This window comes from Flavobacterium fryxellicola (assembly GCF_900143245.1).
GTDB lineage: Bacteria > Bacteroidota > Bacteroidia > Flavobacteriales > Flavobacteriaceae > Flavobacterium > Flavobacterium fryxellicola.
This window is the reverse complement of record NZ_FRDK01000009.1, coordinates 57,672-145,212: the sequence shown is the minus strand read 5'-3', so window position 1 is coordinate 145,212 and position 87,541 is coordinate 57,672. Positions and strand designations below refer to the sequence as shown.

Sequence of the window (87,541 nt, the reverse complement as noted above, 5' to 3'; positions counted from 1 at the left end):
TCTACATTTACTGTAACCGGAGCTGCACAGGTGATTGTTGGAAGAATAGAATCGACCACCGTTACGATTTGAGTACAAGTAGCAGTATTTCCTGCATTGTCAGTTACGGTCCAAGTTACCGTTGTGTTTCCGATAGGGAATACACTAGGGGCATCATTAGTTACGGATTTGACACCACAATTATCAGCCGCAGTTGGCATTCCAAGAGTTACATTTTCTTTAGCAGTAGTACAAGAAGCGGCATCTACAGTCACTGTAACCGGAGCTGCACAGGTGATTGTTGGCAGAATAGAATCGACCACCGTTACGATTTGAGTACAAGTAGCAGTATTTCCTGCATTGTCAGTTACGGTCCATGTTACCGTTGTGTTTCCGATAGGGAATACACTAGGGGCATCATTAGTTACGGATTTGACACCACAATTATCAGCCGCAGTTGGCACTCCAAGAGTTACATTCGCTTTAGCGGCAGTACAAGAAGCGGCATCTACAGTCACTGTAACCGGAGCTGCACAGGTAATTGTTGGCAGAATAGAATCGACCACCGTTACGATTTGAGTACAAGTAGCAGTATTTCCTGCATTGTCAGTTACGGTCCAAGTTACCGTAGTGTTTCCGATTGGGAATACACTAGGGGCATCATTAGTTACGGATTTGACACCACAATTATCAGCCGCAGTTGGCAGACCAAGAGTTACATTGGCTTTAGCGGTAGTACAAGAAGCGGCATCTACATTTACTGTAACCGGAGCTGCACAGGTGATTGTTGGCAGAATAGAATCGACCACCGTTACGATTTGAGTACAAGTAGCAGTATTTCCTGCTGTATCAGTTACGGTCCAAGTTACCGTTGTGTTTCCGATAGGGAATACACTAGGGGCATCATTAGTTACGGATTTGACACCACAATTATCAGCCGCAGTTGGCATTCCAAGAGTTACATTGGCTTTAGCGGTAGTACAAGAAGCGGCATCTACATTTACTGTAACCGGAGCTGCACAGGTGATTGTTGGAAGAATAGAATCGACCACCGTTACGATTTGAGTACAAGTAGCAGTATTTCCTGCATTGTCAGTTACGGTCCAAGTTACCGTAGTGTTTCCGATCGGGAATACACTAGGGGCATCATTAGTTACGGATTTCACACCACAATTATCAGCCGCAGTTGGCAGACCAAGAGTTACATTTTCTTTAGCAGTAGAACAAGAAGCGGCATCTACAGTCACTGTAACCGGAGCTGCACAGGTGATTGTTGGCAGAATAGAATCGACCACCGTTACGATTTGAGTACAAGTAGCAGTATTTCCTGCATTGTCAGTTACGGTCCAAGTTACCGTAGTGTTTCCGATTTGGAATACACTAGGGGCATCATTAGTTGCGGATTTCACACCACAATTATCAGCCGTAGTTGGCAGACCAAGAGTTACATTCGCTTTAGCGGTAGTACAAGAAGCGGCATCTACAGTCACTGTAACCGGAGCTGCACAGGTGATTGTTGGTTTGATTGTATCTTTTATAATAACATTCTGACTTGAGGTAACGCTATTTTCATTAGCATCAGTAAAAGTCCAAATAATGGTATAGGTTCCTTGGCTAGTAAAAGTTACAGGATCTGCAGTAATTCCCGTAATTGTATTTTCAGAACAGCTATCAGTAGTTGTTGGAGCAGTTACAGTAGTGGAACATTGAACTAGTATATCAGTCAAAACCGGTGCAAGGGGCGCTATTGTGTCATCAATGGTTATCTTTTGAGCAGCACTAGTTGAATTGTTACACGTGTCACTTATAGTATACGTTCTTGTAACAACTGTAGGTAAATTTCCAGTGAAAACATCTGTACTTGTGACGGTCAAGTTTGAATTACTAGTACAATTGTCGCTAATTACTAATCCTAATGATTCTAAAGCTGCGACAGTCTTTACAGCCGGGTTTAAATCGGCTACTGAACATCCTTCTATATTTCTAACGGGTAATGTGCCAGTTATTATGGGTGCAGATGTATCATTTATTTTTATGGTTTGTGTTATACTGCTTGAACCACAGATGGAAGTTATTTTAAAAGTTCTACTTACGTTTATAGGGCAGCTTCCACTTTTTGAATCACAATATGAAATGGAATAAGTACCAACACTAGCGCTATTAGGAAACGCACCTCCAGCACTTGTGAATTGAGCTAATGAAATATTAACTTCAGTTCCGCTATAAGGTAGTCCTGTTATTGCATTCGTATTGCAGCCTTCAAGAGTTATATTTGAAGGAACAGTAACGGATGGTTTTGGATAAACAGTAACCTTGAATTGTTTTTTTGGGCCAATACAAGAATTAGTTTGACCTTCAGCCACATAATATATTGTTTCACCAGCAGTTGTTGATGAAGGAGTTATTGACGTTTGAGCCGATGATGTTGTACTAGTGTAGTAATACAAATTATACGATGGATTACTTGCAGTAGCTGTTAAAGGAGAAGTGGTATCACCAATACAATATTTCACATCAGTTACTGTAGGTAACGATGAAATACTGGAAACAGCAATCGTAAATTGGAAATAACAACCGCTACTTACCCCAGGAGGTACAGCATAATAGGTAGAAGTGCCCACTGTAGCTGGAAACGGATTGTTTATGGTATATTGAATGGTTGTTCCATTTATAATTGGATATGAACTATAGAATGTTGCTCCTGTAGGGAAAGCACCCGCAACCGCAGTAATAGGTATGCTCGTAGTTACATTACAAAATGTAAAAGCAGTGATCGGAGGCGTGGCCTGACAATTTGCATTAACATAAGCAGCAGCATTAATGGTTGTAATAAAAGGAGTGGGGATGGCAGTTCCTTCACAACTACCAGAAGAGTAGCCTTGAATTAAAGATTTGTCAATAACGTTCACGGATGATATTGATCCAGTACCATTAAGAGAACCGATTACTGATATTATATTATTGCAGTTGGCATTTTTTAATAAAGTGCAATCTTCTGTTACTTTAAATTTAAAGGAAAGTTCTGCTAATACACTGTTCTTATCCCCATTAGAGGGTAGTGGTAAGGTCCCAAAATCCCAAACAATGGAGCCGTTAGCACCAATTGTAGGTTCGTAAGTTAAATTATTAGGAGATGGATTAGGGGTAAAATTGATTGTTTTAGAGGCACTATTTGCTACATAGGTTGCATTGTACGGTATTGGGATGATGATTTTGGTATTATTAATAGCTTCTGTCCCTTTATTTTTCAGCTGAACTTTATATTCTATATTTTGTCCAGGTAAAGCCGTTGTCGCACCTGTAACTGGAACGCCATTAATTTTTGTAACGGAGAGAATACCTTCAATGTCTGGAACATAGGCATCAACGGCCATAGCCATTGCGAATATGACATAAGTATCTTGAGTAGATCCGTATTTGAATTTTGTTGATGTTTGGTTATTTCCTATTATAGAATTATTGGTATTAGGTAAGGTAAACATACTGATGTCTAAACCAGTATTGTTCAATAGTGACGGATTTCTTTGATTTCCCCCGGTTTGTATTGAAGAATTGAAAAAATTATTTGTTGAATTTGCCGAGTGGTTTAAGTTCAAAAAAGTATTATCACTTTGTTTCTGAATTTGAAAATAATCACCAGAGATACCTCTATCTCCTTCCCCAGCAATCATCCCTAATTTAATCCCTACATTTCCTGACGGAACCGCATTGAAGCCCGTCACATCAATTTCGTGATTTATTGTTGCGGAACCTCTTACGTAAGCATGACCATCAAAAATCGTTACATCACGATTTTTCATGTTCGAATTTTCATACACTACAATTAGACCCCAACCACCATAAAACCCAGTACCTCCACCATTTCCTTCTTTAAGAGCGATGTCAGCTGCAAAATATTCTCCAATTCCATGATCTTTAACGTATTGTGTAACTTCTGCATAGGCAGAATACATGTACCCGTCTGATTTGTTTGGATAATAAATTTCATTAACATTCCCGATGGAACTTGCTGTAATACTTGTGTAATTTGATTCTCCAGGACCTTTGAAAGAAATAACTCTTTTATCGAAATTTTTTGTAGTAGAACCTTTTGTTGCAGATACTAGAAAGTCATTTGTGTCAATGTCAGAAGCTCTACCAGTCCAATACAATCCTGCGTAAACTATGTTTGAGCATGAAGATGCAACTCCGTTGTCTGTCGGTAATGATAAAGTTGAAGAAGAGGAATTCCAAGTTTTTGAATCAGAATCAATGTCAACATATACCATTGGATTATTATTGGTAATATCATTGCCATAATTTTGTAATGTTAAATTAGTATTACCAATTATGGTAAAATCACCTTTTACATTGTATGTTTTTTTTAATGGAGAAAATGTTGATGTTCTTTCCTTAAAAGGAATTTTTACTTGAGCAGTCATAGAAAATGAAAGTCCGAAAAGCAGAAATAAAGTAAAGAAAACAAGCAATAATTGGTAAGCTATTTTGGATTTGGAGTATAGTTTTTTCATAACGATAATTGTAGGTTTTTTTATCAAATTTTTTTATTCACTTTTATCAATTTTGTAAAAAACATGGTAGCGGGGATTAATGTTCTTAATCAGCTTTAAGATAGAAATATCTGTAGTACTAACGTTTGAGACTATATAAATATAATTTAATTTTGAAAAATTAGAGAATACTGATAAATCTATAGGTGTAGCTAAATCAACATTATTACTTATTTTTATAGTTACAATTTCAATGTCACCACTATTGATAGCTGAAGTTAGAATTCCATTTAGGGAATTTGTATTTGTAATTAAAGAGCTTGGTTTTTCTCCATAACTTTTAACTTGCCCAGAATCAAAGTAAATCGTTTGTTGAACATCGCTCAATAAATTTTCTAAGTACTTGGCTTGAGAATAGGTCGCTCTTGAATTTTGTTCAGCTGCTTTCATAGCCGCAATAAAAGATTTTACCTCCAAAACTTGAGGTGTTTTATCGTTTGATTTTGTGACTTGTGCAGTTATACTTGTAGTGCAAAAAGTAAAAAGTACTAAAATAATGCTTTTTACCACCAGATTCAAGTGACTTTGACGGATTGTAAATAGATTAGGGAAGAAATTTTTCTTCGTTATGTATTTTTTTTTCATAACCGTAGGTGGTTTTATTTGTGGATTTCCAGCATTGCAACTTTACTTACTGAGCGAAACTAAAAATTATTAGTGAGCTAAATTAAATACAATTAATTAGTTTTTTTTCTTTTCTCTATAAATAACCTAAATACTCGTTGAACGACTATTTTTGTTAATTAAAACCAAAAAACGAACAAAAAACTTATTAAATTTTTAGACAAGATATATAGAATATTTTGATTGTCAAAAAAGAATACTATTTCAAAAATTGGTTTTTAACACTATTTTTACTTTTCTTACTTATAGTCAAGAACTATTTGTAAAATTAAAGTTAAAATAAAACAGCATGAGTTTTAGTTTTGTAAATTGGAACTAAATATTTTTATTTTTTGCTAATTGATTACAAATTTGCTTCTAACATGAAAAACTTAATATTGGTACGACATGGAAAGTCAAGTTGGGAAGTCCCCATGCACGATAAAGAGCGCGGTTTAACATGTCAAGGAGTCAAAGATGTCCATCTCGTATGTGCTCAAGCAAAAAATTTGATTCCAAAAACATACTTAATTTGGAGTAGTTCAGCAAAACGAGCGCAAAACACTGCGTTAATTTTTGCTCAAAACATGATGTATCCTATTGAAAGTATCGTTTACAAAGACGACCTTTATACTTTTGATGAAAATAAACTTGAGAAAGTGATCAAATCATGTAGTAATGCTTTTGAAAGTGTCATTCTTTTTGGACATAATGGGGCAATTACAGATTTTGTTAATAAATTTGGAGATGTTTATATCGAAAATGTTCCTACCTCAGGTTTTGTATATTTGAAATTTGAAACAGAGGATTGGAAAAAAATAAAGAAAGGTAAAGTTGAAAAAATAATATTTCCCAAAAATTTAAGATGAATAAAGTATTAGAATATAAATATATTGATAGAGAAAAAAGTTGGTTGGCTTTCAATGCACGTGTACTTCAAGAAGCAGGCGATAATTCAGTTCCTTTACTAGATCGGTTGCGTTTTTTAGGTATTTTTTCAAATAATTTAGATGAGTTTTTTCGAGTTCGTTTTGCAGCTATTAGACGATTAAGTTTAACTGGTATCTCTGGAGAAAAATACTTAGGAGGGATTTCGGCACAGCAATTAGTGAAGGATATTACTGAAATTGTTATTCAACAACAATCAGAAAGTTTACGAATTTTAAACATTATCGAAAGTGAACTGGAGACTAAAAATATATTCATCATAACAGAAACTGATATTACTTTTGAACAGGAAATTTTTCTAAAAGATTTTTTTATTCAAAAAGTAAGTCCTGAGTTAGTAACCATAATTTTGAACGATTTAGCCGAATTCCCGGTATTAAAAGACACTTCAGGGTATTTAGCTATTAAATTAGTTATGAATAAAAATTCAGAAGTTCGTTATGCCGTTATCGAAATTCCTAAAACAATTAATCGTTTTGTCGTTTTGCCATCCAATAACGAAAAACAATATATTATACTTCTGGATGATGTAATTAGACATAATTTGAGTAATATTTTCAACATTTTTGATTACAAAAGTGTTTCTGCTCACATGATAAAAATTACTAGAGATGCGCAATTGGATATCGATAGTGATTTGAGTAAAAGTATGATTGAAAAAATATCATTGAGTGTAAAAGACCGAAGAATAGGAGAACCGGTTCGTTTTATTTATGACCAACTGATTGAACAAGACACCTTGCAATTTTTTCTAGATAAAATGAAAATTGTCTCTACAGATAGTATTATTCCCGGAGGAAGATACCACAACAGACGGGATTACATGAATTTTCCAAATCTAGGTAGGTATGATTTATTATACCAAACTAATGATCCATTACCCATTCCGGGATTAAGTCTTGAAGGGAGTATGCTAGAAAAAATAAGTGAAAAAGATTATCTCTTAAATGCACCTTATCAATCCTTTTCCTATCTGACCAAGTTTTTACGTGAAGCTGCTTTGGATCCTAAAGTAATTTCCATTAAAATTACGCTATATCGATTGGCAAAAAACTCGCAAATCATTAGTTCTCTTATTAATGCTGCTAAAAATGGTAAGAAAGTTACCGTTCAAATTGAGTTACAAGCTCGCTTTGACGAGGCCTCTAATATTTCCTATGCAGAGCAAATGCAGTTAGAAGGTATTGAACTTATTTTTGGAATAAAAGGGCTTAAAGTACACAGTAAAATATGCGTTATTGAAAGATATGAAAATGATAAAATAAAGCGATATGGTTTTATTTCTACAGGAAATTTCAACGAATCTACCGCCAAGGTGTATACTGATGTCACCCTTTTTACCAGTCACCAACAAATTCTGAAAGATATCATGAGGATATTTGAGTTTTTTGATATCAACTACAGAGTGCATCGCTATAAACATCTTATCGTTTCACCTCATTATACCAGAACGCGATTTGTAAAATTAATAGACAGAGAAATTACCCATGCACTCGCAGGTAGAAAAACACATATAAAATTAAAGATGAACAGTTTGTCTGATTTTGCAATGATTGATAAATTATATGAAGCCAGTAGAGCAGGAGTTAAAATTCAACTTGAGGTGCGAGGAATTTGCTCCTTAATACCAGGTATTCCTGGAATGAGCGATAACATAGAGGCTATAAGTATTGTTGATAATTATTTAGAACATTCCAGAATTTATATTTTTGGTAATGCAGGGCAAACAGAAGTTTATATTTCATCAGCGGATTTCATGACTAGAAATCTAGATGGTCGGGTTGAAGTAACATGCCCAATTTATGATCAAGGTATAAAAAACGAACTAATTGATAATTTTGATATTGGTTGGAAAGGCAATGTGAAAGCTCGTTTTCACTCTTATAAATTAGACAATAAGTACCGTTATCGCAATCATAATCCTATTTTTAGAGCACAATTAGAAACCTATAAATATTATCAACACAAACTCCAAGTAGAGTCTCAAATTGAAAATAAAGTGTAATTATTTAAGAAAGTTTAGGTATGGCTTTTGTCACGCTATGATTCAGGAGTGTATAAAAAAATTTAATTAGGAAATAAACGAATTGAAACGAAAATGATTAAAATAAAAAAATATGCAGCAATTGATATTGGCTCTAATGCCATGCGTTTGTTAATTGCAAATATTGTAGAACAAGAAGGAAAAGAACCTCAATTTAATAAAAGTTCACTGGTTCGTGTTCCCATTCGTTTGGGACAGGATGCATTTACGGTTGGAGAAATTTCGGAAGAGAATATTGAAAGAATGTGTGATGCCATGAAAGCTTTTAATCTTTTAATGAAGGTGCATAAGGTAGAACGGTATATGGCATTTGCTACGTCAGCGATGCGAGAAGCGTATAACGGAAAAGAAGTTGTCGCAATAATTAAGAAGAAAGCAGATATAAAAATAGAAATTATTGATGGCAAGAAAGAAGCAGCAATAATTGCTTCTACCGATTTGCACCATTTGTTGAAAACCGATCAAGCGTATCTTTTTGTAGATGTTGGGGGTGGAAGTACTGAATTTACTTTGTTTTCTAATGGTAAAATGATAAATTCTAGATCTTTCAAAGCAGGAACGGTACGTTTGTTAAATGATATGGTGTGCGATGTGGTATGGGATGAAATTGAAAAATGGATTAAAATAAATACACACGAATATGACGAAGTTACGCTTATAGGTTCTGGTGGAAATATAAATAAGCTATTTAAAATGTCAGGCAAATTGCAAGAAAAACCTCTTTCGTACATTTATATGAATTCGCAATACGCTTTTTTAAATTCATTATCCTATGAACAAAGAATATCCGAATTAGGGTTGAATCCAGATCGTGCCGATGTAATTATTCCAGCAACACGAATCTATCTAAATGCTATGAAATGGAGTGGTGCAAGAAATATTTATGTGCCCAAAATTGGACTTTCAGACGGTATTGTAAAAGCGATGTATTACAACAAAATATAATTTTTAACTACCGTTTATACATTTAAATCTAATCCAAATGTTGTGCGTAATAGTTCAATATTTGGATTTATTTCTAAAAATCTATTGTATCTGTCTTGGTCATTGAAACTTCTTTTATTTTCAACACTTTCATTAACTATCACTTCGATTGTAATGTCATGATTGTGTAAGTGTCCTTTCAAATAGCCTAGAAGTCCATGTAATTCTTTTTCAAAATCTAATTTAGAACCTTCATTTGGTAATTCAATTGATATCGCAGTACTATTTAATTTTGGATCGTTAATGAGTAATAAGGATTCCATGATTTTATAGCCTTTATCTCCTAATCGTTGGGCATATTTATTCCAATACAGCAACATTTCTGTCTCGGTGAAAGATTCCGTGGGTAAGTGAAGTACTTCTTTTATGATTCCTTTACTACTTTCTTCTAATGCTTTTTTGGCACGAATACTCGATAATGAAAATGCTGACACCTTCGGTTCATTGGTTTGAGTTCTTTCGATTTTTACGACAGGAGTTGGAACTGATGTCGCAGTACCTTTAGTAGTCAACTCTTTTTCTATAGTAGAAGCAACTACAGGGATTACGGCTTCGCTTTTCAGAAGTGAATTTTGACTTTGCTCGGCAGATTCCCTTCCTTTGGTCTCAACTATAGAATAATCATTTATTCTAAAATAAGTAGGAGGAATTATAAATTGATCAACTTTTTTTTTTCTCCATCAAAAGTGATAGAGGCTAGTTGCATTAGGCAAAGTTCAACGAGCAGGCGCTGATTTTGGCTTAGTTTATATTTTAAATCACAATCATTTGCAATTTCTATTCCTTTCAAAAGAAAGTCTTGATTGCATTTTTGTGCTTGTACACCGTACATTTGCTGCGCTTGTTCTCCAACTTCTAATAAAGATAATGTAGCTGGCGTTTTAGAAACTAATAAATCTCTAAAATGAGAAGCTAGCCCAGATACAAAGTGATGGGCATCAAATCCTTTGGCAAGAATTTCGTTGAAAGCCAATAGTAATTCAGGAATTTTATTTTCCAAAATCAAATCGGTGACATTGATGTAGGTTTCATAATCCAGTACATTCAAGTTTTCTGTAACGGCTTGACGTGTTAAATCTTTTCCACAAAAAGAGACTACGCGATCAAAAATAGACAAAGCATCACGCATGGCGCCATCTGCTTTTTGGGCAATAATATGCAAAGCATCATCCTCAAAATTAACACCTTGACTGGTAGCCACTTCGGCAAGATGTTCTTTAGCATCTTTTACGGTGATTCTTTTGAAATCAAATATCTGACATCGAGAAAGTATCGTTGGAATAATTTTGTGTTTTTCGGTCGTAGCCAAAATAAAAATAGCATGCTTTGGTGGTTCTTCCAATGTTTTTAAGAAAGCATTAAAAGCGGCCGAGGACAACATGTGAACCTCATCAATAATATAAACTTTGTACTGTCCCGTTTGTGGTGGAATACGAACTTGGTCTATTAAATTCCGAATATCATCCACCGAGTTGTTAGATGCAGCATCTAATTCAAATACATTAAAGGCAAAATCTTCGGTTGGATCATCGTATCCTGGCTGGTTAATTTTTCGGGCTAAAATACGAGCACAAGTTGTTTTACCAACCCCACGAGGGCCTGTAAATAATAACGCCGAAGCCAAGTGATTGCTTTCTATAGCATTTAATAACGTATTGGTAATGGCTTTTTGTCCTACAACATCTTTAAATGTTTGAGGACGATATTTACGAGCCGATACAACAAATTGTTCCATAGAATTTTTATTCGAAAGCAAATATAGAGTTTAATTTAGTGATGCAAAAATTTAAGCATTAAAAGATTTTATAATTTTCAAAGTTGTGATTTTTAACAAAAGTCCCTAGACTGGAACTTTCTGCTGAAAGGCATATAAAAGTGTACATCCATCTTTTAAGCCCAAAATAGATATGGATGTGTATGAGAAGGCTACCTTATCTTTAGGATGATACTGCCACAAACTGCCACATAAATAATTTCTTTATTTGAATGGGATCCAATTCTCTTGCTCAATTACCTTATTTTTTTCTTCCTTTAATGCTGATGTCTATTAATACCCTTGCAGCGCCATTTTCAGAATTGGCTGCAAACCCGGTAACAAATACACCCTTTTTACCAGAATTTGATTTTATCCCGTATACTGTTGCTTCATCATCCGGATTGCTATCTCCTTCATAGCGATAAATATGTTGAATTTCATAATGATCAGGATTTTTTATTAGATCAGCCTCGTTAAGATTGAAATCGTAAGTAAATCCCATCTCATTCAAATCATCTAAAGCTTTCGTAACAGTGGCATAGTGATACATATGTGACATAATAATACAGTTTTAAGGTTGATTTATAAAGGTAACTGTTTTATTATGAATTCATTGTAAAAGGGATGTTAAAGTAAGGAATCTTAAATGTAAAAAAAGAATTAAATAGTGTAAATTTGCACCGCAGACCGCCTTATCGCCGTTTTGAGTAATCAAGAAGGAGGAAAGTCCGGACACCATAGGGAAGCATAGCGGGTAACGCCCGCCGGTTCGCTTCGGCGAATTAGGACAAGTGCAACAGAAAGTATGTACAGGTAATGCTGTAGTGAAACCAGGTAAACTCTATGCGGTGAAATATCAAGTATATCAGCATTTAAGGGCTTCTCGTCCGTTGCTGAAGGGTAGATAGCTTGAGTTACGCAGTAATGCGTAATCTAGATAAATGATAAGGTAATGCTGAAATAAATTCAGTGTTAACAGAATCCGGCTTACAGGTCTGCTTTTTTATTCAAATGGGGATCTTCAAATTTCCTTTTAAGATCAAAATAAATTTAAGAAAGCAGCACTATTCTTTTTGCTTTGTAGTATATTATTCTATCGTCATTGATTTTAGTTTTGTTCTATAAGCCTCCAGTGCGGTAGATTTAGAGATGAAACCATAGTATTTTTCCTCTTTGAGGACAGGTAAAAATGCTTTTTTTGATTTCTCAAACTTGTTCATGACTATTTCCATGCTGTCATCAGGTGAAATTATTTCAATAGGCGCAAGCATTATCTCTTTGACCAACGTATATTTTACGCGGTAGGAATTAAATATTATTTCTCGAATATCATTAAAATGAACTATTCCTAATAAGTTTTGTTTTGCGTCGACCACACCAAATATGACTTGATTGGAATGGGAAATTAAATCTACGAGTCTTTCTAAATTTTCATCAGGAGTTATTGTCAAGAAATCAGTTTGTATTATGGAATTGGTCTCTAAAGTAGATAGCACATTTGTGTCTTTATTACTGGTAAAGGCATGTCCTTTTTCCACCAGCGTTTTGACATCCATTGAATGTTTTTCGAAACGTTTTGAAATCGCAAAACTAATAGAGGCTACAATCATCAGGGGAATCATTAAGTTATAACCTCCAGTTATTTCTGCGATTAAGAATATCGCAGTCAACGGAGCATGAAACAAACCACTCAAGATTCCAGCCATGCCAACCATAGTAAAATTACTGATAGGCAAATTAGTAAGCCCTGTTAAATTTAGAAATTTAGAAAAGAAAAAACCAACATAAGACCCTAGAAACAGAGAAGGAGCAAAGTTGCCTCCGTTTCCACCACTACTTAAGGTTATCCCTGTTGCAAAAACCTTTAGCATCATCGTGCTACCAACAAAAAGTAATAACGCCCAACTGTTGTCTCTAAACTCACTAAACAAGGTGTTTTCTAATAATTTTCCGGGATCACTCTCGGATAATGTTTTAATACTTTCATATCCTTCTCCAAAAAGTGTCGGAAAAATAAATATCAGAATAGCTAAAATGGAAGCTCCAAACAGTGCTTTTTTATAGGGTGATAACTTTAGTTTTGCAAAAAAATGTTCAACTTTCTGGAAATTACGGGAATAGTATATGGATATAAATCCTGTTAACAATCCTAACAAAATATAATAAATAATGTTATGATAATCAAAACTTTGTTGTTGTTTGAAGGACAATAAAATTTTCTCGTCTAAGGCAATTACGGATACCAAAGCACCTGTTGCAGCCGCGATCATGATGGGTGTAAAAGCTGCAATACTCACATCTACTAGCAATACCTCGACGGCAAATAAAACACCTGCAATTGGCGCGTTAAAAGCGGCGGCAATTCCGGCAGCAACACCACATCCTATTAGTAAGGTTCGGTCTTTATAACTCAGTTTGTATTTTTGCGCATAATTCGAACCAAAAGCGGCACCAGTAATCACAATAGGACTTTCTAAACCTGCGGAACCTCCTAAACCAACTGTTAAGGAGCTTGTGACGATTTGAGCATACATTTGTTTTTTTGGAATAATACTTGCTTTTTTGGCTACAGCGTATAAAATTTGCGAAGTCCCTTTTTGGATTTTCCCTCCTAAAACTTTTTTAACCACTAAAACAGTCAATACTATACCTATGATCGGTAGAATACTATTCATAAATCCTAATTTCAAGATTCCATTAACGTAAGTAGCAAATGAAAATACCCAGTGTGCAAACGTTTTTAGTACAATTACAGCAAATGCAGAAGAAATACCCACTAAAACAGCGGATAGAAATATAAACTGTTTTGGAGTCAATAAAGACTGCGCAATTGCAATTACTGTTTCTAGTTTTGAAATATATTTTTTGAACATGATGTTTTTTAAAAGGGATACAAAACTACTATTATTTTATCCTAAGACATATTTTTTAACGTCTCTTTTATTCTTACTGGTTTTAAAGTGCTCGTTTTTACCAATTATTGAACCGCTACTGGATTCGTTTTTGCATATTCTCGCAAGGCCCAACCAATAGCTTTTTGAATAAAAAACTCCTTAGAACGTTCTAGTTTACCACATGTCGGAAATAAAACGCTGACAGCTGTCTTCTGTTTGTATTTCAATTGAAATTAGATCGCATGTCGGTTCAACCAAATGTCTTCTGACGTCGAAAATCGTTCTTTTACATTTTTTGTTTTCAACGGAAATTCCAATAAATAGTCGCCTGAAATAGATTTTGCAATCGAATCAACACTGTCTCACCAAGAATTTGTAGTAATCCGTTTTTAAATGAGTTGGAGGTTCTGTTTTTTGTATTTTCCTTTACTTTCTTTTATAAAAATTTTAATGGTACACTAGTGCAATTTCCGTTCTGGTTTCGAATATGGAGCTAATACAATTGCGTTCGAATTTGTGGTAACTTTTTGTTTATTTTCTTTCCCTATTTGCTTAAAAACAGATCTTCTTTTTGCTGTTTTTTATTACAAAAAAGAGAAAATTATTCTTCATGTGTTTTGCCATTGCATACCTATTCTCTGAATTTTTATTTTCTCAAAAGCATTTTCTAAAGCAAGTGTAAAGCTAATAAATAGCTCATTTAGCATAGTTGCATGGGTTTTAGTAGGAACGAAGTCAAAGCGTTACAATCCAACCGCTTTGTCGTCTCCTCTAAAATCAGCACCACCTTCCAGATTATTGTTTGGTAAAACCAATATGGCATCTACCTTACCTATAACAGGAGTTGTCTTTTCATTGATTAAATATCCTTTTGATTTTAAGGATCCAAATGTTTTAGTGTCAAAAGTGTTGGGTTCAAAAGTGATCAAATCCGGCAACCATTGGTGATGAAAACGAGGTGCATTCACTGCCTCCTGCATACTCATACTGTACTCATAAACATTTAAAATGGTTTGCAATACTGATGTAATGATAGTAGAGCCTCCGGGAGAACCTACAACCATAAATAATTGACCGTTTTTCTCTACGATGGTGGGAGTCATGGAACTCAACATTCGTTTTTGTGGCGCAATACTGTTGGCCTCATTGCCCACTAATCCAAACATATTGGGTTCACCTGATTTGGCACTGAAATCATCCATTTCGTTATTTAGGAAAAATCCCAGTTCGTCACAATAATATTTGGATCCATACCCATCATTTAGCGTTGTAGTTGACGAAACGGCGTTACCAAATTGATCAACAATTGAGTAATGCGTGGTCTCCATACTTTCTTTATAATTGACTGTACCCTCTTTTATATCCGATGATAAAGTAGCTTTTTCAAAACTAAAATTTGACATTCGTTGTTTCAAATATTTAGTAGACATTAGCGCTTTAAGCGGGATTTTTACAAAATCAGGATCGCCCAAATAGTAACTTCTATCTGCGTAGGCGCGTCTTTCGGCTTCTACTATAACTTGAATCGCCTCAGTTGAATTATGGCCCATTTTTGCCAAGTCGAAAGGAGCAATCATATTAAATATTTGAGCCAGACATATTCCGCCACTACTAGGTGGTGGCATCGAAATAACTTTCAAATCTTTATAGTCAAAAGTAAGCGGTGTTCTCCATTTGGCTTCATATTGAGCTAAATCTTCCAACGTAATTATAGCTCCTTTTTGATGCAAGTATTGTACTAAAATTTTTGCTGTTTCCCCTTTGTAAAATTCATCTCTGCCGTTTTTTGAAATCCTTTTTAATGTAGCGGCGAGTGCAGGATAGCGTATTACCTCATTTTCCTTGAAAGCGGTTGCAAATAAGGTCCTGTCTCCATTTACCTTGATGATTTTATCTCGATAAGTTGCCAGGCGGTCTTCTTGTCTTTTTGTAACAACAACTCCTCTTTCTGCTAGTGCAATAACGGGTTTCAAAATTTCTTCAATAGGGAGTGAACCCAATTTTTCGTGAACGGCAAAAACACCAGCAATTGTTCCGGGAACCCCAATAGCAAGTGGAGATTCGGTGCTTTTACCTTTTATTACATTGCCATTTTGGTCTAGAAACATATTTTTTGTTGCTGCTAATGGGGCTTTTTCTCGGTAATCGAGAGAACCAATTTCGCCATTTGCTTTTCGATACACCATAAAACCACCACCACCAAGATTTCCTGCATACGGATAGGCAACTGCAAGAGCCAATTCTGTTGCTACCATCGCATCAAAAGCATTGCCCCCTTTTCTCATGATTTCAACACCAATTTTGGAAGCTTCTTCGCGTGCTGAGACGACCATTGCTTTTGTCGCAACTAATCCCGTAGGAGGAGCGCTATTTTTCTGGGTTTTGCAACTCATAGTTAAAATACTCAGTAGTATAATTATTTTTTTCATTTTTAGTAGTATGCATTTAAAAACCAACAGCTTTGTTATCACCTCTTTTATCAGCGCCACCTTCTAATTTACCATTTGGAAGGACCAAAATTGCATCGACTTCACCAATGATTTCTTTGTTTTTTTCATTGATGATGTATCCCTTTTCCTTTAGGTTATTGAATAATTCTTTATCGAAAGAATTGGGTTCAAAAGTAATCTCATCTGGCATCCACTGATGGTGAAATCTTGGAGCATTTACTGATTCTTGCATACTCATTCCAAATTCATACACATTCAATATGGCCTGTAAAACCGATGTAATTATGGTAGAACCTCCCGGCGTACCCACAACCATGAAAAGCGAATTGTCTTTTACGACAATCGTAGGCGTCATAGAACTTAGCATTCTTTTGCCAGGAGCAATGCTGTTAGCTTCACTTCCGGTTAGTCCATATAAGTTTGGAATTCCTGGTTTCGCGCTGAAATCGTCCATTTGGTTATTCAAAAAGAAACCCAATTCATCGCAATATATTTTAGAGCCGTAATTATCATTTAAAGTGGTTGTTGCTGATACTGCGTTTCCAGCAGCGTCTACAATCGAATAATGCGTAGTTTGGGTACTTTCATATCCTTTGATAATCCCATGTGCAATAGCTGATGATTTTGACGCTTTATCAAATGAAAAATCACTCATTCTTTTTTCTAAATAAGAGGGACTCACTAATTCTTCAATAGGAAGTTTTACAAAATCGGGATCACCCAAAAAGTAATTCCTATCCGCGTACGCTCTTCGTTCCGCCTCTGTTATAACCTGAATGGTTTTTAGACTGTTGTGTCCCATTTGTGAAAGGTTGAAAGGAGCAATCATTTTCATGATTTGATTCAAACAAACTCCGCCACTGCTGGGAGGTGACATCGAAGTAATTTTTAAATTTTTGTATTGAAAAGTTATTGGATTTCGCCATTTGGCTGCATATGTAGAAAAATCTTCCATTGTGGCGTTTCCTCTTTTTTTTGCCAAGAACGCAACTAATTTTTGAGCAGTTTCGCCTTTGTAAAATTCATTGCGGCCGTTTTTGGCAATTCGTTTTAAAGTGGCTGCCAGCGCAGGATATTTTATGGTATCATTTTCTTTATAGACTTTAGAAAATAAACTATTTTTTCCATTCCTTTTAATAAAAGAGGCTCTATTGTAAGCCAAACTTTCTGCTTGAAATTTGGTGACAACAACACCTTTTTCAGCGAGTGCAATGACGGGTTTCAGAATTTCGCTCATTGGTAAAGAGCCATATTTTTTGTGTACTTCAAATATGCCTGCAATAGTGCCAGGAATTCCAGAAGCGAGCGCTGTTGCAGTACTTTTTCCTTCTATTACATTTCCTTTTTTGTCTAGAAACATGTCTTTAGAGGCTGCTAAAGAAGCTTTTTCTCTGTAATCAATCGCTCCAGTTTCTCCATTGGCTTTTCTAAAAACCATAAAACCACCACCGCCAATATTTCCTGCTTGTGGATGGGAAACTGCCAAAGCCAGTTCCGTAGCCACCATAGCGTCAAAAGCATTACCTCCTTTCTTTAGGATTGCGACACCAATTTGTGAAGCTTCTTCCCGAGCTGAAACTACCATCGCTTTTGAAGTTACTAATCCCGTAGGTTCTGCCGTTTTTTCATTTGATTTACAGCTTAGAATTGCTAAGGAAAGGAATAGAATTATTTTTCTCATTGTACTATGGTATTTTGGTTTTAGGTGTATTGTTTTGGTCATTTTTATTATGTATTACTTTAAATGGTCTAACCACATAGAGATATAGAATTTTAATTTGTGTATAAAGAAGCTTCGCTTAATATTAGATTTCATAGGCGGATTTATTTATTCTTCTGGTAAAATTTTATAAAATTCATTAACAAATGTCTTTTGTCCCTCCTTGAAAATATTATAACAATTAAAATTTATCAAAATACCTTTCGGTGATTTTAGTAATTTCATATGATTCAAAAGTTTTGCTTCAAAAGCAGGATGCATTTTTGAAACGGCTTTGAACTCAATAACAATCAAGTTTTCAATTAACAAATCACATCTAAAATCAGATTCCATCATTGTGCCTTTGTAAATTACAGGTATTTTATGCTCTGAAATAAAATTAATATTTCGTAACCGTAATTCCACTTTCATACATTGGCGATAAACACGTTCTAATACGCCTCTACCCAAGATTTTATGAACTTCTATTGCCGCACCAATAATTTGAAAGCTTAAATCATTTAGATGTTTTTGTGTAATCATTCCTCAAACTACTTCAATTTAATACTATTTTTTGACTGATATATCTTTAAACAAACTCCACTAGACGTAATTCAATTTGTTTAAATACACTTCAATTTTGCTCAGTGACTGCCTAGATTTATAGATATTTCATTTTCAAAGATATTTCATTTTTAAAGCATAAATTAGAACTATGTTAATCCAAGAATTGGACTATCAACCTCTTTTTTTCTATGTTTCTATGTGGTTAAATCTTTATTTTATACATTATGAAAATTCAAATTATTACGCATGAGAATTTAAGTAAATTTATTATCTCCATTTTCACCAATTAAGGAAAATCTATATTTTATGTGGTAACATTGTAATCATTCATCAAGTATTTTTTGTTCTACAAAAGTCCTCAATTCTTCAAAGAATTCTGTAAACTCGTTTTCAAAATCCGTGTAAAACTCTTGTAGTTCTGTTGTAGCAAACCGCATGTTTGATTGATTTTTCGTTCGGCTATCCATTTGCGTTAAAATGTGGTCAATTCCATTGATTGTTTGGTAAATAACTAACCAATTTTCCTTAAATAGAATAGGCATTATTTTGATGGTTCTTTCCGAAACTACGTTGTTGTTATCCCGTAAAGATTGATAAAAACGTTCAACGAAATCCTCCAGTTTTTCATCGGAATAGTTATTCCAGTTTTTAGCCAAAAAATGATCGTAAAAAATATCTACAATCACTCCAGCATAGTGGTGATAATGCTGATGTAGCCGTTTCGTGCTTTGTCTAAAAACAGGATGCGCATCTGTAAACGTATCAATGGCACGGTGCAGCATAATTCCTTTTTGAATCTCCAAAGGATAACTTTCAAAATGTTTTCCCCGAATTCCATCCGCCATGAAATTACCAATTTTAAGTAATTCATTGTCGCCGGAAAGATAAATGTGTGCTAAAAAGTTCATTCGCCTAATTTAAGAATTTAAATGATGAATTTGAATTCTAATTGACTTTTGTAATCCGTCAATTATTATATTTGTGGGCAATTTAAAATTTACTATTCAAAAATTAAAATAATAATCAATGACTTTAATAAAATCAATATCGGGAATTCGCGGGACAATAGGAGGGAAAGTAGGTGATAATTTGACTCCAGTTGATGCCGTAAAATTTGCCTCTGCTTATGGAACTTGGTTGAAAAATTACATTGGAAAAGAAAAGTTAACCGTTGTTGTAGGTCGTGACGCTCGTATTTCTGGGCCCATGATTCACAATTTGGTAGTGAACACTTTAATTGGTTTAGGAATTGATGTGATTGATTTGGGATTGTCAACAACACCAACGGTTGAAGTTGCGGTTCCTTTAGAGAAAGCTGATGGTGGAATTATCCTTACGGCTTCGCACAACCCGAAACAATGGAATGCATTGAAATTATTGAATGAAAAAGGAGAATTTTTAAATGGTGCAGAAGGTGAAAAAATCCTTGCTATTGCTGAAGCGGAAGCTTTTAATTTCTCTGATGTAGATGATTTAGGGGAAATAATGATTAATGATGCTTACATGGATATTCATATTGATGAAGTATTGAATTTACCTCTTGTAGATATTGAGGCGGTTAAGGCAGCAAAATTCAAGGTAGTAGTTGATGGCGTAAATTCGTCTGGTGGAATTATTATTCCACGATTATTAGAATTAATGGGTGTTGAAGTAGTGGAATTATACTGCGAACCAAACGGACATTTTCCGCACAATCCAGAACCGTTAAAAGAGCATTTAACTGATATCTCCGAATTAGTTGTCAAAGAAAAGGCCGACTTAGGCATAGTGGTAGATCCTGATGTAGATCGCTTGGCTTTCATCTGTGAAGACGGTGAAATGTTTGGTGAAGAATATACTTTGGTGGCTTGCGCCGATTATGTATTGAGTATAACGCCAGGAAATACAGTATCGAATATGTCTTCCTCTCGCGCATTACGTGATGTGACGAATTTGCATAAGGGAAGCTACGAAGCTAGCGCTGTAGGCGAGGTGAATGTGGTGGAATTGATGAAAAAAAATAATGCTGTAATAGGTGGTGAAGGAAACGGAGGTATTATTTATCCTGAATTGCATTATGGTCGTGATAGTTTGGTAGGAGTGGCATTGTTTTTAACACACTTGGCTAACAAAAAAATGAAAGTTTCTGAGTTGCGTGCCTCCTATCCGCAGTATTACATGAGTAAAAATAAAATCGAATTGACACCGCAAATCGATGTTGATGCCATCCTTGTTGCGATGACAGAAAAATACAAAAACGAAGATATTTCAACAATTGACGGTGTGAAAATTGACTTTGATGAAAACTGGGTACACCTTAGAAAATCAAATACAGAACCTATTATTCGCATTTATACTGAAGCTTCTTCTCAAGAAAAAGCTGATGCACTGGCAGAAAGAATCATTGACGAAATAAAGGCAATTGCTGGAATTTAATACCTTTTTTTGTATCAAAACCCTTTCAGTACTAGATTTGAAAGGGTTTTGTATTTAAGAGAAAACAATCCTTAAAAATGTACTCTGAAGCTTATATTTGGTGTTAAGCCCAATGATTTATTGTCCACCTGTATGGCATCTTTGGAATTACTGGGATTGACTTTGTAATATCTATTGATCACATTATTTTGATTTGTAGCATTTATAACACCGGCCGTAAACGAAGCTTTTACTAAAGATGACAAATTGAAGTTATAATTCAACGAAGCATCTAAGCGCATAAAATCATCTAAGTTTGTACTGTTTGGCGAGCCATAATTTACCATGGTGTTATTTCCGCTTTGAGTGGTTTCATTATCTTGAATTGGAGTAGTATAAGGGGTGCCATTTCTCCAAATGCCACCAACGGCTATTTTGAGATTTTTTAGAAGGAGATAATAAAAACCAAACGATGCTGAATGCCTTATGTCTGCATTGTTAGGGAAAGTGATCGGTGTAAAAGTATCAAATTCATAATTATTAGTGCTAAAAGTATAACTAGCCCAAATGCTATAATGACGCGCTGTTTTATTGGCTAAAAATTCGATGCCTTTTGCCGTATAGCTTCCGTGTGCATTTTTATATTGAAAACTATTATAAAATCCTTGGTTAGAAGCTGTAATTCCATCCACAATTTTATAGAAAGTGGTGGCCTCTATATTGAGTTTTTTGGTATTAAATTCAACACCAAAAGAACCTTGTTTACTTGTTGCAATGGGAATGTCTTTGTTATTTACTAAAATCCAGCGTCTTTTTTCGACACCTAAAAAATCATCTTCAAAGTCTACTATTTGAGTCGTAGATTGATTCTTGAACTCTCCCTCCAATTTTAAAGCAATTTGATCAGATACTTTTTGTCGAATATTTATTCTTGGCTCGACTAAAAACTTTTCAAATTTTTGAAAATAATTCAACCGCATACCTATGCGTAAATATGTATTCTTTTTATTGTATTCCACTTCTGAAAATAAGGCATGATTCAATAAAACCTCTTTTTTAGTGCTGGAATAGATGGGATTGCTTACCGTGGTTTGATTGAGCATTCCTGTTTCATTAAATTGGTACCCCAACAAGAAATTTAAATGATTGTTCGTTTTATAATTGGCATTTACTTTAATACCAGTTTCTTGAACTTCATTAGCTTCTGTTAAGCGCTGATCCGTTTCCAAACGGTAATCTGTAGCGTCAATGTTGTATTTAGAGAAATAAGTAATGAAGGTTGTGCTCAATTTTGAAGTCCATTTCGCTTTCCAATTGCCTCCGTAACCGCTGTTTTTTTGAGATAAATTACTGGTTTTAGATTCGGTTTTATTTGCATTTGTAATGAAACGCTCCGAATAATCCAAAGCGTTGTTTATTCCAATAATATTGGCTCTAAAATGATGTTTTTCGCTTAAATCGAAAAGTACTTTAGCGGTATAATCATAGAAATAAAAATCAGAAGCCGTGTCACGCTGTTCGCTATCCGCATTGATTTCAGTATCCTGAAAACTACGGTCAAAATATTTAGTATAGGTGGGAGTTGAAAACAAATCAGTGATGGAACGACGTCCTGAAACATGAAGTTCTACTTTTTTAGTTATTGGGATTTCCAGAAAGGCATCAGTGCTGATGGAGTTAATTTCTGCTCCACCAGAAAAGGTATTGGTAACTAAATCTTTTGTATACATGTTGATGGTGCTGGAAACACCATCACTGTATTGCGCACTTGTTCCATTTTTACTGACGATAACTTTGCTAGTTAGATTGGGATTATAAGCGGATATCAGCCCAAAAAAATGACCTGAATGATACATCTTGATATTGTCCCAAAGCACTAAATTTTGATCGTTGGTTCCACCGCGAACATTAATATTAGCAATACTTTCATTCGTGCTTTCTACACCGGGAAGCGCTTGTATGGATAGCAAAATATCAGGAGCTATTAAACCGGGTAATATAGCAAATTTTTTAGTGTTTAATACGGTGCTTCCATCCAGGTATTTCTGTAATCCAGGTGTTAAATAAACGGGTATTAAAACCTGATTCAACTCTTCGTTTCTTGTAGTAAGAACAATCTCTTTGCAGGTATTTTGTGCAGAAAATAATTCTTGCGCAGTAAAATTTCTAGATTCAAACCCTATATACGAAATAGTTAGAGTGGCGGTTATTGGAATATTCTTCAGGCTGAATTTTCCGTTTTCATCAGTGATAGTGCTTCTTTTCATGTTGTTTACAAATACGGAAGCGCCAATTAAATGAGATTTATTTCCATCGGATAATACTATTCCGCAAACAGATACTGTTTTGTTTAGTACTGAAACAGTAACATAACGATCGTCTAAGGCTTTAAAGTTTAAAAGCGTTTTAGAATTAAGATCATCAATAGTTTCTAGTAATGTCAACGAAGGTTTTGGTTTGTCAATTGTAATGGTAGCCACATCTTCAACAGCGTACGAAAACTTGATGTTGAATTGCTTTTCCAAAGCAATTATGACCTCGCTCAAAGGAATTTTTTTAGTTGTATTTTGTCCATGACAAATACAGCCTATGCAAAGCAGTAAAAAAATAAGCCATTTACTGAGCACCATAATTGTAAAATATAATGTTTTTGCCTTCAATTTTATAGCTTAATTTAAGCCGAATTGTAACTGCTTGCAGCGCTATTTCTTTATCAGCATGAGTAAAACTTCCAGTAAATAGTTTGGAAGTATCAATACCATCAACTTTAATTTTTAAATCATATTGCCGCTCTAATTCTGCAATAACCTGATCTAGTGGAATTTTATTAAAACTCGATTCTTGTTGAATCCACGAAGGATTTGTGGCATAGAAATCTTCAACATTTTCGACTTTTCCATTGATAACTCGGAAGGTCTTCCCGGGAGGTAATTTAGTCGTTTTATTATTGTGGGTAACACTCACTAAACCTTCATAGCAATGTACTTCAAAATAGTTTTTGCGTTCCTTTACATTAAATTGTGTTCCTAATACGGTAACGATTCCATCTGTCGTTTTTACGCTAAATGTCTGCCCTTTCTTCACTTTAAAATAAGCTTCTCCCTTTAGAGTTAAAGTTCTTTTGTTAGCCCATTTTTTTTCGTTAAAACTTATTTTTGATGCTGCATTTAAAACTACTTCAGAATTGTCTGGAAGTGTAAATGTCTTTCGTTGTGCTATTTGGGTTTCAAAAGAGGTGTTGTTGCTATAAAAGAAGAAATAACCAGAAGATAATACTAGTACTAAAACTGCCGCAACTCTGTAAAATGTTTTGAAGTTTATAGTTCTTTCTTTTGGTTTCTTTTTAGAATGGTTTCTCGCTTTTAATGTTTCCAATGCAGTTTGAGCATCTACTTTTGGCGTTTCCAACTGTGACGCGTAATGAGCAATCTTTTCAAGTGTCTGTAAATCTTCAGATTGTTTTAAATCCTCCATTTCTTTACTTGAAAGGTCATTGTTTAACCATTTTAATATCTCTTTTTCCTTTTTCATTTTATATCTCTGTGTTTATAAGACAACTAACTTTAAAATTACCCTACAGCTAAATGATTAATTATATATTTTCTATTTGGGCTTTTAAAATTTGTAGAGCAGCGGACATTCTTTTTTCTACAGTTTTTTGCGAAATGCCCAGTAAATCAGCTATTTCTCTGTACTTTTTACCGTCTATTCGATTCAATAAAAAGACTTCCCGCTGCGTTTCGCTCAATGATGCAATTGTTCTAGTAAGCTTTTGTTTGAATTCTTCTTCCTCTAATAAATATTCGGGACTTTGATTATTGGTATCTAGATTAGGAGCATCTTTAGCATACTGAAGTACAACTTTTTGATGTTTTATCGTATTTAGAAATAAATTAGTAATGCTAGTAAACAAATAGGTTTTGGCTTTGTTAAAGTCAATTTTGGAACAATTTTCCCAAATTTTAGCAAACGCATCTTGTACTAAATCTAATGCAGCCTCCCCATCACCACATTTGTAATAAGCAAAATTACTTGCGGATTGCACCTGCTTTAAGTAAAAGTCTCTAAAGTGATTTTCGTCGCAAAGTGTGGTTTCATCGTCGCTCATGTAGTGTTATTTCATTATTGTGTAGGTTGTAAATGTAAATTAATTTTTTAAAAAGTAATTCGGATAACTGGAATTGCTTTTTCATGAATTACAATTTAAATTGTAAAGCACTGAAAATATGTGATTTATGTTTCGCTTTTAAAATTTATATATTTTTTAATTTTTTATTGTAGGGTAAACGTAAAGGTAGTTGTCTTACTTACAGAAAGGCGTTATAAAAGATCGCTTGTAAATATAAAAATACCTTAAATTTGAAAATTATGAAAAAGTTAAAAACAGTTACCGGAATTGCATTAATGGCAATCTTAGGTTTTACTTCATGTCAAAATGAAATAGATGACGTACAAGGAGAAAATCCCAATACAAATTCAGCAAATTCAACTACCACAAGTAATCTAAAACGTACGTCGATGTACGATGGTTCCTTTGATGATTTCTTAGATGGAGCCTCTTGCTCTTCTATTCTGTTGCCCGTTTCTGCCAAAGTAAATGGAGTTCAAGTTTCTATTTTTAGTCAATTAGATTACCAGCAAGTGCTTTCCATTTTTGGTCAGTTAAATAACGATCAAGATACAGTTGTATTGCAATTTCCTTTTAAAGTAAAATTGAGTAATTATACAGAAGCAAACGTTACCAATCAAACGGAGTATAATGCTATTCTAAACGCTTGTGCTACAGCAGAAGCTTCTGGTCAAGGTGCGATTTCTTCGGTAAATATTAGCTTTCCAATTACAATATTAACCTATAATCTTAGCCTACAACAAACAGGAAGTATTGTAATAACATCCGAAGAGCAATTATATACGTATATGTCTAATGTGAGTAGCTCAGAACTGTATTCCGTCAACTACCCCATTTCAGCAACAATTGCAGATGGAACAAAAATGACGATTTCTAGTGATGCTGAATTACAAGCAGCGATTAATGCGTCGCTAAAAACGGAAGCAACAATGGCAGAAGCAGCTCAAAATTCAAAAAAATTAGAAACAATTTTAGTAAATGGAAAGTTCAAAGTTGATTCGTTTGTAAGTGCTGGTGTAAATTCAGCCAATAATTATAAAGATTTCACAATAGATTTTGCAAATAATTTATCCGTTACTGCAGTAAACCTATTAAGCTCGACGGTAAACGGAACGTATGCTGTGAGTTCAGAATTAAGTGTTTTTCTAAAGCTTAATTTTTCGGGTAATGCTACATTTATATTATTAAATAATACATGGAAAGTAACGAGTTTTACGGCGACAACAATCACCTTGCAAAGTGCAACTAATGCAGCAGTAACAGTAGTCTTGAAACAAATATAGCTCGATTTAGATAGGTTGTTTATGAAGAACAGCTACCTAATATGCCGTAGCTGTTCTTATAAATAATCTTAAAAATTAAATCAATAATGAAAAAATTAATTTCGCTACTTGCGATTGGTCTGTTCCTTTCCGTAGCATCTTGTTCAAACGAAGAGGATCCTTTAGATAACGCAGTTGTAGTAAATCCCAATACAAATAAACAGCAAACAGGAAGCTCGGCAAACGATTTATTGTCGGATAAAAAGTTTAAAAGTATGATTGTTGAAGTGGTGTATGTAAACGGTTTTGAACCTAGTCCCCAAGCAATTACCAATTTTGTTGCTTTTCTTACAGCAAGAACATACAAGCCAGGCGGAATTACCGTTGTTAAGCGGTCTATACCATCAGCGGGGAATGCGCCTTACACTAATGAGGAGATTGTAACTATTGAGGATGCGAATAGAAAAAGATACAACAATGCGGATGAAATTGCAGTTTGGGCATTTTTTGCAGATGGAAAATCAGATAAAGACACGGACACATCCGTGATTCTAGGAACGGCTTACAGAAATACTTCTTTTGTCATTTTCGAACAAACGATTCAAGGTTTAAGTAATAGTCCATTTGAGCCCAATAGAAGTTTATTAGAAACAACAGTAATAACGCATGAGTTTGGACACATACTAGGATTGACAAATCTAGGTACGGCTTTGCAAAGCAATCATGAAGATGCGGCCCACCCCAAACATTGTACCGAAAAAACTTGTTTAATGTATTGGTCTTCGGAATTGGGGGGAGGTATTGGAAATATGGTTTTGTCAGGTTCAGCACCTCAACTCGATAGTCAATGTATTGCAGATCTGCGGGCTAATGGTGGAAAATAAACACATCGTTAAAACGGTAAATAATAAAAAATAAAGTGTTTAATACTAGTACTATTTTTGGATGTAATAGCGTCACTAAATGCGCAAGATAAATCAAATATAAGGGTAGAAGCAGGCTATAATTTAGCCGCTACAACTTTTGATGGAGCAGATGAGACAGACCAAAGACACGGTTTTCATGTGGGATTATATAGTGAGTCATTTATTAGTGAAAGCTATTCAATCCAGCCAGAAATTCTATATTCGCAACAAGGATATAAAATAACAAACAGTAGCGGGACTTTTACACAAAAGTTAGATTACATAAATGTACCAGTACTGCTTAAAGCTTATCTTTCTCCAAATTTCTTTTTGGAAGTAGGACCTCAGATCGGATTAGCCATTTCTCATAAAGAAGAATATAACGGGATTTTTAATGGTTCACTTTCCTATAATCCTACTAATTTTGATTGGGGATTTAATTTTGGAGGAGGATTAAAAACGGATTCAGGTATCAATTTAGGAGTTCGTTATCATTTGGGTTTAGAAGATTTATATGATGAAGGGAAAGCGCAAAACCGCGTGTTGCCATTCTCGATAGGTTTTGATTTATAGTTCTAGATGGTTTTAAAATAAATATCCTTTCAGAGTGTAAACTTTTGAAAGGATTTTTTTTAAGCCAAATTTATTCCCTGTCATGGAGCGAGTTATTGGTGCTTTTTCAGAAATATCGTTCCCGTTTTTCGTTGCAATCTTTTCCTTTTTAAAGAAAAAAGGAAAAGGATTTTCACTGCAACCGGGGCTAAATTTGGAAAAAATGGTTCTCTTTTTGGAAATAGTAGAAAATTGCATTACCGAATTTCATAACTGATCCTCCAAATAAGTTTCTAAGTTCAGAAATTGCAATAAAACCTATATCTTTGAGCTCAAATTAGACATACGATGACGACCAAAGAAGCGCCAACACAATTAGAGCACTATTTTCAACAGTTTCGCGACAACATAATCGGAATAAAACAAAAGTTTGAATCTCCTTATGGACAAAAACAAATTGTTTATACAGATTGGACTGCCAGCGGTCGATTGTATCGTCCTATTGAAGAAAAATTAATGAATCAATTTGGGCCTTTTGTAGCCAATACGCATACCGAAACCACCGTTTCTGGAACCGCAATGACTAAAGCGTATCATCAAGCACGTCATATCATTAAACACCACGTGAATGCAAGTGCAGACGATGTTTTAATCACTGACGGAACAGGAATGACAGGCGTTGTCAATAAATTTCAACGTATATTAGGGTTGAAAGTACCCGAAAGCTTAAAAAATTTCATCACTATACCAGCCGATAAAAAACCGATTGTTTTTATATCACACATGGAACACCATTCCAATCAAACGTCATGGCTTGAAACCATTGCTGATGTGGAGGTTATTCCTGCAACAGAGGACGGTTTGTTCAGTATAGAAAATTTAGAATTCTTATTAGATAAATATAAAGAGCGTCCTTTTAAAATCGCTTCGATCACCTCTTGTTCGAATGTTACGGGAATCCGAACTCCATATCATGAAGTAGCCAAAATAATGCATCAACATCATGGACTTTGCTTCGTGGATTTTGCTTGTTCTGGTCCTTACGTGAAAATTGATATGCATCCTGAAGACGCTGAAAGTTATTTGGATGCAATTTTCTTTTCGCCTCATAAATTCCTTGGCGGACCGGGAACTTGTGGGGTTTTAGTTTTTAATAAAAAATTATATCAAAATTTAGTTCCTGATAATCCAGGTGGTGGAACGGTAAGTTGGACGAATCCTTGGGGCGAGCACAAATACATCGACAATATTGAGGATAGGGAAGATGGCGGCACACCCGGTTTTCTTCAGGTGATAAAAACTGCATTGGCGATTCAATTGAAAGAGCAAATGGGAATTGAGAATATTTTGAAAAGAGAGCACGAAATAGTAGATTATATTTTCGCAGCACTAGGAATTGTTTCCAATATTAAAATCCTTGCCGGACAGCATCAGGATAGATTAGGAGTACTTTCTTTCTTTATTGAAGATTTGCATTTTAATTTGGGCGTGAAACTATTGAATGATAAATTTGGGATTCAAACTCGTGGTGGTTGCAGTTGTGCAGGAACTTATGGTCACTTTTTGTTGCATGTAGATCAGGAAACATCCCATAAATTAATTGACGAAATTACGCTTGGAGATTTAATCAGAAAGCCAGGCTGGATCAGAATGTCGATTCATCCTACCACCACCAATGCTGAAATTGAATTTGTTTGTAACGGAATAAAAACATTGGCAGAAAATCATAAAACTTGGGCTTTGGACTATGAATATAATTCGGGGACTAATGAGTTCCTGCATAAAAACGCACAGCCTTTAGAAGAGGAATTGGTAAAAAATTGGTTTTCTTTATAAAAAGTATCCTTTTAAGAAACTATAAAAATCACATAATATAAACACTACGGTTTATACTATGTGATTTTTTTATTAAACACTATGACTGTGCACTGCGAACTGATTACTATCTTCTGTGTTTCCATCTTTTGTGCGTCCAGAAGTAAAATTCAGGGGCTTCTAGAATTTGTTTCTCTACTTCTCTAATGTATTTATGTGTAATTCCAAAATTAGGAATCGAATTTGGATTGTCACTAATAGGAATAATAGTAAGTTCATAATACCCTCTTTTCACTTTTTTCACTTTAGCAAAAATTACGGTCATATCGTATTTTTTTGCTAACATTTCAGGTCCTGTATGAACAGGAACCTCAATTCCCATAAAACTTTCCCAATGAAATATTCGATCCGCTTTGGGGGATTGATCACTTGCTAATCCGTAAACGCATCGAATATTATTTTTTTGATTTTCAGCAATTAATGGAATGGTCTTACTTGTAGAAACTAATTCGGTATTGTATTTTGATCTAATATCTCTTACCAATTTATCGAAGTGCTTATTTGCTAGTTTTTTATAGACAGCAACACCGCGCAAAGATAATTTTTGGTTCAGGGCGAGCAACCATTCCCAACTCGCATAATGGGAAGCAATAAGCATAATACTTTTTCCTTTATTCTCATATTCTTTAATAACTTCCAGATTTGTAATGGTAAATCGTTTGTTCATTTCGTCTGAGGAGATGGTCATTGTTTTTATCATTTCCATAAACATGTCGCATAAATGATGATAGGATTTCTTTTCGATAATAAGGCGTTCGTTATCACTAAGATGCGGTAATGCTAAAGCTAGATTGGAGCGAACTACTTTTTTTCGATACCCTATGATATGGTAAACTAAAAAGTACACTACATCAGACAGTACATAAAAAACACGAAATGGAAGAATAGAAATTATCCAAAGTAAGGGGTAAGCAATAATAAAAGCGAGTAATTGCATGCAATTTTTTTTTACAAATATAAGTCAAAAATGTAAATTGATATTAATTTTAGCGCGGTACTGCATGGGCATTAGAGAATGACTATCTTTACAATTCACAATAAACATACTTTATGAATACCATTTTAATAGCAATAATTATTGTAAATGTTTTGATTAGTTATAAAGGTTTTAATGATCTCTCTTTTTTTAGAAAGTATGAATTTCATGTTGGCAGTATTCGTGCAGGAGAGCAAATCAGAATGTTATCTTCTGGTTTTCTTCATGCTGACATGACGCATTTGATTTTTAATATGTTGACGCTTTGGTTTTTCGCTCCAGTGGTTATTAGTTATTTAGGGAGCTTTTCATTTGTTTTAATTTATTTTGGAAGTTTAATTTTTGGAAGTTTGCTAACGATGGTTTTTCATAAAAACGATTATGGTTATAGAGCTGTAGGTGCATCTGGAGCGGTTACTGGAGTTTTATATTCGGCAATATTGTTGCAACCAGATATGATGTTGGGAATCTTTTTTATTATTCCAATGCCTGCTTATATTTTTGGAATATTATATTTGTTGTACTCCATTTACGGAATGAAGGCCAAAAATGATAACATTGGTCACACGGCCCATTTTGGAGGTGCAATGGGAGGTTATTTGATTACGTTACTAAAAGAGCCAACATTATTAGTAGATCACACGTTGATGGTAGTATTGTTGGCCATCCCAATACTTATTCTTTTTGTAATGGAGAAAATGGGAAAGCTATAGTGGCACAACTTTTGAAAAGAAATTAGTACAAACAATTAAATCACACTAAAATGAAAAAAGCACTATTAATTTTGTCAATTTTATTTATGTCCATGTCTTACGGACAAGAAATTAAACAAGTCCCACAAATAAATGTAAGTGGAGAAGGAAAAGTTAAGGTTGTTCCAGATCAGGCTTCTATAGTTGTGACTGTGGAAACGAAAGGGAATAATGCTAAAGATGTTAAAAAGCAAAATGATGAAAAGATTGATGCTGTTTTAAAATTCATCAAAAAAATGAACTTGGCACCAGCAGATTATAAAACACAGCGCGTTTCATTAAATCCACAATACGATTACGAGAAAAAGAAACACAGTTATAATGCAACTCAAACTATAGAGATTGTATTGAAGGATTTGTCAAAGTATGACGAATTGATGGAAGGTTTGGTAGACGAAGGAATTAACAGAATCGATAATGTCACGTTCCAATCTTCAAAATTAGCTCAATATCAATCTGAGGCTAGAAAATTAGCAATGAAAGAGGCAAAATTAAAAGCAGAAGATTATGTTTCAGTTTTGGGACAAAAAATAGGACGTGCGATGACCATATCAGATAACTCACAAACGTATTCACCACAGCCCCTTTACGCAACTATGAAAACCATGGAAATGAGTGATACTAGAGCTCCAAGAGAGACACTTGCAGTAGGAGAAATAAACATTACGGCTAATGTAACAGTTAGTTTTATTTTGGAATAAAGAAAAAAGAGCTTTTTGTAAAGAGCGAGTTTAAATAATAATTTTTGAAATCGGAACAGGATTATCTTGTTCCGGTTTTTTTTATTTCTTTTTAAGGGAAATGGATGACCTAAAGCTTATTTTTATATCCAATATGAAGTCAATGGGTAGTTAATGAACTTGTATCTGACTATTTTGTTCCTTTTTTGTCAGTAGTAAGAAACAGTTTCGTCTATACAATTATGAATTTAATAATGGATTATTCCAACACCACAGCCATTCTTCTTTTTGTGCAAAGCGAAAAGAGGGTAAGCGCCTTAAAACCAATTGCTTCTTGTTCAAAGCAAAATGTTTTGTTGTGGAAGAAAATGAATGATCATAGTATTAAAATTAGTCAACAAACCAAATTACCCTATTTTATTTCAAATGAAAATGATCAGATGGGTGCTACTTTTGGAGAGAGAATAACGCATTCAATTGAAACTGTTTTTGCTAAAGGTTTCGAGAAAGTTATTGTCATAGGAAATGATTGCATTGAATTGAAAACCCATCATTTGCTTCAAGCCGAACGAGATTTAAAGAGGAATGATTTAGTCATAGGTCCTGATTATTCCGGTGGCGCTTATTTAATAGGTGTTACAAAATTAAAATATAATGCCGAGCTATTCAAAACTATTCCGTGGCAGACTAAAAGCGTTTTTACTGCTTTACAAACGCTTTACAAAAAGCAGCCAATTGCTTATCTTCCGTATTTAAATGATTGCAACAACGCCTTCGATTTCAAACAAGCGACTCAAAAATTATCATTCTCTGATAGTTTTAGAAAAATACTACTTTCGTTTTTATCCAATTTTGTAGTTCAAATTGATTTTGAAACAAGATTATATTCTTCGGATTATCATGCTTTTAATTTTAATAAAGGGTCACCGTTTAACGTGTAAAATTTCCGTTTAACCCTTTTTTAAATTAATTATACAAACCAAATGAAGCAATTTTATATTTGGGCATTGCTGTGTATCTCAACAATAGCTGTGGCTCAACAAGATTTAACCGTTTCTGCGATTGATGCAGTCACACAAAAACCAGTTTCTAATTTAGCTATAATTTTAGAAAACAAAAGTAGAAATTTACAAGTACGACAAATTTCAAATACACAAGGAAAAGTGATTTTCAGGAACCTAGAAGCGCTTGATGGGTATCAAGTTATTGTTGCGGCAACGCAGGATTATGCAGCTGAAAGTTCTAATTTTATTGATATTCGTTCCAATCAAAATCCGAATGTGACGCTAGTGCTAAGAAAAAGTGGTACACAAGAATTAGATGAGGTTGTGATCTCGTCTGGATCGAATTCAAAAATAAATCGCCGGGATGCCGAAGTATCTTTTGAAATGAAAGCTGCTGAAATTCAGGAAATTCCAGTAGAAGGTCGTGATATCACCAGAGTTTTATTCCGTTTGCCTAATGTTTCGCAAGCAACAGGTTTCTTTCCAGAGGCGGCAAATGTGAGTATTAACGGAGCGAGTTCTCAATATACGTCCTATTTAATTGATGGATTGGATAATAACGAACGTTTTTTAGGAGGGCAAAAATTTGCAATTCCTTCTGGATTTGTAAAAGATGTTACGGTTTTGACTAATAATTTCTCCGCTGAATATGGTTTAACAGGAAGCGGAATCGTAAATATTACGCCGCGTTCGGGTTCTAATGAAACTACGGGAGAGGTTTTCTTTATTACAAGACCAGGACCGTCGATAGATGGAAAATCAAGCTTTGCTCAAAGAGATTTGTCAGGAAATCAAGTTAAAAATGGTTTTTCAAGATATCAAACCGGAGCAGGAATAGGAGGTGCTTTTGCCAAAGACAAAACCTTCTATTATTTTAATTTTGAACACACTACTGATGTCAAAGACAACTTACTAAATGTGCCACAATTCGGGATTACAGAAACAGTGAGAGGTACCAATACTTTTGATTATTTTTCGTCCAAAATTGACCAAATTTGGAATGCTAATTTCAACTCTTCCTTTCGTGCCAACATTGGTAGAGTAGATGTGGAGCGTCAAGGTGGCGGACTCGATGGTGGTTCGACTTTTAAATCTGCTGGAAATACGCAAGAGCGGAATAGCATTTTATTGGCTTTGAAAAACAGTTATAAATTTGGAAACTTTTCTGGAGAAACAAATGTACAATACAGCCGTTTTAGATGGAATTATGCCAAACCATTTAATCCAAATAGTTCTCAAGTAACTATTTTAGGCGTAAATGATGAAACATTAGGGGTGATTGGCAATCCAGGTTATGTGTTTGATGCGCTTGAAAATACAGTACAATTGCAACAAAAAGTGAAATATTATACTGAAAAGCATACCTTAAAAGCGGGAGTAAATTTTATCAGAGGGGATCATCAATTATTTGGAGGTGGAAATCCAGTAGGGAATTATCGAGTAAAATTGAATCAAAGCCAAATTGATGCCATAAGAAATAGTGGTGTAGGAGGCGGTTTGAATGTAAATGATATTCCGCAAGAGGTACAGGTTATCAATTATAATGTAGAATTGCGTCCTACTTCTTTTGGTACCAACCAAGATATTTATTCCGCTTACATAGAAGATTTATGGTCGGTTACGGATCGATTGAATCTTACTTTAGGTTTGCGTTATGATTATGATAATTTATCAAAAGGAGGAAGCGACAAAGGCGATTACAACAATTTAGCACCACGATTTAATTTTAATTATAAATTAGACAACTTCAGCAGCTTACGTGGTGGTTACGGAATTTCGTATGATAAAATAAACTATGCACTTTACAGCGATGCTTTGCAACAAAACACGACTTCGCAAAGCTATAAATTACAATTAGAAGAGTTAAAAAAATTAGGAATTTTACCAGCCGACACTAATATTGATCGAATTACCTACAACGGAAACTTAGGGGCTACGGTTTCTGGGGTAAGTTATTTACAAGGGCCTTCTGCAGCTGATTTACAGGGGAGAAGGGAGAGTATCTTTTCTAATGAACGCAGAATTTTAAATCCTAATGGCTATAAAAATGCTTATTCTCATGAGTTTATGCTGGGGTACCAATTGCAATTAACGGACGAAAGATTGTTTTTTGTGGATGTGGTGCACAATAGAGGCGAGAATTTGACCCGTTTGCGCAATCTTAATGCAGCTGCTGAATATCCTATTGATCCTAATAATGTGGTTATTAGAACTCAGGCTGAAGCCGACGCGAGCCGTCCAATTCCTATTACCAACGGAAGCGCGACCATCAATGGGCAAACGGTTACTGGAATTGCTAGAAATGTAATTGTTAGTGAAAATGAAGGAAAATCGAGATATTACGCCATGAGTTTGAATTATCAAAAAACAAGAGGTACGGACAGTTATTCCTATCGATTGAATTATACGCTGTCATCCAGTAAAAATAATACGGATGGAATTAATTTTAGACCTTCGGATGCGAATAATTATGCGAATGAATGGGGACCATCTGTAAATGATAGAACTCATAATATTAACGGAATTTACAATTATTATCCCTTTAAAGGAACAGCGTTAACTTTAGCTGGTTTATTGCAAAGTGGGCAACCAATAAATAGAATTCCGCTTGGTTTTGGAACAACAGATTTGAATGGAGATGGAGCTAGCTTCTCTGACGCGTATCAAGGAAATAGCGATCGCTTTCCAGGAGAAGGCAGGAATAATGATCGATTACCTTGGAGCACGACTTTTGATTTAGGCGTTCAACACCAATTCAAAATTATAAGAAATAACAAGTTAGAATTACGTGCCGATGTCTTTAATATCTTTAATGCTGAAAATTTAAGCGGATACAGTAATAATGCGACACAAAGTAACCAAATTCAAGGCGGATCTAGCGCAAGCGGATTGTTTACCCAAAGAAATGCTTCACCTCCAAGACAGTTTCAGTTTGGAGTGCGGTATTTATTTTAAAACGGCTATTCTGCAAGGAGTGTTAGATTGACGGGTTTTGAATTTAATACTACACTGCGTTAAGGATAGGAGTGAAAATCCTTTTTTGGGCTTTTTTGGCCAAAAAAGAGTGTAGCGGATAGCCTGCCCGCCTTTTTTTGGCGGGAACGCCCCAATTAAAAAACAGAAAATATGTTTATACTAAATGCAAAAGAGCCAAAAGAATTGGCTGCTTATTTATACCAACAAAAATGGCTACAGGATGGTGAAACAATTGTTTCTGTGTCCAAACCTGGTGAGGGAAATATGAATTGTGTGTTGCGCATAGAAACAGCAACACGCTCTTTTATTATCAAGCAATCTAGGGGTTATGTAGAGAAATATCCTCAGGTTTTAGCACCTGCAAAACGAGTACTTACCGAAGGTGCTTTCTATAAAAAAATTGCTATTGCTAACAAAGTGCAGCAAATTATGCCAACACTTTTAGGTGTTGATGCCGTAAATAATTTGATTGCTCTAGAGGATTTAGGGAACTCTAATGATTATACTGTTTTGTATGATTTAAAAGAAAAAATTCAAGAAAAAGAGTTACTTCAGTTAGTGAATTATTTGAATGGTTTGCACCAAAGTTTTCAAAAAACGGTTGTGGATGATGAACTAGCAAATACAGAAATGAGAGCGCTGAACTATGAACATCTTTTTGAGTATCCTTTTAAAGTAGAAAATGGATGTGATTTGGATTTGGTTCAGGCCGGTTTGCAAGCTATTGCGATGCCTTATAAAAAAGACAGCGAAATAAAAGTCAAAATGGAGCGATTGGGTTCGTTGTATCTTTCAAAAGGGAACTATTTATTACACGGGGATTATTATCCGGGAAGTTGGTTAAAAACCACTGAGGGAATTAAAGTTATCGATCCAGAATTTTGCTTTTATGGCTTACGAGAATTTGATATGGGTGTATTGCTCGCCCATTTGTATCTGACGCAACACCCGGAATCAACAATTGCTTTTGTAGCGGAAAACTACCATTCTTTTGACGAGTTAAACACAACTATTTTGAATGGTTTTATTGGAGTAGAAATTATGCGCAGGATCATAGGATTGGCACAACTGCCTTTAAAAATGGATCTAAAAACCAAAGCCGATTTATTGACGTTTGCTCGAGAATTGATTTTAAAATAATTAATTTTTGGATTTAAGGACCAAAGTTATGATGGCTAAATGGCTATTTGTTGCAACGCAGAAGCTAGGAAAGAGCACTGCAGATTCCCAGCTATTAAAAATCAATCTAAAGTCTTTAATCTGGGAAAAAAAATGATTTTAAATGTTTGATTGAACGAATACGATGACAAGTGAAAAATCAAAATAATTAAGAAAATAAAATAATTCAGCGAATCTGCGTAGAAAAAAACTTAAAAAAAAATATCTTATGAAAATCAAAATAATACTAGTTGCGCTTTTGCTTGCGACACAATTACAAGCACAAACCAAAGTATGGTTTGATACGGATCTTATGATTGGAATGCCCGATAAAACACCACGAGAAGTGGATGATGGCATCACATTGATTATGGCTTTGAAACAACCTCAAATCGAGATTGTGGGTATTAGTTCGATTACTTATGTGGATTATAGCTACGGTATTATCAACAAAATATTAAAATGGCATCACAAAGGGGCGACAATTCCAGTATACAAAGGTTCGCCAAAAGCAACTGATTTAGGTGTTGAAAATGACGGAACAAGAGCATTGTATGAGGCTTTAAAAAAAGAAAAGCTAACCATATTGGCCTTAGGTCCCATGACTAATATTGCTACTTTGATTCAGAATCACCCCGATATTATTCCGCAAATCGAGAAGATTTCTATTTGTGCAGCGAGAACGCCCGGCTTGTTGTTCAATCCCGGCAACGGAAAATTGAATGTGTTTGATTACAACTATGAATTTGATACTAAATCGATGGATGTGGTTTTGAATACGCCTATACCACTTGTATTTGCAGGCTATGAACCGAGTTCGTACACTCATATTGGGAATGTCGATTTGGCTAGTTTAGATCAAAACGAAGAAGCTGATAAGTGGTTGTTTGATATTGTACAGCCTTGGATGGAAAAAAACGAAACCTATTTTGGTGTTAGAGGATTTATACCCTTTGACTGTTCCACTTTAGGCGTGATTACCCATCCTGAATATTTTACGTACTATAAAGATATTCCAATCAAAGTAAATTATAAAAAGAACGATGCGCTTGAAGTACAACCTACAGTACCGTTTAAAAATTTCCTAGAAGTGTCTTATAAATATAAAACTAAAAAGAAAGTGGATTATGCCATCAGAGCGTTACAAGGTTTCGAAGAAAAGATTTTAGAGACGTTGAGTGTAAAAAACTAACAAAACTTTAGGATTTGTTTTAAAACCAAATCTAGAAATCATCCGTATATTACCTTAGATGTGAGTGCGGTATACGCATATTATAAAAATGATTTAAAATCAGTAGAATGGATTTTATAAAACAAAAACAAAAATAATAAAAGATGAAAATGAAATTACTAAGTTTTGCCCTTGTGTTGTTTACAATTATAAGTTGTAGCGGACAAACAGAAAAATTGTCTTTAGTACCTAAAAAAGGAAAGGCGGTAGCTGTCTTTGCCTCTGGTTGTTTCTGGTGCACGGAACACGTTTTTGAAGCAGTCGTAGGAGTAGATGAAGCTGTGTCAGGATATACAGGCGGGAATGTTAAAAATCCTAGTTATGAATACGTAGGTTCAAACAGAACTGGACATGCAGAGTCAGTGGCTGTTTTTTATGATCCAAAAGTGGTTTCATATAAAGAATTAGTAACGGTGTTTTTTGCATCACAAGACCCTACAACTCCTAATCAACAAGGACCAGACAAGGGTTCTTCCTATCGTTCTATTGCTTTTTATAAAAATGCTGCAGAGAAAAAAATAATAGAAGATAAGATTAAGGAGCTTACGGTAAATAAGGTATTTGCTAACCCTATTGTAACAGAGGTAAAGCCGGTCTCTGATTTTTATGAAGCAGAATCCTATCACCAAGATTATGTAAAAAATAATCCAAATCAGCCTTATGTGAAAGGCGTTTCAATACCAAGATACAACAAGTTTAAAAAAACATACAAAGGAAAGTTAAAACCTAAATCTTGATAATTATGAAGCGATACCAACAACTTTTAATACTACCAGCTATAGCTTTTAGCTTTATGGCGTGTATTCAGTCCACTAAAACAGATAAAGCAATTACTGAGACTACAACCACAAAACAACAACAGCCCGTACTATCTTTGACTGATACGTCGTTGAAAAAAGTGGTAAAAACGGATGCCCAATGGAAAAAGGTACTTACAGATAATCAATATTATATCCTTCGTAAACAAGGAACAGAACGACCTTTTCAAAATGAGTTTAATGACAATCATAAAAAAGGAAATTATTTTTGTGCTGCTTGTAAATTACCCTTGTTTTCGTCCAAAACAAAATTTAATTCAGGAACGGGATGGCCTAGTTTTTATGCTCCAATAAATAATAATAGAGTTAAAGAAGTAGTTGACAAAAGTTTGGGAATGGTTCGTGGCGAAATAGTTTGCGCGCGTTGTGATGGTCATTTAGGACATCTTTTTGATGATGGACCTAAACCGACAGGATTGCGTTATTGTATGAATTCTGGAGCGATGCTATTTCAAGAGTCAAAATAAATTGTGGTTAATTATTTGTTCAAAAAAAGGGCGTTTGTTTCATTTGAAACGAACGCCCTTTTAAGTTTTACGATGCATACTATTTGTGATAAACAGTAATCAATTGTTCTGCCATTGCTAAAATATCTTTCGCTTCAAAATCAGGTTTGTTGGATAAAGTATATAAGGATTGCCCTTCACGAGCAATAAAACAGGTCTTTAAACCCGCATGTGAAGCACCTGCAATGTCCCAACCATGAGCCGCAATCATTAGCATTTCTTTGGGTTGTACGGCTAGTTTTTTTGCTGCCCATAGATAGGTTGCTGCTTCCGGTTTGTACATTTTAAGAGGATCAATACTTAAAGTTTGTTCGAAGTAATCGGTCAAATTTGAATTGATTAACTGTTGCTTTAGTGCATGCGGTGGAGAATTCGTCAAGGTAACTAATCTAAAACCGTGATCTTTTAAGAGTTTCAGACCTTTCTCCACATCGGGGTGGGTTTGCAATGTTTGAATTTTCGAAAGTGCCGCTTTAATTTCATCATCACTAACTTTTATATGCAGGGATGTGGCCGCCATAGATAAGGTTGCTCCAGCAATTGTCCCAAAATCATGATACGCATCAATACTATTAGATACAATGGAGTAGTGCAATAACATACCAAACCAGATTCTAAATCCTTGCTCATTATCAAGGAGCGCATTAACTGATTTTTTTAAAGGAGTCATGTCGAGTAAAGTTTCGTTTACATCGAATACGAGGACTGGTTTATTTTTGTGTGGAGTCATTTTATTATTTTAAATTATTGGTACCATTTTTTAATGGTTTCAAGGGCAGGTTTTTCCTGTGGTGTGTAATCAATACTATTTTTTGGTTCTTTATGATACGCATCAGCATACCATTTCCAGGCAAATCCACCCGCAAACCACTTCTTTTGGGTTAATGTTTGAAATAAAGATTTATAGGCATTGGCTTGCGCCAAATTATTAATGCCACTTTGATTTTCTTTCCAAGGTTCTTTGGCTGCTTGGTCGGAATTGCGATAACCAAATTCTGTAAAGAGTATTTTCTTGCTGGTTTTAGTGTGCAGCTTTTCCATTTTTAGGATGTGCTGCTGCCAAGCTTCATTAAGATCAGCAACTGCGGGTGTTGTGGCATCAGACAAAGGGAAATAGGCATCAATCCCAATGTAATCCAACTCATCCCAGAAAGGAACTTTATCAAAATCATCCCAGTTTGCGGCATAGGTTAATTTTCCAGTGTAGAGTTTTTTAATTTTATGGATTAGTTGCAACCAGTATTCTGGTCTTTTGGCCACTGAATTTCCTAGTTCGGTACCAAAACAAAATAGTTCGATGTTTTCTTGCTGGGCTAATTGAGCAAAATCAAGAATGTACTTTTCATAATTGGCTTCCCATTTTTTCCATTCGGCATCCGTTGAAAAATCTAAATTTCCCGTATAAAAATTATGATTTACCCAAAGATGTGGTTTTAGCATAACCGTCATTTTATACTCATGCGCCAGTTGATTACTAGCTCTAATGCCTTCCGTTCTTTCGCCCCACCATTGTCTTTTATTATTATAATGAACAGAAGCATTTTCGACGTCAACAAAAGCATACGGAATTAAAGAGATCGAATTGATATGATGTGCTTTCAATTCGTCAAAAGTGGTGTTTTTTAACTCTTTGATGGGTGCAACTAAGTTCATTCCTTTGTATTCTAATTTCGTTTTAAAAGAGGTTGCTTCAACCGCAGAGGAATGATAGAAAGAAAATCCGCTCGCGATGATCAGTAAAAATACGGCGAGTATAAAAAAGGTTTTCTTCATAATCGTAAAGTTACTTATTAAAAAGAGGATACTACCTTCGATGTAAAAATTAATATTTTTGCAGGTTTTAGAATCGGTTAATTTCCTTTTGATGCAACGAATTTTTAAAAATAAATTTTACCGTTTGAACTGTGGCTAAAAACAAGAATAAAATCATAAAAACGGGATTAATGTAAGAACTTACTTTTATTTGATTTGCTACAATTAAAAATTGTCCAACATGGGCAAAGAGAAACATTCCTAAACTAGTTCCTAATAAAGCGCCAAGTATGAATTTATTAGTAGTTTTTATTTGATCGTCTAATTTGGCTGTTCTGAATAGATAGATATAAATTCCAGACCAATAGGGCCATTGGATAAAATTCAGCAGATTTAGAAATACAGCCAATAGAAAAGGATATTGAATCAGTATTAGATTCGAAAGACTGACATTTTGTTCATTAGTACTACTAATCATGAAATATAAGCCAATGAATAAAAGAAAGAGTATGGTAAACAGGTCGATAAATAACAGTAATTTCTTTTGGTTGACGAGCCAGCGCGCTATTTTATAAACCATTTTCAAAACAAAATATTGAACAAATATAATTCCTAAAATAAAGGACAGTGACGCCCAATTCCCTTGTTCCAATAAAATTTGCAAACTAATTACGTTGGTATAACCAAGTGGTAAGGCGCCTAGTAAACTAATTGAAAACCCTAATACCATTGGTTTTTTTTTAGAAAATAAAACAGTAATCAAATTCATATCTATGTAGGTTTGTTTCTACTACCTGTACAGACATGCAATTTGCTAATTCCTGACGATAGTAGATAAAAAAAAACCAATACCTGTATTAGAGGCTTATTGGTTTTTAAAATATAGATAAAGTGCAACTTATTTTTTCCAAGCTCTTGCTGTAAAAGGAGCTTCTAATTCCGGATTGGTACTATGGTTTGAATAATTGCTGATTAATTTGACAGCAATACCGGCTAAAATTCCCAGAACATGTTGCTCCGTGTAACCTAAAGCTAAGAAAGCATCTACTTCTTCTTGCGGAACAATTCCTCTATTTAAAGAAAGGGAACGCGTTAATTTTGACAATTGCTTTAATTTAGGATCTGCAATTTCTGCACCGTTTCGAATAGCATCTGTAATTTCTGTTGGAACCTTAGCCATATCTGCCAACGTGCTATGAGCAGCAACACAATATTCGCAATTGTTTTCATAGGCTGCCGTCAGGAATACTACCTCTTGCTCTGTTGCATTGAATCCAGCATTGGCTCTAAAGCTGTTATAAGAGTAGATATAAGCATCTAACAAAGCGGGATTTGCTCCCATTGTTTTATACATGTTGGGAACAAAACCAAAGGCTTTTTTTGTTTTGTCGAAAATCTCTTGTGTTATTGGAGAAATGTAATTATTCTCTAGTTTTAAATGTGCCATTGTATTTGTTTTTTAATTAATAGAATCGTTTTTTATTAACGATACAAAGGTCTGATGAATGCTAAAATAAAACCTGGACAGGAAGTTCAACTAATTGCTTATTTGGTCCAAACGGTAGTTCGAGGGAGAACTACTGATTTTTTATGGAAAAGCTTAGAAAAGTTAGCCAAATCAGTAAAGCCACAATCAAAAGCAATATCCGTAATACGTTCCTCAGAAATGCGCAAAAGCTCGGCCGCTTTTTCTAATCTTTTAGTGCGAATGTAACGGGCAGGAGTGTCATTATAATTTTTTTTGAATTCTCTTTTAAAGGAGGATAAGCTCAAATGAGTCATTTCTGCTAATTCTTCTGTGGTGAAATGGTAGTAAAGGTTGCTTTCAATAATTTGCTTGAAACTATAACTGCTAGGAGAAAATAGCTGCGATAATATTTGTTGAATAAGAGGCGCATTTTTTGTTTGGCATAATAGTAGAATGATTTCTTTTAGTTTAATAATCAATAAATCTTCATTAGTAAGGCTTGGATTGTCAAAATAAAACAACAAACTCTCTATGTATTTCTCTATTAGAAAATCATTGTTAATTGTACTCAAGTCAATATTTGAGTCTAGAATAGTAGGCCGTTGAAAAACTTTAGGTAAGTCGGTATCGTATATTTTTTTTAATATTTCAGGATGAAAATGAATCACAACAATTTCGTGCTTTTGAGCTCTAGCCGTACTTTTTATTTGACCGAAATATGAACCACATTTTAATAAAAGAGCATCATTTTGTGGAATAATAACGTTTAAATTTGGAGTGTCATAATTGATTTGTCCTTGCAACATGTAGAGAAAACAGGCTTCATCTGGCATTGGATTTGGAATCTTAAAAGGCGCTTGAATGAGTAGCTTTTCAAATATTTTTTTACCAAAGAGTTCGTATCTTTTTCGTTCTAATATCATCTTAAAGATCCTATTTTCTTTTTTTAAAAGAGTTAGAACGTGTACGGAGGAATTCTTAACTAATTAAAGCACATTAAATTTTCTTAATGGCTTCAATGATTTTATTTTTCTTGTCTTCGTCTAACGTAGACATTTTTTTATTGGAATCAATTGCAAACCATTTGCCTATGAGGGCATCAAGCAATTTGGATTGTTTTTCGTACGTATTACAAGTTCCGCAAATGGCTTTATGCGCTTGTAATTGCAACTTTTCTTTCAACGTTAAAGGAGTGAACATTTGTTTGTCGATTAACTCTGTTGTCTTTTTACAGGGTCTCAACAATGTTCTCATTACTTTATTCATATTCTTCGAATATTAAAGTTTGGTTAAACCCATTTCAATTCCAGACATTTTTTTAGCAACAGTTTGGATCGATGCACAATTTGCCAGTAATTAGACGCAGTAATTTCTAATTCCTGACAAATAGTTTCTGTTTTTTTATCGCTTAAATATTTGGATGTTACGGCTAATTTCCATTTCTGAGGTAGGTCATCCATACAATTTTCCATGATCGAATTGAATTCAGGATTGTCTAGTAATTCTTGGTCTTGATCCCAAGCGGCATTGATATCATTCGTTTTCCAGCATCCGTGCGTATTAAAAAGCCCATCCGAAAGTTCATAACCACTATTTTCGGTCAAACTGAAGTTTTTCTTAGTGGTTCGAGCACTTAATCGATAATAATCAATTACTTTATTGTTGAGTATGGAGAACAACCAAGTTTTAGGTTGGCTTTTGCCTTGAAAAGTATCTATTTTATGAAATGCAGCCAAAAAAGTATCTTGTACTAAATCCTCAGCAACTTCCTTGGAAGATGTTTTGAAAAACGCCCAAGAATAGAGTTCATCACTAAATTGATTGACCCATTGTTCTAGAATTGATTTTGGATTTTCTTTAATTTGGTCCATTAATTTTACCTTTATTATTTAAAAAATCCAAATATACTCTTTTTTCAGACCTTAAAATCTTCCTTTTTTCGTAAAAAAGCAAAAGCATTACCGTACTATATTCGACTGCAAGTAGCCAGTAATTTTCCGAAAACTCTGCTTTTGAATAGGCACTGTAGCTTAAAATAATAGTGTAACTCCATAAAAAAGGATATTTATAGGAGGTAAAAACAGCAATCAAAATTAGATTTATGACATACCAAGGATGCACTGTAGTAGCGGTTAAAAAATAAACGGTCAATGCCAATAGCATACTGTTGAATAAATGAAGACTGTTTTTGTTTTTTTCTTTTAAACTTTGTAAAGCAATAAAAGCGATAATAAAAATAGGGATTATTTTTCCGGTAATGTGAATAATATTATATCCTGTGATCCAGAAACCAATCTGACGAATGATGTAATAAATACTGGCGTTGAATTCAAAATTAGTAAACCACAGTCCTATTGTTTCGCTATAATTTTGGATTAATTCTGTGGAAAGAAAGGGTAGAAAAAGCAACATATTAATACCCATAACAATAGTATAAAACGAAATTGCCTTTTTCCATCCTAATTTTCTAAAAAAAAGCGGTAATAACAGCAATGGCAGTAATTTGACCGAAATAGATAATGCCAAAATCAAGGCGGCTAATTGCCATTTGTTTTGTTCCAAGAGATAAATTGTGCAAACAAAAAAGAAGAGCATGACTCCTTCAAAATGTAAATTTCCAGTAAGTTCAATCAGCACTAAGGGATTAAGAATATACCAGAAAATGCGGTGTTTCTCCATTCCTAAACGGACTAGTAATTTACTACCGAAATATAAAGTTCCAAAATCGGCTGCGATAATTAGTAATCGCATTCCTATTGCTGCTCCTATTATTGTTTGATTACTGAAAAAGGCCGCTACAGCAAATAAAAATTGGTTCACAGGGGGATAATTAGAATAATGTCCGGCGCTTAAACTACCCATTCCGTTATATAAATCGTTTACATTTGCAATAGTAAAGTAGCTTTGGTTGATTAGGTCTTTTGGCAACTGCAAAAAGGGATTCATATTTTCAAGGATGAGGTTTCCATCCCATATAAAACGGTAATAATCTTGAGATAAATTAGGTAATGCCAGTAGAAAAACCAATCGAAAAAGCAGTGCCGCTCCAATTAGAAACGGAAAATTATCTTTTTGAAGTTTGATAAGTTGATAAAAAGAAACAAATAATAAGCTATAAGAAACCAATAAATAGAGGAACTCAGATCGATTTAGACCGTAAGCGATATACGCATAAATAAAAGTGCTTAATGCAAGAAATCCATAAGACTTCGTGTTATTTGAAGCACTCCAACTCATTTATTTACCTGTATTGATTTTATAAATACAAAACTAAAACCAATGAAAAGCATTAAATGCAACGTAATTAAGCTATAGTCATTTAACCGAAAAGCACTATAAATCGCAAAAATAAAATAAAGGATTAAAAGTCCTTCAACAATTATGTTCTTTGAAATAGTATCTGAAATGTAGCTATTCTGTTTCCATTTTTCTTTAAGTCCTTCGATATTCAGCTTTGGAGTGCGTATAAATTCACTTTTCTTACCCCACAAACCTTCTACCACTGCTATAGTGTTGTGAAAAGAAAATCCCATTGCAATGGTGTAAAAGGTAATAAACAAAGGGATGTATTTTATGAAATTTTTGAAGCCTCCGCCATGAATACTTTTGTAGGTGGCCCAATAACTGATGAAAAAGAGGATAGAGGTAATGATGAAAAAGAGTAGCAAGTCAAAAACTTTTTCAAACTGTGCAAACTCATTTCTTATATACAACATGGGCACACTTAAGATTGCCATGGTAAAAATTGCTAAGAACATGCTGCTATTTAATAAATGCAACATGCCATGCGCTTTTGTCTTGAATCCGATGGATTTTGATTGTAGTACACGAATTGCATTTTTGCTAAAATTTTCAGCTCCACCTTTATTCCATCTGAATTGCTGAGAACGTGCAGCACTAATGATGGCTGGCAGTTCAGCAGGAGTAACCACATTTTCCAGATATTTGAATTTCCAGTCTTTTATCTGTGCACGGTAACTTAGATCCAAGTCCTCGGTAAGTGTGTCACTTTCCCAGTTCCCTGCGTCAAGGATGCATTGCTTTCTCCACACTCCGGCAGTTCCATTAAAATTAATAAAATGCAATTTTGAATTGCGTCCTACTTGTTCTAGCGTAAAGTGGGCATCTAGTGCAAAAGCCTGAATTTTTGTCAATATCGAATAATCGCGGTTCAGGTGTCCCCACCGAGTTTGGACTACACCAATTTTAGGATCTTTAAAATAGGGAATTGTTTTGTAGAGCCAGTCTTTTTGAGGAACAAAATCAGCGTCAAAAATAGCAATAAATTCTCCTTTGGCGCTACGCAAACCTTCCTTTAAAGCGCCTGCTTTAAAGCCCGTTCTATTACTGCGTCTCATGTGCTTTATGTCCAGTCCTGACTGTGCGATTTTGTGAATCAAGAGTTCTGTTTTTAGTACACTATCATCTGTGCTATCATCCAGAACTTGAATTTCTAATCTGTCTTTTGGATAATCCATTTTTGCAATAGTGGTTAACAGGCGTTCCACCACATATTTTTCATTATATATAGGAAGTTGTATCGTAACCAAGGGAATTTCATTTGGATTTGAAAGGTCAAATTGTACCGACTGATCCGCACGCTTTTTACTTCTTAAATAATTCAGTAGTAAGTTAAAGTGAGCCAAACTATAGAAAAATAAAAGCAAAATCGATATGCTATATAGAATTACAATTATAAATGAAAGTAGTAACATGCTATTGTTTAAAGGTGTATTTGAAAATCCATCCTATTATTTTTATTCCCGCCATAATAGTTCCTTTCACTGTTCCTGATACTTTTGAAATACCTATTCTATTTTTATAGCGAACCGGAATTTCTATGTAGGACATTTTTTGTTTGAGAACCTTAAGTTGCATTTCTACGGTCCATCCATAGGTTTTATCTTCCATGTTTAAAGCGACTAATTTTTCATACTTAATCGCTCTAAAGGGACCTAAGTCTGTAAATGTAGCATTAAAAAATCTTTTCATTAAAGTTGTTGCCAGCCAATTTCCAAAAACCTGCTGTGGTGTCATCGAATGTTTGTCTCTGAAACGGGCTACTCTTGCACCAATAACAAAATCAATATCGTCCATTATTATAGGAGCAATAATTTGAGTCAATTCTTGAGGATAGTCGGAATAGTCTCCATCCAAAAAAACAATAATATCTGGCTTCGTTTCTAGTTGCGCAATGTATTCCATTCCTTTAAGGCAAGCATAACCATATCCTTTTCTGTTTTCAGAGAGTACTGTAGCACCTGCATTTTTGGCGACTTTAATCGTATTATCTGTCGAATTATTACTGATAACAATAACTTCTGAAACACTAGATGGAATATCTTGGATTACATACCCTATGGCTTTTTCCTCATTGTAAGCAGGAATAATTACTTTAATATTTTTCATATTTTTTTTTAAGTCGCTTTAAAAAAGACTGATTTCCTCTGCGAAAATAAGGATTAATGTAAAAAGGAATTCGTTATTTTTGGTTTATTAAATCCATTAAATCAACATCATTTCCTAACAAAATTTCATTCGAATTGATTCTGCCAGCAGGCGTATCGTTTTCCAATTTTAATACACCTCTAGGACATACGGCTGCACAAATGCCACAACCTACGCAAGAAGAACGAACAATGTTTTCTCCTTTTTGAGCATAACTGCGCACGTCAATCCCCATTTCACAATAAGTAGAACAGTTCCCGCAAGATATACATTGACCACCATTAGTAGTTATTCTGAATTTTGAAAATAATCGTTGCTGTAATCCTAAGATTGCTGCCATAGGACAACCAAATCGACACCAAACGCGATTGCCTAGAATTGGATAAAAGCCCACACCTACAATGCCACTAAAAGCAGCTCCAATAGCAAAACCATACCATTCCCTTAACGAATTGCTGTCAATAAAAAGAATGTTTTGATTCCCTGAAAAATAATTAATCAACAATGAAATGATAATAATAGCCACTAAGGAGAGCATGGTAAAAACAGCATCTTTATCTAAATCTTTTCGTTTAAAAAGGTATAATGCTCCAGTAAAAACAAGTAAGAAAGCAACAATTCCCCAAATAAAATGGTCTTTTGTAATAAAGCTCATCTCGGTATTATTAGATAAAAAAGTAAAGATAACGGCAATGGTCATTACAAATGAAAAAACCAATACCGAATGGATCATCCAGCGTTCTATTTTCCATACCGTATCAGTCTTATTGGATAAATGTCTAAAGCTATCTCCAGCAGTCTCCGCCAGACCACCGCAACCACAAACCCAAGAGCAATACCAGCGTTTTCCATAGAAATAGGTTAGAATAGGAGAGATAATAAAAATCATCGCTATTCCAAAAAATAACATAAACAAACCCAGATTACCTCCTTCGAGCATCCCTTTTAAATGCCAATCATTAAAGAAATAGTAATTCAATGGCCACATGTTTTTCAAATCCTTGGTGAAATAGGCTTTCTCTGGATTCAGTTTTTCTAATATTTCAGGAATCAAAAAAGCAAATCCTAACTGAAAAAACATCACTGATATTGTACGTATTAATTGGTACTTGTTATGCCGGTATTTCAAGATAAATTTATAGCCCAAACCCAAAATAGCAATGGTATATAATGTGCCATATACAAACCATTGGCTGGCTGGCTTTCCATTTAAAATATAACTTAAAGGGTCAAAAAAACCAACGATTCCAGTGCTTTTCCCACCTTCTTGATTGAGCCCTAAGTATTGCGGATACCAGTATAAAACAATATAAAAAGAGGTCAGTATAATACCCGTCATCCAAGCCCAACTACCTCTATTTGTTAAGTCTTTATGCCAAATTCCGTTGTTTTTTATTCCTTCAGGTTGGTTAAGATAGGTTCTATTCGCATACACTATTATTCCCGTAAAAATAGCAAGGATTGATCCAGCAAGCCATAAACCTTTATTAGGGAATGAAACATTAAATAAAGCCAATGTCATGATGAAAAGTCCAAGCAATCCTAGCGTAACTCCTAATTTCTGGATTCCGTCCATATCCTGGTTCTCATGAGAGGCGATAGATATATTTTTAATTGATTTGCTCATGTTATATTGTATTTACACCAACGAAGTGGCTGCTAAATTGCTTTTGGATTTCTTTTTCGTGTGATTTGAAAAATTCGGGATCAAAATTAGCTTTCGCTAAATTTTTCATAACATAATCCACCGTTTCTTTGTTGGTCAAGACTTTATCAAAGAACTCATGGCGCAGGCGGATTCCAAAAGTATTAATTCCTAAAAAAGTACGGTCTTTTTTGTCAAATGAAATTCGGATTGCTTTTTTACCCGATTGATGTTCCCAATAAAAGTGCTCTTCATTTTCTTTGGCGGCAGCCCAAACCCATCCGTAGGTTTGGTATTCGATGTCTAAAAATTTGGCCGAATTGAACCAATGTCCTGGTTTATAAGCGGTGCGCGTTCCTGTTAATGTCTGTGCTAGTGCCTCTCCCATCATGCGGCCCGTATACCAAACGGCTTCGATGGGTCGGCGTAAATCAATGGCTTCACGTTGTTCCGCACAATCGCCAATCGCATAAATATCTTTTATATTTGTTTCTAAGAAACGGTTTACTTTCACACCTTTTCCTAGTTCAATTCCAGAATCTTTTAAAAAATCAATATTAGGGGAAACACCAGCGGTCAGCCCAACAATTTCACATTCGATAGTTTCTCCTTTATCGGTAACGATGGCTCTAGCATGTCCTTTTTCATCGGAAAGAATTTCGACCATATTGGTATCTAATCTTAAATCGATGTGATGTTCCAGTATGTGCCGGTTGATCATTTGGCTTTCGCCGAAAGGCAAAACGCCATCCCAAAAACTTTTTTCCCGAACCAAAAAAGTAACAGAGATATTGCGAGACCGCAGCATTTCAGCTAATTCAATACCAATTAAACCGCCGCCCACGATCACCGCACGTTTTGTGTTAGGCGCCCAGTTTTCTAAAGCTTCTAAATCCCGTTTATGATAAAGACCAGTAACGCCTTGTAAATCTTGTCCCGGCCACCCGTATTTATTGGGTTTTGACCCCGTAGCCAGTACTAATTTATCGTAAGTTAGTTTGTTGTTGTTCTCAAAAATAATTTCTTTTGAATCAGGAACTACGGTGGTTACTATTCCTTGGACGAGATCAATTTTGTTTTTTTTCCAAAAATCATTTTCATAAGGTTGTGTATGTTCCCATTTCATGTGACCCATAAATACATACATCAAGGCGGTGCGAGAGAAGAAAAACTCATTTTCGGAGGAGACAATAGTAATTTTCGAATCCAATTTTTTTCGAATGTGCTGTGCGAGTGTAACTCCAGCAATACCGTTACCAATAATGACAATATGTTCCATATAAAATGAATTTGTTCGTTAGCTGTTTAATAAAAGGAGGCGACTACTGACTTTAAAATTAGTACTTTAAAATGAAAGAAGACTTAGTTTATTTTGTTTTAAAATCAGCAGCAGGTTCAAAATCGGCTGCATTTGCTTTGATAAATTTGATATTGGTCAGCGTTGCTTGTCCTAATTCCTCAGTAAGTCCTTTTCCCTCTTCCCATCCCCAGAAAACCCATTTGGTCGCGATAGGAATACCATCCACTTTTTTATAGTTTAAATATTGAATCGCATGCGGATTTTTCTCGGCATCTTCTTTATCCGCCTTTAATGTAACAATATAAGCCGCTTTTTCAAGTAAATTTGTCTTTTTATCGGAATAAACCACATACCAGTCATCAGGTGCGTCGCCAGTTCCCGATTTAAAAGTTAGCTTTTCAGTGAGATATTTTTGTTGCTCTTTTTCTTTATTATCATACGTATTCCAGATTGTGCCTGGATCCGTTAATTTATAAGGAAAAAGGAAAAAATATCCCCAAGTAAACGCATCAAATCGAACAGACTCCTCATTTGGAATTGTTGACGAATAAAATACTTTATCTTGATCAAAAATGATTTTAGCTCCATTTTTATACTCAATCATTCCCTTTGTGGAATTGGTAAGAATCGTGAATTTGGCATCCATTTTTTCTGTACCTCCAAAAGCTAATTTTAGATCAAACTGCACTGCCTCTTTAGCTAAAAATTCTTGTTTATGGTGCGCTTTCTCCACTTTGTCCGCAAATTTCATGTTTTCTTCATTTGATTTACATCCAACAAGCATAAGGATGGCAAAGGATAAAGTGAGGGCAATTTTTTTCATTATGAATTACTTAATTATTGTAGTTGTTGTTTTTATGCTGTGTAATATTTTATAAGGTAAACTTATATGATATGCTTTTTATAATATTGAAGCATACTTTCAGCAGAATGACCTAATCGGCGTTTAAGATGAATGATGCCAAAATGGAATTGCAAACGCCAGACGCCATTTTCGCGGTATCTTCTGGCTGAAGTAACAACACAATCTGGAATTACTACAAATTGTTTTTTGGTGTAAAGCCTCGAAATGATTTCGTTATCTTCATAAATGATAAAGTGTTCATCAAAACCTTTTATTTCCTCAAACAAATTTTTAGTTATAAATAAGGATTGGTCTCCGCCGCGGCAGGAAATATGATTGAATCGAGTGAACCACTGTGAAACCATTAAAAGGGGATGATCGTAATCAAATTTTAGTCGGAAACAGCCTGCCAGATTCCCTTTTTGTACCGTAGTAGTAATGATCTGGTCAAAATGTTGTGGAGGAAAACTATCACAATGCAAAAAATAGAGAATGTTACCAGTTGCTGCTTTAGCTCCTGCATTCATTTGTTTTGATCTTCCTTTGCCTACTTCAATTAATCTTATATTGAAATTTGTATGTAATCTATATTGAGAGCCATCTGTACTACCGCCATCAACAACGATTATTTCGATTGCCTCTTTTTGGAATACCTTGTTTTCAAGATGTAACAGCAATTTGCTTATGCTATTGACTTCATTAAAAATGGGGATAATGATCGAAATTTTATTCATTCAAACTCCAATTGTAGTCTTTGTAATTTATTTTTGCTTTACTGCTGATTTTTACTGTGCTGTATTGGTTTAAAAAAGTAATAACAGAACCTTTTTTCTTAAAGTCACCGGAAAACCAATCAAATATTTTAGAGATTTCAATTTTATTTGCTGTTATAGTATTTTTAGTTTTGTCATTGATAAAACTTTTTGCTACAGCTGTTAACTGCTGCTCTAATTTTGCCTCAGTATAAGCTTCATTTCGCAAATTAGGACAAGAAAAAGAGGCACAATTGATGGCGAAATGAATTCTGGGTTCGTCCATTTTCCGCAGGATTTCATGTTCGATTTCTTCTAAACTGTATTTTTTGTTTCCCAAAGAAAAGAATTTTTTACCCCATGGATCACTAATATCCTTGATGCTTTTGGTTGGATAGTTCTCTAAAATTAATTGTACCGTATACGCATTATACGCATTGATCCAATAAGCAAGAATTGCATTTTTAGACCAGGATTTTGACGGAACATTTGCCGATAATTCGTTTAGGTACAACTTTAGCTCTTTGCTGTCTTTTTGAAATCCTTTGTAATTTACAGTTCCATTTTTAGTAACATTTTTTTGCAATAAAACATTCCATTTAGCATGATTGATATCCGGAGCAGCTGCTGTAACTGTAGTTTGGTATGCGGCAGTTGGAATTTCAGGATTATTTTTATTTTTTCCACAGGAAAGCAGTGGCAATAGAAGTAGGGTTAAAAAATATTTTTTCATCGGTACTAATTTTAAATTATACAATTTTGACAGTTATCAACCTCGTTCCTGACAAGAAATAGTAATTATTTTTTAAAGGGATAGATTTCTTGCTTGATAAAATCCTTTGGAAACTCATTTTCATCGTCAAAACCAAGTTCGATGTCTCTTCCGTCTGAAGGGATGTAGTTAGTTTTGAATATATAGTCCCATATGCTTAGTGAAATTCCAAAGTTGGCGCCATATTTATTTGGCATTTTTTTACTGTGATGCCAAATGTGCATTTTGGGGTTGTTAAAGATATATTTTAAAAAACCGTAGTCCCAGCCTACATTTGCGTGGTTCAAATGACCTATGGCAATCGAAATGAAATGGACGATAAATACATCTTGAAGATTTATACCACCTATAAGAATAATCGGAATGTATAATATTGATTTATAGACTAAAGGTTCCATCCAATTGTATCTAAAATGCGCTGCAAAACCCATTTCCTTCACACTGTGGTGGGTTTTATGTATTTTCCATAAGAAAGGAACATAATGGAGTAAACGGTGAACATTCCATTGAATAAAATCGCTAATGATGAAAAACACCAATAATGCCAAGGGTTTAGGTAACTCAGATATAGAAAAAAGCTGAATAGACATCAGTTGTAGTCCAAATACGTTCAGAATGTCATTTATAAACTGCTCCATTACATTAGATAGAGCAATAAGTAGAATCAAATTGAGTAAGAAAAAATTAAAAAATAGATAAAAGACATCCAGCCAGAAATCTTTTCGGAAAATGGCTTGTTGTTTTCTCCAAGGAAAAACGATTTCAAGTAACCATACGATCAAAGAAATGGCAATTAGTCCATAAAAATAGTTATCCCACTTCCAGTATAAAATTTCGTTTTTCAGATACTCTAAATAACCGCTATAGGAATTTAGAAATATGTCAATGTATTTTTCCATTTGTGGGATGCAATTGTTTTGTTGGTGCTAATTGTTGCACCGTTTAATTAACTTTTTTCAATCATTCTTCTTTACAAGGCAAGGTTTAACTTGGCCCAATCATAAGAGCTTCGCTCTAAGTCATCAAAGGTATCAATATCATTTAAAGAATCCAAAAGACAAACTTTTAGAGTTTCTAAATCTCTAATTGTCGCTTCAAAAACAGTACTTGTTCCCCAGTCTTTATTTTGGAAAATAAGAGTGTTATTTTTCTTTAATCCTAATAAATAATAACCGCCATCTTCAGCAGGCCCTATTACTACATCATGATCTAGAAGTTTTTTATAGGCATTTTCAATAAGCGTTGCTTTTAAGTCAAATAAATCACTACCTATAATAATGCAGTTCTGATAGCCCATTTCAAAAAGAGAATCAAAGGCATCCTGCATTCGTTGTCCTAGATCACCGCTGGCTTGCCTTTTTTTATGATAAAAATCCTCTGACCAAATATCCTCTTTAACAATAGCAGCATCATAAAATACAAATTTATCACAGTTGATAGAATGTGTTTCGTTCTTGGTATGCAACAGCAAATCGGTGTAAACAGCTAATGCTTTTTCGTCGCCAATAGTTTTCGCAAGTCTAGTTTTTACTTTTCCTAATTCAGGATTACGGGTAAAAATTATAAGTGCATCAGTTTTCATAAACCTTAATTCCTTTTGTTAGATAAATACTCCATGCCTTATTATAAGCGTGTATGCTGTCGGTCACTTTATTTTGGTTATTTACTACTTTTCTGCCAGAATTTTTATATTCAAAAATGCCACCATACAAATTGTAGACATTTTTATATCCCATTTTGAGAAGTTTTTCACCAATTTTTTCGCTGCGAACACCAATAGAACAATAAACAATAATAGTTGCACTTTTATCTTTAACAGTTGAAGTAACAGTGTTGGACTTAAAATGGTCAAAGCCCACAGGAATGGCATTTTTGATATGACTAACGTTAAATTCTTTAGGTTCTCTAGCGTCCAAAAAAACTAGATTTTTTTTGTATTTAAGTTCATCCACTTTTATATAAGGTACTGTCTCTTGATTGAGTTTTTTCAAAACTTGTGGAATGCTGTTTTGTGCAGACAAAGCAACTGAAAAAAGAAAGCTAATAAAATAGATATAGAAGCGCATGATTTTTTTTATAAAGATATCTAATTTATTAGACGTCTAAAAACTTATTTCCTGACAGTTTATGTTTTAAACACGACAAAAGAAAAATATTTTGTGTCTTAGCAGTTCTTGTGTAATCACACTGAATGCCTCTTTTTAAGGGAATTTCCCTAAATTTTTATATCAAATCTATAGCAATACACGTTATTAATCTGTAAATTAGCATTGGCTATTGCCAAAATTATTAACTAATAAAAACTATTATGAAAAATCTAAGCCTTTTTTGTTTGCTATTGACTTGTATTGGACTCGGAAGTTGTAAAAATAATCAAAGTGAAAAAATCATTGAAGCTAAGGAAGCCAAAGAGCTAGTAAGCGAACAGTGCTATAAAGCGGTTTATGAAAAAGACACGCTTGATTTGAAAATTAACACGTTCAAAGATGGAGAAATAACAGGTGATATGGTCATGGCAATTGCTACTATGCCGAAAAAGGTAGGTGAAATTATAGGAGAATTTAGAGGTGATACCTTATTTGCTAGCTATACTTTTATCCAAGGTGCTAATAAAGAAAAAACATTTAAGAATCCAATGGCCTTCTTAAAGAGAGGGAATGAGCTGATTTTAGGGAATGGACAAATACAAATCACGATGGGAGCTTCGCACTTTGTAAAAGGAGAGCCGATCGATTTTGAGCGAGTAAAATATAAATTTTCCGAAGTGGATTGTGTTGAAAAATAATAAATTAACAAGGGAGCGTATGCTCCCTTTTATTTTTTTGATAATGTTCTAGTTTATACCTTGGTTCTTTAGCTGTAGATACTCAAAAAATAGTTTTTTGTATCTAATTTCATAAGGATTTATATAATTAGTCACGATGGAAATCGACAAACTTACTACAATACTATAAAGTTGGTCGTGCTAACGTGGTACGTTAACAATACTGCTGCAGTAACTAATTAAATGCCCGTATTTAGCAACGTAAAGGATTGTTTTTAGTATTACTAATTGCGTTTTTCGTTTATTATCACTATGTATGAAAAGCATTCCACCGACACCTAAAATTCTAAATAGTTATACTGTACGATGGACTTTCTCTTCGTATTAGTTGGTATTACAAAATACATTTTGAATAAGAATAAGTTTTAACGGCGTCCTTTCTTGTTTTACAAACTCGTCAAAATTTCAGTTTCTACGTTTTATTCTAGCTCTATTTTATCGATCAGTAGTTTGAAATTTTCATTTTTCTTGTTTCCAATTAAAAAAGTAATTTCTTCGATAAAATCTTCCGAAAAATTAGATTGCTTGAGCCTTCTTCCACGCCAAGAAGGGTACATGTCTTTTAAGGGTATTTTTATTTCTTGCCATTCACCTGAAGTTGAAAAGGGCATTATATAGGAGTAAAAATCGCTATAATTGGATTTTATTCTCAATTGATATTCTTTGCCATCACCCCGAAGTTTAACGACTATACTAGTGAATTGCTTTAATTCTGCTTTTTGAAACCTATAACGAACAGATGAAAAGCCTCCATTATTATCCAATGATACGCTGCCTTCGAAAACACCAAAACCATCTTCATTTAACTTAAATGTACTGATTGATCTGCCTCCCATCACAACGTCATCAACAACAATCCAGTCTCTAATATCTGAATTTTTATCAAAATCAAAAATGATCTTGGAGTTTATTGAAGATAATAAAATCATCATAAATAGTACTTTTTTCATAACATCTAAGCTTTTAATTTTTACTATTTTTAGTTGGTAGGTGACATTTATAGAGTGGTAATTAGAGTACTGCCACTACGTTAGTCATTTTTGCAACGCACAAAATTTATCAAGTGCTAATGTCTCAAAATGCCCATAAATCCTTCCGTTTTTTATGGTTTTCCCTGATTTTGCTTCATAATCAAATTACAAATTTTGCTCGATACTATTTTTTTCCGTTATCGAGATCAAAGTCCTTTTAATTTTCCTTTAGAAAACAATTAGCGCGGGATAAGAGGAAATAAAATTAGAAATGTTGGTTAATATACTATTTTTCATACCTTTAAAAATAAATCAAACCATTATAAAAAACAGATTAATGCTTATGCTGCTCCTTAGTAGCACAATTTTATTGGCGCAAGATACGTATATTCAATGTGGTAAAATTATAGATACCAAAACCGGAAAAGTCCTGACTAATAAAACCATAATAGTTTCTAATAAAAGTATTAAAGCCATTCAAGACGGTTTTATAAATCCTATAAATCCTGGTAGATAAAGTCATCAACGTGCAAACCAAAACGGCTATGCCTGGTTGGATAGACATGCACGTACAACTTGAAGAAGAAACTTCTCCAGCTCGCTACGTGGATGAATTTACTCAAAATGACGCAGATGTAGCCTTTAACTCCATAGGTTTTGCAAAAGCGACCTCGATATGCAAAATAAATAATGGAGATTAAGTTAAGCGACATTTTTGTAATTAAATTGATTGTTAAATTCGTCAATGTTTTTATAATTTAAGGCTGAGTGCCTTCTTTTTTTATTATACCAAATTTCGATGTACTCAAAGATTTCTAATTTCATTTGTTCTTAAGTCATGAGCTTGTTACCATAAATCAATTCGGTTTTTAATGATTTAAAGAAACTTTCTGCTACAGCATTGTCCCAACAATTGCCTATTCTGGACATACTTCGAGTAATTTTTTTATACGAATTCAGAACACGTGCAAATTTATTATTAGCATACTGAACCCCTCTATCGGAATGAAATATTAATCCTGCGTGCACAGTTCTGTTTCGAATTGCCATTCGCCAAGCCGATAATATAGTGTCTTGAGTACTCATTGTACTACTTAAACTCCAACCTATTATTTTTCTATCATATAAATCTATAACTGTTGTTAGGTATAAAAATCCTTCTTTTGTATGGATATAAGTAATGTCTGATACCCAAACTTTTGACGGTAATGTTGGTTTAAATTCTCTGTTTAAAACATTTTCAACTGTCAAATAATTATGTTTTGAATCAGTTGTTACTTTAAATTTCTTACTTAATTTACTTCTTAAAGCCATTTGTTTCATGTATTTTGCTACAGTTATTCTTGAAATTGCATAACCTAAACTTTGTAATTCGATGGTTATTCTGGGGCTACCATATCGTTGTTTGGATTCAAAATAAATTGAAGTTATTTTTTCTTTTATATGGTTCATTCTATGAATTCTATTTGAAATAATTTTGTTTTTCCATCTGTAAAACCCACTGGAACTTACCACTAAAACCTGACACATCTTTTCAATCGGAAATATCTTTTCATTGTTTTTTGTGAAATCATATATCATCGACCGCTCTTGGAAAAAATGCCTATTGCTTTTTTTAATATATCGCGTTCGAGTTCTGCATCTTTGAGTTTTGCTTCTAAATCGCTTATGATTTTTTGATCTGATGTTTATTTTAAAATTCCTTTTCTAGGGAAACTCCCTGAACCAAATTTCTCATAATCTTTGCGCCATTTGTATAGCATAGCAACTCCGATGCCCAGTTCTCTGGCTAATTCAGAAATGTTTAATCTTTCATTACTCAATTCAACTGCTTTGGTCTTAAAAGCAGTGTCACAAATTTTTCTGACTGTTTTATATGTTAAAAGTAAGGTTTTCTCTTAACTCTTTCTCCATGCTAAATTAGTATATCCATTTTTAAGCTGTTCAATTATTAAGCTTGTACAGTAACAAAAATTGATCTAGGTATTAAAGTTTTGTTCTGATTAGAGCATTCAATTTTTTAGAAATAGATTCCGTTTATCAACGATTAGTTCTTTATAAAATAAAAATCGTTTTCAATTGTATTGATTATGTTTTCTGGGATGTTTAATTTAGTAGTATTTTTTTTCAGAATACTGACATAATTAGTATAATGAGATGCTATTGTTGGTTTAATCTGGTGTAAAACAACCATTATTATAGTCAAAATTAGTAAAAAAGACTTATTACAACTACGTTAATGGTAAAATATGTGAAAGAATAACGGGAGTTTAACCTATAATATGTAATTCTACCTGCTCTTGTTTCAGGCTAGTGTATTGGCAGAACTCTTGCACGGACACAAACTCCGTAGGGAGCTTCTTAATCTCCTTTCTGATGTTTTGCAACAGTCTAATGCTTTGGCGATAACTCTTTCCTGTAATACGTTGTATGTCTTTAGGGTAGATACACAATCTCGTGGTTGCTGCTTTCATACTCTATCTATAGCTTTGGTTGGGCTTTGGCTTACTTTAAAATTCTATTATCCAAACTTCTAAGTAAAATTAAACAAAAAAGTGCTTGTTTACTTAGGCTGAAATAAACTGCTGTATCTTTCCTCTAATAGTAGTTTGTATTTATCTTTGAATGCTTCAGATAGGAATGAATTATCGATCCACTGCATGGCAATTGGTTTGTTTTTTTGGAATCGTTTTACTATTCCTTTTAGCTGTTTTTCGTTGAGTCCGAGGTTTGTGCCTAGTGTTTGGAAATGCTCCCATTTTAGTTTTTTCTTTTTTCCATCGAGTGTTAAAGCTAGTTCTTCGGTGTCTTCCGGGTTTACTATGGCTACGTTCAGCAGATCATAGGCTGGAGCCAATGTCCAAATATCAGCAGTATTGATCATCGAGAAGTTCTTCAGGTGCATGTCGTTGTTTCCGGTCAGATAGCTGAAAATACCCAGTTCCAAAAAGTATAGTTTGTCCAATAAGGTGTTGTCTGAGAATTCATTGATTGCTTTGCCTATTTTTTCCATCGAGCTTTTGTATTTGTCAAAAGCTTCCGTGATTTGGAACATGTCGAGCATGTGTATTTTTTCTCCAGTAGCTGTCCTATCAATGCGTTTGGTAATATAGGAAAGCTCACCAGATTGTAGGCGGATCAAGCTTGATTTTACAGTGTTAATACCAAAAGCTTCTGCAATGCGCATCGTTACATGTTCATTTGCGGGCATTTCAGCAAATTGTTCGGATGGCGGTTTGAAAATATAATTACCGCCCAAAGCGCCTACCACGGTAAGACGTCCTTTATTCCCGTCCTGAATCGTGTCATTTACTATTGATAGTGATAATTTGGGTTGTACCCCAGGTACTGCCACGCTTCGCTCCACGACATTTAGCGCTAAGGCGGTCATTTGTTGTAGGGTATGTTCAAATGCAGGTTGCTGTTTTGTACCAAAAAAATTTAAGCAGCACTGCTCATGAAAATCACCTCCAATTGTATCCTCTAATATCTGATAACAGTATAAACAGTTCTTATTCATTTTCATTTGGTGTTGGTTGGACACTAACGGCTCCGATGCAGTTTTGGCAGCATGCCAAGAGCAGTCCCATACGATCATTTGTATTTATTTTCCAGTTTTTGGATGCGATATTCAGTAGCCAGCCTTCAGGAATAAGCCCTTCAAAAAAGGGGAACAATCGTTTGGCGGTATATATTTTTGCGGTTACCGGCATTGTAAAAGTGAGGAACTCTTTAGAATGCTCCTTTACATATTGTTCTTCATACTGAAAGATATAGTCTCCGTCATCTGTTTCGGTTAGTATTCCCGCTAATAGGTCTTTATAATATATTGCTGCTTGTCTCATTATTCTTTCTTTTCATTTTTGCCTACCTGTTCGGCAGACAGGGATAATTCTCTTGCGTTAACCGGTCCGAGGGTATGACCGAACATTCTTAAAACTTGGTTTACCCTCTCGAGATTTAGATTTTCTTTTCCTTGTTCTATTTTTCGAATAACGGTCAGCGCCACTCCAGCACGTTCTGCAAATGCTTCCTGGGTGAGGTTTACTTCATTTCTTTTTTCTTTTACAAAGTCTGCTAGTGTCATCATAATTATATGCATTTACATCGAATTAGAACAAATATAGCAAATTATATGTTAAAGCATATAATTTGCTCTTTAAATTACAATCTATACGTAATTGCATATAGAAACTTATAAATTCTAATGGACTTATAAGTGTCATTCATGTCGATTAATGCCATCTGTGTCTGATTTTGCCATCTGGTCGCCGTGCCCTTTTTAATGCGATTTATTTGGCTAAAATTTGCGTTTAAATCAATTGAAAAGTGTTGCAACAGGATGACGGTTGAATTCATTTTAAAACAAATTATAAACTTAAATTTTAGGAATTATGGCAAGACAGAAAGGCATAATTAAGTTGAAAGGTACTATTGGAGATATTACTTTTTACAAAACCCAAGATGGGCATTTAGCGCGCGAAAAAGGCGGTATCGATGCTAGCAGAATCAAGAGTGATCCTGCGTTTCAGAGAACGCGCGAGAATGGTTCCGAATTTGGAAGAGCCGGTAAAGCCGGAAAGATTTTGAGAACGGCTTTGAGAGCCTTGCTATTGAATTCTGCTGATGGCAGAATGGTAAGTCGATTAACGCAGCTTATGGTAAAAGTGATCCAAGCCGATACCGTCAGTGTACGTGGATTGAGAAATGTGATTGACGGTGAAGCCGAATTGCTTGCTGGGTTTGAATTCAATATCAGAGGAAAACTGGGCACCAGTTTGTTTGCTCCCTATGTTGGGACTATTGACCGAGTTTCTGGAGATATCAGCCTTGATTTAGCTCCGTTTATTCCTGCCAATTTGATTGCAGCTCCATCAGGAACGACACATTTTAAAATCATTTCTGCTGGTGCTGAAATCGATTTTGAGAATGAGACATTTGTTTCTACAAATTCAGAAACAGCAATTCTTCCATGGGATGTGGCACTAACAGAGGCGATTAGTCATGTAAATCCCGTCACTGCTAACAGTACAAAACCTTTGTTTTTGGCTTTGGGTCTTGAATTTTATCAAGAAGTAAACGGACAGATGTATCCATTGAAAAATGGGTCCTACAACCCGTTAGCTTTGGTTAGCGTAAGCGGATTGTAAGATGATTTTGGTATTAACCAGAATCTATTTTCCTGAAGGAACGCAAGGGATGCTAGAATGGAACGGCACACTAGTTTGTTATACCATCGAATTGCCTTGGTTGGGAAATCAAAGGCGGATCTCTTGTATTCCCGAGGGAGACTTTGTTTTGAAAAAGCGATACAGTGCAAAATTCGGATGGCACTTGCATGTGATACATGTTCCGGGAAGAGATTTGATCTTAATCCATCCCGCCAATGATGCCAAAAAAGAATTATTAGGCTGTATTGCTCCTGTTACCAAACATACGGGAATAGGGAAGGGCAATTCTTCCCGGATCGCATTGAAAAAGCTGAAAGCAGTGGTTTATGCTGCTTTGGAACGCAATGAAGTCGTTAAAATAAGTATTCAACCTGCCTGCTTTAAGCAGGTCTAAAAAAAATAGTACTATGAAATTAGTTGAAAGAGCAAAATCGCCCACTCCTAAATTTTTTAGGATTTTGAGAGCCATTGGATTGGCTTTGTTGGCCATAAGCGGAAGTGTGATTGCGGCGCCGGTTGTTTTGCCTGTTGCTGTGGTAAGTATTGCAGGATATATAGCTGTTGCTGGAGGGGTGATTTCTGCTGTCAGTCAGGTTACAGTTGAAGAAGCAGCCCTGTTGAAGGCAGAACAAGAAATAATTCCAAAATCTAGAAGCGATGGAGACTAATCTTACTTTAAAATCAGGCACCATTTTAGGAACTTTGTTGAGTATTGCACCCAATATCCTTTCTAAAGATATTCTAAAAACTATTATCTTAGCCATTGTTGGAGCGATAGTTAGTTTTCTGGTTTCACTTCTTTTAAAGCGGTTGACCAAAAATAAAAAATAGAGATTCAGTTTTTGTGTGGTAACCTTTACTGAATTTTATAAGAAAGCCTAATCGCGAGATTAGGCTTTTTTTGTTTCGTGGCAGTACCTAGATAAAATACATTTTTTTAGTTCATTTATCAGTGTGATATTTCTCTTCAAATGTTGTTTTTGCTGCTCCAATTCTTTAATGGCATGTATGTCTTTTTTGTGCTGCTCGAAATCGGTTAGCATTTTAGTTACTTTGTGGTCAAATTCGGATTGGAAGCATTTAATTCGAATAAAAGGAATAACAGAACCTATTAGGTGCTGGTGCCAAAATCTCATTTGCCAAAGGCTGTAAGCCAGCCAGTACATCATTTCGGCATCTTCTTCGGATGCAAAAATAACCACATAACTATTTGCAAACGGCTCTTTTTGGGGCTTGCCGCTGTTGATTCCTTTGTTCAGAATAAAGATTTGGTTTCCCCTGTAAATGGTGTCCTTTTGATAGGTTTTGACGATAAAATTTGGCATACTTTCGGAATTTAGATTAGGTACCTTGCTGCGCTCGGCACTTAAATATTTTTAAAAGAAAAAGAAAAAAAAGAAAGTCGTCTGAGAAGTGGAGGTTTCAAAAGAAGACCAGTTTTTTTGAAAAAATACTACCCCAGACTGCTGGTAAAATAAAACCTCATCGCTATAACAAAATGGGAATTAAAAATCTAAGGGTGGAGATTTTTTCAAAAACCCGTAGGGCTTGAACTTGACTTTTTGAAACCGGAGCTTACCTTTACTTTTTTTTTTATTTTTTTCTTGGTAGTACTATTCGTTTACGTTAGGACTCTACTCTGCGGATTGTATTACTGAAAACAGCAATCCAACACCCCCAAGCACCGCAGAGAATAATGATAGTAGCGATAGCGGAAATTATTATTATCGAGGAGCGCAGTAGCGGGGTTGCGGCAATCGAACAGCCACCCTAGACGCGAGAGTTAAGTGGAGGAACGTAGCGAAATGAAGCGGGTATGAGCGTGAAACGGCGGGGAAAAAATAAAAGACTCCCGCCTTTTTTTGGCGGGAAACTTTGATTTAGGGCAAAGTGCCGTTTTTCACGGAACGGAGCCAACCCCGATAGCTGTGCGAAGGAGCAACCGCTGAAACAACGGAGGGCTATAACTGGAATATGGCTGGAATGTAGTGGAGCGCCCTACGACTGCGCTCAGGGTGACAAAACAAAACTGCTATAGAAGCAAATTGGAGGTAAGTAAAAGTAAAAGTGTGGCGGCGTAACGAAATGAAGCGGTATTGCGGTTATGGTAGCCCGACCGAACGCAGGAAGTGACCGTGTGGAGATGAGGAACGGAACGGCGCAAAAAAAATAGCTGTCCCGCCTTTACTTTTAGCGGGACTGCTATTTTTTTAGTGCTGTGTAGTGTCTGTGGAACGGAGGGAAACTAATACTGTTGCTTATGGAAAAAGTATACTCATAGTACCTTAAAAGATGTTATTCAACTATATGGTTGACCGACTGGAACTGCCGAACGGAACAAAGGAAACGACCGTAGGGAGACCGCTTGATTGCCCGTGATGTTTGGAATGAAAATGTTGTTTTAAATACTATTCATTCTTAATTTCAATTTTTATAATTACTCACTACTCGTAGGATTCATTAAATTTTACGTTTTTAAAAGTGCTCTATATTTCTGTAGCTGAATGGCTTAAGTAGAATGATTAATTTTTATTGTACTTATTTTAATTAGAATGAGGAAAGCCGTAAAGCTCTATGTTTTTATTGTGATATTTTTGAAGAAACAACCTTCATTCTCAATGATAGATTCGCAGCGACCTTACAGACGTACAGAAATCGATAAGATTTTCACTAGAACCAAAGCCTCCATGCAACAAGCAGCTCTGATAAGAGGCGGCGATGGAATTGCACTTTATATTGATATTTACACGGGTAAAACACTTCGAGGCGGCGATTCTTACGATTATGAACACGTTAGATCTTCTGAGGCCGTGTATACCCAATACAAATCAGTATTAACGGACGAGCAAATAGCTTTGGTGGTTAACTGCCCCGAAAATGTTGCTGTTACGCTAAGATGCATCAATCAATCGAAAGGCAGACGAAAAATGGAAGACTGGTTGTCTAACCCTGTCAATGTAACTACGAATGGTATTGATTTAAAATTGACTTTATCTAATTTGAAAAAAGCAGATGACGGGATTGAGAGGATAGTTAGGGAGATTTTAGCAATCAGGATTTAAAGAAATAATATGTTTTATAACTGACATTAAATGGCAGAATAGATAGATAGTTTTACAGAATAACAATAAATTAATCCTAATTTAAGAGCTTAAAAAGGGTAATCAAAAAACACAAGAACTTTAATTAAATTCCAAATTATGTTTTCAGAAAAAGAATTAAACGAAAAATTTAGTAAAGAATATGCTAAATTAGAAAAAGAAATTGATAAGCCAAATATTTTAATTATAGGCGGAACGGGAGTAGGAAAAAGTTCTTTAATCAATAAAATATTTGGTAAAGAAGTTTCGAAAGTCAGTAATGTAAAACCAGAAACTAGAGGTATCAATACATATACTCACAAAGATGTTGTTTTATTAGATACTGAAGGGTTCGAGTTAGGTAGTGACAAAAATACAATTTTTGAAGAAAAAATAATAGCTGAAATTGAGAAAAGAAAAAAAGGTGATGAAAAAAATCAAATACACCTGATATGGCATTTGATTTCGGCGAGCTCAGAAAGAGTAACAGACTATGATGTGAATTTATTCAACAAGCTAGAAAGTTTTGGCTTACCTGCTGCTGTTGTGTTTACCAAATCAGACATAGCGAATCAGGACAGCATGAATAATATGGTGAAAAGATTATATCCGCATATGGATTTTGATAGCGCCTTTAGTAATAATGAAATACCTCCCTTTTTTGTATGTTCTACTGAAGATGATGAAATGTTAAGTCCGCTAAATTTAGTGAATTGGTCAATAAGTAAATTGCCAGATGCATTAAAATATGCATTCACTGCATCTCAAATATTAAATTGTGAAGCTAAATTTGATCAAGCTAAATCGATTATTAATCAGCACACTATGGGTAATGTTGTAGTAGGGTTTAGCCCAATACCATTTTCTGATGCTCCAATTTTAATAGCAAGCCAGATAGGAATGCTTACTAGGATTATAAGATTATATAATTTGGCAGAGATTAATATGGGAAGTTTTATGTCAACTACGGGTGCAGGTTTAGTTATAAGCAATTTAGGCAAATCGGCAGTAGGGTCACTTTTAAAGTTTATTCCAGTTATCGGTACTGCAATAGGAGGGGCAATAAATGCGGCGGTAGCAGGCACAATAACTTTTGCTATGGGAACAGCAATGAATGTTTTGATGAGGAAAATTACTATAGATTATTTGAATGGGGATATGAAGCGAGTTCAATCTGACATATCTAATTTTTCAGAAATGTTTAAAAATCAATTTAATGAAGAGTTTAAGAAAAAAAACAATAAATAATGGAAGGATATAATTTAGCTATAATCGGAAAATCTGGTGTAGGTAAAAGTTCTCTTTTAAATTATTTATTTAACAAAGAATTAGCCGTGACAGGAAGTGGAAAACCGGTAACAAAACAAGGTTTTCATATTTTTAGTGATTCAATTGCTGGAAAAAAAGTAAATATTTATGATTCTTGGGGAATGGAACCTGGAAAAACAGATATTTGGTTGAAAGATTTTAACGATTTCCTTAAAGATAAAAAATCGTTAAATATAAAAGAATGGATTCATACAGTTGTATTTTGTTTGTCAGCTGAGGGTAAAAGGATAGAGGATTTTGAAAAAAAAATATTTGCTCAAATTAAAGCGGAACATCTTAATCCAATTATAGTTATTACTAAAGCAGATTTAGATAAAGATAATAGCTTCTACGAAGCTGTTAAGCGCGAGTTTATGACGGATCAAATAATTGAAATTTGCAGTGTTAAAAAACAATTTGGTCTAGGCTTTAATAAAAAAGTTTCAGAACGATACGGGAATGATAATCTAATTAAGGCGATAATTGATAATGGGTCAAAATCTTTTAAAAATAGGTTTATTTTAATTAAAAATCAATTTGTCAAACAAAGAGCTAATGAAGGTGTATCTATAATGATGCCAAAGGTGGAAATAATAATAGATGCAAACAAAGAATCTTCAAATTTGTTAGGAAATATTAAAGATAGTACGGTTAAATCCATTCTTGAAAAAACCCATAAATTAGTACAGAGTTATGATAAAGAAACTGCTACAAGAATAGAGAAATTATTGCAAGAAGCTAATCTGTTTTATTCAAATCACTTTTTGTTTGTGATGGGAGATATTTCACAGAAAAGATTTAAAATGGATAATGAAGATAAGAGTTCTTTTTTACTGCTGCCGCCATTGTTATCTATGGGTGGAGTACTAGGGTCTATAGGAATAATAACTTTATTTAGTGCCCTTTTAGGGCCTTTAGGACTACTAATTTCAATTTTTATAAATAAGGGAATTAGCAAAGAGAACTTATTAGATAAAATTGAAATTTCAATTAATGAGCACTACAACATTATTCCTAAAAGTGTGTAAGTAAAAAATCAAAAAAACAGTAGTAAACTTTTGCTTACTACTGTTTAATAATTGTTCTTTTATTTTTAATTAATTCTAATCTTCTATGTGGAGTTGGCGTGATTAATAATTCTCAAACGCTTTCCTCAACTCCTCCCGAATTTCCGCCGCCAACCAACTCGGCTCTACAACTTTTACCAAACTCCCATATTTCAAAACCTGTTGTCTAAATTCAAAATTAGGATGAATACGTAATTTAATAGCGGCAGATTATTTTAGTTGAGAGTAACAAATTCACGGTTTTGATTAGAGTGGTTTACTCCGTCATATATTGGCAGACGAATAATTTATCTTTGAAAATAAAATTTAAAACTATGTCTAAATTAATCTATTTTAAAAGGTATTTGTACGTTATTGAACGCTTGAGAGGCAACCCTTGTAGTTTTATCGAATTACATGAATACGTGATGCGTAAATTGGAACAGGATGATATTGACACTGCTTTTGAATATGCAATACGTACTTTTGAACGAGACAAGAAAGACATTGAAACGCTTTTTGGAATTGTCATTCAGTACAACCGAAAAGATAAAACCTACTTTATTGATGAAGATGTAATAGAAGATCAGTCAGTAGTACGAATGATTGATGCCTTCTCAATTCATCAGGCCTTGCAAGAAGGTAATAAACTTTCACCAAGTGTGTTCTTAGAAAAGAGAAAATCGTTAGGGACTGAGCATATTCATGGAATTATTCATGCGATACAAAATCTTCATTTTTTAAAATTCACACATCAGAAACATTGGGATGATTTTAGTACCCAACGCGCGGTTAAACCCATTGCCTTAAAAGAATCGCAACAAAGATGGTATTTGGTCGGTATGGATAAAAAGGACGATACAATAAAAACCTTTGGATTGGACCGGATCTCCAATCTAAAAATTATCGATACCAAGTTCAAACCCATTCCTTATAATGTCGAAAAGGAGTTTCAACACGCCTTTGGGGTAGAAACGTATGCTACTTCCGAAAAAGTGGTTTTGCAGTTTTCCAATAAACAGGGCAACTACATAAAAACCTTTCCGTTGCACGAATCCCAGCGTATTGTAGAAGAAACCGGGGACATTGTCATACTGGAAATTTACATTCACACCACTAATGACATTGTTATGGAACTCTTGAAATATGGAAGCGACGTAAAAGTTTTGTCCCCTAATAGTTTAATTGCAACCATAAAAGAAAGAATTGCGCAAATGGAAAGTTTATATAAATGAAAAACTTTACAGCCATAGATTTTGAGACTGCAACTGGTTATAGAAATAGCATTTGTCAAATTGGACTTGTACAAGTGAAAAACGGAATCATAATTAATGAAATTAACATTTTAGTTCAACCACCCGATAATTATTACTGGAATCGTTTTACCGACATTCACGGGATTGCAGCCATAGATACTAAAACCGCACCAACCTTCGACCACATTTGGCACAAGATAGTTCCATTTATAGATAATCAGAATCTAATAGCACACAATGGATTTGGCTTTGATTTCCCAGTTTTGAAAAAAACGCTTCAGCATTATAATTTACCAACTCCAAGCTATAATAAATTTTGTAATTATAAGATATATAAGACAAACTTAGCTAACTTGTGTAATGAAAATAAGATTGCGCTCAATCATCATGATGCTTTGAGTGATGCCAGGGCTTGTGCAAAATTGTATTTAAAATATGTAAATAAAATATAAATGGAATCATTCATAAAATCAAACAGTTAATTGAAGATCTAGAGTCCATAATAACTTAATTAAGAATTAATTATCAAAACGACACTCACTCCCGAGTGTAGTTTTTTTATTAAAAAAAATTACTCCGCCGCACTCTGGCATTATGCTCAGCTAAGTTTGCTTAACAATATGGTTTTGATGATAACCACAACAAAAAAGCATGATGGCAAAATCCAGAAAGGAAAAGGAGGTATTTAATACTGGCGATTTACAAATAGATTCACAACTCAATGAAAAATACAACTTTGATGATTTTATCATAGGCGATTCCAATCAAAGTGCACGTTCGGCAGGATTTTTTGTTTCTTGTAAACAGGGAGAAAAATTATTTAATCCGTTGTTTATTTACGGTGAAAGCGGTTTAGGAAAAACTCATCTGGCACACGCCATTGGCAATGAAACAAAAAAGCGATTTCCAGAGAAAAACGTCTTGTGTATTACTACTGATTATTTCTGTCAGCAATATAAGAATTCAGTCGAAAACAACTGCGAGGATAATTTTATCACTTGGTTTGAGTTAGTTGATGTTTTAATTCTGGAGGACATTCAATTGCTGTCGGGATAAACGGATGTTCAGGAGATAATTCTTGGCAGTCTTGATTCTTTTTGCCAGAAAGAAAAGCAAATCATCATAACATCTGACCGAGAGCTAAACGAGTTACAGGGCATTAATCCGCAATTATTGTCCCGTTTCAAAAGAGGTTTGATTGTAGCATTAGACCGTCCGGATTATACAACCAGATTGGCGGTATTGGAACAATTAACTTCCCGCAGCACTGTTGTGCTGTCGGAAAAAATCATAGCTTGTATTGCCCAAAACGTAAAATCGAATATAAGAGAAGTCGAATTATGTTTTAATCTTCTGATTACCGAAGCACAGCTCCATAAAAAAGAGATAACTCTTGATTTTACTATAAAAGTTGTCCGAGATTTAGATACTTTAGTTCGTAAACTGTCGACAATGAATTTACGCGATGGTTATAATAAGAGAATCAAAATAATAGGTCTGGGTAGTGAGGGTTGTAATATTGTAAATTACCTATATAATCATCGAACTGGCGGAGTTGATTTTATCGTATGCGACTCAGACGAAGAGATTATCGATAGTAGTACGGTTCCAAACAAAATCAGATTAAAAGATCAAGTTGCCGTGGATATGGCGCAGCCTTTAGATTTAAGGGTTAATGCTCTTTATGATGCGATAGTGGGTAGTGATACTGAAGTGGTGTTGATACTTATTGAAACAGCAGAAACAACGAAAGCTTTAATTGCATCTGTTATAGCCCAATTGGCAAAGGAAAGAGGGGTTCTTTCGGTAGGCCTTGTTTCGATCCCGTTATTTACTGAAGAAAAGGAAAATCTGTTAGACATTGAAAAATTATGCAGACAGTTTGACGCGTTAGTGGTGATCGACAATAATAAGTCAAAGGAACCCAAAACTATTCCTGATTCTGAAAGCGATTTGCCACAAATAAATATGGCTTTCGCAACCGTTATGAAAGGAATTATGGCAATCGTATTAGCTGTGCAATTTGACAAAAAAGACATTAAAACCGTTTTATGTAATAATAACTCCATATTCGTTGGATTCTCCGTAGCATCTGGTAAAGACAGGGCTAAAAAGGCAGTTAACTCCGCTTTAAGATCTCCATATTTAAGGGAAAACAAAATAGCAAATGCCAAAAACATTTTGTTGCTTGTCACAAGTGATGCGATTGATATTACAATTGATGAAATTGGAGAAATCAATGAGTACCTTCAAGCAGAAGCGGGATATAATGCTAGTATAACCATGGCAGTTAGTGAAGATGAGAACCTTGGCAAGTCCATTTCGATTGCAATTCTAGCTTCGGGATTTGATGTTTCTGAATAATTTTGAAGTGTCGATAAAAATATTGTGAAAAAGTAAATTATTAAGTAATTGTTTTACGGGAATTTAGTTTTTATTTTTTTTACCTTGTTGTTGAATTTAGGCAGACTAGATTATGATTAATCAGGAATGCCGCTGTTTTGCGTTTACAAAGCAGTCCTTTTTGATTTATAAAGGGCACGAGCGATATACTCGTACTAGCGAAGGGCATTTTTAATTTATATCTTTAAATTTTTTTCATTTTCTAGAACCCATTCATTATTTTTAGATGTGATTTTAATAGTTTCATTTGTAATGAATTAATTGACTTTGAGGTTATATTTGACCGATTATTAACTTCTAAAAACAAATCTCTAACTTCAATTATACCCCACCCAAGTTCATCTTGTCGAGAAAAATATATACATAAATCTCTACTAGTTTCCGGATAGCCTAAACGATATGTTCCATTTCCTCCTGCAGTAGCAAAAATTGGTTTGCTTTCTCCTTTTTTAATTCCTTGAACAGATCTTGACACAGTCTGAATCTCATTTTCAAATCAGTGATTCTGTCAAAACCAAAGTTTTTTACGCTTCCATCTTTCACATCTTGTGCAATAAGGTACCAGCGGCGTTCCGATTCCTTTATGGCTATTGGTTTTACCCTGCGTTGACTGATTTCCATGTCCCAAAACTTCATATGGGTGAATGAAATCATGAAGCGGTTTTGTATTGCATAAAGTATTCCGTTTATTAAATGGGTTCCGGCAACTTTCCTTTTTTCTAGATAAATACTCGTTGATAATTTATTTCCTTCTTTTAGTACCTGATGAATAGAAAGGGCTTCAATCATTCGTGATACTGAAGGATCTACAATCTCTTGATCAATACTATATACTTTGGCTTTGCGATTGTATTGAATAAGGATACCAAACAAGTCAAAAATGTCTTTTTTGTCTCTGTCAAAAGTACGTGAAGAGTAATCAAAATTATTCCCTAAATCATCATTTTTGAGTTTTGCCAACACATGTTTATGTAAATCCCGAAAACTACTGGGTACTATTGTTAATCGATCGATGATGTATAAATACCTTTTGTAAAAACCTACTTTGGCCATGATTTATTTTTTATAGTGTTGCTAAAGTAGCTTGATAGTCAGACAAAACGTGACGATTTAATTTTATTCTTCCTTGAATCAGTTCTTCAATTTCGTTAGTATTAATGCCATAAAGACCAAGAATGTCGATGGTTTTCTTTATGTTTGATTTCAAATGTTTTTTCACATAGTACAGTTCAAATTCCAATTTGTTGAAATCGATTTCTTCTTCGGTAAATCCTTTATGCTCCAGCTGTTTTGACCCCTATAAAACAAGAGTATTATTCTAAATTTCGATTTTTAATTACGCTGTTAATTTTTTCATCATTATTAAGTGTTTATCAGAGTTCCATTTTTCCATAGGAGTTATTCTTCCTAAGAGTCCATGAAGCCTTATATTATTATAAAAGTTTACAAAACGCTTTAATATTTGCTGGATTTCTCCAAAAGTGCGATAATCGAATCTAGCAAACACTTCTTTCTTTAAAATACCATGATATGCCTCTATATGAGCGTTTTCTTCGGGTGTCGCGACATGTGTAAATTCCTGTTGTACACCTATTAAACCTAGATATTCACGCACGCTTTTAGCTATAAATTGACTGCCGTTATCACTTCTAATCACGACATTTTCAGGATATTGATATTCTTCAAAGAGTTGCGAAAGTAAGTCTATAACGTGGTTTTGTTTTATAGTAAAAGAAAAATAATCTTTTAAAATTCTTCGTGTGTGAACATCAATTATAGATAGTAAATAAGCATTTTTACCAACACTTGGCACCCATACCATCTTAATATCCATCTCTAAACATTGCATTGGTCTAGAGGTATAAACCTTTCTAAATTTCACAAACTTACGACCAGAACCACTTCTATTAATTCTGTTTTCTAGCTTTAGTAAACCTTCTTCTTTCATGATTCGATATAGTTTTTTATGATTTAAAGTATATCCATCTCTTTTTAAGTAGCTGGTCATTAGACGATAACCACAATCTATAAATTCGTTTTTTAATATTTTCTTAATGGAATTTGCCACCACTGGCTGTTCGACAAAACCTTTGGTTTGATGAAAAGTTGTTAGTGTAGGAGCATTTCCTTTTTTGCCAAGACTAGGTTCCTTGTAATAACTACTAGCCACTATACCTACCATCTTTATGATTTTAGCTTTGCTACACTTATGTTTCTCGTAAGTATCATTTACTAAATCTTTCTTGGATCGGATGTCCCAAACTTTTTTTTTAAAAGCTCCTTTTGTATTTCCAACTCAATTTCTCTGTCGCTTAACAGCTTACGTAGAATACGATTCTCTTCCACGACCTCTTTATGTTCTTTAGACTTAGTGTCATAAGTAACTTTTAAGCCAGCTTCTCCTTTGTGATCATGCTTCTTTTTCCAGTTATATAAAGTGCCTGTACTAACACCATATTTGCGGCAAGCCTCAACAATACCAATTTCTTCTGAACTAGCTAAGATTTCTAGCTTCTGATCTAAAGTCCATTTCTTGTATTTCATGTTTCAAATATATAAGTTTGAAATTTAAAATAACACTCCGAACTTATCGGGGGCTAAAATACCAGCTGCAGTAAATGCAATTCGGAATAATTTATGGGTAAGTTGATACTTCTTAAAATACTGTCGTTTTCAAAAAAAGTTGTTTTTGCTTTAATGGAGGTCACGCCAATTTTAAATTCGTCATCATGGATAAAACATTGCAGCTGCAGGTCTTTCCAGTTTTTGATGATTTCCCTGAAATAATACAAGCCTAAAGAAGCTTTTGCCGTGCCGCTAGTTTCACACTTTAACTCTAATCTCACTCCGGGAATCACTAACGTTAGCAAGCCGTCCGTAATGGTCAGTTCTATGGTAGTGTATATGGTCCATTTAGTGGCGGGGCCTAATGTTTTGGTGATCTTTTTTAGCTCATTCAACAATTTGGATTTCCTGATTCTGAAGCTGGCTTGGTTCATTATAAAAATGTATGTTGCTTATTTCTGCCTTTATATAAATTTGACATTAACGTAAAGTGATTATATTTAGTAAATCAAGAAATCCGAAGTCAGGAGACTTCGGAGAACAGGGAGCAGGCTAGATGATGAATTATATAGTAATTCAGAAGTTTTGTGTTAACTAAGTAGCCTTTTTTGATTGATTGGATACACGAGCGAGACGCTCGCTCCAACAGGGCGATAGATATCTAATTCCAAATTTCTTTATTGTTTATGATTTTATTATTAATAAAAGCTCGAATTGATTCACTTCTTTCTGATATTTTAGAAGCAAATTCTTCGGGTCTATTCCAAAACCCTACTTGTTCTACGGTTTTGATTAATCCAAATTTTTTGAAAGAATTTAAATGTTTACTTGGTAATCCATTTGAATCGGACGAATTAGCACTTGATGTAGATAAAGAGAGATTTCCGATACCATTTATGACATTTGTGATTTCTTTCCATATTAGATCCGCTTGGTCTTTATTTTCAAAATAATTTTCAATTCCTAAATCTTTCCATTCAATACTTCTAGCAACAATATGGTCTATTGAAATTGAATCATTTTTATAAATGTTCTTTCTTATAACTTTGTAATTTGCACCATGTTCTATTTCATATTTGTATAAAAAATAGGCAGTTTTGTTCCAACCATATGCATTTTTAATCCATTTCTTTTTCTCTACTTCAAATAAATTATTTGTGTTATTTCCTAGATGTTCCCAATGGTATGAAAAGTTTTTTTCTCCTTTATAAAAGCTAGATAACAAATCATTGCATTTGTTCAAATTTGCACCGTTTTCAATTGATTTATAAATACTTTGAAATGTACTACGGTATGCTTTTGCATTATAATAATAACCATTCCAATATATTATTTCATAACAAATTAGAAAATTTTCCCAACGCTCGATTAGTTTATTTTCAATTGGATTTCCAGACCTGAAAGCTCGAAGTAAGAATATAATACTACGGTTTTTATCTAATAGCAAAACATCTCCAATTAGAGGGTTTTCTTCATCAGCTTTTGGTATTTTATTTACAAGGATATCCATGGATTTCTCAAATTGCTCAGCTATATTTATCGCGTAATCAACAATTTTATTCTTATCATTTTTGTTTAGTAATGCTTTTTTAACATATTCAAAACAACCATTATCTCCTGCCACTCCTTGTGGTAAACTAAAATCTTCATTTTTATACCCGTCTTCCACAGCTTGTAAATGATACCTCAAAATGTTGTCTAGTGATAAATCACCACGTAACCAAATTTCGCTAGCTTTTTCCTCCATTTCAAAGATATGTGCAAAAGCATTTTGAATTTTTTGAATTTCTACATTAGGATTTTGTGAATTGATGTAAACATTCTTCATTAAAAGAGCTTTCACTTTTTCTGTCTCAGAGAGTGCTACCCCACGCGTATTATGTAATTCAAAAATCTGAGAAGCAACCGCTTTATCATTATAGCTAGCAACAGAACAATGCGCTTTGTCTATTACATCAACATATTTGTCAATTTTATCAACTTCCAATTGTGGAAATTTTTTCTCTCCTGTAAAAGAATCAATAAATAATTTGACAGCTTCTAACATTCTTACGAAAGACATAGTCTTTGTTCTCGTATCATTTAATAATTCCGTTATTTTTATTTTTATATTTTCACCGCTTGCTTCTAAAGTATTTATTATAACATTTAATCCATCTTTGTCATAGGAAACAGGTGTTAAATTAATCTGCTTATAATAATTACAATCTTTCTTGAAATGTTTGCATACTAGCAAAAACAAATAAACAGTACTGATGCGTTGTTGCCCATCTATTATTTCATATTCATTAGACTGGGCTTTCCCTTCTAAAATATAGTGACCAAGATAATAATTTTTATTCTCAGATTCAACATCATCAGTTTTATCATAGTATTCTAAAATGTCGTTAATAAAAGGAATAAGTTGCTTTTCACCCCAGGAATAAGCTCTTTGATAATCAGGAATTGTAAACCAATTAGGTTTAATGATCTCTCCAAATGTTTTTTGTTGCTCCAAAGTTTACTGTGTTTTTTTATTTAATGTTTTTTTCTTTCAAACTCACCAAATTGGAGTTTTTACAAGTTGTACAATCTATCAATTCATACTTATAGTTCAGTACTGTTGAAGTTGTATATATTAATTAATTTCTTTCATACAAATCTTTGATAATGTCCCTTCGACCTATAATTGTATTGTATTTTTCAACTACATCATTTATGATCTCGTAATCCTCACTGCGAATTAGCGATATCTCTGTGTCTTTTTCGTATGTTGCAAATGCGCCGTTAAAATCCATCCCTTTGATGCAGGGAACATAATTAGGGAAGAAATGATCATTCAGTTTTTCTGCAACACAAGTCAATTCCATATAACAATCGTTGACAGCATCCTCATCTTTATCTTTTAAAAATGGAATAATTGCTTCTTCAATATAGCAATCATATAAATCCATAGAACCTTTTATGACAGCCAATCTGTAAAAATAATTTTCTGGAAATTTTAACAAAGCAAGATTAGGATTGTCTTTTATCATCATTCGCATTAAACCCGCCATTGCATCTGCCTTATTAGTAGTAAATTTTAAAAATATATATTCTGCCAAGTCTCGACTAGCCTCTTCCTCTGAAACGTTTTTTTGATATTTTTCAATGTTAACTACTATCCCTTGTTTGTCGCCATAATCATAGCAATCGTTTAATTTTTCAAATAATTCTTCTTTGCTCATTTTTTTACTTTTTACTTTTTTCTACAAACCTATCGCGCAACACCGCCAAACTATGTCATTAAACGATCCATAATTCTTGTCCTCACTTAGTTTCCATACTTATTAAGTGTCATTATAGTAATGTTAACTTCGAGATTATTGTTTTTTCAATTCCTTAGTTTTTTTTTAATCCCAATGGTAAATCAACGATATTTTAAACGGATTTACTATACCCACTTTTAGTTATATTTTAAAGCTAAAATTTCTTCTAGCTCTTCCTTTAATTTTGATCTAAGGTCTTCAAAATTGTCAAATAGCCTTTTACAATTATTAAGGGATTCCGAAGTAATATTCTTATCGAGAATACTCAATTTGTAAGCTTCTATAATTATTGAAGTATTTTCTGCAAGAGTATCCTTAATTTGAATTGAGTTGTGATTTGTATCACCATTTGAGAGAATAGTTTTAGGGTAAAACAATTTGATATCTGTTATATTAAAACGGATGGCATAGGCCAGCATCTGATATAAATCCGGTTGTGAAATTCCTTTTTTATTGTCATTTGTATCTGCATAAACCATTTTGTATTTGGTGTCTGCAATTATCTTTTTGTGTCCTAAATCAAGTATTAAATCCGGTTTTAGGCCAAATGTTTTAGATTCGTCTAAATATTTCCCGGTTGCCTGTCCTTTTGGATTAACACCCTCTATTTCTCTATCTATAAATCCAAAAAGAAAATCTTCGAAAACGTATTCCATCGGAAGCAGAAAAGCGAAGAGTTTTAAGGAATTTTTATAATTAAAGGAAACGCTATTTTCCAAAAACAACACACAATAGTCCCTCACGGTTTCAAAACTTGAAAACATCGGATTGAACAATATTTTCCTGCATTCATCAGCTGATATAACTGCATCACTAACTTCATCTAATAGGAATAGTATATCGTATAAATTACGTTTGTTTTGATTGTCCTTTGTAGCTGAAAGCAGCAGTTTTGTAACCTGTTTGATACATTGATTGAAATTATTGTCCATTTCAAAAGAATCATAAACGCAACTTACTTTGTGGTTTCTTCCTCTGGAAAGATTGTTTGTAATGTAACTGTCAAAGTCGATTCTGCCTTTAACAAATGAAAGTTCGTTTTCGACCTCAACATATTTTTGATAAATGGAAGAACTCAAAAGCTCTTTAGTGTATTTACTGAAAAGATAAATCAGAATTTCACAAAAGTCAGCTTGTTCGTTGTTTAAACCAGTTTGATAATTAGGGAATTTTAATTTCCTGCAATAACTCAACCACCATAAGACATGGGCATAAATTGCCCTTACATCATGATCTGATGCTTCTTTTGAGGCTACATGAAAAATCTTAGGTAATAGGTTTATGGTTTGATCTTCAAAATGAATGACACCAACGTATTTATTAGATTTTAATTGATTTGATTTATGTAGAAATTGCAAGAAGTGTTGCACTTCTTCACGGTTTTCATCCTCATTGTAATAGCTTGATTTTTCTCTTTTATTCCAAATATCATCCAGGAACACTTCGAGATTTTCGAAATGCTCCTCAGAAAAGTTTGCCTTATTTTGATATTCAAAGAGATTAATCATTTACACAATCATTTTTAAAGGCCAGCCGCCAATATTGATATTTGCTTCTTTGAAAATTTTAATTACTTCCTCCTCATTATTCATAAAATACTCTAATAGTAACGGAATAACTTTCTTATTGACTGTATTTTCTAATTTGTAATCATCTCCCATGAAATAGGCGTGTCCGATAGTAAAATCATAGCCTTTTCTTGATTGAATCGCTTTATTCAATAATGATAATACCACACTGTCATAAACTCCTTCAACTGTCGGATCTGGATATTTTGGCACAAACTCAAAACGTCTTCTTAATGCAATATCCAATAAAGCAATAGATTTATCGGCTGTGTTCATCGTACCAATGATGTACAAGTTAGACGGCACAATAAAAGGATCACCAGAAGGCAAGGTAACGCGCATTGGAATTTTGCCTCCGTAGCGTTTGTCTTCTTCAATTAGTGTTATTAATTCCCCAAAGACTCTTGAAATATTGGCACGATTGATTTCGTCAATGATGATAACAAAGTTTTTCTTTTCAACTGGAGTGAACTGACTTTTTCCTTTTTCTAATAATACTTGCAGAATAGGATTATAATATGGTTGCAGTCCTCCAAGTATAATTTCATTAATTCCGTCATTATACATTTTTAGTAACGTATTGATGCTCAGAGTATGTTGGGAATCCCCCTGATTTTTACGGAACTCGATTGATTTCTCAGAAATTTGAGTGATGTAAAACGACGTTTTCTTCATTTTTACTTCAATTTCGTCCTCTTCAATAAGTGGCAGTATAAAGTTTTGAAAAACGGCATCAAAATCCTTTTTGGCAGTTTCCGGCTTTTCACTATCAGTTGTGTTTTTTAATGCTCTATCGGCTATTTTTTTAAAAACACCGTCTTTCTTCTCAAAACTGAGTTCTTTCCCGTTTTCAGTATCGGGGCGAATCCCTTGAATAAAATCTTCGTAACTGTAGTTTTGATGAAAGGTGATAAATTCTATTTGATTGTTTAAGTTGTCATTAAAAACTTTTAGTGCATCACTATAACTTATATTCACTTTGCCAGTAACAATTTTGGCAGCTTCCAAAACGGTATTATAGGTCTTACCAGTTCCCGGAGGTCCATATAAAATTTGGTTTAGGGGAAATGGTGGTTCATCATTTGTAGCGTCATTTTTACTAATTAAATCTAGGCTTTGATTTTGTGCTGATTGGAAAAACCGGTCAAATTGACCACCCAATTCCAGTGCAAATTGACCACCAGTTTCGGAGCAAACTGACCACCACTTTCCAGTTCAAATTGACCACCTGAATTTGAGGTAAAATTGGACATTAAAAACTACTGACTTTTTCATGTTGTTAGCACCATACATTCGTTTAAAAAAACACGGATTATGGCAAACAAAATAACAGACATGAGTAAAATTAGAAAAGCAATTAAATTCTACTGTAACGGGAAAAGTAAGTTATTCATAAGTAAGTACTTATCTCTTTCCAGGAATACAGTAAAGAAGTATATTTCTTTATTTGAAGTGCTAGGATTAAGTTTTGAAGTAATTAATGAAAAAACAGATGCTGAGTTAGAACTTTTGTTCTCACACACTACCGTGGAATCAATCAGTCCCAAACTGCTGATTCTTTATGATTTTTTTCCTAAAATGGAACGCGAACTAAAAAAAGTTGGCGTTACCATACAGCACATGTGGGAGCAATATATTGCCCTAAATCCTAATGGTTACAGGAGCTCGCAATTTGGACATCACTACAAAACATGGAGCAAACGAGTCAATCCAGTGATGCACATTAACCACAAATCGGGTGATAAAATGTATGTGGATTATGCTGGAAAAACACTCTCCATTATTGATAAAGACACGGGAGAAATCAAAGAAGTACAGTTTTTTGTAGCCATATTGGGAGCCAGTCAATATACCTATGCAGAAGCTTCTATGAGCCAACAAAAGGAAGATTTTGTTACATCGGTAGAAAATGCTATGCGTTTCTTTGAAGGCACTCCTGCGGCAATTGTTCCGGATAATTTAAAATCTGCAGTGATAAAAAGCAGTCGTTTTGAACCCACAATTAATGAAACCTTGGCTGATTTAGCCGAGCATTACCAGACTACAATCTTGCCTGCCAGGGCTTATAAACCAAGAGATAAGTCATTGGTCGAAGGAGCTGTCAAGATATTGTATCGAAGGATTTATGTAAATCTAAAAGAAACTAAATCCTTTTCTCTGGAAGAATTAAACCAGCAAATATGGGATTTATTAGATGCTCATAACAGTCGAAAACTCACAGGACGCCCGTACTCTCGTATAGAATTATTTTTAGAAGATGAGCAACAAAAACTAAGTCCATTACCACAAGAACGCTTTGAAATCAAATACCAATCCTTTGCAACAGTGATGCAAAACGGACATGTTCAATTAAGTCAGGACAAAAATTACTACAGTGTTCCCTATCAATACGTCAAGAAAAAAGCGAAACTATTGTATACCAAATCAACGGTAGAGATCTATCATAAATACAATCGAATAGCCATCCATCCAAGGAATTACAAACCGTATATCTATACCACAATCCCGGAACATATGGCTAGCACGCATCAGTTTGTAGCCCAGTGGAGTGCTGCCCGCTTCATTGATTGGGCCAGTAATATTGACGAGTCAGTAGCAGAATATATTATGCAAATAATCGAAAGTAGAAACCATCCTGAACAGGCCTATAAAAGTTGCTTAGGAATATTAAACTTCGAAAAAAAGGTAGGGAAAGAACGATTAATAAATGCCTGTAAACGGGCACTTGATTTTAAAATTTACAATTTTAAGACCATTCAAAATATTTTAGAAAACAACTTAGATCATATTGGCTTTGAACAAGAACCCGAGCAAGAACTCCCTATTCACGGTAATATCAGAGGAAAACACTATTATAATTAAATTAAAACACAGTAATCATGAATGAATCTACAGCAACAAAAATGAAACAAATGAAGCTTTACGGCATGCATAATGCTTTTAAAACTGCCATTGAAAGCGGAAAAACCGACCATTACACACTCGATCAGTTTGTATCGATGCTTATTGATGCTGAATGGGATGAAAGGCACAATCGGCGTATTGCCCGCAGTATCACCAATGCCCGATTCCATTACAAATCAAATATTGAAAGTATCAATTTTGACCAAACCCGTAATCTGGATCGAAACACCATACTACGACTGGCAGAATGCGAATTTGTCGAAAAAAATGAAAACATTTTAATCACGGGAAGCACTGGTGTAGGCAAAAGTTATTTAGGCACCGCATTAGGTTATCAAGCCTGTATCCAAGGTTTTAAAGTAAGTTATTTTAATACTTCGAAGCTGTTTGCTAAATTAAAAATGGCCAAAGCAGATGGTTCTTACCTGAGAGAATTGGCCAAAATTGAACGGCAAGATGTTATTATATTAGACGATTTTGGACTCCAAGCTTTGGATAGCAGTAACCGAATTACCCTTTTAGAGATCATTGAAGACAGGCATAATAACGGTTCTATTATTGTAACCTCACAAATCCCAGTGCAAGGCTGGTATGACATCATTGGAGAAAAAACCATAGCTGATGCCATTTTGGATAGGCTGATACATCAATCTCATCGACTCGAATTACATGGAGAATCTATGAGAAAAAAAAGAGGGATAAACAAAGGGTAATATTTAGGTATATTTGAATACTAATTAACAGATGAAAAAGAGTAGTTTTTAATGAAAAATGGGGTGGTCATTTTGCTCCGGAATTGGGTGGTCATTTTGAATTGGAATCAGGTGCTCACTTTAAATTGGAATTGGGTGGTCAATATCACTGGAATTTGCACCTAAATCATCGAAACAGTAGTTTTTATGTTCTGCATGTGTGTTGTGTCCATGGCTGTAGCGCTGAATTACTTCATAGCCATCTTTGATGAACTCAAAACTAATATCTCGGCAAGGTTTCATAAAAAACTTTTTGTTTACTTGTGGTATGTACCGCATTAAAGCCATCAAAGATGTTTTACCGCAGCCCACTGGGCCAGAAAGGAGAATTCCTTTGCTGAGGTCGATTTTAAACTTAGCTGCAGTAAATTCATCATCTAGAAAATAGCAAATCAATTTTGTGATGTTGGTTTTGTCCTGCTCTAGGAATTGAAATTTCTCTCCAAAGTCTTTTTTTCCTTTCTTTTCTAACCAAGCAGTAATTTCTGGATAATTGTATTTTGATGTCATAGGGTAGAGGTAGGAAGTGAGAAGTGAGAGGTGTCTTTTGAGGCTTCGAGAACCTGAAACAAGATCAGGTTAAAGTGGTTCGCCGTAGTTTTTGTCTGTAACCGTATGGAGATTATACGCTCTCGTTTGCTCTGTTATTGGGATGTTTTGTGGTGTTTTTATATTGAATTTACTGGTGTTCAACATCCAATTTCGTGCAGCGGCTTTCCAATCTTTCATTTTTGTTTTCCCACCAATGAGCCATCCGTTGCTGGAGTAATAATTGAAAAAGCGCTCTGCTTCAAACTCGGAATATTGTTGAAACTTGAAATACTCTTTTGCTAATGCTAATGTTGGCTTCTCCATTTCGTTCGAGTTGACCGCTTTATCTTTTTCTTTTTTGGCGGAACTTTTTTCTTTTCCCTTTTTTTCTTTATTTCCTAAAATTAAATTTTCATCTAAATTTTCAAACTCGGGTGTTCTCTCTATAGTGTTTATATTGTTTTTAGATGTTTTTTTATTCTCTATATAGAGCTGACTATTAACCTGTTCAGTTACCTGACTATTTACTTGTTCAATTTTTGAGAAGGTACATTCATTTTTTGAACTTGTATTTGCTGTTTCGCTTAGGTTGTAAATTTCTACTTCGGAACCCAAATAGGGGTTGAATGATGGCGTGTATTTTATAAAACCTAATGCTTGTAACTCTTTCATACATTTATGATATGTAGCTTTTGATTTTATTTTGGACGAAATCATAATTTCTTCTCGATTGATGGTGATCGGATTTTTGAACCGGTTGATGTTCCAGCATTGAAAGAGTGCTAAATACAGACTTATGTGAGAAGGATTGATGTTTTTTAATGAGGCTGTTTTTTTGAAAAAGCCAGTGAGGTGTTTTATGTAATTCATATTCTGGTGATTAGTGAAAAATGATTCGAATTTTATTGATTTAGCATTTTGGCTATGTCGTCGTATTTATAGTATAGGATGCCTCCAATGCGGTTGTAATTTAGTGTTCCGTTGACGCGAAGGTTTTGGAGTGTGCCAGGTGAGATCTTGAGTAGTTTTCTAACCTCGGAAGATTTTAGCCATTGGGCTGGCTGCTCTTTTAGTGCCACTATTTCTTTAATTTCAGAAAGAATGATGTTGCTAAAGTTTAGCAAGTCTCTTTTTGTAATGGGTTGGTGGTTTAGTAGTTCTAAATTTTCTACTTCAGGGAATAGTTTTTTCGGATGTAAGTTCATCGTAATTTGTTTTAAATTGTTACAAGACAAATTACTTTCAATTGATTGGTTTCTTTACCCAAGGTAATCGCAAGGTGGGTGTTATTTTAGGGTAAATTAATAGATTTCCCTTTGTTTATTGAGCTGATTTTATGGAGGTATTCGAAAACGCGTTTTGTGGGAATTGGTTTTTTTTAAGTTTTTAGCCTAAATGGTCTGTAAACAAATGCTAACCCAAGGTGGGTGATTGTAAGGAACTAAATCCAAGTTGAAGGCCTAGAATTAGTTTTGTTCTTCTTCTACGATCTTGTTGTTGAAGTTCTCGGATAAGGAATGCAAGAATTTTGTTTTTATCGTTTTTCTGTTTTTAATGTCTTGGAAGCAGCGGTATATGCTGTCGTCTAAAACAATATTGAACGTTTTGCTAAATTGACCTGCAATTTCCTTGATATCCGTATTTCCACCATTGAACATTTTTAGGTTGTGTAAACCGTAAATAAGTTCCACCATTTCAATTTTGGAATCCGTCCAGTTGAGGTTAGACTTTGCAGTATGATGATTAGAAGTGGCGCTACTGTTTATCTCTTCAATCTTTTCTTCCAAGTATATTGCCAATATATCATTTGCAATAATGTTAGCAACCTTCACATCATGAGAAGTACATAGTTTTTTATCGAAATTTATTAAACTGATATCCAGATTGGAGGTCTGCTTTTCAGAGTTTCTTATGAAATATAAATGATCATTGTGGATGCTACCGGAGCGGTAGTATTTATAAAATTCTTTGTCTTGTTTTGAAAATTGAAAACAATTGTTTAGCGCTTTTTCGTAATGCTTAATTTTAAGTTTTTTGCTATTGGATGGAGACTTGGATTCGATGTCCAAGATGCGGTTAAAGAAAATATACTTAGACGTTATCTTAAATTTCAGGTCCTTAAAAAAGTGAATTTCATCTTCTTTCGAATTGAATATAAATTTTTCTAACCATAGGAAAAGTTCTTTGAGTTTTATTTCGATATACTCTAAAGCCAATTTTGCCTGAGTGATAGGGTTTGCGTTTGTTTTTTTAATATGTTCAACTTCTAATTCGAATTCGTAAAAAAAATCATCACAACATCCCTGCATATGGTACTAAATTAGTTGTCAAATATTAATCTAAACTATGCTTTTTTTATTGCGGTAAATCTTATTTATAAGTTAAATTTTTTATAATTTCTTACAATATGTTAAATTATGCCTTTATTTGGCCTGATTTGTTAGACAATGCGGTATTTGTATTTTTAAATTTTTCCTTTAAAATCATCATGTCATTACTGATTTTATGATCCAGAATTTTTGCGTAATGTTGGGTAGTTTTCAAATTGGTATGTCCGAGCATTTTACTCACCGTTTCGATAGGAACGCCATTAGAAAGAGTAACTGTTGTGGCAAAAGTATGTCGGGCGATGTGAAAAGTAAGGTCTTTGTTAATTCCACAGACATCGGCAATTTCTTTTAAATAGGCATTCATTTTTTGATTACTCAAAATAGGTAAGAGGCGGTTTTCATTTAAGCATACGGGATGTTTTTCATATTTGTCCACAATCTGCTGTGCGAGCGGCAGTAATGGAATTTTGGAAGCGGTATCTGTTTTTTGTCTGGTGGTAAAAATCCAATTATCGCCATCAATACCAAGGCTAATATGGGTTTTGGTTAATTGCTTTACATCGATGTATGCTAAGCCCGTAAAACAACTAAAAACGAATATGTCGCGAACTAAGTCCAATCGCTCTGAAACAAATTCCTTATTAATCATACTTTCAATATCCGCTTCTGAAAGGAATTCCCTAATCACTTCTTTTACTTTTGCTTTGTAATTCACAAAGGGGTCTTTGTTAAGCCATCCATTGGATAAACATTGGTTTATGATTTTATGGAAGTTTTTTACATATTTGACAGCAGTATTGTTATTGCATTTTCTAACGCTTCTTAAATAAAACTCATATTCCATGATAAAGGCATGATCAATCTTTTCGATATTAATGTCGGTAAGGTTGTATTTCCAAAATAGGAAGTCTTTCGTGTGTTTTAAGGAAGTCTGGTAGCGTTCTAATGTGCCGGGGGCGTATTCAAATCCCACCAGTTCTTTTATTTTTCGGTTGTGCTCCACGAAAATAGGGATTAGCATTCGCTCGCGTTCTTTCTTTCCTTGGTATTCATTCTTGAAACTTTCATAAGTAATTTGAACTTGGTTCATGAAAAGTTTTTTCTCAGTTTCATAAACGGTTGCTCTCATTATGTCAAGTTGACCATTTATCATACGAGCTTCCTCGCTGTTGCCTTTCATTTTAGATGCTTCTGACGACCACTTGGCTTCATCTACATAATGGCCTGAGCTACAATCAAAGCGTTGGCCGTTGATAGTTATGCGTTGATAAATTGGCATTTGTGCTTGTGCATTGACTTTTGATTTTCTCAAATAATACAGAACGGTGATTTTTGTTTTCATGTTGGTAGCCTTTAATTGATAATTAATTTACTTTAATTGTCAATACAAGTCAAGATGTTCATTCTTTGAACCCCTTTATCTGTTGGGGTTAAGAAGAAAATCGGTGCACCAGTTTTTCTCAGTGTCCCTGTGCACCGATTGTGCACCTATTTTTTGAGAAATAATGAATAAAATGAATGATTGGTAAAAAGAAAAAACCCTTTAAACGTTGCGTTTAAAGGGTTTTACTTCATTTTGAAATCTTATCCGCGGAGAAAGAGGTTCCGCAACCTTTATGAAAATGCCAATAAAATCGATGCTTTACGTACTGTTATTTTAATTAGGGTAACTTATAGGGTCACTATCTTTAAATGATTTTTCAAAGGAACAAGATAGCATAAATATATTACTTATGCAATTATTGGCATCTGTGTTTTAATCTTATAATTATAGAGAGTTTAAATGGATATCCTGAATGAGCCAACCAGAATGGAAACAATTAATCTTACTTTTTAAAGTGAGTTTAAAACTTATAACAAAGATTTTAGAGA

At 34.3% G+C, this 87,541-nt stretch carries 87 protein-coding genes, 1 other RNA gene and 1 pseudogene; 33 read left to right on the top strand and 56 right to left on the bottom strand.

Features of this window, described 5'->3' with window-relative positions:
* Positions 1 to 4,490, bottom strand: a 4,490-nt coding sequence (locus BUA03_RS13150) for an HYR domain-containing protein (RefSeq protein WP_072675747.1), incomplete at its 3' end; no start/stop codon positions are given.
* 33 nt (positions 4,491 to 4,523) lie between these two features.
* Positions 4,524 to 5,114 (bottom strand): hypothetical protein, encoded by a 591-nt coding sequence (locus tag BUA03_RS13145; RefSeq protein WP_139255661.1) that lies wholly within the window; start codon positions 5,112 to 5,114, stop codon positions 4,524 to 4,526.
* A gap of 401 nt (positions 5,115 to 5,515) precedes the next feature.
* Here BUA03_RS13145 and BUA03_RS13140 point away from each other — a divergent pair, with 401 nt between their 5' ends.
* From BUA03_RS13140 to BUA03_RS13130, 3 genes are all read left to right on the top strand, one after another.
* On the top strand, positions 5,516 to 6,001 hold the full coding sequence (locus BUA03_RS13140) for a SixA phosphatase family protein (RefSeq protein ID WP_066082862.1): 486 nt from the start codon (positions 5,516 to 5,518) through the stop codon (positions 5,999 to 6,001).
* On the top strand, positions 5,998 to 8,085 hold the full coding sequence (gene ppk1, locus BUA03_RS13135) for a polyphosphate kinase 1 (RefSeq protein WP_066082669.1): 2,088 nt from the start codon (positions 5,998 to 6,000) through the stop codon (positions 8,083 to 8,085). Before BUA03_RS13140 ends, ppk1 begins: the two co-directional genes overlap by 4 nt.
* A gap of 93 nt (positions 8,086 to 8,178) precedes the next feature.
* Entirely contained in the window at positions 8,179 to 9,069 is an 891-nt protein-coding gene (locus BUA03_RS13130) for a Ppx/GppA phosphatase family protein (RefSeq protein WP_066082670.1), read from the top strand.
* Between the two features lie 14 nt (positions 9,070 to 9,083).
* On the opposite strand, the gene BUA03_RS16995 is transcribed toward BUA03_RS13130, so the two are convergent.
* The 3 genes from BUA03_RS16995 to BUA03_RS13115 form a co-directional block, all read right to left on the bottom strand.
* Complete coding sequence (locus BUA03_RS16995; protein ID WP_245792656.1) at positions 9,084 to 9,620, bottom strand: DNA polymerase III subunit gamma/tau; 537 nt, start codon at positions 9,618 to 9,620, stop codon at positions 9,084 to 9,086.
* 137 nt (positions 9,621 to 9,757) lie between these two features.
* Positions 9,758 to 10,843 (bottom strand): DNA polymerase III subunit gamma/tau, encoded by a 1,086-nt coding sequence (dnaX, locus tag BUA03_RS13120; protein WP_066082671.1) that lies wholly within the window; start codon positions 10,841 to 10,843, stop codon positions 9,758 to 9,760.
* A 280-nt stretch (positions 10,844 to 11,123) separates the two neighbouring features.
* Entirely contained in the window at positions 11,124 to 11,423 is a 300-nt protein-coding gene (locus tag BUA03_RS13115; protein WP_066082673.1) for a hypothetical protein, read from the bottom strand.
* Positions 11,424 to 11,543: 120 nt separating this feature from the next.
* Here BUA03_RS13115 and rnpB point away from each other — a divergent pair.
* Positions 11,544 to 11,870, top strand: an RNA gene (gene rnpB, locus BUA03_RS13110) — RNase P RNA component class A.
* An 82-nt stretch (positions 11,871 to 11,952) separates the two neighbouring features.
* On the opposite strand, the gene BUA03_RS13105 is transcribed toward rnpB, so the two are convergent.
* From BUA03_RS13105 to BUA03_RS13080, 6 genes are all read right to left on the bottom strand, one after another.
* Positions 11,953 to 13,737, bottom strand: coding sequence for a chloride channel protein (locus BUA03_RS13105; protein WP_066082675.1), 1,785 nt, complete (start codon positions 13,735 to 13,737; stop codon positions 11,953 to 11,955).
* A gap of 104 nt (positions 13,738 to 13,841) precedes the next feature.
* Positions 13,842 to 13,985 (bottom strand): DNA alkylation repair protein, encoded by a 144-nt coding sequence (locus tag BUA03_RS13100; RefSeq protein WP_082854363.1) that lies wholly within the window; start codon positions 13,983 to 13,985, stop codon positions 13,842 to 13,844.
* Between the two features lie 516 nt (positions 13,986 to 14,501).
* Complete coding sequence (ggt, locus tag BUA03_RS13095; protein ID WP_066082677.1) at positions 14,502 to 16,187, bottom strand: gamma-glutamyltransferase; 1,686 nt, start codon at positions 16,185 to 16,187, stop codon at positions 14,502 to 14,504.
* A gap of 16 nt (positions 16,188 to 16,203) precedes the next feature.
* Positions 16,204 to 17,889, bottom strand: a complete 1,686-nt coding sequence (ggt, locus tag BUA03_RS13090) for a gamma-glutamyltransferase (protein ID WP_066082866.1) — start codon at positions 17,887 to 17,889, stop codon at positions 16,204 to 16,206.
* A gap of 147 nt (positions 17,890 to 18,036) precedes the next feature.
* Positions 18,037 to 18,450 carry a GxxExxY protein gene (locus BUA03_RS13085; protein WP_066082679.1) on the bottom strand — a complete coding sequence of 138 codons (414 nt, stop codon included), beginning with the start codon at positions 18,448 to 18,450 and terminating at the stop codon, positions 18,037 to 18,039.
* A 347-nt stretch (positions 18,451 to 18,797) separates the two neighbouring features.
* Positions 18,798 to 19,382 (bottom strand): acyl carrier protein phosphodiesterase, encoded by a 585-nt coding sequence (locus tag BUA03_RS13080; protein ID WP_066082682.1) that lies wholly within the window; start codon positions 19,380 to 19,382, stop codon positions 18,798 to 18,800.
* A 118-nt stretch (positions 19,383 to 19,500) separates the two neighbouring features.
* Between BUA03_RS13080 and glmM the strand changes: the two genes are divergently transcribed.
* On the top strand, positions 19,501 to 20,889 hold the full coding sequence (gene glmM / locus BUA03_RS13075) for a phosphoglucosamine mutase (RefSeq protein ID WP_066082684.1): 1,389 nt from the start codon (positions 19,501 to 19,503) through the stop codon (positions 20,887 to 20,889).
* 71 nt (positions 20,890 to 20,960) lie between these two features.
* On the opposite strand, the gene BUA03_RS13070 is transcribed toward glmM, so the two are convergent.
* The 3 genes from BUA03_RS13070 to BUA03_RS13060 all read right to left on the bottom strand — a co-directional run bounded on the left by BUA03_RS13070 (position 20,961) and on the right by BUA03_RS13060 (position 24,976).
* Positions 20,961 to 23,414 (bottom strand): TonB-dependent receptor, encoded by a 2,454-nt coding sequence (locus BUA03_RS13070; protein ID WP_317041107.1) that lies wholly within the window; start codon positions 23,412 to 23,414, stop codon positions 20,961 to 20,963.
* A 70-nt stretch (positions 23,415 to 23,484) separates the two neighbouring features.
* On the bottom strand, positions 23,485 to 24,399 hold the full coding sequence (locus BUA03_RS13065) for a FecR family protein (protein WP_066082687.1): 915 nt from the start codon (positions 24,397 to 24,399) through the stop codon (positions 23,485 to 23,487).
* Positions 24,400 to 24,460: 61 nt separating this feature from the next.
* The gene (locus BUA03_RS13060; RefSeq protein ID WP_066082689.1) at positions 24,461 to 24,976 is read right to left on the bottom strand and encodes an RNA polymerase sigma factor; all 516 of its coding nucleotides are present in this window, start codon (positions 24,974 to 24,976) and stop codon (positions 24,461 to 24,463) included.
* 260 nt (positions 24,977 to 25,236) lie between these two features.
* Here BUA03_RS13060 and BUA03_RS13055 point away from each other — a divergent pair, with 260 nt between their 5' ends.
* The 4 genes from BUA03_RS13055 to BUA03_RS13035 all read left to right on the top strand — a co-directional run bounded on the left by BUA03_RS13055 (position 25,237) and on the right by BUA03_RS13035 (position 29,552).
* Positions 25,237 to 26,280 carry a hypothetical protein gene (locus BUA03_RS13055; protein ID WP_066082691.1) on the top strand — a complete coding sequence of 348 codons (1,044 nt, stop codon included), beginning with the start codon at positions 25,237 to 25,239 and terminating at the stop codon, positions 26,278 to 26,280.
* An 86-nt stretch (positions 26,281 to 26,366) separates the two neighbouring features.
* Positions 26,367 to 27,143, top strand: a complete 777-nt coding sequence (locus tag BUA03_RS13050) for a membrane metalloprotease (RefSeq protein ID WP_066082693.1) — start codon at positions 26,367 to 26,369, stop codon at positions 27,141 to 27,143.
* Positions 27,144 to 27,173: 30 nt separating this feature from the next.
* The gene (locus BUA03_RS13045) at positions 27,174 to 27,737 is read left to right on the top strand and encodes a porin family protein (protein ID WP_066082695.1); all 564 of its coding nucleotides are present in this window, start codon (positions 27,174 to 27,176) and stop codon (positions 27,735 to 27,737) included.
* Positions 27,738 to 28,064: 327 nt separating this feature from the next.
* Positions 28,065 to 29,552, top strand: coding sequence for an aminotransferase class V-fold PLP-dependent enzyme (locus tag BUA03_RS13035; protein WP_066082699.1), 1,488 nt, complete (start codon positions 28,065 to 28,067; stop codon positions 29,550 to 29,552).
* 106 nt (positions 29,553 to 29,658) lie between these two features.
* Here the strand turns inward: BUA03_RS13035 and BUA03_RS13030 are convergent, their stop codons facing one another.
* Entirely contained in the window at positions 29,659 to 30,528 is an 870-nt protein-coding gene (locus BUA03_RS13030; RefSeq protein WP_066082701.1) for a lysophospholipid acyltransferase family protein, read from the bottom strand.
* A 113-nt stretch (positions 30,529 to 30,641) separates the two neighbouring features.
* On the opposite strand from BUA03_RS13030, the gene BUA03_RS13025 reads away from it, so the two are divergent.
* From BUA03_RS13025 to msrB, 8 genes are all read left to right on the top strand, one after another.
* The gene (locus BUA03_RS13025; RefSeq protein ID WP_066082702.1) at positions 30,642 to 31,280 is read left to right on the top strand and encodes a rhomboid family intramembrane serine protease; all 639 of its coding nucleotides are present in this window, start codon (positions 30,642 to 30,644) and stop codon (positions 31,278 to 31,280) included.
* Positions 31,281 to 31,330: 50 nt separating this feature from the next.
* A complete protein-coding gene (locus BUA03_RS13020; RefSeq protein WP_066082704.1) occupies positions 31,331 to 32,020 on the top strand; it encodes an SIMPL domain-containing protein in 690 nt (229 codons plus the stop codon).
* Positions 32,021 to 32,241: 221 nt separating this feature from the next.
* Positions 32,242 to 32,940 (top strand): DUF2064 domain-containing protein, encoded by a 699-nt coding sequence (locus tag BUA03_RS13015; protein WP_066082705.1) that lies wholly within the window; start codon positions 32,242 to 32,244, stop codon positions 32,938 to 32,940.
* Positions 32,941 to 32,982: 42 nt separating this feature from the next.
* Positions 32,983 to 35,958, top strand: coding sequence for a TonB-dependent receptor plug domain-containing protein (locus tag BUA03_RS13010; RefSeq protein ID WP_066082706.1), 2,976 nt, complete (start codon positions 32,983 to 32,985; stop codon positions 35,956 to 35,958).
* Between the two features lie 171 nt (positions 35,959 to 36,129).
* Positions 36,130 to 37,119, top strand: a complete 990-nt coding sequence (locus BUA03_RS13005; RefSeq protein WP_066082707.1) for a phosphotransferase — start codon at positions 36,130 to 36,132, stop codon at positions 37,117 to 37,119.
* Between the two features lie 247 nt (positions 37,120 to 37,366).
* A complete protein-coding gene (locus BUA03_RS13000; RefSeq protein WP_066082709.1) occupies positions 37,367 to 38,329 on the top strand; it encodes a nucleoside hydrolase in 963 nt (320 codons plus the stop codon).
* Between the two features lie 143 nt (positions 38,330 to 38,472).
* Positions 38,473 to 39,105, top strand: coding sequence for a peptide-methionine (S)-S-oxide reductase MsrA (gene msrA, locus BUA03_RS12995; RefSeq protein WP_175542106.1), 633 nt, complete (start codon positions 38,473 to 38,475; stop codon positions 39,103 to 39,105).
* A 5-nt stretch (positions 39,106 to 39,110) separates the two neighbouring features.
* Positions 39,111 to 39,653 (top strand): peptide-methionine (R)-S-oxide reductase MsrB, encoded by a 543-nt coding sequence (msrB, locus tag BUA03_RS12990; protein ID WP_066082712.1) that lies wholly within the window; start codon positions 39,111 to 39,113, stop codon positions 39,651 to 39,653.
* 79 nt (positions 39,654 to 39,732) lie between these two features.
* On the opposite strand, the gene BUA03_RS12985 is transcribed toward msrB, so the two are convergent.
* The 18 genes from BUA03_RS12985 to BUA03_RS12900 all read right to left on the bottom strand — a co-directional run bounded on the left by BUA03_RS12985 (position 39,733) and on the right by BUA03_RS12900 (position 55,664).
* Positions 39,733 to 40,422, bottom strand: coding sequence for a haloacid dehalogenase type II (locus tag BUA03_RS12985; RefSeq protein ID WP_066082714.1), 690 nt, complete (start codon positions 40,420 to 40,422; stop codon positions 39,733 to 39,735).
* A 14-nt stretch (positions 40,423 to 40,436) separates the two neighbouring features.
* Entirely contained in the window at positions 40,437 to 41,465 is a 1,029-nt protein-coding gene (locus tag BUA03_RS12980) for a glycoside hydrolase family 113 (protein ID WP_066082717.1), read from the bottom strand.
* A 67-nt stretch (positions 41,466 to 41,532) separates the two neighbouring features.
* A complete protein-coding gene (locus tag BUA03_RS12975; protein ID WP_066082719.1) occupies positions 41,533 to 42,213 on the bottom strand; it encodes a hypothetical protein in 681 nt (226 codons plus the stop codon).
* A gap of 129 nt (positions 42,214 to 42,342) precedes the next feature.
* A complete protein-coding gene (locus BUA03_RS12970; protein WP_066082720.1) occupies positions 42,343 to 42,891 on the bottom strand; it encodes a carboxymuconolactone decarboxylase family protein in 549 nt (182 codons plus the stop codon).
* A 98-nt stretch (positions 42,892 to 42,989) separates the two neighbouring features.
* The gene (locus BUA03_RS12965; RefSeq protein ID WP_072675746.1) at positions 42,990 to 43,835 is read right to left on the bottom strand and encodes a helix-turn-helix domain-containing protein; all 846 of its coding nucleotides are present in this window, start codon (positions 43,833 to 43,835) and stop codon (positions 42,990 to 42,992) included.
* A 73-nt stretch (positions 43,836 to 43,908) separates the two neighbouring features.
* Entirely contained in the window at positions 43,909 to 44,178 is a 270-nt protein-coding gene (locus BUA03_RS12960; RefSeq protein ID WP_066082722.1) for a hypothetical protein, read from the bottom strand.
* A 23-nt stretch (positions 44,179 to 44,201) separates the two neighbouring features.
* Positions 44,202 to 44,783, bottom strand: coding sequence for a sigma-70 family RNA polymerase sigma factor (locus tag BUA03_RS12955; RefSeq protein WP_066082724.1), 582 nt, complete (start codon positions 44,781 to 44,783; stop codon positions 44,202 to 44,204).
* The gene (locus BUA03_RS12950; RefSeq protein WP_066082726.1) at positions 44,770 to 46,149 is read right to left on the bottom strand and encodes an MptA/MptB family glycosyltransferase; all 1,380 of its coding nucleotides are present in this window, start codon (positions 46,147 to 46,149) and stop codon (positions 44,770 to 44,772) included. Before BUA03_RS12950 ends, BUA03_RS12955 begins: the two co-directional genes overlap by 14 nt.
* The gene (locus tag BUA03_RS12945) at positions 46,146 to 47,627 is read right to left on the bottom strand and encodes a cellulose synthase family protein (protein WP_066082728.1); all 1,482 of its coding nucleotides are present in this window, start codon (positions 47,625 to 47,627) and stop codon (positions 46,146 to 46,148) included. The genes BUA03_RS12950 and BUA03_RS12945 overlap by 4 nt, the downstream gene beginning before the upstream one ends.
* A 1-nt stretch (position 47,628) precedes the next feature.
* Positions 47,629 to 48,321 (bottom strand): glycosyltransferase family 2 protein, encoded by a 693-nt coding sequence (locus BUA03_RS12940; protein ID WP_066082730.1) that lies wholly within the window; start codon positions 48,319 to 48,321, stop codon positions 47,629 to 47,631.
* Between the two features lie 73 nt (positions 48,322 to 48,394).
* Positions 48,395 to 49,987 carry a 4Fe-4S binding protein gene (locus tag BUA03_RS12935; RefSeq protein ID WP_066082732.1) on the bottom strand — a complete coding sequence of 531 codons (1,593 nt, stop codon included), beginning with the start codon at positions 49,985 to 49,987 and terminating at the stop codon, positions 48,395 to 48,397.
* A gap of 1 nt (position 49,988) precedes the next feature.
* Positions 49,989 to 51,284: an NAD(P)/FAD-dependent oxidoreductase gene (locus BUA03_RS12930; protein WP_066082734.1), complete on the bottom strand. Its 1,296-nt coding sequence runs from the start codon at positions 51,282 to 51,284 to the stop codon at positions 49,989 to 49,991.
* Positions 51,285 to 51,372: 88 nt separating this feature from the next.
* The gene (locus BUA03_RS12925) at positions 51,373 to 52,128 is read right to left on the bottom strand and encodes a hypothetical protein (RefSeq protein WP_066082737.1); all 756 of its coding nucleotides are present in this window, start codon (positions 52,126 to 52,128) and stop codon (positions 51,373 to 51,375) included.
* 62 nt (positions 52,129 to 52,190) lie between these two features.
* On the bottom strand, positions 52,191 to 52,883 hold the full coding sequence (locus BUA03_RS12920; RefSeq protein WP_066082739.1) for a TIGR04283 family arsenosugar biosynthesis glycosyltransferase: 693 nt from the start codon (positions 52,881 to 52,883) through the stop codon (positions 52,191 to 52,193).
* On the bottom strand, positions 52,876 to 53,634 hold the full coding sequence (locus BUA03_RS12915) for a DUF547 domain-containing protein (RefSeq protein ID WP_066082741.1): 759 nt from the start codon (positions 53,632 to 53,634) through the stop codon (positions 52,876 to 52,878). The genes BUA03_RS12920 and BUA03_RS12915 overlap by 8 nt, the downstream gene beginning before the upstream one ends.
* Before the next feature lie 65 nt (positions 53,635 to 53,699).
* The gene (locus tag BUA03_RS12910) at positions 53,700 to 54,572 is read right to left on the bottom strand and encodes a sterol desaturase family protein (RefSeq protein ID WP_066082743.1); all 873 of its coding nucleotides are present in this window, start codon (positions 54,570 to 54,572) and stop codon (positions 53,700 to 53,702) included.
* A 71-nt stretch (positions 54,573 to 54,643) separates the two neighbouring features.
* Positions 54,644 to 55,255, bottom strand: a complete 612-nt coding sequence (locus BUA03_RS12905; RefSeq protein WP_066082745.1) for a TIGR04282 family arsenosugar biosynthesis glycosyltransferase — start codon at positions 55,253 to 55,255, stop codon at positions 54,644 to 54,646.
* Positions 55,245 to 55,664 carry a rhodanese-like domain-containing protein gene (locus BUA03_RS12900; RefSeq protein WP_317041106.1) on the bottom strand — a complete coding sequence of 140 codons (420 nt, stop codon included), beginning with the start codon at positions 55,662 to 55,664 and terminating at the stop codon, positions 55,245 to 55,247. Before BUA03_RS12900 ends, BUA03_RS12905 begins: the two co-directional genes overlap by 11 nt.
* Positions 55,665 to 55,981: 317 nt before the next feature.
* Here BUA03_RS12900 and BUA03_RS12895 point away from each other — a divergent pair, with 317 nt between their 5' ends.
* Entirely contained in the window at positions 55,982 to 56,458 is a 477-nt protein-coding gene (locus BUA03_RS12895; RefSeq protein WP_066082750.1) for a hypothetical protein, read from the top strand.
* Between the two features lie 458 nt (positions 56,459 to 56,916).
* Here the strand turns inward: BUA03_RS12895 and BUA03_RS12890 are convergent, their stop codons facing one another.
* A complete protein-coding gene (locus BUA03_RS12890; protein WP_066082752.1) occupies positions 56,917 to 57,447 on the bottom strand; it encodes a CIA30 family protein in 531 nt (176 codons plus the stop codon).
* A gap of 364 nt (positions 57,448 to 57,811) precedes the next feature.
* Between BUA03_RS12890 and BUA03_RS16730 the strand changes: the two genes are divergently transcribed.
* Complete coding sequence (locus BUA03_RS16730; RefSeq protein WP_157492212.1) at positions 57,812 to 57,985, top strand: hypothetical protein; 174 nt, start codon at positions 57,812 to 57,814, stop codon at positions 57,983 to 57,985.
* Positions 57,986 to 58,013: 28 nt separating this feature from the next.
* A complete protein-coding gene (locus BUA03_RS16725; protein ID WP_157492213.1) occupies positions 58,014 to 58,169 on the top strand; it encodes a hypothetical protein in 156 nt (51 codons plus the stop codon).
* 1 nt (position 58,170) lies between these two features.
* On the opposite strand, the gene BUA03_RS17185 is transcribed toward BUA03_RS16725, so the two are convergent.
* From BUA03_RS17185 to BUA03_RS12855, 6 genes are all read right to left on the bottom strand, one after another.
* A complete protein-coding gene (locus BUA03_RS17185) occupies positions 58,171 to 58,293 on the bottom strand; it encodes a hypothetical protein (RefSeq protein ID WP_346210542.1) in 123 nt (40 codons plus the stop codon).
* A gap of 6 nt (positions 58,294 to 58,299) precedes the next feature.
* Positions 58,300 to 59,088, bottom strand: coding sequence for an IS3 family transposase (locus BUA03_RS12880; RefSeq protein ID WP_245792659.1), 789 nt, complete (start codon positions 59,086 to 59,088; stop codon positions 58,300 to 58,302).
* A gap of 68 nt (positions 59,089 to 59,156) precedes the next feature.
* A complete protein-coding gene (locus BUA03_RS16990) occupies positions 59,157 to 59,291 on the bottom strand; it encodes a transposase (RefSeq protein WP_245792653.1) in 135 nt (44 codons plus the stop codon).
* Between the two features lie 740 nt (positions 59,292 to 60,031).
* Positions 60,032 to 60,988, bottom strand: coding sequence for a HipA domain-containing protein (locus BUA03_RS12865; RefSeq protein ID WP_066082869.1), 957 nt, complete (start codon positions 60,986 to 60,988; stop codon positions 60,032 to 60,034).
* Positions 60,981 to 61,313: a HipA N-terminal domain-containing protein gene (locus BUA03_RS12860; RefSeq protein ID WP_066082756.1), complete on the bottom strand. Its 333-nt coding sequence runs from the start codon at positions 61,311 to 61,313 to the stop codon at positions 60,981 to 60,983. Before BUA03_RS12860 ends, BUA03_RS12865 begins: the two co-directional genes overlap by 8 nt.
* The gene (locus BUA03_RS12855) at positions 61,313 to 61,558 is read right to left on the bottom strand and encodes a helix-turn-helix domain-containing protein (protein WP_066082870.1); all 246 of its coding nucleotides are present in this window, start codon (positions 61,556 to 61,558) and stop codon (positions 61,313 to 61,315) included. The genes BUA03_RS12860 and BUA03_RS12855 overlap by 1 nt, the downstream gene beginning before the upstream one ends.
* Positions 61,559 to 61,862: 304 nt before the next feature.
* Here BUA03_RS12855 and BUA03_RS12850 point away from each other — a divergent pair, with 304 nt between their 5' ends.
* Genes BUA03_RS12850 through BUA03_RS16720 form a run of 4 tightly spaced genes read left to right on the top strand, consistent with a single transcriptional unit; the run spans position 61,863 to position 63,470 of the window.
* Positions 61,863 to 62,618: a hypothetical protein gene (locus BUA03_RS12850; protein WP_066082757.1), complete on the top strand. Its 756-nt coding sequence runs from the start codon at positions 61,863 to 61,865 to the stop codon at positions 62,616 to 62,618.
* Position 62,619: 1 nt separating this feature from the next.
* Complete coding sequence (locus BUA03_RS12845) at positions 62,620 to 63,033, top strand: DUF5675 family protein (protein WP_066082759.1); 414 nt, start codon at positions 62,620 to 62,622, stop codon at positions 63,031 to 63,033.
* A 13-nt stretch (positions 63,034 to 63,046) separates the two neighbouring features.
* Complete coding sequence (locus BUA03_RS12840; protein WP_066082761.1) at positions 63,047 to 63,307, top strand: hypothetical protein; 261 nt, start codon at positions 63,047 to 63,049, stop codon at positions 63,305 to 63,307.
* A complete protein-coding gene (locus tag BUA03_RS16720) occupies positions 63,297 to 63,470 on the top strand; it encodes a hypothetical protein (protein ID WP_169807450.1) in 174 nt (57 codons plus the stop codon). Before BUA03_RS12840 ends, BUA03_RS16720 begins: the two co-directional genes overlap by 11 nt.
* A gap of 59 nt (positions 63,471 to 63,529) precedes the next feature.
* Here the strand turns inward: BUA03_RS16720 and BUA03_RS12835 are convergent, their stop codons facing one another.
* Positions 63,530 to 63,964 carry a DUF6943 family protein gene (locus BUA03_RS12835; protein WP_066082763.1) on the bottom strand — a complete coding sequence of 145 codons (435 nt, stop codon included), beginning with the start codon at positions 63,962 to 63,964 and terminating at the stop codon, positions 63,530 to 63,532.
* 1,293 nt (positions 63,965 to 65,257) lie between these two features.
* Here BUA03_RS12835 and BUA03_RS12830 point away from each other — a divergent pair.
* The 3 genes from BUA03_RS12830 to BUA03_RS12820 all read left to right on the top strand — a co-directional run bounded on the left by BUA03_RS12830 (position 65,258) and on the right by BUA03_RS12820 (position 68,055).
* The gene (locus BUA03_RS12830) at positions 65,258 to 65,701 is read left to right on the top strand and encodes a hypothetical protein (RefSeq protein WP_066082764.1); all 444 of its coding nucleotides are present in this window, start codon (positions 65,258 to 65,260) and stop codon (positions 65,699 to 65,701) included.
* Positions 65,702 to 65,839: 138 nt separating this feature from the next.
* Positions 65,840 to 66,967, top strand: coding sequence for a GTPase (locus BUA03_RS12825; protein ID WP_066082766.1), 1,128 nt, complete (start codon positions 65,840 to 65,842; stop codon positions 66,965 to 66,967).
* The gene (locus BUA03_RS12820; protein ID WP_066082767.1) at positions 66,967 to 68,055 is read left to right on the top strand and encodes a GTPase domain-containing protein; all 1,089 of its coding nucleotides are present in this window, start codon (positions 66,967 to 66,969) and stop codon (positions 68,053 to 68,055) included. Before BUA03_RS12825 ends, BUA03_RS12820 begins: the two co-directional genes overlap by 1 nt.
* A gap of 102 nt (positions 68,056 to 68,157) precedes the next feature.
* On the opposite strand, the gene BUA03_RS12815 is transcribed toward BUA03_RS12820, so the two are convergent.
* Positions 68,158 to 68,283 carry a WYL domain-containing protein gene (locus BUA03_RS12815; protein ID WP_262489223.1) on the bottom strand — a complete coding sequence of 42 codons (126 nt, stop codon included), beginning with the start codon at positions 68,281 to 68,283 and terminating at the stop codon, positions 68,158 to 68,160.
* Positions 68,284 to 68,408: 125 nt separating this feature from the next.
* Between BUA03_RS12815 and BUA03_RS12810 the strand changes: the two genes are divergently transcribed.
* The 4 genes and pseudogenes from BUA03_RS12810 (at position 68,409) to BUA03_RS17140 (ending at position 71,693) form a co-directional block, all read left to right on the top strand.
* Positions 68,409 to 69,308 carry a helix-turn-helix transcriptional regulator gene (locus BUA03_RS12810; protein WP_066082769.1) on the top strand — a complete coding sequence of 300 codons (900 nt, stop codon included), beginning with the start codon at positions 68,409 to 68,411 and terminating at the stop codon, positions 69,306 to 69,308.
* Complete coding sequence (locus BUA03_RS12805) at positions 69,305 to 69,781, top strand: exonuclease domain-containing protein (protein ID WP_066082770.1); 477 nt, start codon at positions 69,305 to 69,307, stop codon at positions 69,779 to 69,781. The genes BUA03_RS12810 and BUA03_RS12805 overlap by 4 nt, the downstream gene beginning before the upstream one ends.
* 199 nt (positions 69,782 to 69,980) lie before the next feature.
* Positions 69,981 to 70,520, top strand: a pseudogene (locus tag BUA03_RS16985) (DnaA ATPase domain-containing protein); the annotation flags it as partial.
* Between the two features lie 261 nt (positions 70,521 to 70,781).
* Positions 70,782 to 71,693 carry a hypothetical protein gene (locus BUA03_RS17140; protein WP_317041108.1) on the top strand — a complete coding sequence of 304 codons (912 nt, stop codon included), beginning with the start codon at positions 70,782 to 70,784 and terminating at the stop codon, positions 71,691 to 71,693.
* A 429-nt stretch (positions 71,694 to 72,122) separates the two neighbouring features.
* Here the strand turns inward: BUA03_RS17140 and BUA03_RS12790 are convergent, their stop codons facing one another.
* From BUA03_RS12790 to BUA03_RS16800, 9 genes are all read right to left on the bottom strand, one after another.
* Complete coding sequence (locus BUA03_RS12790; RefSeq protein ID WP_066082774.1) at positions 72,123 to 72,785, bottom strand: helix-turn-helix transcriptional regulator; 663 nt, start codon at positions 72,783 to 72,785, stop codon at positions 72,123 to 72,125.
* Between the two features lie 10 nt (positions 72,786 to 72,795).
* Positions 72,796 to 72,951 (bottom strand): hypothetical protein, encoded by a 156-nt coding sequence (locus BUA03_RS16715; RefSeq protein ID WP_157492214.1) that lies wholly within the window; start codon positions 72,949 to 72,951, stop codon positions 72,796 to 72,798.
* Positions 72,952 to 73,068: 117 nt separating this feature from the next.
* Positions 73,069 to 73,986 (bottom strand): IS3 family transposase, encoded by a 918-nt coding sequence (locus tag BUA03_RS12785; RefSeq protein ID WP_262489222.1) that lies wholly within the window; start codon positions 73,984 to 73,986, stop codon positions 73,069 to 73,071.
* Entirely contained in the window at positions 73,965 to 74,276 is a 312-nt protein-coding gene (locus BUA03_RS12780) for a transposase (protein WP_066082776.1), read from the bottom strand. Before BUA03_RS12780 ends, BUA03_RS12785 begins: the two co-directional genes overlap by 22 nt.
* Positions 74,277 to 74,329: 53 nt before the next feature.
* A complete protein-coding gene (locus tag BUA03_RS12775; RefSeq protein ID WP_066082778.1) occupies positions 74,330 to 74,731 on the bottom strand; it encodes a hypothetical protein in 402 nt (133 codons plus the stop codon).
* A gap of 227 nt (positions 74,732 to 74,958) precedes the next feature.
* Positions 74,959 to 76,794, bottom strand: coding sequence for a DUF262 domain-containing protein (locus BUA03_RS12770; RefSeq protein ID WP_066082779.1), 1,836 nt, complete (start codon positions 76,792 to 76,794; stop codon positions 74,959 to 74,961).
* A gap of 124 nt (positions 76,795 to 76,918) precedes the next feature.
* A complete protein-coding gene (locus BUA03_RS12765) occupies positions 76,919 to 77,503 on the bottom strand; it encodes a hypothetical protein (RefSeq protein WP_066082780.1) in 585 nt (194 codons plus the stop codon).
* 218 nt (positions 77,504 to 77,721) lie between these two features.
* Complete coding sequence (locus tag BUA03_RS12760; RefSeq protein ID WP_066082782.1) at positions 77,722 to 79,092, bottom strand: McrC family protein; 1,371 nt, start codon at positions 79,090 to 79,092, stop codon at positions 77,722 to 77,724.
* Positions 79,093 to 80,313: an McrB family protein gene (locus tag BUA03_RS16800; RefSeq protein WP_066082783.1), complete on the bottom strand. Its 1,221-nt coding sequence runs from the start codon at positions 80,311 to 80,313 to the stop codon at positions 79,093 to 79,095.
* Between the two features lie 153 nt (positions 80,314 to 80,466).
* On the opposite strand from BUA03_RS16800, the gene istA reads away from it, so the two are divergent.
* On the top strand, positions 80,467 to 82,014 hold the full coding sequence (gene istA / locus BUA03_RS12750; RefSeq protein WP_066082785.1) for an IS21 family transposase: 1,548 nt from the start codon (positions 80,467 to 80,469) through the stop codon (positions 82,012 to 82,014).
* A 17-nt stretch (positions 82,015 to 82,031) separates the two neighbouring features.
* The gene (gene istB, locus BUA03_RS12745; RefSeq protein WP_066082786.1) at positions 82,032 to 82,769 is read left to right on the top strand and encodes an IS21-like element helper ATPase IstB; all 738 of its coding nucleotides are present in this window, start codon (positions 82,032 to 82,034) and stop codon (positions 82,767 to 82,769) included.
* A 120-nt stretch (positions 82,770 to 82,889) separates the two neighbouring features.
* Here the strand turns inward: istB and BUA03_RS12740 are convergent, their stop codons facing one another.
* From BUA03_RS12740 to BUA03_RS12720, 5 genes are all read right to left on the bottom strand, one after another.
* Complete coding sequence (locus tag BUA03_RS12740; protein ID WP_245792651.1) at positions 82,890 to 83,318, bottom strand: ATP-binding protein; 429 nt, start codon at positions 83,316 to 83,318, stop codon at positions 82,890 to 82,892.
* A gap of 69 nt (positions 83,319 to 83,387) precedes the next feature.
* Entirely contained in the window at positions 83,388 to 84,209 is an 822-nt protein-coding gene (locus BUA03_RS12735; RefSeq protein ID WP_066082789.1) for a hypothetical protein, read from the bottom strand.
* Positions 84,210 to 84,241: 32 nt separating this feature from the next.
* On the bottom strand, positions 84,242 to 84,544 hold the full coding sequence (locus tag BUA03_RS12730) for a helix-turn-helix domain-containing protein (RefSeq protein ID WP_066082791.1): 303 nt from the start codon (positions 84,542 to 84,544) through the stop codon (positions 84,242 to 84,244).
* A 261-nt stretch (positions 84,545 to 84,805) separates the two neighbouring features.
* Positions 84,806 to 85,648 carry an RteC domain-containing protein gene (locus BUA03_RS12725; protein ID WP_066082793.1) on the bottom strand — a complete coding sequence of 281 codons (843 nt, stop codon included), beginning with the start codon at positions 85,646 to 85,648 and terminating at the stop codon, positions 84,806 to 84,808.
* 106 nt (positions 85,649 to 85,754) lie between these two features.
* Positions 85,755 to 87,011 carry a site-specific integrase gene (locus BUA03_RS12720; RefSeq protein WP_066082796.1) on the bottom strand — a complete coding sequence of 419 codons (1,257 nt, stop codon included), beginning with the start codon at positions 87,009 to 87,011 and terminating at the stop codon, positions 85,755 to 85,757.
* Between the last annotated feature and the right edge of the window lie 530 nt (positions 87,012 to 87,541).

What these genes read in the sequence shown, in the direction of transcription:
- BUA03_RS13145 (WP_139255661.1), bottom strand. Translation starts at nt 5,114, where the DNA reads ATGAAAAAAAAATACATAACGAAGAAAAATTTCTTCCCTAATCTATTT.
- BUA03_RS13140 (WP_066082862.1), top strand. Translation starts at nt 5,516, where the DNA reads ATGAAAAACTTAATATTGGTACGACATGGAAAGTCAAGTTGGGAAGTC.
- ppk1 (WP_066082669.1), top strand. Translation starts at nt 5,998, where the DNA reads ATGAATAAAGTATTAGAATATAAATATATTGATAGAGAAAAAAGTTGG.
- BUA03_RS13130 (WP_066082670.1), top strand. Translation starts at nt 8,179, where the DNA reads ATGATTAAAATAAAAAAATATGCAGCAATTGATATTGGCTCTAATGCC.
- dnaX (WP_066082671.1), bottom strand. Translation starts at nt 10,843, where the DNA reads ATGGAACAATTTGTTGTATCGGCTCGTAAATATCGTCCTCAAACATTT.
- BUA03_RS13115 (WP_066082673.1), bottom strand. Translation starts at nt 11,423, where the DNA reads ATGTCACATATGTATCACTATGCCACTGTTACGAAAGCTTTAGATGAT.
- BUA03_RS13105 (WP_066082675.1), bottom strand. Translation starts at nt 13,737, where the DNA reads ATGTTCAAAAAATATATTTCAAAACTAGAAACAGTAATTGCAATTGCG.
- ggt (WP_066082677.1), bottom strand. Translation starts at nt 16,187, where the DNA reads ATGAAAAAAATAATTATACTACTGAGTATTTTAACTATGAGTTGCAAA.
- ggt (WP_066082866.1), bottom strand. Translation starts at nt 17,889, where the DNA reads ATGAGAAAAATAATTCTATTCCTTTCCTTAGCAATTCTAAGCTGTAAA.
- BUA03_RS13085 (WP_066082679.1), bottom strand. Translation starts at nt 18,450, where the DNA reads ATGATTACACAAAAACATCTAAATGATTTAAGCTTTCAAATTATTGGT.
- BUA03_RS13080 (WP_066082682.1), bottom strand. Translation starts at nt 19,382, where the DNA reads ATGAACTTTTTAGCACACATTTATCTTTCCGGCGACAATGAATTACTT.
- glmM (WP_066082684.1), top strand. Translation starts at nt 19,501, where the DNA reads ATGACTTTAATAAAATCAATATCGGGAATTCGCGGGACAATAGGAGGG.
- BUA03_RS13065 (WP_066082687.1), bottom strand. Translation starts at nt 24,399, where the DNA reads ATGAAAAAGGAAAAAGAGATATTAAAATGGTTAAACAATGACCTTTCA.
- BUA03_RS13060 (WP_066082689.1), bottom strand. Translation starts at nt 24,976, where the DNA reads ATGAGCGACGATGAAACCACACTTTGCGACGAAAATCACTTTAGAGAC.
- BUA03_RS13055 (WP_066082691.1), top strand. Translation starts at nt 25,237, where the DNA reads ATGAAAAAGTTAAAAACAGTTACCGGAATTGCATTAATGGCAATCTTA.
- BUA03_RS13050 (WP_066082693.1), top strand. Translation starts at nt 26,367, where the DNA reads ATGAAAAAATTAATTTCGCTACTTGCGATTGGTCTGTTCCTTTCCGTA.
- BUA03_RS13035 (WP_066082699.1), top strand. Translation starts at nt 28,065, where the DNA reads ATGACGACCAAAGAAGCGCCAACACAATTAGAGCACTATTTTCAACAG.
- BUA03_RS13030 (WP_066082701.1), bottom strand. Translation starts at nt 30,528, where the DNA reads ATGCAATTACTCGCTTTTATTATTGCTTACCCCTTACTTTGGATAATT.
- BUA03_RS13025 (WP_066082702.1), top strand. Translation starts at nt 30,642, where the DNA reads ATGAATACCATTTTAATAGCAATAATTATTGTAAATGTTTTGATTAGT.
- BUA03_RS13020 (WP_066082704.1), top strand. Translation starts at nt 31,331, where the DNA reads ATGAAAAAAGCACTATTAATTTTGTCAATTTTATTTATGTCCATGTCT.
- BUA03_RS13015 (WP_066082705.1), top strand. Translation starts at nt 32,242, where the DNA reads ATGAATTTAATAATGGATTATTCCAACACCACAGCCATTCTTCTTTTT.
- BUA03_RS13010 (WP_066082706.1), top strand. Translation starts at nt 32,983, where the DNA reads ATGAAGCAATTTTATATTTGGGCATTGCTGTGTATCTCAACAATAGCT.
- BUA03_RS13005 (WP_066082707.1), top strand. Translation starts at nt 36,130, where the DNA reads ATGTTTATACTAAATGCAAAAGAGCCAAAAGAATTGGCTGCTTATTTA.
- BUA03_RS13000 (WP_066082709.1), top strand. Translation starts at nt 37,367, where the DNA reads ATGAAAATCAAAATAATACTAGTTGCGCTTTTGCTTGCGACACAATTA.
- msrA (WP_175542106.1), top strand. Translation starts at nt 38,473, where the DNA reads ATGAAAATGAAATTACTAAGTTTTGCCCTTGTGTTGTTTACAATTATA.
- msrB (WP_066082712.1), top strand. Translation starts at nt 39,111, where the DNA reads ATGAAGCGATACCAACAACTTTTAATACTACCAGCTATAGCTTTTAGC.
- BUA03_RS12985 (WP_066082714.1), bottom strand. Translation starts at nt 40,422, where the DNA reads ATGACTCCACACAAAAATAAACCAGTCCTCGTATTCGATGTAAACGAA.
- BUA03_RS12980 (WP_066082717.1), bottom strand. Translation starts at nt 41,465, where the DNA reads ATGAAGAAAACCTTTTTTATACTCGCCGTATTTTTACTGATCATCGCG.
- BUA03_RS12975 (WP_066082719.1), bottom strand. Translation starts at nt 42,213, where the DNA reads ATGAATTTGATTACTGTTTTATTTTCTAAAAAAAAACCAATGGTATTA.
- BUA03_RS12970 (WP_066082720.1), bottom strand. Translation starts at nt 42,891, where the DNA reads ATGGCACATTTAAAACTAGAGAATAATTACATTTCTCCAATAACACAA.
- BUA03_RS12965 (WP_072675746.1), bottom strand. Translation starts at nt 43,835, where the DNA reads ATGATATTAGAACGAAAAAGATACGAACTCTTTGGTAAAAAAATATTT.
- BUA03_RS12960 (WP_066082722.1), bottom strand. Translation starts at nt 44,178, where the DNA reads ATGAATAAAGTAATGAGAACATTGTTGAGACCCTGTAAAAAGACAACA.
- BUA03_RS12955 (WP_066082724.1), bottom strand. Translation starts at nt 44,783, where the DNA reads ATGGACCAAATTAAAGAAAATCCAAAATCAATTCTAGAACAATGGGTC.
- BUA03_RS12950 (WP_066082726.1), bottom strand. Translation starts at nt 46,149, where the DNA reads ATGAGTTGGAGTGCTTCAAATAACACGAAGTCTTATGGATTTCTTGCA.
- BUA03_RS12945 (WP_066082728.1), bottom strand. Translation starts at nt 47,627, where the DNA reads ATGTTACTACTTTCATTTATAATTGTAATTCTATATAGCATATCGATT.
- BUA03_RS12940 (WP_066082730.1), bottom strand. Translation starts at nt 48,321, where the DNA reads ATGAAAAATATTAAAGTAATTATTCCTGCTTACAATGAGGAAAAAGCC.
- BUA03_RS12935 (WP_066082732.1), bottom strand. Translation starts at nt 49,987, where the DNA reads ATGAGCAAATCAATTAAAAATATATCTATCGCCTCTCATGAGAACCAG.
- BUA03_RS12930 (WP_066082734.1), bottom strand. Translation starts at nt 51,284, where the DNA reads ATGGAACATATTGTCATTATTGGTAACGGTATTGCTGGAGTTACACTC.
- BUA03_RS12925 (WP_066082737.1), bottom strand. Translation starts at nt 52,128, where the DNA reads ATGAAAAAAATTGCCCTCACTTTATCCTTTGCCATCCTTATGCTTGTT.
- BUA03_RS12920 (WP_066082739.1), bottom strand. Translation starts at nt 52,883, where the DNA reads ATGAATAAAATTTCGATCATTATCCCCATTTTTAATGAAGTCAATAGC.
- BUA03_RS12915 (WP_066082741.1), bottom strand. Translation starts at nt 53,634, where the DNA reads ATGAAAAAATATTTTTTAACCCTACTTCTATTGCCACTGCTTTCCTGT.
- BUA03_RS12910 (WP_066082743.1), bottom strand. Translation starts at nt 54,572, where the DNA reads ATGGAAAAATACATTGACATATTTCTAAATTCCTATAGCGGTTATTTA.
- BUA03_RS12905 (WP_066082745.1), bottom strand. Translation starts at nt 55,255, where the DNA reads ATGAAAACTGATGCACTTATAATTTTTACCCGTAATCCTGAATTAGGA.
- BUA03_RS12895 (WP_066082750.1), top strand. Translation starts at nt 55,982, where the DNA reads ATGAAAAATCTAAGCCTTTTTTGTTTGCTATTGACTTGTATTGGACTC.
- BUA03_RS12890 (WP_066082752.1), bottom strand. Translation starts at nt 57,447, where the DNA reads ATGAAAAAAGTACTATTTATGATGATTTTATTATCTTCAATAAACTCC.
- BUA03_RS16730 (WP_157492212.1), top strand. Translation starts at nt 57,812, where the DNA reads ATGCTGCTCCTTAGTAGCACAATTTTATTGGCGCAAGATACGTATATT.
- BUA03_RS16725 (WP_157492213.1), top strand. Translation starts at nt 58,014, where the DNA reads ATGCCTGGTTGGATAGACATGCACGTACAACTTGAAGAAGAAACTTCT.
- BUA03_RS17185 (WP_346210542.1), bottom strand. Translation starts at nt 58,293, where the DNA reads ATGAAATTAGAAATCTTTGAGTACATCGAAATTTGGTATAATAAAAAA.
- BUA03_RS12865 (WP_066082869.1), bottom strand. Translation starts at nt 60,988, where the DNA reads ATGAATAAGAACTGTTTATACTGTTATCAGATATTAGAGGATACAATT.
- BUA03_RS12860 (WP_066082756.1), bottom strand. Translation starts at nt 61,313, where the DNA reads ATGAGACAAGCAGCAATATATTATAAAGACCTATTAGCGGGAATACTA.
- BUA03_RS12855 (WP_066082870.1), bottom strand. Translation starts at nt 61,558, where the DNA reads ATGATGACACTAGCAGACTTTGTAAAAGAAAAAAGAAATGAAGTAAAC.
- BUA03_RS12850 (WP_066082757.1), top strand. Translation starts at nt 61,863, where the DNA reads ATGGCAAGACAGAAAGGCATAATTAAGTTGAAAGGTACTATTGGAGAT.
- BUA03_RS12845 (WP_066082759.1), top strand. Translation starts at nt 62,620, where the DNA reads ATGATTTTGGTATTAACCAGAATCTATTTTCCTGAAGGAACGCAAGGG.
- BUA03_RS12840 (WP_066082761.1), top strand. Translation starts at nt 63,047, where the DNA reads ATGAAATTAGTTGAAAGAGCAAAATCGCCCACTCCTAAATTTTTTAGG.
- BUA03_RS16720 (WP_169807450.1), top strand. Translation starts at nt 63,297, where the DNA reads ATGGAGACTAATCTTACTTTAAAATCAGGCACCATTTTAGGAACTTTG.
- BUA03_RS12835 (WP_066082763.1), bottom strand. Translation starts at nt 63,964, where the DNA reads ATGCCAAATTTTATCGTCAAAACCTATCAAAAGGACACCATTTACAGG.
- BUA03_RS12830 (WP_066082764.1), top strand. Translation starts at nt 65,258, where the DNA reads ATGATAGATTCGCAGCGACCTTACAGACGTACAGAAATCGATAAGATT.
- BUA03_RS12825 (WP_066082766.1), top strand. Translation starts at nt 65,840, where the DNA reads ATGTTTTCAGAAAAAGAATTAAACGAAAAATTTAGTAAAGAATATGCT.
- BUA03_RS12820 (WP_066082767.1), top strand. Translation starts at nt 66,967, where the DNA reads ATGGAAGGATATAATTTAGCTATAATCGGAAAATCTGGTGTAGGTAAA.
- BUA03_RS12810 (WP_066082769.1), top strand. Translation starts at nt 68,409, where the DNA reads ATGTCTAAATTAATCTATTTTAAAAGGTATTTGTACGTTATTGAACGC.
- BUA03_RS12805 (WP_066082770.1), top strand. Translation starts at nt 69,305, where the DNA reads ATGAAAAACTTTACAGCCATAGATTTTGAGACTGCAACTGGTTATAGA.
- BUA03_RS17140 (WP_317041108.1), top strand. Translation starts at nt 70,782, where the DNA reads ATGAATTTACGCGATGGTTATAATAAGAGAATCAAAATAATAGGTCTG.
- BUA03_RS12790 (WP_066082774.1), bottom strand. Translation starts at nt 72,785, where the DNA reads ATGGCCAAAGTAGGTTTTTACAAAAGGTATTTATACATCATCGATCGA.
- BUA03_RS12780 (WP_066082776.1), bottom strand. Translation starts at nt 74,276, where the DNA reads ATGAAATACAAGAAATGGACTTTAGATCAGAAGCTAGAAATCTTAGCT.
- BUA03_RS12775 (WP_066082778.1), bottom strand. Translation starts at nt 74,731, where the DNA reads ATGAACCAAGCCAGCTTCAGAATCAGGAAATCCAAATTGTTGAATGAG.
- BUA03_RS12765 (WP_066082780.1), bottom strand. Translation starts at nt 77,503, where the DNA reads ATGAGCAAAGAAGAATTATTTGAAAAATTAAACGATTGCTATGATTAT.
- BUA03_RS12760 (WP_066082782.1), bottom strand. Translation starts at nt 79,092, where the DNA reads ATGATTAATCTCTTTGAATATCAAAATAAGGCAAACTTTTCTGAGGAG.
- istA (WP_066082785.1), top strand. Translation starts at nt 80,467, where the DNA reads ATGGCAAACAAAATAACAGACATGAGTAAAATTAGAAAAGCAATTAAA.
- istB (WP_066082786.1), top strand. Translation starts at nt 82,032, where the DNA reads ATGAATGAATCTACAGCAACAAAAATGAAACAAATGAAGCTTTACGGC.
- BUA03_RS12740 (WP_245792651.1), bottom strand. Translation starts at nt 83,318, where the DNA reads ATGACATCAAAATACAATTATCCAGAAATTACTGCTTGGTTAGAAAAG.
- BUA03_RS12735 (WP_066082789.1), bottom strand. Translation starts at nt 84,209, where the DNA reads ATGAATTACATAAAACACCTCACTGGCTTTTTCAAAAAAACAGCCTCA.
- BUA03_RS12730 (WP_066082791.1), bottom strand. Translation starts at nt 84,544, where the DNA reads ATGAACTTACATCCGAAAAAACTATTCCCTGAAGTAGAAAATTTAGAA.
- BUA03_RS12725 (WP_066082793.1), bottom strand. Translation starts at nt 85,648, where the DNA reads ATGCAGGGATGTTGTGATGATTTTTTTTACGAATTCGAATTAGAAGTT.
- BUA03_RS12720 (WP_066082796.1), bottom strand. Translation starts at nt 87,011, where the DNA reads ATGAAAACAAAAATCACCGTTCTGTATTATTTGAGAAAATCAAAAGTC.